The organism is Plesiomonas sp. ZOR0011, assembly GCF_000800945.1.
GTDB lineage: Bacteria > Pseudomonadota > Gammaproteobacteria > Enterobacterales > CAMTGL01 > Plesiomonas > Plesiomonas shigelloides.
Window position 1 is genome coordinate 1 of record NZ_JRKB01000062.1, and the last position, 95,258, is coordinate 95,258.

The window sequence follows — 95,258 nt, forward strand, 5'->3', positions numbered from 1 at the left end:
CTGCATTACCGCATCGGCTTCGGCCGCCGGATCATCTTTGGCTTGCGCCGCCACAATCGCCTGCTGGCTCTCGCGTACCCGCGCAAAATCCGCATCTGTACCGCGCAGCGCCGCGTAATAGGCCGACACGCCTTCGAGCGCATGACGCGTCTCTAGCAAATCGAACTGTGACTCCGGGTGGGAAGATAACAACTCACTGAGCGGATCACTGAAACTGTGCCAGAGTTGTTGCTGCACAAAAGTGCCGCCGCCCTGACGGCGCAGGAGTAACCCTTTTGCCTCAAGGCGCTGAATAGCTTCACGTAATGACGGGCGCGAAACATCAAACTGAACCGCCAGTTCTCGCTCCGGTGGCAGCTTCTGCCCCGGGCGTAATGTTCCTTCCAATATCAGGCGTTCCAGCTGCTGTTCAATCACATCAGACAGCTTTGGCTGACGAATTTTGCTGTAGGCCATGCAAACATCCATTTGAATTGAACTGCCTGCTACGTTGGGATCAATTTCGCCGACTGTCAATTGGTATTACCAATTTTACGGTGCGATAAAAATTACCAGAATCCCCAAAATGTGTCCAGACGAAAATTGATCTGAATCATGTTATGCCGCCAATGGTAACAAAAACGCTTCAGCTAACATAACATTTGTCATACTTAAATTGGTCAGACCATTTAACGTTTGTCGTTTTAAACGCTTCGCTAAAGCTGTAACGAGTCAGCTTTATAACTGGCGGGAATAATCGCCCTTATTAGCGCGAAATCCGTATTTTTGGCTTATCGCTCTCAGGGAATTGACCTCTCGAGCACGTACATAACCGCAGCACAAACCGTACATTCGCTGCTCAAATGTCACCTTTAGCGGGGAAGCGATAGGAATAAATAAAAATGTCGTCTTTTTGCATCCAGAAAAACGCATTAACAAAAAGACAGACAGAAGACAGAAGACAGAAGACAGAAGACAGAAAGCCTGCCACACAGGCTTGACCAAAAAAACAGGCCGCCCATCACAGGACGGCCTATCAGCTCAATGCATCGCGTATGCCCGATGGCACTTCACACTAAAATGCAGCATGACAGCATGTGAGCCTCGTTACAGCAATAAGCCATAAATGGTCAGCACTGCCAGCGCAATCACCAGCCACAACGCCGCCTTACGCGCCAGCGCAACCGCGTTTTGCGCCATCAACTCCCACGAATCACAATCTTGTGGACTCAAAGCAAAGCGACCAATCTCAGCGAGCACCCGATGCGCCGGAGTATGCCAATCCATCACCGACACCATCCACGCAGGCAGCGCCTTCTCGCCACTGCCCGCAAACACATAGGCCAGCGAACAAAGTCGCACCGGGATCCAATCCAGCCAGCCCAACAGATGATCTACCCCAGACTGCGCCCGCAGCAGCGGATCTTCATGCTCCGCCAACCAGCTTTGATAGGCCCGCAGCGCGGCATAACCGAGCATAATGGCTGGCCCGCCGACCACAAACCAGAACGCAGGCGCCATGTAGTAGCGAAAGTTGGTCCACAGCAGCGCGCTTTGCACCCCAATCAGCAGCGATTTCTCATCCTGCCCCGGTAAACCGTGAATACGCGCCAATTGCTCGGCGGCTAAACTGGCCGCTTCGTTATCACCACGGCGTGCCGCCGTCAAAAAAGCATGATAACGACGCCGTTTATATCCCGCCCCGATGCACAATAATCCCAGCGCAATCCAGCTCAGTAGCGTCAGCAAGCCAAACAGATGCCCACGGATCAGCCACAGATAGAGCAGCGTCACTACCACCACGCCCAGCCACAGCGCAAAACTGGTCACCAACGAAGGGCGACGAATTTTCGGCCACAGCCCTTGCAACCAGTGATCCAGTTGCCAGCGCTCGCCGGTTTTAAACAGACGCTCCCACGCCAGAATTAACAGCAAGCTAAACAGCTTCATGCCCACGGCACTCCTTTATTGCATTGTATTGCGTTGTATACCCTTCCTACTTGAAGCTGCAGCGGTGTTGGCTACGTTCGTTCACCCCAATCACATAGTTTACCTCTGCTCATGGGGATTCACTCACTTGCCGCCTATCTGCAACTTCACGTTGTTTGGGTATATACCCAAGCGACTTGGCGTAAGAAGGGTATATTCGGTTAATGCGACTTGCCACGAACCACGGCAAGCCGCGCATAAAAATCATCCCAATCAAAGGCTGGACCCGGATCGGTTTTGCGCCCCGGCGCAATATCGCTGTGGCCGGTGATCCTCAGAGTCCCCTCCGGTGTTGCCATGGCCGGATAAGTGTCTAGCAACAGCGCCGCCAGTGTCACTAAACGCTGGTATTGCGCATCGCTGTAAGGCGTGTCGTCAGTGCCTTCTAACTCGATGCCCACCGAATAATCATTACAGCGTGGCCGCCCCGCATACTCAGATACCCCCGCATGCCATGCTCGCTGATTAAACGGGACATACTGCACAACCTCACCATCACGCCGGATCAAGCAGTGCGCCGACACCCGTAGCTGATAAATATCGGCAAAATACGGATGTTCGTCTGGCGGCAAAGTGCCGCAAAACAGCTGATCAATGTACGGCCCGCCAAACTGACCAGGCGGTAAACTGATATTGTGCACCACCAGCAACGATACCGGCTCGTCTGCCGCCCTCACATCACAATGGGGTGAAGGGCAGTGACGCACCCCCGCGCCGTTCAACCAGTTATCCTGCAACTGTAAGGCCGGTTGCTGTGTTGCCGTCATCACCTCGTTCCTTTCGTTGTTCTGTTTTGTATCGCGTTTTTGAGTCCAGTTGAATGGTAAGCTTGCTGCGTTATACGAACATAACACAAACATAACCCGCATCCCTCTGCATGCTGTTAGCATTATAAAAAGCTCTCTATGAATTCATAGCTTCTAATGCCTAGCCTCTAATACCTAGCATAAATTCAGCACCGCAATTAATCGCCTGAATTAACCGCATCGCTTCACGTCGCCGAAAGTTAACCTTGCAGCGGCTAGTTTAAGCAGATAACTGCACAGATATTTAAGCAATAGCCATTTAAGCAATAGCCATGCCGCTTCGGCTTACAATCCAAAGCACCACCAGAACCGCTTCAGCTGTGCGCTGCGCAGAGTTTGTTACATGACGGATGCGAAAATACACGCAGTACGTTACCATCTTCAGCAGGATTTAAAGTGGAGTTAACCCATGCCGCGTCGCATTCATAATGCCGAGCAACGCCGTCTGATGCTGCAAGAACAGCTCAATAAGGACATCCCGTCTCGCGTACGGGCCGCACTGCAAGAAGATCTCGGCAGCGATCACCCCGTAGCCGATGCCGATCTCACCGCCGCGCTACTACCTGCCACCACCTCAGCCACTGCCCGCCTGATCACCCGTGAAGCCGGTGTGTTCTGCGGCCAACGCTGGGCGGATGAAGTGTGCCGTCAGTTGAGCGCCGGACACCCCGATCCGATCCAGCTGCACTGGAAAGTGCAAGATGGTGATAGCCTGCAGCCCAATCAGCTGCTGCTGGAGCTCACCGGTAATGCGCGCCTGATCCTGACCGCCGAGCGCACCATGCTCAACTTTATCCAGACCTTGTCTGGCACGGCCAGTGTAACCCGCCGCTATGTCGAGCAACTCGCCGGCGCTCACACTCGCTTGCTGGATACACGCAAAACCTTGCCGGGCCTGCGCACCGCGCAAAAATACGCGGTACAGTGTGGTGGTGGCGTCAATCACCGTATCGGCCTGTATGACGCCTTCCTGATTAAGGAAAACCACATCATCGCCGCTGGCGGCATTAAGCAGGCCGTAGACCAAGCGCATGCCCTCGCCCAGCGCACTCTGCAGCACGATGTACCGGTAGAAGTGGAAGTCGAAAGCCTGCCTGAGTTGGATGCCGCCATCCAAGCCGGAGCTGACATCATCATGCTGGATAACTTTACCCTGCCGCTAATGCGTGATGCCGTAGCTCTCACCGCCGGTCGCGTGCAATTGGAAGTGTCCGGCAATGTAACGCTAGAATCGTTGGCTGATATTGCCGCTACTGGTGTGGATTTTATTTCTGTCGGCGCGCTCACTAAGCATGTCCGCGCACTGGATCTGTCACTGCGCTTTAGTGAGCAGTAAACGGTAGCGGATTAAGAAAAAGCACCAATCAATATCTCCCCATAATTAGCATTCCAGCACAAAGCAATACGCTAATTATGGGGTTATTCTTTCCCTCGCCATTATCAATAACAGCAAGTCTTTAGCCAATTTATCAACGTACTTTCGCCAATCATTTCCTATAACTAATGGCATCACCAAAAATTATAAAACCAATCAATATCCATGAAACAGAAGAAGCTTTTATTAAATTCAGTCGCGTGCTAATTTAACTCTCACTCATAAAGGCCAATCAATACGCATATTCACTCATAGGGAATGGCACTGGAGAAATAATATTAATAAAAATAGCGAATAAGCACATCGAGCATAGGTACAGTCTAAATAGCAACAACAAGCGAAATAGCCGCAAGCCTTATGTGGAAAAACGTACCATTCGCCAACCTGCAAAGCATGTGAAATTTATTGCAGCCACTGCTCGCTCTGACTAGCACCTCTCATCTCACATACATAAATCTTTGTGATTCATTTTCCAACTCACCAAGCCGGCTTTGCAAACCCCCTCATGCTGTCAGCACAATAGCCTTGAGGGTCTGCTGCTCGTTGTCCTGCCGACTCTCAACATTACTGGCTAACTACCTTAAAAAAGCGGTGCCTGACCAAACGGCACCAAGCAAAGCTTAGCGGCCGGATGATGGGAAACCACAGATGCGTTTTCCGGAAAGAAAACGGGCGTGGCTTATGGATTTCCGCAAATACGGATTGCGGAGTGTGAGGTTAGGAGAGAACAAGATGAAAGCAGTGAACAAGGGTTTTACCCTGATTGAATTGATGATTGTGGTGGCCGTAATCGGCGTACTGGCGGCAATAGCCATTCCTCAGTATCAAAATTATGTGGCTAAAGGTGAATTAGGCTCAGCTATCGCAACGACATCCTCTTTAAAAACTAATGCTGAAGACTTTGTCGTGACTAAAGGTAACTTTCCTACAGATGTATCTTCTATTGGTGCAAGTCATCTATCCTCGGCGCCTATGGGAGCCATTGCTTTAGCTGCTTCAGGTACCTCTGGTGGAGGAACAATAAAATATACACTAAGTGCATCATCTGTAAGCCCAAAAGCTAAAGGCTCTATTGTAACATTAACTAGAAGTGATGATGGCGCTTGGGCTTGTTCGGTGACAGGGAATGGCGCACCTTTGGCTCCCAAAGGCTGTAGTAGCAACTAATTAGATTTATAATAAGAGGAGGCTAAGCCTCCTCTCTAAATCACCATGAATAATAAATACATAATAGAAAACTACCAACATCTTTTTTTCCTGTGCCTTGAGTATAAAGCTCTTCCCCTACAAGAAAACAATAACACTCTCTATCTATCTATCGCCGATATTAACAACTACAAAGCCGCCGATGCGTTTCGCTTTGCCACCGGCAAAAATATCGAGCTGGAGCAAGCGGATAAAAAAGAACTGTATGCCCGCATTGAAGAGCTGACCGGCCAAAAAGTCGACGACATTGTTACCGCCGCCGACAGCGAAACCTTGGGCGAACTCGATGAGCTCGACGGTGATAGCCGCAGCACCGACACTGCCGAAGTGGCCGATGAGCAAGATGAAGCGCCAATCGTGCGTTTTATTAATCAGATGCTCAGCCGCGCCGTGCGCGTGAAAGCCTCCGACATTCACTTTGAGCCCTACGAGAAAACCTATCGGGTACGCTTTCGTATTGATGGCGTGTTGCAAGAAATCACCGCACCACCACAAAAGCTGGCCCAGCGCCTCGCCGCACGCCTAAAAATCATGAGCAGGCTAGATATCGCCGAGCGCCGCGTACCACAAGATGGGCGTATCAAGCTTAAACTGAGCGAAGGCACCACCATTGATTTACGGGTTTCCACCCTGCCCACCCTATTTGGCGAAAAGGTGGTACTACGAATTCTCGACTCCTCTGCCGCCCGTTTGGATATCGAGCAACTGGGCTTTACTGCCCGTGACCAACAGCTGTACATCAATGCCCTAGCACGTCCGCAGGGGTTGATTCTGGTTACCGGCCCAACCGGAAGCGGTAAAACCGTCACCTTGTATACCGGCTTATCACGCCTGAACACCCCTGAGCGCAATATCTCAACGGCGGAAGATCCGGTGGAAATCAACTTAAGCGGCGTCAACCAAACCCAGATTAACACCCGCGCCGGCCTGACTTTCGCCAGCGCTCTGCGCGCCTTTTTGCGCCAAGACCCTGACGTGGTGATGGTAGGGGAGATTCGCGATCTAGAAACCGCCGAAATTGCGGTAAAAGCAGCGCAAACCGGCCACTTGGTACTCTCCACGCTGCACACCAACTCAGCCGCCGAAACCTTAACCCGCCTATCGAATATGGGCGTACCAGCTTACAACATTGCCTCCTCGGTGAATCTGATCATTGCTCAGCGGTTGGCGCGGCGTTTATGCCCACACTGCCGTGAGTCCATCACCTTGAGCTATGCCGAACAACAAGCCCTTGAGTTCACTCCGCTACAACCGGATGGGATCACCATTTACCGCGCCCACAAAGAAGGCTGCGATCACTGCAGCAGTGGCTACAAAGGGCGTACCGGTATTTACGAAATGATGCCGATGTCTGGCCAGCTGACCGATGCCATTTTGCGCGGCGCTCACGCCCCTGAGCTCACCGCCATTGCCTGCCAACAGGGCATGCTGACCTTGCGTCAAGCCGGCTGCGCTAAAGTGGTTGAAGGGATCACCTCATTGGAAGAAATCGAGCGTGTAACAGGAGTGTAAGATGTCTGCACTGACCCAGCCGAAAGTCCGCAAGCATTATGCCTATAAATGGAAGGCCGTAAATCGGCAGGGCCAAGAGACGTCAGGCGAATTAGATGCCAGCTCACTGGATGAGCTGAAAATGATCCTGATGAGCCGTGGCTTTAGCCGCATTGAAGCGAAGAAGGTCTCGCAATCGGTATTTGCCAAGCTTAAAGATCGCATAAAGCCCTCGGATATTGCCTTTTTCAGTCGGCAACTTTCCACCATGCTGTTTGCTGGCGTTCCGGTGCTACAGGCACTGCGTTTAATTGGCGAAAGCCACGCTAAACCCAGTATGCGCCGTTTGATCAACGGGATCGCCGCCGATGTCGAAAGCGGTACCCCTATTTCGCAATCACTGCGTAAATACCCGCGGATCTTTGATGATCTCTTTTGCGATCTGGTCAGTACCGGTGAAGTCACCGGCCGCTTGGATCTGGTGATGGACAGGATCGCCACCCACCGCGAAAAAATGGAAGCGTTGAAATCTAAAATCAAAAAAGCGCTCTTCTATCCCTCCATGGTCATGTTGGTAGCCATCGGAGTCTCTGTGCTGATGCTGCTGTTTGTGATCCCGCAATTTGAACAGCTCTATCATGGTTTTGGCTCTGAACTACCCGCATTTACCCAGATGGTGCTCAATCTTTCTATCTTGTTACGTGAACAAGGTGGCTATGTCGCCGCCGGCATTGTATTGGCCTTTTACCTCTATCGCCGTGCCTATCGCAGCTCCGAGAAAGTGCGCATGAAACAAGATGCCGTGATGCTAAAAATGCCGGTGATCGGTGAAATGCTGCACAAAGCCTCGGTCGCTCGCTTTTCGCGTACCCTGTCGGTGACCTTCTCTGCCGGTGTACCGCTATTAAGTGGCCTGCTTTCCGCCTCGGGAGCCTCTGGTAATCTGGTTTACCGCAATGCCATTTTGGCAGTACGCAAAGAAGCGGAGCAAGGCATTCCCATTCACTTGGCGATGCAAAAACAACAATTGTTCCCCGCTATCACTACGCAGATGGTGATGATTGGTGAAGAGTCCGGTTCGCTCGATGGGATGCTGGATAAAATCGCCAGTATTTACGAGCAAGAAGTGGATGATATGGTTGATGCACTGTCGAGCTTATTAGAACCTTTCATCATGGTAATTATCGGCGGGATCGTCGGCTCACTGGTGGTTGCCATGTACTTGCCAATATTCAATATGGGCAGTGTGATTGGATAATTAATATTATACCCAAACAACTTGTAGTTGCAGGTAGGCGGTAAGTGAGTGAATCCCCATGAGCATAGGCAAACTATGTGATTGGGGGCTTCAAGTGGGAAGGGTATATAAGAAATACATTGATATAGGGATAATATCATGTGGGCTCAACGGATACGCGCTCATCTACCATCAATCACGCGAGATAGCCCGAGTGATACATATCAAACACTCGTTTTTTTCGCCTGCGCACTGTTTTTCCTCGCCGGCATGCATACCTTACAAAATCATCTTGGCGGCGAGGGGTTGCAGATTCCCTTTAATAATATTGGCTGGACAATCATCAGCTTAATTATTTCCAGTGCACTATGGTTAGTCAGTAAAACGCGCCAAATTCACTACACGCCACTCACTACGCTGTTACTCATCAGCTCACTACTTATCACATTACCGATTTTTTACCCCAACGCTAATTTACGTAGTCTTACCTTTTTGTTTGGCCTTTGGGGTGGCTATATCACGTATACTTCACTTCTACAGTTTAAATTTTCTGTGATTCAAAAAATACAGTTCCTTTGGCTTATTGTTATAGCTGTATTTATTGAATCCAGTTTAGCAATTTGCCAATTTTATTTATTTGGCGATAACAATAGCTTTGGGTATGACGCAAAAATAAATCGACCATATGGCATATTTTTCCAGCCAAATCTGATGGCCTCTTTTATGGCCACCGGTACCGCTATTGGTGCATACTTGCTGATGTTCAGCACAAAAAAAACAACTCGCATCTTTTTATATTTCAATATCATTGTTACAGCTTTTGTTATCACTGTACTGCTTTCTCGTACGGGCTGGTTATCACTAGCCTGTATTACATCACTGATAATCATGGGTCTTTGGCGTTATGATAAAAAAGTAACGCTCTATGTTACCCTTTGCATCATGGTTGGTACCTTATGGGGCTGCGCAGAAAACTTCCTGTGGCGTGATATTACCAACTTAATGGCCGATCGTGTCTCAATGCAAAGCCCTCGAGCCTATACCTATCCACAAACCTTAGCATTATGGCTTGAAAAACCTTGGCTCGGTTGGGGCTATGGCCTCTTTGAACCTGCTTATTTGCAATTCAGTGCAAAAGGATATGCCAACGGTGTTTTTGATCATCCCGGATTAGTTGGCCTTGCCCATGCACACAATGAAATATTACAACTCGGTGCTCAAGGTGGCATAATTCCGGTAATCGGTTTTCTGCTTGCCGTAACAGCCATTATATCGTGTTGCTTACAACAGCCAACCCGTTGGCTCGTTATTGCTAGCTTTACTCCGTTAGCTCTGCATACTCAACTGGAATATCCGTTTTACCATTCTATTCCACACTGGTTTATCTTTATTCTCTTGATTTTTATTTTTGATAACGGTAAGCAACAATCCCTATCAGCGCCAAGTACGCTTACCTTACGTTTAATCGCCATATTCCTTAGCACCCTGTGTAGTATTTTCATGCTTACCACTATGCACACCACATATAATCTTTATCGCTATGAAACTGGCAATCGACAAGATTTGTCATTAGTGGTGAATAACTTAAATCCCATTGCATGGTACCGTCACTTAAATTTCTATCTCACTGCACAAAGCATTAATGCCGCTGTTGCTACTGAAGATAAAGAAAAGCTTAAACTCATTGAACCGTGGATAAAAGAGGACATGCGTTATTACCCACGCCCAGAGTATTACAATATGCTATCAATCATCTATCATCAACTAGGCCAAAGTGAAGAACTTACACAATTAAGCCAAGATGCTATCTATTTACTTCCTCTGGATACTACACTGTTTGCATCTGATTACTTTAAGAAGAATGTACCGCAACTTTATGCACTACATAAGAAAATTAGCAGAGAAATAGAACAGATCAGCATGGATAGTGCGACAAATAAAAGGCACATCACAGAAAAATAAATAGTCAGATAACTAAAGGTCGCATGGCAACCTTTAGTTATAAAAAACGATTATCTCTACATTAAATACTCAGTGTGTAATTAACGAGCATTCGTCGGCGCAGTCAAACGCGCTTCACCAATCTTATGCTGCAGGATAAAAAAGCCCGCATAGGCTGGTGAGGCGTTGGCCGGAATATCCAGTTTCGGCACATTCAGCGCATACACGGTGATCTGATAGTTATGCGGTTGAGCGCCTGCCGGTGGGCATGCGCCGCCAAAGCCGTCATAGCCAAAATCATTACGCAGCTGAATCGCCCCTTTCGGCAAATCTTTGCTGTCTTTCATACCGACATTTTCTGGCAGACTATGCACATCAGCAGGAATATCGACCATCACCCAATGCCACCAGCCACTGCCGGTCGGCGCATCCGGATCGTACATGGTCACGGCAAAACTCTTGGTGCCTTGTGGAATATCACTCCATTTCAGCGCCGGAGACTCGTTCTTGCCGGTACAACCCCAACCATTAAAGATCTGCGCATTTTGCAAGGTCTTGCCGTTTTCCACCGTTGGACTGCTCAAGTCCATCGCCTGCGCACTCATACTCAGGCCGCCCGCTACCATCAGACACGCTATCGCTTTTTTCCCAAACATGCTCGAGTTACTCCTGTAAATGGATTGTGCTCGTTAAGCATAGTCGCTCACTGAGCAAGATCCACCGCGCGCAACATTCACTCGCAACACTCACAACTTCGTTACAATAGTTCACAGCTGTTCGCTTATCTGCTGCGACACTGCGCTTAAGATAGCAATAAAAAATCCCGCGTTCCTAAGGATACGCGGGATTTTTTATTATCTTATGCTGAGAGATTAACCGTTAAATACGCGGTTTTCCTGCTCAGCCACACGGATAAACGTGGTGCGTTTGGTCAGCTCTTTTAAGCGGGCTGCCCCCACATAGGTACAGGCCGAACGCAGGCCGCCCAACACATCACGCACAGTATTTTCCACCGGACCACGGAATGGCAGCAGAACGGTTTTACCTTCTGAGGCGCGGTATTGCGCTACGCCACCAACATGGCGGTTCATTGCGGTATCGGAGCTCATGCCGTAAAACTGCATGAATGTCTGACCATCTTGCTCCAGCAAGCGTCCTTCACACTCTTGGTGCGCTGCCAGCATACCGCCCAGCATCACAAAGTCTGCGCCGCCACCAAAGGCTTTCGCCACATCACCTGGGCAAGTACAGCCGCCATCGCTGACAATCTGGCCACCCAGACCGTGCGCGGCATCCGCACACTCAATCACGGCCGACAGCTGCGGATAACCGACACCGGTTTTCACGCGTGTGGTGCACACTGAACCTGGGCCAATGCCCACTTTCACGATATCCGCACCGGACAGGATCAGCTCTTCGACCATCTCGCCTGTCACCACGTTACCGGCACAAATCACCTTGTTCGGGAACGCTGCACGCACTTTTTGCACATACGCCACGAAATGCTCGGAGTAACCGTTGGCTACATCGATACAGATGAAGTTCAATGCTTCGCTCAGCGCCAGCACTGCTTGCAGTTTGATGAAGTCTTGATCGGAGGTGCCACTCGACACCATCACATACTTCAACACCTCAGCCGGCTGTGCAGCCACAAAGGCGGCCCACTGCTCGGTGGTGTAGTGTTTGTGGACTGCGGTGAGCATTTCAAAACCCGCCAGCGCAGCAGCAATGCCGAAGGTGCCTACGGTATCCATGTTGGCGGCGATAATAGGTACGCCAGACCATTGACAACCCGCATGCTTGAACGTAAAATTCCGATCCAATGTAACCTCTGAACGGCTCTTCAATGTAGAGCGCTTCGGACGGATCAGAACATCTTTGAAGCCAAGCTTCAGGTCTTCTTCGATACGCATTAAATAAGTAATCCTTTTCTTCTGTATTTCCGGCCGCTGTAGATTTTAGCCGATCCTCAGGCAGTCGGAGATAATCGTTATATTGCTGTGATTATCGGACAATAATCACCATGCAATAAATTGCAGTTTTGCTACTGTGTTTCGCATGGTACGTGGAGCGGACACTCCAATACCACATCATACGCGATACTCAGCGTTCGGCAAGACTGCGATTTTTCTTTTTTTTCCTGTAAAATCGATAAAATTTATTCAAATTCCTGTTAGTGACAGACAGTCTGGATTATCCATTGGACGGAACCCTGCTCATTGCCTTTGCGGCGCTCTTTGGCTTGCTGATCGGCAGCTTTCTCAATGTCGTGATCTACCGCTATCCACTGATGTTGGAGCGGCGCTGGCACCTTGAATGTGCCGAACAATTCCCCGAACTCACTCCACCGGCCGATGCACCGCGCTTTGATTTGATCCTGCCCGGCTCTCACTGCCCACATTGCCAGCATCCAGTGCGCTGGTTTGATAACCTGCCTGTACTGTCGTGGCTGGTGCTGCGCGGTCGTTGCCGTCATTGTCAGGCTCCGATCAGTAAACGCTATCCGGCCATCGAACTGCTCACCACTCTGGTTTTTGCTCTGCCTGCCGCGCTGTGGGGGTTACAGATCTGGAGCATCGCATGCGCGCTGTTTGGTGCGGTGCTAATCACCGCCAGCATGATTGACTTAGATAGAATGTGGTTGCCCGACAGCCTCACCCAACCGCTGTTATGGGCCGGTTTATTACTGGCATGGGGTGGTTACTCGCCGTTATCCCTGCATGATGCTGTATTGGGCGCCGCGGTGGGCTATTTGAGCCTGTGGAGCCTGTTTTGGATATTCAAATTGCTGACCGGCAAAGAAGGCATGGGACGCGGTGATTTTGTCTTGATGGCCGCGCTATGCGCCTGGAGTGGCCCGACCCAACTGCTGCTGATTGCTTTGCTCGCCTCGGTGTGTGGACTGGTGTATGCCGTGATTGCGCGTAAGACGCAGCAGGCTATCCCATTTGGCCCATGGCTGGCCTTGGGTGGCTGGATCAGCCTGCTGTTTAGTGACACCATATATGCTCACTATTTTGCACTGATGGGATATTAATGTGAGCTATGTGGTCGCCATTACCGGCGGGATTGGCAGTGGCAAAAGTACTGTCGCCAATTTGTTTACCCCATACGGTATTGAGCAAGTGGATGCCGATGTGATTGCCCGCCACGTTGTCGAGCCGGGAACGCCGGCGCTAGCGGCGATCCGCGCCCATTTTGGTACCGATGTGCTGCAAAGTGACGGTGCGTTGGATCGCGCCGCGCTGCGTGCGCGTATTTTTGCTAAGCCTGAGGAAAAGCAGTGGCTGAATGCGCTGTTGCATCCCGTAATTGGTCAGGCAATGCGTCAAGCACTGGCCGCCGCGCGCTCCGAATATGTACTGTGGGTGGTACCTCTGTTAGTCGAAAATCAACTCTACACCGAGGCCGATCGCGTATTGGTGGTGGATGTCAGCCCACAAACGCAGATCCAGCGAACTCATCACCGCGATCAGGTGCCCATCGCACAAGTTGAACAAATTCTGCGAGCACAAGCGACACGCGAACAGCGTCTGGCGGTGGCCGATGACGTGATCAATAACGATGGCGATTCGAGCCAACTCAGTGCACAAGTGGCACGCCTGCATCAACACTATCTACAGCTAGCCGCCGCCAAACGCACCTGATCTGTACTCACGGAGGGGTATTAACTGGCGCGTATGCACTGACACACGGATACAGACTACCTATATAGACAAAAACAATATCCCTCCCCATCATCACGGCCGGTTGAAATAGCGATGATCCGCGCGTGAGTTTGCCCGCTTAATATTTTTCTCTAACTCGCCGCTCTCAATTATTTAGTACATAGTTCAGCTTATAGCGCACAGCAAGAGCGGCAAGATAATCGGAATGCATAAAACAATACCCTCCGCCCACAATTGGTTTTAAACTTCCCCCATATTTGCAGCAATACAGCCGGCTGAAGGAGTGGAGATAATTTGCCCTTTCGCCGTGCCTATATTCTGTTATCGTAATACTCTCTTTTCGATGAATCAGACCCATGATGAATGACTCAACCCGTTCAGTGATTTTTGAACATCCCCTGAATGAGAAGATGCGAGCCTGGTTACGCATTGAATATCTGCTGCAACAGCTGGATGATAACCAGCACCTGAGCGATACCGCGCAGGCGATGGTTTTTTTCCGTACCATTGCCGATCTGTTGGAGGTATTAGATCGCGGAGAAGTGCGCACCGATCTGTTAAAGGATCTGGAGCGCCAACAGCAGAAACTGGCCCAATTTATTGATTCACCGGGTGTTGATTTAAGCCTGCTGCAAGATTTGCGCGCCCAACTCAAACAGCACTACAGCGATTTGCTGGCTGCGCCACGTTTGGGTCAAGCGCTACGCGAAGACCGCTTCATCAGCCCTATCCGCCAGCGCCTGAGTATTCCCGGCGGCTGCTGCAGCTTTGATCTGCCGACCTTGCACCTGTGGCTGCATCTGCCGCACAGCGAGCAATCACGCCAAGCTTTGGTGTGGATGGAAACCTTGTCGCCACTGCGTAATGCGCTGCGGATGGTGCTGACGTTAGTACGGCAAATTGCGCCATTTCACCCGTGCGCGGCGAATGGTGGCTTTTTCCAAGACAACGGTGGCGATGCGGAAATGCTGCGTCTACGCCTGCAGCTAGATGATATGGTGTACCCGCAAGTCTCCGGCCATAAGAGCCGCTATGCGATCCGCTTCCTGCCACTCGACAGTGAACACGGTGAAGTGCCGGCCCAATTAGCCTTTGAACTGGCCTGCTGCTGATAATACCCGGGCAGCCGAACGTTATAGCCAAACAACGTGAAGTTGCAGCTAGGCGGCAAGTGAGTGAATCCCCATGCGCATAGGCAAACGATGTGATTGGGGTGAGCGAATGTAGCCAACACCGCGGCAACTTCAAGTAGAAAGGGTATATATCGCCTGTCCGGTCTGACGAGAGAGCCTGATAATGAGCAAACCTTTGGTAGTTGCCTGTCCTACATGTGGACAGGATGTCGAGTGGAGCGCGGCATCTGCGTTCCGTCCGTTTTGCAGCAAGCGCTGTCAGTTAATCGATCTGGGCGAATGGGCCGATGAGGAAAAACGCATTCCTGGCCCTGACGATCTGTCTGACGGCGAAAGCTGGAGCGAACAAGAATAATGTACACAACCGGCCCCTTGGCCGGTTTTTTATCGCAGTTTTATCATTGCGTTACTGTTGCTTGGCCGCTTATTCGGCGCGCAGAGGCGCTTGAGCTTGTGCTTCGACGCGAGCCTGCTCCAACAGAGTACGGATCACTGGCGCATTGGCTTCCGGGAACATCTCTGGCGTTAAGGTATGCTGAGGCACCCATGCCGAATGCTGCCCTTCGCGGCCATACGGCTGACCCTGATAGCGTTCAATCAGGAAAAAGTACAAGTGCACATGCCGATCGGCAAACTCGAAGCTCAGGCTATCGAGCAAACGAGCCTCTTGCACCTCAATGCCAATCTCTTCATCCAGCTCGCGCCGTAGCGCATCTTCGGCACACTCACCCGCTTCAATCTTACCGCCCGGAAACTCCCAAAAGCCTGCCAGATGAGAATCTGCGCCACGCTGGGTCAAAAACACTTCCCGCTGCGCATTACGAATAATTCCCACGGCAACCTGAACCCGTTTTTTCACTCTGCCTCCGCTAGAACTATCTTAAAAATACTGGCCATAAAATACTGGTCATCAAAGTACGGTCACAAAAAAGGGCATTACTGCCGTAATGCCCTTTTTGTATCCTGTCCGGCTTAGCCTTGCAACACGCCGTGACACTGTTTGTATTTTTTACCCGAGCCACATGGGCATGGTTCATTACGGCCGACCTTACGCTCACCGCGTACAACGGTACCACCGGTTTCACCTTGCTCATCCGCTTCGTCATGGCTGTACTTTTGCTTTTGGGCGATACGCTCAGCTTCAGCGCGGCGCTGCGCTTCCACTTGCTCAACCTCTTCTGGCATGCGCACACGCACCTTACTCAAGGTGCTGATCACATCCAGCTTCAGGTTTTCCAGCATATCAGTGAACATCTCAAACGATTCGCGCTTGTATTCCTGTTTCGGGTTCTTCTGCGCGTAACCACGCAGGTGAATACCCTGACGCAGGTAATCCATCGCCGCCAAGTGCTCTTTCCACAAGGTATCCAGCGTTTGCAGCATCACCCCTTTTTCGAAATGGCGCATCATTGGCTCGCCGACCACTTCTTCTTTCAAGCGATACTGCTTTTCTGCCTCGGCAATCACCTGCTCGCGCAGGGTTTCTTCGTGCAGGTTGTTGTCTTCATCCAGCCATTTCGCAATTGGCAGATGCAGGTCAAAGTCATTCGCCAGACGGTTTTCCAGACCCGCAACATCCCACATCTCTTCCAAAGATTGTGGTGGAATGTACTCGTCAATCACCGCGTTAAATACGTCAGCGCGGATCCCTTCAATGGACGCCCCGATCTCTTGCGCATCCAGCAGCTCGTTACGCTGTTCATAAATCGCTTTACGCTGGTCGTTAGCCACGTCATCGAATTCCAGCAGCTGCTTACGGATATCGAAGTTACGTGCTTCCACTTTACGCTGAGCGTTTTCAATCGCCTTGCTGACCCATGGGTGCTCGATGGCTTCGCCTTCTTGCATGCCCAATTTCTTCATCATGTTGCTGACGCGATCGGAGGCAAAAATACGCATCAAGCTGTCTTCCATCGACAGGTAGAAACGGGAAGAACCCGGGTCACCCTGACGACCAGAACGGCCACGCAACTGGTTATCGATACGACGAGATTCATGGCGCTCAGTACCGATAATATGCAAACCACCGGCGGCGATGACTTGCTCATGCAGCTCATCCCAACGGGCTTTCAGCGCAGCGATTTGCTCGTCAGTTGGATTTTCCAGCGCCGCAGCATCGGCTTTCCAGCTACCACCCAGCAGGATATCGGTACCACGACCGGCCATGTTGGTGGCGATGGTTACCGCACCCGGTTTACCGGCTTGTGCCACGATATCCGCTTCTGAGGCGTGGAACTTGGCGTTCAGTACTTGGTGTGGAATGCCCGCTTTTTTCAGGGCCTTAGACAGCTCTTCTGATTTTTCAATCGACACAGTACCGACCAACGTTGGACGCCCGGCCGCTACTTGCGCTTTGATGTCATCAATGATGGCATTGAATTTTTCGCGCTCGGTCATGTACACCAGATCGGCCATGTCCTTACGCACCATCGGACGGTTGGTTGGGATAACCACCGTGTCCAGATGATAAATCTGTTGGAATTCGAACGCTTCGGTATCTGCCGTACCGGTCATCCCGCCCAGCTTCTCATACAGACGGAAGTAGTTCTGGAAGGTGATCGAAGCCAGTGTCTGGTTTTCGTTTTGGATCTGCACGCCTTCTTTGGCTTCAACCGCCTGATGCAGACCATCGGACCAACGACGGCCCGGCATGGTACGGCCAGTGTGCTCATCGACGATCACAACTTCGCCATCTTTCACGATGTAATCGACATCGCGTTCGAACAGCGCGTGCGCACGCAGTGCGGCGTTGATGTGATGCAGCAGCGAGATATTGGCCGGAGAATACAGGGAATCGCCCTCTTTCATCAGCTTAGCTTCAATCATCAGCTCTTCGACTTTCACCTGACCACGCTCGGTCAAGTGCGCTTGACGCGCTTTTTCGTCTACGCTGAAATCGCCGTCGCCTTGGAACTCTTCGCTGTCTTCTTTTTCCTGTTGCACCAGACGCGGGATCAGCTTGTTGACCTTGATGTACAGCTCAGAGCTGTCTTCAGCCGGACCGGAGATGATCAGCGGCGTGCGCGCTTCATCGATCAAAATGGAGTCCACTTCATCGACAATCGCATAGTACAGCGGACGCTGTACGCGCTCTTCCGGGCTGAACGCCATGTTGTCGCGCAGGTAGTCAAAACCGAATTCGTTGTTGGTACCGTAGGTGATATCGGCCGCGTACGCTTCACGCTTCGCCGGTGCCGGCATACCCGGCAGGTTAATGCCGACCGTCAGGCCCAAGAACTCAAACAGCGGACGGTTGGTTTCGGCGTCACGACGCGCCAAATAGTCGTTCACGGTGATCACGTGCACGCCACGACCGGTCAGCGCGTTCAGATACGCTGGCAGGGTCGCGGTTAGAGTTTTACCTTCACCGGTACGCATCTCTGCCACGTTACGGCCATTGAGCACCATACCGCCGATCATCTGGACGTCAAAGTGACGCATACCGAAGACCCGCTTACTGGCTTCACGTACGGTGGCAAAGGTTTCAGGGATCAACGAGTCCAGCGCTTCGCCTTTCTCAAGGCGCGCACGAAACTCCGGGGTTTTCGCTTTCAGCTCATCATCGCTGAGCGCCGCAAAGCTTTCTTCCAGTGCGTTAATCTGCTGAACCACTTTACGCAGACGGCGCAGAGTACGTTCGTTGCGGCTACCAAAAATTTTAGTCAGAACTTTAGTCAACATAACAGGTTACATCTTTATTCAGAGTCAATCCGTGGCTTTCCGGTGCATCCGGCATAAACCAAACATCCCGCTAGGTATGTGGCGACAGTGCGGCGCGGGCCGCGTGCCTTTACGCCAAACGCAACGGGCCGGCGCGGATCCCCTGAACTTGTGCTAACCAGCGTGACGGCAGATAAGCGGTGAACGCAGTCGGGATCACATCCCGCTGCGGATCAAGATGCGGCCAAGGCTGCGCAAGACGCAACGCCGCAGAGAGTAAGACGCTATACGTAGGTTGTAGTAGAGGTGGCGTATCCAGCACCAACTCGGGCTCAACGTTGAGCTCGGTGGCCGCCTCGGGCCACCAAACGCCAGCATGTGGGGTATGGGGTGCTAAAATCTTAGCTAAGCGGGCAAAAAAGCCAGACACCGGACGCCAGTCTTGAACGCTAGCCTGCTCCGGTTGCGTAATCGACACGCGCAGCGCAACGTGTGGCGCAGACGGCGCGATTAACTCATTGCGCAGACGCATCGCGCTATTGGCCAGTGCCGGTTGGGCACTGCGGCTGATAGCCGGATTCGCTGGACTCTCAGGGCGAGCTTCGTTTACTGTACTGGCAGAGCTGACACCCGCGGCTACCACACCTAATAATAGGTGCGGCCACAGATGGCGACGGCCAAATTGTACACAACGAATCAGAATCGACATTCACCCTGTCTCTAGTCTGCGGGCCTGTTATTCACAACACTACCCGGAATTTCAACGGAATCTAACCTGTACGGTATTATTTACTATGCGTGATCACCGGCCACAATCCATTGATACTTTGCTCGGCGATTCCCAGTTGCACAATGTACAACAACGGGCCACAGCATTGTTGCAGCTCAATCAGGCAGTACGAGCCTTACTGCCGCGCGAACTGCAACCACATTGTCGGGTTGCCAACTTCCGCCAAGGCATTTTAATCCTTGAAATCGCAAATGCCAGCTTTGCTTTACGTTTACGCTATCAAACACCGGCATTAATCAGCGCATTGCGCCAAAATACCCTGCCAACGTTAGTAACAATTGAACATCGAATCAATCCCGCGCTGGCAATTTCCGCCACATCTGTGCGGGAGACTGCACAAAGTCACTACCAGACGGATAAAAAAAGAACAATCAGCCCGCAAACTGCCGAGCATCTGCGTGTGCTAGCCAGTCACAGTCCAAAAGCATTGCGGGAAAAACTGGAGAAACTGGCTGCACTGGCCGGAGAGGAGACCAGTGCAGACCAAGAATAACGGCTTACGCCGCTGAGCGTTGCACCCGATGGCACTGCTGGGTGCTACTCGTGGAATAACTTTGTTGCCGAACAACTAGTCGCTAAATAACCGATCGCTAACTAGCCTACGTTTATGCGTAAACCAGTGATGGCGCAGCAAAAGTCACTGGAACTTGCGCTTCGTTTGCGAAGGTCACATATTCCCATGCGCTTTCTTTAGCCAGCATCGCCTGCAACAGCTTGTTGTTCAGTGCGTGACCGGATTTATAAGCCCGGAATTCACCGATGATGGTGTGACCACACATGTACAGATCGCCGATCGAATCGAGGATCTTGTGTTTCACAAACTCGTCATCGTAACGCAAGCCATCTTCGTTCAACACGCGGTACTCATCCAGCACGATGGCGCAGTTGAAGCTGCCACCTAAGCACAGGCCCTTGGATTGCAGGTATTCGATATCCCGCATAAAGCCAAAGGTACGTGCGCGGCTGATTTGGCTGATAAAGTTATCGGCAGAGAAATCCAGACGATAACGTTGAGCACCCGCATCGATCGCCGGATGATTAAAGTCGATGGTGAAGTCGATCTTAAATCCGTTGAATGGCACAAACTCCGCCCACTTGTCACCGTCTTCCACGCGCACGGTTTCTTTGATGCGCACGAATTTCTTGGCGACATTCAGCTCTTCGATACCGGCATCTAACAGCAGGTACACGAATGGGCTGGCGCTACCATCCATAATTGGGATTTCAGGCGCATCCACATCGATGATGATGTTATCGATACCCAGACCCGCCAGAGCCGCATTTAAGTGCTCAACGGTAGAGATCCGCACATCATCATCGTTGACCAGACACGTACAGAGCATGGTATCACGCACGGATTTCGCATCAGCCGGAAAATCAACCGGAGGATTCAAGTCAGTGCGACGATAGATGACCCCGGTGTTGGCCGGTGCCGGGCGCAGGGTCAGCGTTACCTTACGGCCGGTATGTAAACCGAGCCCGGTAGCTTCAATACTGCGTTTTAAGGTCCGTTGTTTGATCATCTTGTCTATCTCGTCTGCGTAACAAACTCATGTCATCTGACTACTAACTCTACTTTTATCCGGGCGTATTCGCTTTCGGTATAAAAGTCTTACAACTTAGTAGTCAGACATGTTAACACAAGTGACGGAGATTCCAAATTGTTGCTTTCTTAATCGGCTTGCTTGCGCAGGAAGGCCGGAATATCCAAATAGTCTGGCTCTTTCGCTGGCTGCACCGCCGCCACAGGTTCATTGACCACTTTGGCTGGTTTTGGTTCCTGCTGGATTGGCGTCATGTTGTGCGCCGCATAACGGTCTTGCATCGTTTGTTGGTGCTGATGCTGAGGGTTATGCTTGTTGCTCACCAGAGTGATGTCAGGCTTACGCTCAACACCGATACCGGTCGCCACCACGGTCACACGCAGCTCGTCGGCCATATCCGGATCCAAAGAGGTACCGATCACCACAGTCGCGTTGTCAGAAGCAAACGCACGGATGGTGTTACCGACCGTCTCAAACTCGTCCAGACGCAGGTCAAAGCCCGCGGTGATGTTAACCAGCACACCACGCGCGCCAGCCAAGTCGATGTCTTCCAGCAGTGGGCTGGAAATCGCCATCTCAGCGGCTTCTTCCGCACGATCTTCACCGGAAGCCACACCGGAGCCCATCATGGCATAACCCATTTCGGACATCACGGTACGCACGTCAGCAAAGTCAACGTTCATCAGACCCGGACGGGTGATCAGCTCGGCAATACCCTGCACCGCACCTTTCAGTACGTCGTTAGCCGCACCAAATGCATCCAGCAGCGAAATACCGCGACCCAGCACTTTCAGCAGCTTGTCGTTTGGAATGGTGATCAAGGAGTCAACGTGCTTAGACAGCTCGGTGATCCCTTGGTCGGCAAAGGCCATACGCTTTTTGCCTTCGAAGCTAAATGGCTTAGTCACCACCGCTACGGTCAAAATGCCCAGCTCTTTGGCCAGCTCTGCCACCACTGGCGCTGCACCGGTACCGGTACCGCCACCCATACCGGCTGCGATAAAGACCATATCGGAGCCTTCCAGCGCATTGCGCAGAGCTTCACGATCTTCTTCCGCCGCACCGCGACCAACTTCTGGGTTAGCCCCAGCGCCCAGACCTTTGGTGATCCCGCCACCAATCTGGATAGTTTGGCCTACTGCGGTTTTACGCAGGGCCTGTGCGTCGGTGTTGACCGCGAAGAACTCAACACCTTCGATATTTTCACGCACCATGTGCTCGACGGCGTTACCACCGCCGCCACCGACGCCGATGACCTTTATCACCGCATCATTAATCATTGCCATTGGTTCAAACATAACCCTCTCCGTTTTGTGCCTGTCCGCAGCAGGTCTAAATCAGAATTCCCGTTTCAGCCAACCATTGAGGCGCTTTAGCATGCCGCCGACTGAGCGTTGTTTTTCAGTCTCGGCTTCCTCATTCATTTGTGATTCTTTGCCGTAGTGCAGCAATCCCACTACCGTTGAGTAGTAAGGAGCCTGTGCATAGTCCGTTAAACCCGTTAAGTTTAACGGCTGTCCAATCCGGACCTGTGTATGGAATACACGCTCTGCACATTCAGCCAGCCCTTCCATCTGCGCTGCACCGCCGGTTAGTACAATACCGGCCGCCAAGTGGTGTTTAACCCCTTGCTGCCGAAGCTGTTCTTGTAACTCTTGCAACTCTTCATTGACCAAATTCAGCAACTCGGAATACCGAGGCTCAATCACTTCGGCCAATGTTTGGCGCTGTAGGCTGCGTGGTGGACGACCACCCACGCTCGGCACTTCCACCGTTTCTTCTCGGCTAACCAACGAACCGAGCGCGCAGCCATAACGCACTTTAATGGCTTCGGCATCCGTCGGCGGAGTACCAAACGCGTAAGCGATATCGCTGGTGACCACGTTACCCGCATACGGAATAACTTTGGTATGACGCAGCGCACCGCCGGTGTAGACAGCGATATCCATGGTGCCACCACCGATATCAACCACACACACACCCAACTCGCGTTCATCTTCGGTCAACACCGCATAGCTGGAAGCCAGACCGGCAAAAATTAGCTGGTCAACTTTCAGGCCACAGCGCTCTACGGCTTTGACAATATTCTTTGCCATATCGTTATGGCAGGTGATCAGGTGAACCTTGGCCTGCATCCGTACACCGGACAGCCCAACTGGGTTTTTAATCCCTTCCTGATAATCTATGGCATACTCTTGAGGAATAACATGCAGGATGCGGTGCTCTTCCTTAGTTTTTACCGATTTCGCTGTGTGAATAACATTATCCACATCGTCCTGCGAAACTTCTTCATCAGAAATCGGGACAATCCCCATTTCATTCTGGCAGCTAATATGCTTTCCTGATAGAGCCAGATAGACAGAAGATATCTGACAATCCGCCATCAGTTCAGCCTGATCCACCGCACGTTGTACGGACTTTACGACAGACTCAAGGTCGTTTACGCCGCCTTTATCCATACCGCGTGATGTGCTGCTGCCTACACCGATAATATTCAGCATTCCATCAGGAAGTACCTCTCCCACAAGGGCAGAGACTTTAAAGGTCCCGATCTCTAATCCAACAACCAGTTTTCTGTCCGTCGCCTTGGTCATTTTTTAACCTGACTTAGTATTCGCTTGATTTGTTGTTACCGGATTTGCTTTACCGCCCTGCGCCGGTGCCGGCACCAATAACGGTGCCCAACCTACCGCAAGACCGGTGTCGTAACGCAAATCAACATAACTGATCCGTTTATCCGTTTGCTGTTGCAGCAGCGGATAAAGCTCAATAAACCGCTTAAGGCGCTCCATCCGGTTGCCTCGTCCTAGCTCCAGCCGGATATCGCCATCCAGCCCGGCCTGCCAGGAATGGCGCGGACTCAATGCCAGCATTGTAAGGTGAAATCCATTCTCTTGCATGAGCTTTTCCATGCTGTGCCACGCATCCAACACTTCTTTTTCGGAGCCTTCCGGCCCATATAACAGCGGCAATTGCCGGCTGGCCATACGGTCTAACGGAGCGCTGAATGATTTACCTTGATTATCAACCAATTGCATATCATTCCAGCGTGCAACCGGTACATATTCGGCCAGATTAATCCGCAAAACATCTGGCCATTCTTTACGTACTGACACCTGAGAGATCCACGGCATCAGCATCAATTGCTGTTGGATGCTACGCGCATCCTGCGTCATAAAGCTGCCCAGCGGCCCCATGGATAAGATGGCGCGCCGGATATCATCGTCGGTGGTAAACTCACGCTGTCCGGTGATCACCAACCGTGACAGCGGTAACCGCTGGCCGTCTTGTAACCAATCAATGGCTGACCACAATCCCTTCGCACCATACCCGGCTACCAGCAGAAAGAACAACAAACCACCCAAAAACGAGGCGACGGTTCGCTGTGAAGAGCGACGCCGCTGCGCCGCCTCTGGTGTCCGCGAAATAATGGAAGCCTGCGCCATATTAGACAGCCAGTCCGATAATTTTAGCCACTAATTGCGAAAAGCTCATCCCAGCCTGACGTGCTGCCATCGGCACTAAGCTGTGACTGGTCATGCCCGGTGCGGTATTCACTTCCAGCAGTTTGAATTCGCCCTGACCATCCATCATCACATCCACACGGCCCCAGCCACGGCAACCCAGTGCGTCATAGGCGGTTTTCGCCAGTGCCGCGATTTGTTGCTCTTGCTCGGCATTCAGACCGCTCGGGCAGAAATAGCCGGTCTCATCGGACAGGTATTTGGCCTGATAGTCATAAAAGGTGCCAGCGGCTTGAATACGGATGGATGGCAACACCTGATCGCCAACAATCGCGACAGTATACTCAGGACCGCTCAGCCACTGCTCAACCAACACGGTGCTGTCATGCTCAAACGCTTTTTCCAGCGCCGGACGCAGCTCTTCGGCGCGAGTCACTTTGCTCATGCCTACACTGGAGCCTTCCAGCGAGGGTTTGACCATCAGCGGCAGCCCAAGGCGCGCGATTATAGCGGTGAGACGCGCATCCTCCAACTGGCCAAATGTGACAGTTTCATACGCGGCCAACGGCAGGCCCAGCGCTTGCCAGATCAGCTTGGTACGCATCTTGTCCATCGCCAGCGCCGAAGCCAGCACACCGCTACCGGTGTATGGCAAACCTATTTGCTCCAGCATCCCCTGCATGGAGCCATCTTCACCGCCGCGACCGTGCAGTGCGATAAACGCACGGCTAAATCCCTGTGCCGGCAAATCAGCCACGCTGATCTCCCGGGTATCAATCGGATGAGCATCAAAGCCGGCTTCACGCAGACCTGCCACAACGGCAGCACCTGAGTTCAGGGAGACTTCACGTTCCGCGGAGGTTCCGCCCAGCAATACTGCGACTTTCTCAGTCATGATTGTCCTCTTGCACTTGTTGCGGCTGTAACCGCATGGCCGCTAACTGACGGGCCACTTTGCCAATATCCCCGGCTCCCTGAGCCAAAACCAGATCCCCGCCTTTGAGCACCTGGCTTAAAATTGTCGGTAACTGTGACTGTTCCGGTACAAAAATCGGATCAACCTGACCCCGCGCGCGGATTGTACGACATAATGCGCGGCTGTCAGCCCCTTCGATCGGATTTTCTCCGGCGGCGTAGACATCCAGCATCAGTAATACGTCAACCTGTGACAGTACACTGGCAAAATCTTCGTACAAATCACGTGTCCGCGTGTAGCGGTGCGGTTGGAAAATCATCACCAGACGGCGATCGGCCCAACCGGCACGGGCGGCTTTGATGGTGACATCCACTTCGCTTGGATGGTGACCATAGTCATCCACCAGCATCACATCACCATCGCCTACCTTGAACTCACCTAGACAGTCGAAACGACGGCCTGTTCCCTGAAAACTTTCAAGTGCGCGAACAATCGCCAGATCTTCGATGCCATCTTCGCTCGCAACGGCAATCGCCGCGGCGGCATTCAGAGCGTTATGACGACCCGGCATATTAAGTTTAACCTGTAACGGCGCATAACCCTTACGGCAGATAACGAAATGACCCTGTGCGCCTTGTTGACGATAGTCACAAATTTGCACATCCGCGTCATCACTGAAGCCATAGGTCACGACATGACGTCCAATACGTGGCAGCAATTCACGTACCACCGGATCGTCGATACACATCACCGCCAGACCGTAAAACGGCAAATTATGCAGGAAATCGACAAAGGTCTGCTTGAGATTCTCAAAGCTGCCTTTGTAGGTATCCATGTGATCAGCTTCGATGTTAGTGACCACCGCCACCATCGGCTGCAGATGTAAGAAAGAGGCATCGCTCTCATCCGCTTCCGCAATCAGGTAACGGCTCGCCCCTAAACGCGCGTTAGTTCCAGTGGCTTTCACTAAACCGCCATTGACGAAGGTCGGATCGCGACCGGCTTCGGCAAAAATGCTGGAGACCAGCGCGGTCGTGGTAGTTTTACCGTGAGTACCGGCAATGGCTACGCCATGACGAAAACGCATCAGCTCGGCCAACATCTCGGCGCGGCGGATCACAGGAATGCGCGCTTCACGCGCCGCCATCACCTCAGGGTTCTCCGCTTTGATGGCGGTTGATACCACCACCACACTGGCATCGGTTACGTTCTGCGCGGCGTGCTGCAGGAAAATCTCAGCGCCAAGCGCACGCAGACGTTCGGTCACGGCATTTTCCGCCAGATCCGAGCCACTGATTTGATAGCCTTCATTGGCCAAGACTTCGGCAATACCGCCCATGCCTGCGCCACCAATGCCGACAAAGTGAATGCGGCTCACCCGGCGCATCTCCGGCACCATGGTGCGCAATTTCGCCAATTTTTGAGTCTGTATAGAGTTCATCATGTTCTCTTGTCTGCCAGCGCTTGAATAACAGCGGCAACCCGATCAGTTGCATCTGGAATCGCGGCGGCTCGCGCATGCTGCGCCATGGCCAGTAACTGCGGCCGGTTTAACAGCAACAGTTGCGCTTCCAGACGTTCCGCCGTCAGCTGGTCTTGTTCAATAATGTAAGCGGCTCCGGCCTTCTCCAGCGTTAAACCGTTCAGGTATTGCTGACGGTCTTTATGCTGGAAGGGAACAAAAATCGCTGGAACCCCAGCAGCGGCCAGTTCAGACACGGTCAGAGCACCGGAGCGGCAAATCACCACATCCGCCCACTGATAGGCATCTGCCATGTCATCAATAAATTCAGTGATCTTGTGCCCGGTCGCGCCTGCAGCCTGATAGGCCTGCTCCACTTCCGGTAACGCACCTTTGCCGACTTGATGCCACAAGGTGATTTGGTCACCCAGCGCGGCGGCCACCGCAGGCAGGGTGCGGTTTAAGACACGCGCCCCTTGACTGCCGCCCACCACCAGTACACGCAGCGGCCCGCTACGATCTTTCATGCGCTGCGCCGGCTCAGGTAACGCCAGCACATCTTGGCGTACCGGATTGCCAACCACCGGGGCCTTGGCAAACGCGCCCGGGAAGGCTTGCAGCACTTTGGCGGCAATACGTGATAACCAGCGGTTAGTCAGGCCGGCAATGGCGTTTTGCTCATGCAGCACCACTGGAATGCCTTGCAGCCAAGCGGCAACGCCACCGGGGCCGGAGACATAACCGCCCATGCCCAGCACCACATCCGGCTGATAATCGCGCATAATCTGGCGCGCTTGGCGAATCGCACGCCAAATGCGCAGCGGCGCGCCCAACTGAGCACGCCAGCCTTTACCGCGTAAACCGGAGATCTGGATAAAGTCGATTTCGATGCCGTGTTTTGGCACCAGATCCGCTTCCATACGATCCGCCGTGCCCAGCCAGCGTACCTGCCAGCCCTGTTCCATCAGCTGATGTGCTACGGCCAGCCCCGGGAACACGTGTCCTCCGGTACCACCGGCCATCACCAGCAAACGCTTCGCCTTCATCGGCTTCCTCTTACATGTGCCTGCGCCTTGGCCAGACGAGTCTCATGGTCAATGCGCAATAAAATTACCACTGCGGTGGACATAATCAGCAAACTGGAGCCGCCGTAACTGATCAGCGGCAGCGTCAGCCCTTTGGTCGGCAGCATACCGGCGGCCGCCCCGACGTTAACCAACGCCTGAAAGCTAAACCAGATCCCGATAGCACAGGCCAAAAAGCCGGAAAAACGCAGTTCGGCTTCTAATGCACGCCGGCCAATGGCCAACGCACGGAAAGCGAGCAAGAATACCATTAACAGGATGAGAACCACACCGACATAACCGAGTTCTTCGCCGATAATCGAAAAAACAAAGTCAGTATGCGCTTCTGGTAAGTACTCCAACTTCTGAATCGAGTTACCGAGCCCCTGCCCCCAAAAATCACCGCGGCCAAACGCCATCAATGACTGACTAAGCTGATAGCCACTGCCATACGGATCTTGCCACGGGTCGAGGAAGGAGGTAACGCGTCGAATTCGGTATGGCTCAGCCAAAATCAGCACCACCACCGCCATGATGCCGGTGATAATCAAGGCAATGAACTGCCACAGCGGTGCACCGGCCAAAAACAGCATGCCAAGGGTAGTCACGAACAGCACCACCACAGTACCTAAGTCAGGCTGTAACAGCAGCAGCATGGCCAGCAGCAGCATCACGCCCATCGGTTTTAAGAACCCGATACGACTGCCGCGCACCTCATCGCCTTTACGCACCAGATAGCCAGACAGGTAACAGAATAGCGACAGCTTCGTCAGCTCCGCCGGCTGAATACGGATCGGACCTAGCGCCAGCCAGCGCGATGCCCCGTTAACCGAGCTACCCACCCCCAGTACCACGATCAGCATGGCAATCGACAGCAGCAGGAGCGGCACCCCCAGCTGCTGCCACATACTCATCGGTATACGCAAGGTGACCAGCGCCAAGCCGAAGGCTAATACCAGATACAGCAAATGACGTTTGGCGAACAAAAACGGATCATCAGCCAAACGCTGCCCCACCGGCATCGATGCCGAGGTCACCATGATAAAACCGATCACTGCCAAGCCAATCGCCAGCCAGAACAGCGTCCGGTCATACAGCTGTACGCCCGGATCGTCGTTTTCCCATGTTCCGGTCACCCAGTTACTGAGGCGACCGAACAGGTTAAAGCCTCTCATCCCGCCAGCTCCCGTGCCAGACGGGTAAACTCATGACCACGTACTTCGAAGTTTTTGAACTGATCCAAACTGGCACATGCCGGTGACAGCAGCACCATATCACCCGCCGCCACTTGCGGCTGAATCAAGCGCATCGCCTGCTCCATGGTATCGGTCAGCACGGCGCTCTCTTTCAGCGCAGCCAATTGCGCGCCATCGCGGCCAAAGCAGTACAGGTGGATATGACTATCTTGCAGCAACGGTTGTAGTGAGCTGAAATCAGCGCCTTTACCATCGCCGCCCAGCAGCAAGAACAAACGCCCAGCGACTTGCAGGCCATTGAGCGCCGCTTCAGTACTGCCTACGTTGGTGGCTTTGGAGTCATTAATCCAACGCACGCCAGAAGACTCATGCGCCAACTGGAAGCGATGATCCAAGCCAGTAAAGTTTTCCAGCGCCAACACAGAGCCATGACGGCTAATTCCGGCAGCATCAGCCAACGCCAACGCCGCCAAGGCGTTAGCCTGATTATGACGGCCAACCAGCTTCATACGCGCCACCGGCATGACCGGGAAACCGCCGGCAATCAGCCAGGTCTCACCCAAATGCTCACCCAGACAGTAATCGCCGTGCGACGGCGCAAAGCTGACGACTTCTGCGGTTGGTTGCTGCGGCAGCGTTAACGGATCCTCGGCATTCACCACGCACGTCTTGGCGCCTTGATAGACGCGCAATTTAGCCGCGCGGTAGTCGTCCATACCTTGATAGCGATCCATATGATCTTCGGTGACATTCAGCACCGTGGCGGCTTTGGCGTGCAGGCTCGAGGTCGTTTCCAGCTGGAAACTGGATAACTCCAGCACATACAGGTCATAGTCATCATTCAGCAGTGACAGGGCCGGAATGCCGATGTTACCGCCCACGCCGACACGCAAGCCGGCGCAGCGCGCCATCTCACCCACCAAGCTCGTGACAGTACTTTTACCGTTCGAGCCGGTAATGGCTACGATCGGCGCGCAGGCATCGCGGCAGAACAGTTCGATATCGCCCACCACTTCCACACCGGCGCGGATCGCCGCTTGCAGTTCAGGGCGCGCCAGCGCAATCCCTGGGCTGGCCACAATCAGATCGGCGGCCAGCAGCCACTCACTGTTCAAACTGCCGGTATGCAGCTCAACGCCGTCAGGCAAGCGATCTTGCCCCGCCGGTTGGCTGCGGGTATCCATCACCCGCGGCACCACACCCTGTTGCATGAAAAAATCCACGCAGGACAGGCCGGTACTCCCCAGCCCGATAATGACGATATTTTTACCCGCATAGCACGCCATGACAGACAATCCTTAGCGAATTTTCAAGGTAGCCAGTCCAATCAGAACCAGCATCAGCGAGATGATCCAAAAGCGCACGATCACTCGCGGCTCCGGCCAGCCTTTCAGTTCATAGTGGTGATGAATTGGCGCCATGCGGAAAATCCGCTGGCCACGCAATTTGAACGAGCCCACTTGCAAAATAACTGACAAGGTTTCCATCACAAACACGCCGCCCATGATCAGCAGCAGGAACTCTTGGCGCAGCAACACAGCGATGATCCCGAGCGCCCCGCCCAGCGCCAACGAGCCAACATCGCCCATGAAAACTTGGGCTGGGTAGGTGTTGAACCACAAAAAGCCCAGTCCGGCGCCCACGATCGCGGTACATACCACCACCAGCTCACCACTGTGACGGATATACGGGATATGCAGGTATTCGGCAAAATTCACGTTACCGGTCGCCCAAGCCACCAGCGCTAAACCCGCCGCCACGAACACGGTCGGCATGATGGCCAGGCCATCCAAACCATCGGTCAAGTTAACGGCGTTACTGGTTCCCACCACCACAAAGTACGTCAGCAGGATGTACAGCAAGCCCAGTTGCGGCATGATGTCTTTGAAAAATGGCACCACTAGCTGAGTAGCAGCGGTATCTTTACCGGTCGCGTACAGTGCAAACGCCACAATCAACGCAATCACCGACTGCCAGAAGTATTTCCAGCGAGCAATCAGCCCTTTGGTGTTCTTACGTACTACCTTGCGGTAATCATCGACAAAGCCCACCGCGCCATAGCCCAGCAGCACAAACAGCACACACCACACATACGGGTTGCTCAGATTGGCCCACAGCAGCACCGAAATGCTGATGGAGGTCAGGATCATCAAACCGCCCATGGTCGGGGTACCGCGCTTACTAAAATGCGACTCCGGGCCGTCGTTACGCACCACTTGGCCAATCTGCAATTTTTGCAGCCACGCAATCAGGTGTGGCCCCATCCACAAGGCAATGGCCAAGGCGGTCAGCAAACTGACAATGGCGCGAAGGGTAAGATAAGAAAACACATGGAATCCGCTGTAATACTTCACCAGCAATTCCGCTAACCAAACTAACATGTAAACGTCTCCTGCAGCGCCCGCACGACATCTTCCATAGCTGCGCTGCGCGAACCTTTCACCAATAGGGTGATATTGGCATCTTGTTGTAATTGTTGAGCGACATACGGCAGCAATACCGCCAGCAACGCGGCTTTATCACTGAAATGCTGCCCTTGACTTGGTGCACTGATCGCTTGGCTCAGAACGCCGACGGTGAAGACCTGATCGATACCGGCATCACGCGCCGCGTCACCGACCGCCTGATGACATTCGGCGCTCTCATCACCGAGCTCGCCCATATCACCGGCAATCAAAATCCGCAGCCCTGCATGCTGCGCTAATACCGCAATCCCCGCCTTCATTGAACCGACATTGGCGTTGTAGGTATCATCCCAGACCAGCAGCGATGGCGTTAGCGCCAATGGGTATAAACGCCCTTTCACCGGCTGAAGCGAGGCTAACCCCGTGGCCACGTCAGATAATGATGCGCCGACAGCAATACTCAGCGCCGCTGCGGCTAATGCATTAGACACATTGTGCAGCCCCGGATAAGGCAGCGCGATCGCCTGCTCACCCTCAGGAGTGTGCAGAGTAAAGGTCGTCAGCCCACGCGCGCAGCGAATGTCGCTAGCGGTGTAATCTGCCGGCTGGCGCATCGACCAGGTACGCACGATTTTACCCTGCAACGCCGGTTGCCAGCTCTGATGCTCATCGATATCCAGATTGACTATTGCGGTTCCTGTCGCGCTCAAGCCTTGGTAAATCTCGCCTTTCGCCTGCCGCACGCCCGCCAGTGAGCCAAAGCCCTCCAGATGCGCCGCCATCACGTTATTCACCAACGCCGCCTCGGGCTGCACCAGTGCCGTGGTGTAGGCAATTTCACCGATATGGTTAGCGCCCAACTCCATCACCGCATAATCATGCTCGCTGCTCAGGCGCAGCAGTGTCAGTGGCACACCGATATCGTTATTAAAGTTACCGGCGGTATACAGCACGTTACCGCGCTGCGCCAAAATCGCTGCCGTCATCTCTTTTACGGTGGTTTTGCCCGATGAACCGGTCATGGCAACCACGCGCGCTCGGCACTGAGTACGTACCCAATGGCCAAGCTGACCTAACGCCAAACGGGTATCGGCCACCACAATTTGTGCGATCGCTAGCGGTAACTCGCGCTCAACCAACAATGCCGCCGCGCCCTGTTCTTGCGCTTGCGCGGCAAAATCATGGGCATCGAAGCGTTCACCGCGCAGAGCGATAAACAGCGCACCGGCCGTCACTTTACGCGTATCGGTAGTCACCTCAGTGATGGAACGCTGCGCCTCTGGTGCGCTGGCCAGCAGCTTACCGCCGACAACCTGCGCCAGTTGTTCTAACGACAGGGCAATCATGCCACCACTCCCAGCAGACGGGCCGCGGTTTCACGATCGGAGTAGTCCAGCTTGCGCTGACCGACAATTTGGTAATCCTCATGACCTTTACCGGCCAGCAGTACGACGTCATTCGGCGCGGCATTCATCACCGCGGCGGTGACCGCCTCGGCGCGACCAGCAATCACCTGTGCCACACCCGGAGCTACCAGACCGGCCAGAATATCGGCCACGATCGCCTGCGGATCTTCGGTGCGTGGATTGTCATCGGTGATCACCACGCGATCGGCCAACTGCTCGGCCAGCGCGCCCATCAATGGACGCTTACCGCGGTCTCGATCGCCACCACAGCCAAACACACACCACAGCTGACCATGGCAGTGCAGGCGCGCCGCTTCCAGCGCTTTCTCCAACGCATCGGGTGTATGGGCGTAGTCCACCAATACGGTTGGACGGCCCGGCGCGCTGAATACTTCCATCCGGCCACAGACTGGTTGCAGGTGCGCGGCGCTACGCAGCAAATCTGCCAGCGGATAGTCCAACGCCAGTAACGTAGCTAATGCCAGCGTCAGGTTACTCACGTTAAACGCGCCCATCAGTGGGCTGTCAATTTGGCCATCGCCCCAGCTTGAGCGAAACGCAATACGCGCGCCTTGTGGGTGATATGCCACCTCGGTGACACACAGGAAACGGCCATCCCACGCCAGCGGCAATGTCGGCTGCATGCTGACCGCCACCGCGTGCGGCAGACGCATTAACCACTCACGGCCAATGGCATCATCGGCGTTGATAATGGCCTGACCAAACTGGTGAGTGGAGAACAGACGCCACTTGGCTTCGGCATAGTTCTCCATGGTGCCGTGGTAATCGAGGTGATCGCGGCTAAGATTGGTAAACACGGCTGCGGCAAATTGCAGCGCCGCTACTCGGTCTTGCACCAAGCCGTGGGAAGAGACTTCCATCGCCGCGACCGTGGCACCCTGCGCGCGGATATCTGACAGCACATGCTGCACATCCACCGCAGAGCCAGTGGTGTTCTCGGTGGGGCTCACCTTGCCCAGCAGGCCATTGCCCACCGTGCCCATCACTGCCGCAGTTTCACCCAGCAATTGCGCCCACTGTGCCACCAGTTGCGTGGTGGTAGTTTTGCCATTGGTGCCGGTAATGCCGATTAATTTTAATTGTTCGCTCGGCTGATGATAAAAGCGGCCGGCCAATGCCGACAGCTTGCGGTTAAGCTGGCTTAAGTACACCACCGGTACGCCGTGCACTTCACGGATACAACCGTCTGACGCTTCCCCTTCGGCTTCCGCAATCACGGCCGCAACACCCTGCGCGACGGCCTGCGCGATATAACGACGGCCATCAGTCTTGTGTCCCAGAACCGCAATAAACAGATCGCCGGCCGCGGCCGTACGACTGTCTAGCGTCATTTCCCGTAACGCTCGCGCCGGAGCATCTTTTACCCAAGGCGCTAACAACGAGCGCAAATCATGTGTTGACACGGGCGTTCCCACTCCTATTAAGCACAACTTCATCTTCTGACGGCAAGGCATCTGGTTGGATGTTCAGAATGCGCAGTGCCCCGCCCATAATGGCGGAAAATACCGGGGCAGACACCGCACCACCGTAATACTGACCGGCCTGTGGTTCGTTGATGACCACCACCAGCGCTAACCGCGGATTACTGGCCGGAGCCACCCCTGCGGTATAAGCAATATACTTATCGACATACTTGCCGTTCGGACCAATTTTTTTCGCCGTACCGGTTTTCACCGCGATGCGATAACCATCCACCGCCGCACGACGACCACCACCGCCCGGCAAGGCCACCGCTTCCATCATGTGCACCACTTTACGGGTCAGCTCTTCTGAGAACACCCGCGTGCCTTCTACTGGCGGGTCCACTTTAGTGATCGACAGCGGGCGATACACACCGAAACTGCCGAGAGTGGCATAGGCGCGCGCCAGTTGCAGTGGCGTTACCATCAGACCATAACCAAACGAGAAGGTTGCGCGTTCGATGTCAGCCCAACGGCTTTTCTGCAACATCATGCCGCTACTTTCCCCGACCAAACCCAGATTGGTTGGCTGGCCAAAACCGAACTTGCTGTACGTTTCTGGCAGCGCGGTTTCTGGCATCGCCAACGCCAAGTGGGATACCCCCACGTTACTGGATTTTTGCAGCACACCGGTCAGCGTCAACTCTGGATACACCACGGTATCGCGCACCCGGTGGCCGTTCACGTAAAACGGCATGGTGTTGAGCACCGCATTTTCTTTTACCACTTTGCGATCCAGCGCGGTCAGCACCACCAACGGTTTCACGGTCGAACCCGGCTCAAAAGTATCGGTGATCGCGCGGTTACGGTAATGAGCGCTGTCAATCTGGGCACGGTTATTCGGGTTATATGACGGCAAGTTGGCCATCGCTAACACTTCACCGGTCTGTACATCCAGCAGTACAATGGAGCCGGACTCAGCCTTGTTGAAGGTCACCGCATTTTTCAGCTCACGGTAGGCCATCGCCTGCAAGCGCTCATCAATACTGAGCGACAAATCATGCGCGGCGCGGCTTTCCACCGCCGAGATATTCTCGACCACGCGACCAAAGCGGTCTTTACGCACCACCCGCTTACCCGGCTCACCGGTCAGCCAGGTATCAAAGCTCTTCTCTACCCCTTCAATGCCTTTACCATCGATATTGGTAAAGCCAATGATGTGCGCACTCACCTCACCGCTCGGATAAAAACGGCGTGATTCCTGCTTAAGGTAAATTCCGGGGATTTTCAGTTCGCGAATGTAGGTCGCTAAAGAAGGGCTAATCTGGCGCGCCAGATAGATAAAACGGGAATTCGGGTTGCTTTTTACCCGTGAAGTTAACTTATCCAGTGGAATACCAACCGCATCGGCCAGTGCATTCCAGCGTTCGTGTCTTTCCAGTGACGCGGTATCGGCAATCTCTTTCGGATCGGCCCACACCGCATCCACCGGCACACTCACCGCCAGCGGACGCCCAGCCCGATCCGTGATCATTCCGCGCGGCGTACTGACGGACTGCACCCGCAAAGAGCGCATATCCCCTTCGCGGATCAAGCGATCAGGATTGACCACTTGGATCCATGCCGCACGCAGCAACAGGCCGACCAGCGCCATTGCCATCACTCCACCCACCAGCACATAGCGCCAGCGAATAAAACTGGAATCGTTCTTCTCTTCCGGGCGTTTATTTTTCGACGTTCGGATCGGTTTCGCCATTATTGTTTAACCATTTTTTCCTGTGCCGGAGAAACCCGCTGCATCTGCAGTTTTTCGGTGGCAATCCGTTCTACTCGGCTGTGATCGCCGAGCGCATTTTCTTCCAGAATCAGGTTACGCCATTCAATATCCAGAGCATCCCGCTCTAACATCAGGTGCTCACGCTCCACAATCAGCAAGCGGGTGCGGTGAGTACTCAACACCACCGCCAGCGCAGAGAGCAACACCAGGATCAGCAACAACAGCGGGATCTTGCCAAATCGCAGCAAGTCCTCCGCAATAATTGAAGTCAGTGAGTGACGTTCGGTGCTCATCAGTCAGCCATCCGTTCCGCCACACGCAATACCGAGCTGCGCGAGCGTGCATTTTGCGCGATCTCTTCCTCTGACGGCTTAATCGCTTTACCGATGGTCAGCATTTTCTTCCCACCGGCCAGCTGCGCTTCGGTCAATGGCAAACCATCAGGAATTTCTGGGCCTTTACTCTGACGACGGATAAAGCGCTTCACAATCCGGTCTTCCAGCGAATGGAAGCTAATCACGGATAAGCGGCCACCCGGCGCTAAAATGGTCAACGAGGCATCTAATGCACGCTCAATCTCTTCCAATTCGCTATTGATATAGATACGAATCGCTTGGAAGGTACGGGTCGCTGGATGCTTGTGCTTCTCTTTCACTGGGCTAGCAGCCGCAACCAGCTCAGCCAGCTCACGGGTGCGAGTCATCGGCTCGCTCTGGTTGCGCTCAACAATCGCGCGCGCAATCCGCTTAGCAAAACGCTCTTCACCGAAAGTTTTCAGCACCCACGCAATGTCTTCGGCTTCGGCTTTTTGCAGCCACTCGGCGGCAGAAAAACCACTGCTCGGATCCATACGCATATCCAGTGGGCCATCACGCATAAAGCTAAAACCACGCTCGGCATCATCCAATTGCGGTGACGAGACGCCCAGATCCAGCAAGAAGCCGTCAATTTTGCCGGTCAAACCCAGCTCTTCAACATACTGCTGCACATTCGAGAACGGGCCATGCACGATTTGAAAGCGCGGATCGTCGATGGTAGCCGCTTCAGCAATCGCCTGCGGATCACGGTCAATCGCAATCAGACGCCCTTGTGGGCCAAGTTGGGACAGGATCAGGCGAGAGTGTCCGCCACGACCGAAAGTACCATCGATATAGATACCATCCGGGCGAATAGCAAGACCGCCCACGGCCTCATGCAGCAGGACGGTAATATGGGAAGTTTGTTCTGACATAATTATAAAAATAGATCCTGTAATCGGGCAGACAGCACTGAAGGGCCGGTCTGCTCCGCCTGAATATCAAGTTGGATTTGCTGCTGCCATGCATCTGCATCCCAAATCTCAAATTTATTAAGCTGGCCGACCAGCATCAGCTCTTTGTGCAACTGGGCATAACTGCGCAAGGTGGCTGGCAATAAAATTCGTCCTGCGCTGTCCATCTCACACTCGGCGGCATGCCCCAGCAACAAACGCTGAATACGCCGCTCTTCTGGCACCATGCTGGATAAACCGGCCAGTTTTTGCTCAATAAATTCCCACTGTGGTAATGGATAAAGCAGCAGACAGGGCTGATGGATGTCGATGGTGCAGATTAACTGTCCCAGACATTCATTCAGTAAGTGATCCCGGTAGCGGGTTGGTATCGCCAAGCGTCCTTTGCTGTCGAGGCTTAAGGACAGGGCACCACGAAACATGGTCGTTTTGTATCCCCTGCAACCCAAAATTCACCACAAAAACCCATAAATTCCCACAAATGCAAGTTTACGGAGGGGGGAAAAAGCTTGTCAAGCGTGATGCAGCACAGACTAGCCGCCATTTTTCGGGGAAATCAGAAAATTCATATGCTTATCCGTGCAACTGAATCCGAGATAAATATAAGAAGCGGCGTACTCAGTCCAAAAAGGAAAAAAGCCACGTCAAAGACGTGGCTTTTTCTCGAAATGAGGGAGTCGGCCGGTAAGCCGGGTTCTGTCGTGGACAGTCATTCCTCTAGGCCAGCACTCGCGCACTGGCTCAAGCAACCTACCCGGGTTCAATGCGGGCCGCACCAATGAACCCCTATTTGGTCTTGCTCCGGGTGGAGTTTACCGTGCCACGAACTGTTACCAGTCGCGCGGTGCGCTCTTACCGCACCCTTTCACCCTTACCTGATCCTGTGAAACACAGGCCATCGGCGGTTTGCTCTCTGTTGCACTAGTCGTCGGCTTGCGCCGCCCAGGCGTTACCTGGCACCCTGCCCTATGGAGCCCGGACTTTCCTCCCCCCCGTGTGTCTCCCCGAGGGGACGACCACGAAGCGGCGACTGTCTGGCCAACTCCGCGGCGGATTATAACGAGAAAGCGATCACAGCGCCAGTGTAAAGCGCACTGAAATCACTCACTCAAGTAATCCAGCCCATAACGGTACAGGGCATTTTTCTTCACCCCGTGGATCTCAGCGGTTAACGCCGCCGCTTTTTTCAGCGGTAACTCTTGCGCCAACAAGGTCAAGGTCTTGATCACCGCTGCTGACAACGCATCCTCTTCGGCCGGTTTTGCACCTTCCACAATCAGCACCATCTCACCACGGCGACGCACTTCATCTTCTTGCACCCAAGCCAGCAATTCACCAACCGGTGCACCATGGATGGTTTCCCAAGTTTTGGTTAGCTCACGGGCCAGCACCACATAACGCTCAGCGCCCAGCACGGTGACCATATCTTGCAGGCTATCGAGCAGACGGTGGGTCGATTCGTAGAAAATCAACGTGCGCGGCTCTTCCACAACGGCACGCAGCGTATCCTGACGCCCTTTGGTCTTCGCCGGTAAAAAGCCTTCAAAGCAAAAACGATCGGAGGCAATTCCCGAGGCGCTCAATGCCGCAATTGCCGCGCACGGCCCTGGCAGCGGCACCACTTTCACCCCCGCTTCACGGCAACGACGCACCAGATGGAAACCGGGATCACTGATCAGCGGCGTACCGGCATCGGAAATCAGTGCAATACTGTGGCCTTGGCACAGTTTTTCCACCAGCACTTCCGCTTTTTGTTGCTCATTATGATCATGCAGCGCAAAAAAGCGCGCTTGTATGCCAAAATGTTGTAACAATAATCCACTATGACGGGTATCTTCAGCGGCAATAAGATCGACCTGCTGTAATACATTCAGTGCCCGTTGAGTAATGTCTTCTAAGTTACCAATTGGCGTGGGAACTATGTACAGAGTTGCCGGAGTGATGAAAGATTGTTCGGTAGCTTTCATTGTATAGACTTCATTGCCGATTTAAGATTAACCGTCTCTAGGAAGAAACGTGACTGGAATGCCCATGCTTCCCTCTTTATGCTCCGGCGTCAATGCAAGACGCGTAATTTTACCGCTTTTCATGGCCTTTGCTCTGGCAGCCTGTCAAGCGCCACAACAATCAGGCTCTGGCAATGTGCCGGGTATCGAGCAATTGGCTTCGTCGGCCTATTATCTGCAGCAAGCTGCCACCAGCAGCGCGAAAGATAAAGCCACGTGGCAGTTGTTGGCGGTACAGGCGCTGCTCAAAGAGAAAAACCTGCCACAAGCCGAACAAACCTTAACTGCGGTACAAGAGCCGCTAAGCGATGTACAGCGCCATGAAATGCTGCTGTTACGTGCTGAGCTGGACGTGGCCAAAAACAACATGCCCGCCGCCAGCAAATACTTGGCGGAGCTGAATGTGGCCATGCTGACGCCACTGCAAAAGATGCGCTATTACCAGACGCGTATCGCCGTGGATGACGCCAAAGGGAATATCATTGAATCCGTGCGTGATCATATCGCACTTTCCGAGTACCTCACCAGCCCAGAGCAAAAGCAGGCCAATCTAGACCAAACTTGGCAAGTGCTAAGTCAGGCACCGGCCAGCGAACTGGCACAAGCAGTGATCAGCCCGCAAGAAACCATTTTGCTCGGTTGGCTCGACTTGGCGCGGGTGTATCAGGAAAACCGCTATAACCTGCCACAACTGAAAGCCGGTATTGCCGATTGGAAAGCGCGCTTCCCGAAACATCCAGCCGCGCTGACTTTACCGACTCAGCTTAACCAATACCTGACGCTACCGGCTTCCACCATGGATGCCATCGGTCTGTTGCTGCCAGTCAGCGGCCAAAACCAAGCGCTGGGCGATGCCATTCGCCAAGGCTTCATGGCTGGGATGCTGGATGACAGCAGTCGTAACCCGAATACCCGCGTACAAGTGTACGACACCGCCAGCAAACCGCTGCCGGCCATCATTCAGCAAGCCCAGCAAGAAGGGGTGCGTACCTTGGTCGGTCCGCTGTTGAAAAACCGGGTCGATGAACTGCTGAAAATGCAATTACCGGCCGATATGTCGGTGCTGGCATTAAACCAGCCGGAAAACCCACCGGCCAATAACAGCATCTGCTACTACGCCCTGTCGCCAGAAGATGAAGCCGCCGATGCGGCGCAGCATATCTGGGATCAAGGCCAACGTACCCCGTTGGTACTGGTGCCGGGTAATCCGTTTGGCCAGCGCGTCGCCAATGCGTTTCGTCGTCAGTGGCAACAGCTGAGCGGCAGTGAGCCGACCGTGCAATATTTTGGTGATACCGTCGCACTGCGCCAGAGCATCAACCAAAGCCTGCGTAGCCAAGGCAAAGCTGACATCCTGCGCCAAGTGCTGGGGGTATCCTTAAGCGCTGATGCCAACCGCGGTGCCATCGATGCTATCTATCTGGTCACTACCCCTGATGAGCTGTCACTGCTCAAGCCGTTTATCGATGCCTCACTGCTAAGCGGTCAGCAGCGTCCGGCGCTGTACACCAGCTCACGCAGCAATCAGGCCGGTAATGGCCCAGATTTTCGTCTGGAGATGGATGGCGTGCAATTCAGCGATATCCCGATGCTGACCATTCCAAACTCACCGGCCGCGCAGCGTGTCAGCCAGATCTGGAGCAATCCGGACTACTCGCTGTCCCGCCTGTACGCCATGGGGATGGATGCTTGGACTCTGGCCAGCCACTTCAATGAACTGCGCCAGGTCAGTGGCTATCAGGTTGCCGGTCAGACCGGTCTGCTCAGTGCCAGTGAAAACTGCACCGTGCACCGTCAGCTGAACTGGCTGCGCTATCAGAACGGAGGGCTGCTGCCAGTATCGATGAGTGTCGATCCTAACGCCGCCGCCAACGCACCAACCGGTGAACTGCCGGTGAACGCGCCGCTCGATAGCACCACGCCACCTGCGGCCACCACCGTGGCCGATCCTCAGGCTCAGTGAGCCTCTCCCGCCGGGCTTTAGGCGCGCAGTTTGAACAACGTGCGCGCCTGTATCTCGAACAGCAGGGGCTGCAATTCATCGCCGCCAACGTCACGCTGCGCGGCGGTGAATTGGATCTGATCATGCTTGATGGGTATGATTGGGTTTTCGTCGAAGTCCGCTACCGTCGCCATGCTCATTTAGGCTCTGCCGTCGACAGCGTCACGCCAACCAAACAACGTCGCTTGTATCACAGCGCGTCAGTTTGGTTGCATCAACGCGGACAAAGTATCGATACCGCCAATTGCCGCTTTGATATTGTGGCATTTGATGGGCCGGATGCCCGTATTAGCTGGTATCAGAACATCTTACACTACCATTAACAGACACTATGTTAGAACAAATCAAAGCCTGCTTTACCGAAAGCATTCAAACCCAAATAGCCGCGGCTGAAGCTCTGCCAGATGCCATTGCCCGCGCCGCTCTGGTGATGGCGCAGTGCCTGTTAAACGGCAATAAAATTCTTTGCTGCGGCAATGGTGCCTCGGCGGCCAATGCTCAGCACTTTACCGCATGTCTGGTGAATCGCTATGAAACCGAGCGTCCAAGCTTGCCGGCGATCGCCCTGACGGCGGACAGCATCATGCTGACCGCTATCGGCAATGATGACTTGCAAACCGAGATCTACTCCAAGCAAGTACGCGCGTTAGGTCAAAATGGCGATATTCTGCTGGCCATCTCCACCAAGGGAAACAGCAAAGATATCGTCAAAGCGGTGGAAGCTGCGGTCACCCGTGATATGACCATCATTGCCCTGACCGGCTATGACGGCGGTATTCTGGCCGGTTTATTGGGTGAGCAGGATGTGGAGATCCGCATTCCGTCCCACCGCCAGTCTCGCATTCAGGAGATGCATATGCTGACCCTGAACTGCCTGTGCGATCTGATTGACCGGACCTTGTTCCCGCATCAGGACGATTAATTTCAGCCCATTTCAAGGAGAGCCTCCATGCGCATCACCGCTAAACTGGCCATTGTACTGCTGGCCTTTGCCTTGCAAGGTTGTGTCGGCGCCGTTATCGTCGGCGGCGCGGCAGTGGCCGGCAAAGTGGCCACCGATCCACGCAGTGTCGGCGGCCAGATTGACGATGAAACACTGGAGCTGCGCGTCAGCGATGCCCTGAGCAAAGATGCCCAGTTGAAAAAAGAAGCCCGCGTACTCCCAACGGCCTATGAAGGCCGCGTACTGTTAGTCGGCGAAACGCCAACTGCGGAGCTGGCCAAACACGCCGGCCAGATTGCGGCCGGCGTTCAAGGAGTAACGGCAGTGTATAACGAGATCCGTGTTGGTAAACCAATCAGCTTCGGCACCATCTCTAATGACACTTGGATCACCACCAAAGTGCGCTCTCAGCTGCTCGGCAGTGACAAGGTCAAAGCCAGCAATGTGAAGGTCACCACCGAAAACGGGGAAGTGTTCTTGATTGGTAAACTGACCCGCGCAGAAGCCGACGCGGCCACCAATATTGCCCGTAACGTCAGTGGCGTGAAGCGGGTAGTCAAAGTGTTCGACTATGTAAATTAAGGTGAATTAAGTACAAGTGAATTAAGCGCAAATTCATTAAGCACGAGCCAATTAAGTTAACGTAAGTGCGCCGACCTAAAAAAAATGCAGCCCATTAGGCTGCATTTTTTATTGTCCGGATTTCTTGTTGCATGCGCAGATAACACCGCACAACCGGCACCGGACGGTTTCGGTTTATCACACAGTGAGTTATTTCACTACGCGTAGAGTCGGACGACCACGCGGACGTGGCGGCTCATCATCTGGCCCGTTATCATCACCGGCCAGCTCTTCGACCAGCACCAGATTCGGCTCGGCATTGGCCGACGCTTCTTCTTCTGCCGCCGCCGCAAACTCGTCTTCATCCGGAAGATCATAGGCAACTTCCGGCTCAAACAGTGTACCAGCGCCGTTTTCACGCGCATACAGCGCCAGAACAGCCGCCATCGGCACATCGACTTGTTGCGGAATACCGCCAAAACGGGCATTGAAGCGAATAGCGTCGTTGCCCAGTTCCAGATTTCCTACCGCCCGCGGAGCAATGTTCAGTACGATCTGCCCGTCACGGACAAAGTCCATCGGCACCTGTACTCCCGGCAACATGGCGTCCACCACCAGATGCGGGGTTAAATTATTGTCCAGCAGCCAGTCATAATACGCACGAACCAGATACGGTCGGCGAGGTTTCATCTGGGTTAACTCCATCAGTTACACCTTACCGTGCAAACGCATCTCACGCTCAGACTCGGTCAGGGCGGCCAAAAAGGCATCACGTTCGAAAACGCGAGTCATGTAGCCTTTAATTTCTTTTGAACCCGGACCAATCAGGTCGATACCCAGTACCGGCAAACGCCACAACAGCGGAGCCAGATAGCAATCCACCAGACTGAACTCTTCGCTCATGAAGTATGGGAATTCATTGAATACCGGCGCAATTGCCAGCAGCTCTTCACGCAGTTGCTTACGCGCTGCGTCGGCTTCTACCGGAGTTCCCTGCTCAATCTTGTCCAGCAGACTGTACCAATCTTGTTCGATACGGTACATCATCTGACGGCTCTGGCCACGCGCTACCGGGTAAACCGGCATCAGTGGAGGATGCGGGAAGCGCTCGTCCAGGTATTCCATGATGATGCGTGCGTTATACAGCACCAATTCACGATCAACCAGTGTCGGTACGGAGTTGTACGGATTCAGATCCAGCAAGTCTTCCGGCAGATGCTCGGCATCAACCTGCTCAATTTCCACGCTCACGCCTTTCTCGGCCAGAACAATGCGAACTTGATGACTGAAAATATCGGTTGCACCAGAAAATAGCGTCATCACCGAGCGTTTGTTAGCTGCGATAGCCATTCAACCCTCCACTTAACTCAAATACACAAACGGCAAAAGGGGGCCCAAGCCCCCATGCCGATCGGATAAACCGAAAAACAGGCACCAGTTTCGCATAATTAGTGTACGTCGCGCCAGTATTCCTTTTTCAGCAAGTAGGCGAGGATAAAAAATACCACCAAAAATGCAAACACCCAGTAGCCAATTTGCTTACGCTGTTGCTTCATGGGTTCGCCGGAATATTCCAAGAAATTGGTAATATCCCGCACCGCTTGATCATACTCTTCGGCGTTCATTTCGCCTTGGCGTACGATCTTAGTACCAATCACCACCGCGTGCGGTTGACCGCCCACTTCATGCATCTCGACCACCGCTTCCGGCGACCCTTGCAGCTCTTCCAGTACATGCGGCATTCCCACGTTCGGGAACAAGGTGTTATTCACCCCAAATGGCCGAGCTGGGTCGGCATAGAACGAATGCAAATAGGTATAAATCCAATCGGGGCTACGTAAACGCGCTTCCAAGGTCAAATCCGGTGGCGGCGCACCAAACCAACCGGCGGCATTTTTCTCCGGCATGGCATTGGTCATCAGATCGCCTATTTTGGCCTGATTATCAAAGATCAGGTTTTGCTTCATCAGCTCCGGCGGGATCCCCAAGTCGGTCGCGACCCGTTCATAACGCTGATATTTGGTGGAGTGACACCCCGCGCAATAATTCATAAACAGGCGCGCGCCATTTTGTAGCGAGGCTTTATCGGTTAAATCATTATTGGCCCGCATTAACGCCACACCGGTCTCCGCCGCCGAGAGCGGAGCCGCGCAGAATAAGGCCAGACACATCACAATCCATGTTTTCATTTGAAAGTCACCCGTTCTGGCAGCGGTTTAGTCCGTTCACTTTTGCTGTAGAAGAACAGCAAGACAAAGAACATGAAATAACACAGGGTAAAAATCTGCGATAACAGGGTATACAGCGGTGTCGCCGGTAACGTACCGAGAATGCCAAGAGCGATAAAACTAATCACAAACATCCCGATATTCAGGGTATGGAAACGGCTGCGGTAACGGAATGAGCGCACCTTGCCGCGATCGATCCACGGCAGCAAGAACAGCACCGCAATCGACAGCCCCATCATCACGACCCCTAATAATTTATCGGGGATCGCCCGCAAGATGGCGTAGAACGGGGTGAAGTACCACACCGGCGCAATGTGCGGAGGTGTTTTCAGGCCGTTAGCAGCTTCAAAGTTAGGCGGTTCAAGGAAATAACCCCCCATCTCTGGGTTGAAGAAAATCACGTAGCAAAAGAAGAACAAGAAGCCAGCAACACCCATGATATCTTTGACGGTGTAGTACGGATGGAAAGGAATGGCGTCTTTTGGCCAACCGTTTTCATCTTTGTTTTTCTTGATCTCAATACCATCAGGGTTGTTCGACCCTACCTCATGCAGCGCCACGATGTGCAGGAACACCAGCAGCACCAACACTAAAGGCAGTGCTATCACGTGCAGCGCAAAAAAGCGGTTCAAGGTCACGCCCGAGATCACGTAATCACCGCGGATCCACAACGTTAGCGCATCGCCGATCCCCGGGATCGCACCGAACAGCGAAATGATCACCTGTGCGCCCCAGAACGACATCTGGCCCCACGGCAACAGATAGCCCATGAAGGCTTCCGCCATCAGCACCAAAAACAGTAGCATGCCGAAGATCCACAGCAGCTCACGTGGCTTTTGGTAGGAGCCATAAATCAGGCCGCGGAACATGTGTAGATAGACCACGATAAAGAAAAACGAGGCTCCAGTAGAGTGCATGTAACGCAGCAGCCAGCCATATTCCACATCACGCATGATGTATTCAATGGAGGCAAACGCCCCTTCCGCCGACGGGTTGTAGTTCATGGTCAGCCAGATCCCAGTGATAATCTGATTGACCAATACCAACATCGCCAGTGAGCCGAAGAAGTACCAGAAGTTGAAGTTTTTCGGCGCCGGATACTCACCCACATGCTTGTTATAAGTGGCGGTGAGCGGGATCCGCGCGTTGATCCAGTCGAGCAACTTATTCATTTACGCAGCCACTCCATTGTCATCTACGCCAATGAGGATGGTGTTGTCATCCACAAACTTATACGGCGGGATCATCAGATTCAGTGGCGCGGGAACGCCCTGAAAGACCCGTCCGGCCATATCAAATTTCGAGCCGTGGCATGGGCACAAAAAGCCGGACTGCACCCCTTCCACCTGTACGCCAAATCCCTCCGGCACATAACTCGGTGAGCAGCCTAAGTGCGTACAGATCCCCACCGCGACAAAAATATCCGGTTTTACCGAGCGGTACGCATTTTGTGCATAGTCAGGTTGCTGAGGTTCGGCGGACGCCGGATCGCGCAGTTTGCCATCATGGCTGGCCAGCTCTTGCAGTACTGCCTGCGGGCGGCGAACCAGCCATACCGGCTTACCGCGCCATTCCACCCGAATCAGCTGACCTTCTTCCAGTTTACTGATATCGACCTGTACCGGTGCACCAGCCGCTTTAGCCTTAGCACTGGGATTCCAGGATTTGATGAAGGGGACTGCCGCAAAAACCGCACCGACACCACCGACAACGCCCGTGGCCACGGTAAGAAAACGCCGGCGACTGCTGTTTACAGGCGCATTGTTCATCCCTCTATCTCCCATCGCTCCCGCTTGGTTATTGTTATCTATCCCTGCGGTATCATTGCTGCCTGATGAAGAAACGCTGCCGGCCTGATTTTAACAATCGACTAGCATGTGTTTCTCATAATTGCAAAAGTCAGGCAGATAATAAGAAAAACAACACTTTTTGACAAGTTATTAAAACCTTTTTGCAACATTTATGGATACAAAAAAGCCCGACCGAAGTCGAGCTTTTTGAGGATAATCGTAACTGCCGAAGCAGTATAGATTAACGCTTGGAGAACTGTGGACGACGACGTGCTTTGCGCAGACCCACTTTCTTACGTTCAACGCGACGAGCGTCACGTGTAACGAAGCCAGCTGCACGCAGAGCAGGACGAAGAGTCTCGTCGTATTGCATCAGAGCACGGGTGATACCGTGACGGATGGCGCCCGCTTGACCAGAGATACCACCACCAACTACGGTGATGTACAGGTCCAGCTTCTCGCTCATCTCAACCAGTTCCAGCGGCTGACGAACTACCATGCGGGCAGTTGGACGGCCGAAGTACTGATCCAGACTACGCTGGTTGATTACGATTTTACCGCTACCCGGCTTGATAAAGACGCGTGCGGAAGAGCTTTTGCGACGGCCAGTGCCGTAGTATTGATTCTCTGCCATTGCCTTGATCCCGTATTAGATGTCCAGAACTTGTGGTTGCTGTGCTGCGTGGTTGTGCTCAGCGCCAGCGTACACTTTCAGCTTACGGAACATGGCACGGCCCAGAGGACCTTTTGGCAGCATGCCCTTAACAGCGATTTCGATCACGCGCTCTGGATGCTTGGCGATCATTTCTTCGAAGGTAGCGGACTTCATGCCACCTACATAACCGCTGTGACGGTAATAGATCTTATCAGAACGCTTGTTACCAGTTACGGCAACTTTGTCAGCGTTCAGAACGATGATGTAATCACCAGTATCAACGTGCGGAGTGTATTCCGCCTTGTGCTTGCCGCGCAGACGACGAGCCAGCTCGGTCGCCAGACGACCCAGAGTCTTGCCGTTTGCGTCTACTACATACCAGTCGCGCTTAACGGTTTCTGGTTTAGCTACAAAAGTTTTCATGAAATAGCTTACCCAATAAAAAAGTTACACCCGGTGAATCAACGTCGGGAATGATGAAGATTCACGCTCACATGCTGCACAACAACCCCTTCGAGTTGCGTTTGCTAGCACCGTATTGGCGGGGACTACCAATGTAACGTGGGGTCGGAGGATTATAGTGAAGAGCGCCGATAAAATCGACTATTTTTTACATCACTTTGCCAGTTAAACCCCATGAGGCTGCGCAAGATAATCTAAGCTCTGCATCTCCTGCAAGCGGGAATAGCATCGTTGGTACTCAAAAGTTAATAAATTTCCCTGATAGAGCTGATTTTGCGCTGTTTCTGCCGAAATAATTAATTTTACGCGATGTGCATAAAATTCATCGACCAACGCTAAAAATCGGCGCGCGGTATCTTCTTGCTCACTATTCATCGTGCGCACATTGACCAACAGCACGGTATGAAACTGGCGCGCTAGCTCAATATAATCAGCCGGACTGCGCGCTTTTTGGCACAGTTCGGCAAATTCCACCATCACCACGCCAGCCTGCGCCGCCAATACCGGTAATGGACGATGATGAATGTGCAGCACATGCAGTGAGTGCTCACTGACTAGTGCGCTTTCTCCAGTCAACTGCGTAAAGCACTGTTGCATCTGCGCGCTGGCGTTATGGCTAAGTGGCCAGTGATAAATGGAGGCTTGCTGTAAGGTGCGCAGGCGATAATCCAACCCCGCATCCACATTCAAAACTTCGCAATGCTGTTTAATTTGCGCGATGGCCGGCAAAAAACGCGCGCGCTGCAGACCATTACGGTACAGATCATCCGGCGCGACATTCGAAGTGGTAACCAGCACTACCCCTTCGGCAAACAGATAGGTAAACAGACGCCCCAGCAGCATGGCATCGGTGATGTCGGTCACCATGCACTCATCAAAGCAAATAACGTCATAGCGCGCCGCTAAGCTTTGGGCAATTTTGTGCAGCGGGTCTTCTTGGCCTTTTTTTAATGTCAGCTCATGATGTAAGTCATACATGAAGCGATGGAAATGCTGACGCAGCTTACGTTCACCGGGAAGCGCTTGATAGAACACTTCCATCAGCCACGTCTTACCGCGCCCGACACCGCCCCATAAATAGACCCCTCGCAGCCGATTAACGACCGGTGCAGAGTGCTGCCCGCGCCCCGGTAACCAGCGCCGCAGCCACGAAATCCGCTCAGGGTGTACCGGATGATGCTGGCGCTGTTGTAACTGCATGAAAAGCCGATCCAGTGCCGCGATGGCCTGCAATTGCGCACTGTCTGCCTGATAATGATGGCGAGTAAGCGCCTGCTGAAACAGGGCGCTGGGCTTAGTCACATCCATATGTCTGACCACTTCCTGATTTATTTTGGTTATAGTCCTTAGCGTGCTATCCGTCACACTAAAAGATGTCACTTATAGTACCACGCTGCAGGTAAGAGCAGGTATAGTGACACCATTACCACCCTGCTGATTAAGCTCGGTTTTCACTAGGAGTAATTATGACTTGGATGAGTGCGCTGATTTTTATCCTCGGCCTGGCTGCCGGTTTTGTACTGGCCCGTCTGACCCAAACGGATCTGCGTAAGCAAAAGAAAATGCAATCCGAATTGGAAAAAAATAAGTATGAATTGGAGCAGTACCGTCAGGAGCTGACCGATCACTTTGCCCATAGCGCCGAGCTGCTGGACAACATGGCTAACGATTACCGCAAGCTGTACCAGCACATGGCCAAGACCTCCAATCAATTGCTGCCTGAGCAGCCAAAGCAAGATAACCCATTTCGCTATCGTCTGACCGAAGCCGATAACGATCAGGCGCCTATCAGCATGCCGCGGGATTACTCCGATGAGCACTCCGGTTTGCTAAGCGGAAAAAAAGCGTAGGTCACTAATTGAACTAAATTGGAAGCAGACAGTCATACTAGCGATTGTATGTATTTTTCCCTGTTTTCGTTTTAATTGAGTGTGTGTATGAAAAAACCCGTGCTGTTGCTGAGTGCTTTAACATTAAGTTTAGGCTTATCCATGAGTCCGGCGCCGGCCTTGGCCGCTCTACCGGCTACCGTAGATGGACAAGCAGTACCCAGTCTGGCGCCGATGCTGGAAAAAGTACTGCCGGCCGTGGTCGGTATTTCAGTGGAAGGGACTCAAGTACAACGCCAACGTCTGCCAGAAGAGTTCAAATTCTTCTTCGGACCGGATTTTCCGACCGAGCAATCCAGCCAGAAACCGTTTCGTGGTTTGGGCTCAGGGGTGATCATTGATGCCGCCAAAGGCTATATCATCACCAACAACCATGTCATTAATGGTGCGGATAAAATCAGCGTACAACTGAAAGATGGCCGCGAGCTGAAGGCCAAGCTGATTGGTGCAGACAAGCAGTCTGACATTGCGCTGCTGCAAGTGGAAAATCCAAAAAATCTGACTGCGATTAAGATTGCTAACTCTGACAATCTGCGCGTCGGTGACTTTGCCGTGGCCGTCGGTAACCCGTTTGGTTTAGGGCAGACAGTAACCTCAGGGATTATCTCTGCGCTTGGCCGAACTGGTCTGAATCTGGAGAACTTTGAAAACTTCATCCAGACCGATGCTGCCATCAACCAAGGTAACTCCGGTGGTGCGCTGCTGAACTTGAACGGTGAGTTGATCGGGATTAACACCGCGATCTTAGCGCCAAGCGGCGGTAACGTTGGTATTGGCTTTGCCATTCCAAGCACCATGGCCAAAAACTTGGTTGATCAGATCATCCAGTTCGGCGGCGTTCGTCGTGGCATGCTGGGAATCAAAGGCGGTGAGTTAAACCCAGATCTGGCCCAAGCATTTGACGTTAACGCGCAAAAAGGTGCATTCGTCAGCGAAGTGGTACCGAACTCAGCTGCGGCCAAAGCCGGTATCAAAGCCGGTGACGTGATTGTGGCGATGGATGGTCAACCCATCACTAGCTTTGCCGAAATGCGCGCTAAGATCGCCACCATGGGTGCGGGCAAGACCGTGAAACTGGGCCTGATGCGTGACGGTAAGAACATTGATACCAATGTGACACTGGCGCAAAACGATCAGGAGCAGACCAACGCGTCTAACCTGTATCCGGGTCTGGAAGGCGCTGATTTGCTGAATTACAGCAAAGGCGATGTACACGGCGTGCAGATCACCAAAGTAGCCAAAGGTTCACCTGCGGCGCGGATCGGCTTGCAAGATGGCGATATCATCATCGGTATTAACCGTCAGCAAGTGAAGAACTTAGGCGAACTGCGTAAGATCCTAGACAGCAAACCGCCTGTGATTGCCATGAATATTCAGCGTGGCGATGCCTCTTTGTATATTCTGCTGCGTTAATCTCCTCCCGTGTCAGGATACCCGCGTGGTATCCTGACACTTATTCTCATCTCACACGACATCATCACGGCCCCTATGGTTGCAAAGCTGCTAAAAGCAATAGTTCTGGGTGTGCTCGCTGCCCTGCTGATCCTCTGGCTCTATCCTGAGCTGCGTAAAAGTGCCATACCCTTGCCCTCACCGCATCTTTCGATGGGTGCAGAGCCCATGAGTTTTAACTCGGCGGTACGCGCAGCAGCGCCAGCAGTGGTCAATGTGTATAACCGCAGCATGGGACAAAATACCCAAGATCAAACTCTCGGAATCCGCAACTTAGGCTCTGGGGTTATCATGGATCCGCGCGGTTATATCCTGACTAACCAACACGTGATCAGTAGCGCCGATCAAATCATTGTCGCCTTACAAGATGGCCGCGTGTATGAAGCCATGTTAGTGGGCTCCGATACCATGACTGATCTGGCGGTACTGAAAATCGACGCCACTAACTTGCCGCAAATTCCACTGAATGCTGAGCGTCCAGCACGCATTGGCGATGTGGTGCTGGCGATAGGCAACCCCTACAACCTCGGCCAAACCATCACCCAAGGCATTATCAGTGCCACCGGTCGGATTGGTTTGAGCACCTTTGGCCGCCAAAACTTTTTGCAGACCGATGCCTCAATTAACCGCGGTAACTCCGGCGGCGCGTTGGTCAACAGCCTTGGTGAACTGGTCGGAATTAACACCTTGAGCCTCGATAAGAGCAACTCCGGTGAGGCCGCCGAAGGGATTGGTTTTGCTATTCCGGTCGCGCTGGCCACCAAAATCATGCATAAGCTGATCCGTGATGGTCGGGTGATCCGCGGCTATATCGGCGTGCAAGGGCGTGAAATTGTGCCTTCGACCACCCAGAGTTTTAGCATGGAGCGCATTCAGGGCATCATGATTGCTGGGCTGGATGAAAATGGCCCCGGCGCCAAAGCCGGCTTGCATGTGCGCGATATCGTCACGGCCATTGATGGCAAACCGGCCGTCAGTGCCGTGGGCGTGATGGATCAGGTTGCGGAGATCCGCCCCGGCTCAGAAGTACCGGTGAGCATTATCCGTGACGGTAAAGAGATGACCTTACCGGTCACCATCACCGAATACCCAATTCATTAAGCGCACGCTAGCCCTCACGGCCATCGAACGTAAACGCCATAAAACGACAGCATAAAAAAAGCCACCGCAGCGGTGGCTTTTTTATTGGCTTTGAGTGGCTCGGTATTGAACCTCCGACGCCATAACGCAGTCATTACGCGTCGACTTTCACGCGCTCAATATTGGCGCCTAAACCGCGCAATTTATCTTCGATACGCTCATAGCCGCGGTCGATGTGATAAATCCGATCCACCTCGGTCACCCCAGAGGCGATACAACCGGCCAGTACTAAACTGGCTGACGCGCGCAGATCGGTCGCCATCACTTGCGCCGGGCTCAATGTCTCAACGCCTTGGCTAATCACGGTGTTACCTTCAATCTCGGCATGCGCGCCCATTCGCATCAGTTCAGGAACGTGCATAAAGCGGTTTTCGAAGATAGTTTCGGTGATAACACCAGTGCCTTCGGCGACCATGTTCAGCAAGGTAAACTGTGCTTGCATGTCGGTCGGGAAACCTGGGTGTGGCGCGGTGCGGATATTCACCGCTTTCAGACGACGGCCTTCGGTATCGATGCTGATCCAATCAGCCCCAGTTTCAATCTTAGCGCCAGCTTCACGCAGTTTGGCCAGTACGGCATCCAGCGTATCAGGCTTAGCATGACGGCAGATCACTTTACCGCCAGAAATAGCCGCGGCAATCAAGAAAGTACCGGTTTCAATACGATCAGGCACCACGCGGTGTACACCGCCACCCAGACGCTCAACCCCTTCGATGGTGATGCGATCAGTACCGGCTCCGGTGATTTTCGCGCCCAAGGTATTGAGGAAATCAGCAGTATCGACAATTTCCGGCTCACGCGCGGCGTTTTCAATCACTGTGGTACCGGTGGCCAGCGTTGCGGCGCTCATGATGGTCACGGTGGCACCGACACTGACTTTGTCCATCACGATGTGGGCACCGGTCAGACGACCGTTTACCGACGCTTTCACATAGCCTTCTTCCAGACGGATCTCCGCGCCCAGCTGTTGCAAGCCCGCGATGTGCAGATCCACCGGACGCGCACCAATCGCGCAGCCGCCCGGTAAAGAAACCTGACCACGACCGAAACGCGCAACCAATGGGCCTAATGCCCAAATAGAAGCTCGCATGGTTTTCACCAGATCGTACGGTGCACAAAACTCGTTTACTTGGCTCGCATCAACGTGCACCGAACCATTACGCTCGACTTTCGCCCCCAGCTGACGCAGCAGCTTCATGGTGGTGTCAATGTCACGCAGGTGAGGCACGTTTTGGATCTCTACCGGCTCTTCGGCCAGCAGGGCCGCGAACAGGATTGGCAGCGCCGCATTCTTGGCACCAGAGATGTTAACCTCGCCGCTCAGGCGGGTCGGCCCTTTTACTCGAAATTTATCCATTCAGACAGCTCTCAGTCAGCTAGCTCGGCAGCAAGAATTTGCGCTCACGCTGCCATTCATCAGGGGTTAATGCCTTAATCGACAGCGCATGAATGCGGTTATCCGCAATGTAGTCCATTAAGGGGCCATAGACGGTTTGTTGTTTTTTGACCCGGCTCATATCGGCAAACTGGGCACTGACCGCAATCACTTGGAAATGACTGCCATCGCCGGTGACATAAGCGTCATCCAGTGCCAAAGCGGACATCAATACTTGTTTAATCTCGTTGGTATCCATAGCAAGCTCTCAGTTAGTGCCGGATGGCATGTACGGTGCCATTATCTCAGTCAGGTTGGACAAGCTAATCAGCGTTTGCATCGCCAGCGGAACCTGTACCAAGCGGCACTGGCTACCACGGCGCTCGGCGTCCACCAGCAGGGTCATTAAAAAAGCAAGGCCGGCAGAGTCTATCCGACTCAACCGGCTCAGGTCGAGTACCGACTCACCCGCCGGTAGCAGTTTTTCGCGTTGCGGCCACAGGGAAAGCAGGGTTTCCCGATCTAGCTCACCTTCCAACGCGAAATGTGGCGCAGCCTCGCTGCGCCAGAGAAGACGTTCTGCCATCTTACCGCCTTTATTTCAGGGTAATCGGCGTCGCGGCCGCCTGATCCAGTTGCTTGGTCAGGGCTTCAATACCACCGGTGCGCAAAATGCCCGCCCACTCACCTTGTTTGGTGGTGATCATGCTGACGCCTTCGGCAATCATGTCATAGGCTTGCCATTCACCGGTCTTGGTGTTTTTACGCCATTTGAAATCCAAACGGGTAGCCGGTTTGCCCGGCTCCAACACATCCACCCGAATCGAGATGATGTTGCTGTCACCCAATGGCTTAGCGGGTTCAATTTGTACTTTCTGGTTGCTGTACAAGGTCAGTACTTGCGCATAAGACTGCACTAAATAACGCTCGAAAGCCGCAAAGTAAGCGGTACGCTGCGCTTCGCTGGCTTCTTTAAAATAACGCCCCAGCACTAATGAGCCGGCATAACGCACATGCACATGCGGCATCAGATCTTTGCGCACGATATCTTTGAGCAGATTCGGGTTTTGCTTAATCTGTGGCTGTGCACTTTTCAAATTGGCAAACAGTTCATCTGCCACCTGATTCATCAGCGTATAAGGATTAGTGGCATCCGCAGCCTGTGCTTGAACCCAAGGCGCGACGATCAACATCGCCAGCATTACAAATCGTTTCCACATCAGAGTTCTCCTCTTAGATTGCCCTTTGCTGCATTATTCGCTGTGCGCGCCGGAAGTATTACCGGAGCCGGAGCTGTTGCTGCCGCTGTTATACAAGAACTGACCAATCAGGTCTTCTAATACCATGGCTGACTTGGTGTCTTCGATACGATCGCCATCTTTAAGCATCGCAGTATCAGTATCCACAAAGCCTGGGATCAGCGACAGATACTGTTCGCCCAATAAACCGGCGGTGCGAATAGAAAGCGAGCTGGTTTCCGGAATTTCGTTATAACGGCTCAAGATCGCTAATTCGACTTTCGGCAGATAGGTTTTGGTATCCAACGTAATATTGGTAACCCGTCCAACCACCACACCGCCAATTTTGACCGGTGAGCGCACTTTAAGGCTGCCGATATTATCGAATGTCGCGGTCAGACGATAGGTCGGCTCATTGCCCAGCGATTTAATATCGGCCACTTTTAAGGCTAAAAATACCAGCGCGGCCAAACCGATAAGCATGAAAATGCCTACCCCGATTTCTTGTCGTTTATTCTGCTGCATGTGGATCAATTCCCAAACATCAGTGCAGTAAGCACAAAATCTAACGCCAATACGGCTAACGAAGCATGTACCACAGTACGGGTGGTCGCCTGACTGATACCTTCCGAAGTCGGCACCGCATCATAACCATTGAAGAGCGCAATCCAGGTCACCGTAATGGCAAACACCACGCTCTTTAGCAGGCCGTTGAGTAAATCATACGACCAGCTAACCGATGACTGCATCACCGCCCAGAAGCTGCCATGATCGATGCCTTTCCAATCGACACCCACCACGCCGCCGCCCCAAATACCAACGGCGACAAAAATCATCGACAAAATTGGCATGCTGATCACCCCGGCCCAAAAACGCGGCGCAATCACTCGGCGTAGCGGATCGACCGCCATCATCTCCAAGCTAGAAAGCTGCTCGGTGGCCTTCATCAAGCCGATTTCGGCCGTTAGCGCCGAGCCCGCGCGCCCAGCAAACAGCAAGGCCGTAACCACCGGCCCAAGCTCACGGAACAACGATAACGCCACCATCTGACCAAGGCTGGTTTCAGCGCCGAAATCCACCAAAATGATGTAGCCCTGCAGCGCCAGCACCATCCCGATAAAAAGGCCAGACACGATAATAATCAGCAGCGATTGCACGCCCACGCTATACAGCTGACGCAGCAACAGCGGGAATTGCTTAGCCGGTTGCGGGCGCCCCACTAGCGCGCCAAATAGCATCAGACCGGCACGGCCAAACGCCCCACATACATGCATGCCACGCCGTCCGAGCGCAGCCAAAGAATCTAACACCATTAACCGAATAACTCCGTACGATAATCCTGTGCCGGGAAGCGGAACGGCACGGGGCCGTCGGCTTTACCATCCAGGAACTGACGCACCCGCGGATCGGTATGCGCGCGCAGCGTATCTGGGGATCCCTGCGCTATCACATGCTGCTCTGCCACGATGTAAGCATAGTCAGAAATGCTGAGCACCTCCGGCACATCATGCGACACCACGATACAAGTCAGGCCCAGTGACTGATTGAGCTGACGAATTAACGTCACCAAAACGCCCATGTTGATCGGGTCTTGGCCAGCAAACGGCTCATCAAACATAATCAGCTGCGGGTCGAGCGCGATCGCCCGTGCCAACGCCGCACGCCGCGCCATCCCACCGGATAGCTCCGATGGCATCAACTGCGCCGCGCCGCGCAGTCCAACCGACTCCAGCTTCATCAGCACCACTTGACGCAGCAACTCTTCTGGCAAGCGGGTATGCTCGCGTAGCGCAAAGGCCACGTTTTCAAACACGTTCAGATCGGTGAATAACGCCCCGGACTGAAACAGCATGCTCATCTTTTTCCGCACGTCATATAAACGGCGACGCGACAATGCGGGGATATTCTCCCCATCAAACCAGATCTCGCCCGCAGAGGGCTGCAGCTGGCCGGCAATCAAGCGCAGCAGCGTGGTTTTACCGATCCCGGACGGACCCATGATCGCCGTCACTTTGCCTTGCGGCACGACGAGGTTAATATCCTCAAAGATCGGACGTTCTCCCCGGTAGAAGCTCATATGACGAACTTCGACTAAGTTCGTTTCCGCCTGAGTCATAACATTCTCTATAGGTTGAAAGCGATAATAAAGTAGCCGGGCATAATAGGCATTAACCATACATATCTCAATAACCGAGCTTGGTTTGCCGTTTTACTTTTGTCGCCGCGACAGTCAAAATTAGCACCATAAAATCAGATACCGATATTAAACCATAGATTGTGCGCGCGGTTTTCAGTTAATGCGGTCGGCCGCCGCCTCGTTGGTGCAGGGTTTAATTTCGCTGCCCGCCAGCCTGCGCTGGCTCGGCTTACTACCGCAGTTCAGCATCACACGGAACGATGAGAATAATTATGCCAAACGCGTTTGATTTTCAGCACTGGGGACGCCATGTGGTCGCCACCGAACGGGACAGTATTGCCCAGCTCGAGCAGTATATTAATGATGACTTTGCCCGTGCGTGCCAACTGATCTATGCCGCCAGCGGCAAAGTGGTGGTGATGGGAATGGGCAAATCCGGCCATATCGGCCGTAAAATTGCCGCCACCTTGGCCAGTACCGGTACGCCGGCTTTTTTTGTCCACCCAGGCGAAGCCAGCCATGGCGATCTGGGAATGCTGAGTAAAGACGATGTCGTGCTGGCGATTTCCAACTCCGGTGAAGCCCATGAAATTCTGGCTTTGATCCCCGTCATCAAACGCCTTGGCAACCGCATGATCTGCATGACCGGCAAGCCAGACAGCAGCATGGCGCAAAATGCCGATGTACACCTGTGTATCCATGTTCCGCAAGAAGCTTGCCCGCTCGGCTTAGCGCCAACCTCCAGCACCACCGCAACCTTGGTGATGGGTGATGCTCTGGCTGTCGCCTTACTCAAAGCGCGCGGTTTTACCGCGGATGATTTTGCCCTGTCTCACCCAGGCGGCGCTTTAGGGCGTAAGCTGCTGCTCAAAGTGCAAGACATCATGCACACCGGCGATGAATTACCGCATGTTGCTCCAGACGCCAGTCTGCGCGATACCGTGCTGGAAATTTCGCGCAAAAAACTGGGTATGGTAGTAATCTGCGACGACATGATGCATATTCAGGGCATTTTCACCGACGGTGACCTGCGCCGAGTGTTCGATTTGCACCATGACCTGCACAATATCATCATTCAACATGTCATGACCCCGGGCGGACTGCGTATTTCGCCAGACGCATTGGCGGTCGAAGCCCTGAATCTGATGCAACAGCGCAGCGTCTCTTGTCTGTTGGTCACACACAATGACACCCTGGTCGGGGTGATCCACATGCACGATTTGTTAAAGGCCGGAGTGGTATAATGCTGATAGAAACCTGTTACGGTGCCGTTGAGCGCCGCGTCGTTGAGCGCGCGGCACAGATTAAACTGCTAATCTGTGATGTTGACGGTGTACTGTCTGACGGGCTGATTTACATGGGCAACCAGGGCGAAGAGCTCAAAGCCTTCCACGTGCGTGATGGCTACGGGATCCGTTGCCTGCTGACTTCCGATATCGAAGTCGGCATCATCACCGGTCGCTCCTCACAACTGGTGGCCGATCGCGCCAAAACCTTGGGGATCAACCACCTGTACCAAGGACAGCTAGATAAAATCGTCGCCTTCAATGCGCTGCTGGCCAAGTTGCAACTGCGTCCAGAACAAGTGGCCTATATCGGCGATGACCTGATTGACTGGCCGGTAATGCAACAAGTGGGATTATCGGTCTGTGTGGCCGATGCACACCCAATGCTACTGCCGCGGGCTCACTACACCACCCACTTGCGTGGCGGTCATGGTGCGGTACGTGAACTGTGCGATCTGATCTTGCTGGCACAGGGCAAGCTGGAACAGGCGCAAGGGCACTCCATATGAATATCCGCTGGAGTCTGTTCCTCGGCGCGATAGCGTTGGTATTGCTCGGCTGGCTGGCCACCAATGGTGGTAATGAGCCGACAGTGCCCGCCCCAGTGCAAGGCGATCCGTCGTTCTGGGGCAATAACATGCTGACCGTGGTTTACGACCCGACCGGGAAATTGCACTATAAATTGGTCTCCACCAAGGTTAAATATTATGCTGAAAACGGGAACACCGATTTCAGCCAACCGCTGATGACCTTGTATTCCGCAGAAGGAATACCCATCTGGATGGTACAGGCCAAAGATGCCGTGCTGACCAAAGATAAAATGCTATACCTGAAAGGCGATGTCGAAGTTAACAGCCTGACGCCGGACTCCCAGTTGGAAAAACTGGAAACCACGCAGGCCACGATTAATCTGACCACTCAGGATATTACGTCCGATACCAAGGTGACCGTTTACGGTGCCAACTTCACCTCAGTCGGACTGAAAATGCGCGGGAACCTACGTAACCGCACGGCCGAGCTGCAGGAACAGGTAAAATCCTACTATGAAATTAAAAAACCGTAACTTACTGGCAGTGTGTGTGCTGCTGGCGCTGAGTCGGCCGGCCTTGGCGGTCAAAGGGGATACCGATCAGCCGATTAACATCAACTCAGAGCAGCAATCTCTGGATCTGGCGACCAATACCGTGGTGTTCACCGGCAACGTGGTGCTGACCCAAGGTACGATTGATGTGAAAGCCGATAAAGTGGTGGTGATCCGCCCGAAAGATGAGAAAGGCAAAGAGATCATCGAAGGCTTCGGTAAACCGGCCACCTTTTATCAGATGCAAGACAACGGCAAGCCCGTTGAAGGCCATGCCGATAAGATTCGTTACGACTTGGGTAAAGACTTTGTGGAACTGATCGGAAATGCTGAGCTCAAACAATTAGATAGCAGCGTAAAAGCCGATCGCATTACCTACTTGATCCAAAAGCAACAGATGGATGCCTTCAGCAACAAAGGCCAGCGCGTGGTCACCGTATTGCAGCCGTCACAATTGAATAACTCCAACAAGAAAAGTAGCAACTAAATGGCAGTCCTGAGCGCAGAAAATCTGGCCAAAAGCTATAAAGGCCGCAAAGTGGTGGTCGACGTCAGTTTGACCGTCAAATCCGGTGAAATTGTCGGTTTGCTCGGCCCCAACGGTGCCGGTAAAACCACCACCTTTTACATGGTGGTCGGTCTGGTGGCCCGTGATAACGGTAGTATCAGCATTGATGGCGATGATATCAGCTTACTGCCGATGCATGCTCGTGCTCGCCGTGGCATTGGCTATCTGCCTCAGGAAGCGTCTATCTTCCGTCGCCTGACGGTGTACAACAACCTGATGGCGGTACTGGAAACCCGTAGCGATCTGGATCAGCAAGGCCGTGAAGCGCGCGCCGAAGAGCTGCTGGATGAGTTCCATATCCAGCACATCCGTGACAGCTTAGGGCAAGCACTGTCCGGCGGTGAACGTCGCCGAGTAGAAATTGCCCGCGCCTTAGCTGCCAACCCTAAATTTATCCTGCTGGATGAACCTTTTGCCGGCGTAGACCCGATTTCGGTTATCGACATCAAGAACATCATTAAACACCTGCGTGATAGCGGGCTGGGCGTTCTGATCACCGACCACAATGTGCGGGAAACGCTGGATGTGTGCGAGCATGCCTACATCGTAAGTCAAGGACATATGATCGCACATGGGACTCCGGCAGAGATTCTGGAAAATGAACATGTTAAACGGGTATATCTGGGTGACCAGTTCCGTTTATAACGTAATATCATACTGAAAAGCGATGAGCTCCCGGCTTAGCCGGGAAGTACGGATACCGAGGTTGCATGAAGCCAAGTTTACAACTCAAGCTGAGTCAGCAATTAGCGATGACACCGCAACTGCAACAGGCGATCCGTCTGTTGCAACTGTCAACGCTTGAGCTGCAGCAAGAGATCCAACAGGCGCTGGAAAGCAACCCTCTGCTAGAGCTGGCCGACGATCTGGAAGAGATGCCACTGGATGCTCAAGCGCTGGCCCACACGGCGGAAACGCCGAGCCAATCTGCCAGCGCCGAGCATCAAGATGCCACCGACGCCGAGCCGTTGCTAGACAGCCGCGATGCACTGGAACAACAGGAGCTGCCACAGGAATTGCCGGTGGACACGACCTGGGACGATCTCTATACCGCAGGAAATAACCTTACTGGTGGCTCCGGTAGTACCTCTGACAGCGATACCCCACAGTATCAAGGGGAAACCAACGAAACCCTGCAAGATTACCTGCTGTGGCAGGCTGAATTGTCGCGCTTAAGTGAAACCGACCATGCCATCGCCATCGCCATCATCGATGCGGTAGACGATGCCGGTTACCTCACCGTCTCTTTAGACGACATCTTAGCAAGCCTTGGCAATGAGCAGATTGAACTGGACGAAGTGCAAGCGGTACTGACCCGCGTCCAACACTTTGACCCGATAGGCTCCGCGGCGCGCGATTTACGCGAATGCCTGCTGATCCAGTTAAACCAGCTCGCCGCCGATACACCGTCATTGCCGCAAGCGCGACTGATTATCAGCGAACATATCGATCTGCTGGCTAATCGTGATTTTCGCAGCCTGACGCGGGAAACGCGCCTGAAAGAGGACGAGCTGAAAGCGGCGATCGCCTTGATCCAGACCCTCAATCCACGTCCAGGACACAGCATCTCGCAAAGCGAGACCGAATACGTGATCCCCGATGTGGCAGTGCGCAAAATTGCCGGTGAATGGGTGGTGGAGCTCAATGGCGATGCCACGCCGCGCCTGTCTATCAACCAGCACTACGCGGCCTTGTCACGCCAAATAAGCAACAGCAGTGACGTGCAATTTATCCGCAGTAACTTGCAAGATGCAAAGTGGTTGATCAAAAGTCTGGAAAGCCGTAATGATACTTTACTCAAAGTGGCTCGCTGTATTGTCGATCATCAGCAAGACTTCTTTGAGTATGGTGAAGAATCGATGAAGCCGATGGTGCTGGCCGATGTCGCCCAAACGGTGGAAATGCACGAATCAACCATATCACGCGTCACAACCCAAAAATATTTACATAGCCCACGCGGCATTTTTGAGCTTAAGTATTTCTTTTCAAGCCACGTTAGCACGGAAGATGGTGGCGAATGTTCATCCACGGCCATTCGAGCATTAGTCAAGAAAATGGTCGCGGCGGAAAATCCTGCGAAGCCGCTGAGCGATAGCAAAATCGCCTCAATGCTCGCAGACCAGGGGATCATGGTGGCGCGACGAACCATCGCCAAATACCGTGAATCACTCGCGATACCCCCGTCGAATCAGCGTAAACGCTTGGTTTAAAGACAACAGGATGAGGAAGACGCTTATGCAAATTAATCTGTCAGGTCATAATGTAGAAATTACAGAAGCGTTACGTGACTACGTCACCAACAAATTCAGTAAACTGGAACGTTTTTTTGAACATATCAACAATGTTCATGTCGTACTGACAGTGGAAAAAACCGTTCAGATTGCCGAAGCGACACTCCACGTGAATGCCGGTGAGCTGCATGCATCCGCCGAGCATGAAACTATGTACGCGGCCATTGACCTGCTGATTGACAAGCTTGCGCGTCAGCTCACTAAACATAAAGACAAATTAAACAAGCAGTAATTATGCAACTTAGCTCAGTGCTGTCTCTGGACTGTACCCGTAGTGCGGTCCATTGCTCCAGCAAAAAACGTGCTCTGGAAATCATCAGTGAGCTGGCCGCCAGTCGGCTCACTGTCGCTCCGCAAACCCTGTTTGAAGCCATGCTGGCCCGCGAAAAAATGGGCAGTACCGGTATCGGCAATGGGATTGCTATTCCACACGGGAAAATGGAGCCAGGCACCACTACGGTGGCGGTGTTTATCCGTACCGAACAGCCGATCCCCTTTGACGCGGTAGACAATCAACCGGTCGATCTGCTGTTTGCCCTGCTGGTACCCGAAGATCAGTGCCAGCAACACCTGCAAACCTTGTCCGCCGTGGCCAAACGCCTCGCCGACAAGAGTGTTTGCCGGCGTTTAAGAACAGCACTTTCTGATGAAGAGCTGTATCAGATATTGACTGAGGAATAATGGAGTCGCGATCATGGTGTTAATGATCGTCAGCGGACGTTCAGGTTCAGGAAAATCCGTCGCCCTACGGGCCATTGAAGATATGGGTTTTTACTGTGTCGATAACCTTCCTGTGACGCTGCTGCCCGAACTGGCCCGCTCCTTAATGGATCGGCAAACCTCGGCGGCGGTCAGTATCGACGTGCGTAACCTGCCCAACTCCCCGGCGGAGTTGGATAAAGCGCTGAACGATCTGCCGGAAGGCTTTGTCCCGCAGCTTCTGTTTTTAGATGCGGATCGCAATACCCTGATCCGCCGCTACAGCGACACACGTCGTCTGCACCCGCTCTCTAGCCAGAGTTTGTCACTGGAAAGCGCCATCGATACCGAAAATGAGCTGCTAGAGCCACTGCGCTCACGCGCTGACTTGGTGATTGATACCAGCGAGATGTCGGTGCATGAGCTGGCCGAAATGCTGCGCTCGCGCCTGCTCGGTAAACGCGAACGCGAACTGACCATGGTGTTTGAGTCGTTTGGCTTTAAGCACGGTATTCCGATTGATGCGGACTATGTGTTTGATGTGCGCTTCTTGCCTAACCCGCACTGGGATCCAAAACTGCGTCCGATGACCGGTTTGGATAAGCCCGTAGCGGCGTTTTTAGCCCGTCATACCGAAGTGCATAACTTTATCTACCAGACGCGCAGCTATCTGGAACAGTGGTTGCCGATGCTGGAAACCAATAACCGTAGTTACCTGACCGTGGCCATTGGTTGTACCGGCGGTAAGCACCGCTCGGTGTACATTGCCGAACAGCTGGCGGACTATTTCCGCTCCCGTGGCAAGAATGTGCAATCGCGCCACCGAACACTAGAAAAGCGCCCGAAAGACGCCCAAAACCCAGCGTAACCCGCATAATACGGCGAGCATGCGCGATTGCTCACATCTGGCGTTCACCCACGCATTCAATAAAAAAACAGCGGCCAAAAGCCGCTGTTTTTTGTTTGGGTATTTTCTTTTAGCGACTGCATGGATCACCACAGACTACCGTTATAAGCACTCTCTAAGGTTATATACCCAAACGAAATGCGGTAAATGCTTAAGGTAGCGGCAACATTCGTCGTAACAGATTCTGCCCCATGCGGTGTGACATCAAGATCACCGCCAACACATGTACCACCACCAGCACCGTTAGCCCGTCCACCAACCACGCGTGGATATCCGCTAACGGCCAGGCATCGCCCCAGCTCTGATCTTGGCCCCAACCAGTGACCGCCACGGCCAGTAGCCCTAACCAAAACAGCCAAATCGCCAGTGCGCCTAACGGATTATGCTCCAACTGATTAGGCAACTCGCCGGAGCGGATCTGCGCTACATGATGACGTACCCGCGTCCAGCTCGGTAAAAACTGACTTAAGCGAGCTGGCCCGCGCGCTAACGTTAGCCCCCACAGCAAGCGCAATAACACTAACCCCGCCACCGTCAGGCCGATACGTTCATGCCACACACCGCCAGCCTCATTGAGCAGGCGGTTACACACAAAACCGCCGGCCACCAGCCAATGAGTCGCAATCACCACCGCATCCCAACGATCTGCTGGCAAGCGGTGTTTATTTGCCTCGGCCATCGGTTAATCTTTCACTTTCAATTCTTTGTGGTAATGATCGCGCACGGTTTTCATCTCGCCGATCACTTTTTTCGCCTCAGGCACCTTACCGTCAGCCAATAACGCGAGCGCTTGGTCGGTTTGATCTTCGAGTTTGCTCAAGCCTGTCAGGTACGTTTTGTGTGCCTCACTGTGTTCGGTCATCCCTTTAGGTTTGTTTGGGATCATTCCCTGCGCTTGCTGCGCGGCAGAGCGGATCGCCTGCAGATCGCGCGTCAGCAGCGCCGGATCATCACTTTTGCTAATCGCTCGGTAGTTACGCGCGATGATCTTCATTGCCTGCTCGACATCAGCTATTTTTTCTTCCGCCCGCAGCGGAGCACTCGCTAAGGTTGCCGCCAGACACACGCTGACCATCAGGGTTAATAGTTTCGCCATTGCACACTCCTTTTGCTCTACAAAAAAAACACACTTTGTACACAAACGAGTATATCGGCTCACACAAAGTGGGGGAAATGCTTTTTCCTGCTCTCAAGACTCTCTTGCGCTGAAAAAACGCACAACACGAGCGCGAAACGCAGAATGTGAAAAACATCACGGCAAAAGCACTGCCTAGATAAAGGACAGGAAAGAAAGAAAAGAGAAAAAGGGAAAAGGAAGGAAAACACTGGGAAGCTAAAGCAAAGCAATAACCACTATCCCTAATCACCTATCGCCTATCGCCTATCGTCCGCCACAAACGCGCCACGGACGATAGGTACTAGAAGACACTAACAGGATAATGTCGCCAGCATCAGCTACCGGCAATCTTCATGGTATCGAGCAAAATCGAACCGGTCTGGATGCTGGAGCGCAGCTCAAGATCACTGCCAACCGCCACCATATTCGTGAACATCTCTTTGAGATTACCGGCGATAGTGATCTCAGAGACCGGATACTGGATCTCGCCATTTTCCACCCAAAAACCGGCCGCGCCGCGGGAGTAGTCGCCCGTAACCGCATTCACGCCTTGGCCCATCAACTCAGTCACCAACAGACCCCTGTCCATCTGGCGCAGCAGCTGATTGAAATCTTGGCCGGTGTGTTGCACTTGCCAATTGTGGATCCCGCCGGCATGACCGGTGGTTTGCATACCTAGCTTGCGCGCGGCATAGCTGGTCAGCAAATAAGTCTGCAACACGCCCTGCTCAATGATCTGCAGATCGCGCGTCCGTACCCCTTCGCTATCAAACGGCGTCGACGCCAGCCCTTTGAGCAGATGTGGACGTTCCACAATGTTGAACCACTCCGGCAGGATTTGATGGCCTAATTTATCTAATAAGAACGATGACTTACGATACAGATTGCCACCGCTGATCGCGCCGACCAGATGGCCAATCAAACCGGTGGCCACTTCCGCGCTAAACAGCACCGGCGCTTGGGTGGTGGCAATTTTACGCGCCCCTAAGCGGCTTAAGGTACGGCGCGCACACTCTTCGCCAACCCACTGTGGGCTCATCAAATCGGCCGCATCACGGGCGATGGTATAGCTGTAATCACGCTCCATCTCGCCATTGTGCTCACCAATCATGCTGCATGACAGTGAATGTCGGCTAGACGGATAACTGTGCAGCAAACCGTGGCTGTTACCGTACACTTTAACGCCATAATGGCTGTTAAACGCCGCGCCATCACTGTTGGTAATCCGCGCATCGGCCGCCAGCGCGGTATTTTCCGCGTCAATGGCATAACGCGCCGCCAGATCGGGATCTATTTGCATCGGATGGAACAAATCAAGATCCGGGATCTCAAAGGCCATCAGCTCTTTATCGGCGGGCCCGGCATACGGATCCGGTGAGGTATGACGAGCAATTTCCAGCGCCGCTTCCACCGTCTGGCGGATCGCGCTTTCGCTCAGATCGGTCGTTGATGCGCTGCCTTTGCACTGACCCCGGTAGACCGTGATCCCCAAGGCACCATCACTGTTAAATTCAACGTTCTCAACGTCACCCAAACGGGTACTGACACTGATCCCGGTGGTCTTGGTGATCGCCACTTCCGCGGCATCGCTTGCGGTTGCGGCCAGCTCCAGCGCACGTGCCACCGCATTTTCCAGCTCTTGACGCTGTTTGGTTACCTGAGTCACTGCATCCATAAATTCTGTCTGCCATGCTTAAATTGAACATTCTTCTCATGCAAGCATATCAGGAATAGGCAGCAATTTCGCAGCCATCGCACTAACCTGATAGAATCAGCAATTAAATTGACATGCCGTGAGTACTCGCAATGAGAAAACGTAATGATGACCTGCACTGGCAGGATGAGGAAGAAGAAGAGATCATCTGGGTCAGTAAGAGCGAAATCAAACGCGATGCTGAAGCCCTCAAAGCCTTGGGACAAGAGCTGATTGCTCTGGGTCGTCAGGCACTGAACCGCGTACCGCTGGATGATGAGCTGCGCGCTGAAATCGAGCTGGCACAAAAAATCAGCAAGGAAGGCTTGCGCCGTCAGGTACAGTTCATCGGTAAAATGCTGCGCTCACGGGATGTGACGCCGATTGTCACTGCACTCGACAAGATGAAAAACAAGCATAATCAGCAAATTGCCCTGTTCCACAAGTTTGAGCGTATTCGCGATCAACTGCTGGAAAAAGGCGACGATGCGCTGGCGATGGTATTGCACGATTATCCGCAAGCTGACCGTCAGCATTTGCGTAATCTGGTGCGCAGTGCCCTGAAAGAAAAAGCCGACAACAAGCCGCCAAAAGCATATCGCGAAATCTTCCAGTATCTGAAAGAGCTGGCCGAGCAGCGCGAGAGCGAGGAATCTGGCGAATAAGCGCTCTGTTGCTAGCGATAAAAACGTCTACCGCAGGTTACAAGGACAGTAACCCGGTAGCGGTCTCTAGGCAGACACCGCTACCACGTACCTAACGCGCACGCTTAACTTAGGCGGTACCGCCCACGGTCATCGCATCCAGCTTCAAAGTTGGCTGACCAACACCCACTGGCACGCTTTGCCCTTCTTTACCGCATACCCCGACGCCCTTATCCAGCGCCAGATCGTTACCCACCATCGACACCTGCTGCATCGCTTCGATGCCGGAGCCGACCAAGGTCGCGCCTTTGACCGGACGAGTAATCTGACCGTTTTCAATCAGATAGGCTTCAGAGGCGGAGAATACGAACTTACCGGAGGTGATATCCACCTGACCGCCACCAAAGTTAGGCGCGTACAGGCCATATTCCACACTGCTGATAATCTCTTGCGGCGTGTGTTGACCGGCCAGCATGTAGGTATTGGTCATACGCGGCATCGGTAGGTGCGCATACGACTCACGGCGACCATTACCGGTCGGCGCCACGCCCATCAGGCGCGCGTTGAGCTTATCTTGCATGTAGCCTTTCAGAATACCGTTTTCAATCAGCACGTTGTACTGACCCGGTACCCCTTCATCATCGATATTCAATGAACCGCGGCGATGAGCCAATGTGCCGTCATCGACAATGGTACACAGCGGCGAGGTCACCTGCTCACCGATACGACCGGAGAACACCGATGCTTCCTTACGGTTAAAATCACCTTCCAGACCATGGCCAACCGCTTCGTGCAACAACACGCCCGGCCAACCAGCCCCTAACACCACCGGCATGGTACCGGCAGGCGCTGGCGTGGCGTGCAGGTTCACCAACGCCTGGCGCACCGCTTCACGGGCAAAGGCTTCGGCTCGAATTTCGCCATTTTCTTCGGCTTGGAAATAGGCATAGCCGGTACGCGCACCACCACCGGCAGAGCCACGTTCCCGCAAGCCATCCTCTTCCACCAGCACACTGACTGACAAACGCACCAGCGGGCGGATATCCGCCGCCAGCGTGCCATCGGTGGCGGCCACCAGCACTTCTTCGTAAACGCCGGTTAAGCTGGCGGTCACTTCAGTCACGCGCGCATCAGCGGCACGCGCCGCTTTATCTACCTGATGCAGCAGGGCAATTTTATCTTCCCGCGACAAGCTGCCGAGCGGATCAACTGGCAGATAAATCCCGCTGGCGTTTTGCGCCATCAACGGGCGACACACACCCGATTGTCCCGCGGCGGCAATGCCACGTGCGGCCAGCGCACTTTGCTGCAAGCTATGACGGGTGATCTGATCGGCATACGCAAAACCGGTCTTTTCACCGCTGACCGCGCGCACACCCACCCCTTTATCGATGTTGTACGAGGCGTCTTTAATAATGCGATCTTCCAGCACCCACGCTTCGTGGTAACTGGACTGAAAATAGAGGTCGGCGTAATCCACATGGCGCTCGGCCAGCAGACTCAACGTTGTCTCGAGATCAGAAATATCAAGACCGGTCGGGGATAGTAACTGCTCACTGACAGCGTTCAGACTCATCGGGGGTACTCTTTATCTAATCCTGTGATGCGCCATAGCAGCCCATCACTTCAAAAATTGTGCATCAAACCGGTTATGCTGTAAGACCGGCATTTGATTGCGCAGTATAGGAAGCGCAGATACATCCACGCAAGCTTGTAACGGGGCGATCCGATCGGGCTGCTCTGCCACTATGCTGCCCCAGGGGTCCACCACCATGCTGTGTCCCCAGGTGTGGCGCTTAGGTGAGTGCCCACCCACTTGCGCCGCAGCCACCACCCAGCATTGGTTTTCGATTGCCCGTGCGCGCAGCAGCACTTCCCAGTGCGCTTCGCCGGTTACCGTAGTAAAGGCTGCGGGCACCACCAAGATTTCAGCGCCCTGCTGGCGTAGCTGCTGATACAAGCCGGGGAAACGTAAATCATAACAGATGGATAACCCCAAGCGGCCAACCGGTGAGTCCACCACCACCACTTGCTGTCCACCGCAATAAGTTTGTGACTCGCAATAGTGTCCTTGCGAGTCCGCCACTTCCACATCAAACAGGTGGATTTTATCGTAACGCGCGCGGATCTGGCCGCTGGCGTCAAACAGCAGACAGCTGCTGGTCAAACGCTGGTCATCGGTACGGTGATACAGCGGCATCGAGCCGACCAGTAACCACTTGCCATAACGGCGTGCCAACGTGGCCAGCGTTTCTTGTAACCGACCTTCACCTTCGCGCTCCGCCCAGCCGCGGTAGGCCACCGCATCGGCAAATAACAACGCATTTTCCGGCAACACTACCAGCTGCACGCTGGCATCCAGTTGGCGCAATTGCCCTTCAATTTGCAGCAAATTCAGCTGCACATCAGCTCCGCTGCATAACTGCAAAAGGGCGATATTCGGTCTGCGAGCATCCATCAGAAATCTCCTTTTTCTATACGCTGCGTTTCCTGAACCTGCGGATTATCCATGCTACCTTCAATATGATAGCGCAGCAGGGAAAGCTTGCTCCACAGCGGTGACAAGGCCTGCGAGGCGGCAAATACCGCGAGTCCCGCCACCGGATTGACCATAAAGGCCGTGGCCACCGACAAACCGGCGCCCAGTTCAGGCGCTATCACGGCATCCATGTTAATGGTGCGGCGGTATAAATTCATATCCCCGCGCAGGGCAATATCGGCCAGTAAGCCGTCAATCAACAGGTTATCGGTACGCAGTATACCGCGGGTAATCGATGCCGTGCCGGTTATCTTGTCGTAAAAGAAACCTTCTTCAAACGCATCACTGAAGTCCAGCCGCAGCTTACGCAGTAATGAGTCAGTACTCACTAACCGCAGAACCTGTCCGGTTCGGCCACCGACTTCGGAGATCATCCCTTTGCGCGCTTTTAGCGACAACGAGCCACCGAGCTGGGATAAATCCAGCTGCCAGGGTGCTCCCGGCCAGCGCAGAGTAAAGGTCAGATCGGTTGGCGTATCGCGCAGTGAGGTGGCTACGCCAAAGTGGGTCAGCAATGCTGCCAGATTCGGAGTTTGCAACCGGCCACCGACGGTCGTGAGCACCGCTTGCCCACGTCCGCCACGCCATGCACCATCAAAGGTTAAGGTGCCAAGGCCGGTATCAATCAAGCCGTTGCTGAGGGTCAACGCCTGTGCCGACGGCGTCAAATCGGCCTGCACCCGCTTGAACGCCTGACCATCAATCTGGCAATCATTACACCGCAGGCGCAGCGCTGGCCAACGGCGAAAATCGGTAGTTTGCGCCGCTGACGATGAGGCGGCGCGGTTACTCGTCGCCGGTATCGGGCGGCTCGCCGCGCTACCTAAAGCCGGGCTAGAGACAGCGCTGGAATCCGGTAAGCGCCAATTGAGGTAGGCCAGATCAATGCGCCACGGCGCCTGACGATGCAGCGTCGCGGTGCCGCGAATTTGCTGACCTAACGCCTTGAGCTGATAACTGTCACCTTGCAGGCGGCCATTGAGCGCTAGGTTATCCCAGCGCTGACCACCGAGCTGCAGCGTACCGGTATCCAACTGCAGATAGTCGGGCAGATAACCTAACCAACCCGCAGGCGTTGGGGTACTGCGACTTAAATTACTCACTGCCGGCACCAGCATGTCTTGCCACGCATCCAGATTCAGGCTCGGTAAGTTGGCGGTCAACACCATAGCGCCAGCCGGACGCGCCTTCGAATTGACTGGCCCCACATCCAACCATGCACGCTGCAAGCTAGCCTGTGCCCCCACTTGCCAAGCGCCTTGGAAGCGCGCTAACGCCCCCCAGTTCGCCTGTACGGTAAAGCGTTTCAGATCGCCTTTGGCCATCGCCTGCCAACGTTGCCCCTGCCAAGCGGCATTATCCAGCGGTGCCGGTAAGCGGCTGCGTACGGCGCCGAGCCCGCCGTCCAAATTCACCTGATAACGAGCCCCACCGCTCGCCGGCAATTGCACCGCGACTTTGCCTTGCCAAGGTAGGCGGCCACTGAGTTGTTGCCAGAGCGGAGTGTTCCACGCCTGCGGCAGTTGGCTGACCTGCCAATTGCCTTTCAGACCGACATCAATGGTGTAATTTTGCTGTTGCTGACGGGTGGTGAAATCAAGCGTGACCGGTTGCTGCCACAAACGGGCCTGTAATGGCTGACTACGCAGATTACCGTTATCAAAGCGAAAATCACCTTTGACCCCCGACAATACCAAATCCAACGATTTCAAGCGCAGGGCGTTATTGTCTAACCACACACGGCCTTTGGCATCGGCCTGTGCGCCAGACAGCGGAATCGACAGCTGCAACTGCCCTTTCACCGGCCCTTGCAGTTGGATCTCTTGCAGCGCCGCGCCTACCGAGTCACGCAGTGGGGAGTGCGTCAGATAATATTGCACCTCCGGCGCGCGTCCTTGTACGCTGGCATCAATTTTCAAGTTGGCGTCGGCGTGCAGTGGATCAATGCAGGCCTCAATGCGGGTTGCGCGCGCCGCGCCCAAACGCGCTTGCGTGCTGTGCATCAACAAGCGATCGTCTTCAAACAGCAAGTCGAGATCCAAATCGCGCAGCGGCAACCAGTTAGGGTCAAACTGAAATACGGCCTGTCGTACCGGCACCGCCACCTGAAACACCCCATCATTGCCCTGATAAGGAAATTGCAGCGGATCGCCAGACCACACCAAGGTCGCGCCCTGCACATGGCCGGCTTGCAACGTCGGTGTTAGGTAATCGGTCAGCGCATTGCCCATCAGACCACGAGGATAATAACGCCACGCCTGCGCCGCCTGATTCAAATTAATGCCGCCCAAAATGCCCAGCCATGGCGCTTGTGCCCGCGGCCAATCTAAGCGAAAACGGCCATTAAACTGCAAATACGGCGAACGCAAATCCACCCGCTCACTGCTCAGCTGCCAGCCTTGCTCGCCAAAGGTGGCCTGCAAGTCTACTTCACTGCCAGCCAGTGTAATCGGCTCTGGAAACTGCTGCGGATAGGTCAAGACACTGTGTGGGCCAGCGCGCACCTGTAAGCGTGCCTCCGCTAACGAGCCTTGCAGATTACCGGTGACATCGGTCAGGGCGGGCCACTGCTCACCGCCGCGGATCCCCACATGGGCAAAACGGGCGTTTAGCGTGGTGTTTTCCAGCTTGGTCAGCGGTAACGTGAGGTTGAGAGCGCTGAGCTCGCCGTGCGGCTGCATTTGTTGCAACACCCGCAACGCTGGGATCTCCGGTACTGCCGCCGGTAACAATGGAGAGATCAAGGCCAAATCCAAGGCAGTGCTTTGGATCTGCAGCTGATCTTGCTGATAGGTCGCTTGCAATGCGCTAAGCGGCCAAGGCTGTTGATCGGTTTGCAGTGCCAGCTGCGGCACTCGCGCCGTCAAAATGTCATCGGTGCGCTGTAACTGTACCTGCAAACGGCGAAAGCTCAGGCTGTGAGTATCGCTCCCCTGACCCCAAAGACTGCGGCCATTTTCCAGCTGCAACAGGCCTTGTTGCATGCGGTTATCGGCAATCGTTAGCCACGCGCTAACAGTCAGCTGCGCTGATTGCAAACCGCTTAGACGAGCGCCACGCTGCGTCAACCACGGCGTCAGATCCAGCTGCTCACCGTGCAGATAAATCTGCCCACGCTCTAAACGATGCACGCCATCATAAAGATCAAAACGCAGATCCAGCGCGCCATAATTTTGCCCACCGCCCGCCAGCGCAATACTGCCTTGCGCCTGATGACGACGTTGGCCGTTATGCCAGCCCAGTCGATTGACGGTCAGCTGTAAAGGTTCACCGGAGGGCGTGATGAAACGAAATTGGCTATCTTGCAGCTCAAATTGACTGAGTTGGTCGAACACCAGCTCATCCAGCCGCCGCAGCGCTTGCCGATCATTATCATTACCGGCCGGCTCGCTGGCGCGCCACGGATAGCGGCTGTCCAAACGGACACCAGAAAAAATCAGGGAGGAAAACTGCCAGCGACGCTGCAGTAAGGATTGCCAGAGATTGAGCCGCCCTTCGACACGGGCAACCTGAACCTGCAATTTCGGCAGGTTTAAGGTGACATTTTCCAGCGTCAGCTGTGGAGCGGCCGCCAGCCAGCGCCCTTGCAGCATACCGATATCCAGCGGTACGCCGGTCCAACTGCGCACCTGAGTCAGCAGCGGCTCACGCCACTGATTCAGGTGCGGTAACGCCAGACGTAATCCGCTGATTAGCAGGGCAATCAGCACCAGAATTCCGGCGAAAATACGTAGCCCCCAGGCTACGCGCGGTGATTGCCCCACAATCGGCTCCGTCACATCATGACGACATCAAACTGCTCTTGTTGATAGAGCGGTTCAGTTTGAATTTTAACCTGTTTTCCGATGAACAGCTCCAGCTCGGCCAGTGCATGCGACTCCTCGCCGCGTAGCGCATCCGCCACTGCCGCCGAGGCATACACCAAAAACTGATCGGCGTCATAGGCATGATGCACCCGCACGATTTCGCGCAGGATCTCATAACAGACACTTTCTACGGTCTTGACCGTACCGCGCCCTTGGCAGGTCGGGCATTCGCCACACAACACGTGCTCTAAGCTCTCGCGGGTGCGCTTACGTGTCATTTCCACCAGCCCCAACTGGGTAAACCCGTTGATGTTGGTTTTGACCCGATCTTTGCCCAGCGCTTGCTCTAGCGAGTGCAGTACGCGCCGACGATGCTCTTCACTCAGCATATCGATAAAATCGATAATGATGATGCCGCCTAAATTACGCAGGCGCAGCTGACGAGCGATAGCTTGGGTCGCTTCGATGTTGGTGTTGAAGATAGTCTCTTCTAAATTGCGATGCCCAACAAAGGCGCCCGTGTTGATATCAATGGTGGTCATCGCTTCGGTCTGGTCGATAATCAAATAACCGCCCGATTTGAGCTCCACTTTCCGATCCAGCACCCGCTGGATCTCATTTTCGATATCAAACAGGTCGAAAATCGGTTGGCGACCGGTATACAGCTCGAACTTGTCCGTCAGCTCTGGCACATATTCGCGGGTAAATTCGGTCAGCACTTCAAACATCTGCCGCGAATCCACACGAATACGCGCTAATTCAGTACCGACAAAGTCGCGCAAAATGCGCTGACCAATCGCCAACTCACCGTACAAGGTGGTTCGGCTGCCCTGACGGGTTTTACGCTGCAGCACTTTACTCCACAGACGCTTTAAAAACGCCGCATCTTGCGCCAGCTCCGCTTCACCTACGCCTTCGGCGGCGGTGCGAATAATAAAACCGCCCAGTTCGTCGCACTGCTGCGAGACAATGCTTTTCAAACGCTCGCGCTCAACTTCGCTCTCGATCCGCTGTGATACGCCGACATGGCTCGCCCCTGGCATAAACACCAGATAGCGTGAAGGCAGCGTGATATCCGTGGTCAGGCGCGCACCTTTGGTGCCAAGCGGATCTTTAACCACCTGCACCATGATGTCTTGTCCTTGGCGCACCAACTCGGCAATATCGCGCACGCGAAATTGTTGTTGCTCGGTGTCCGCTACGCACTCAGTATGCGGAACGATGTCAGAAGCGTGCAAGAACGCGGCCTTTTCCAGACCAATATCGACAAAAGCGGCTTGCATCCCCGGCAATACCCGGCTGACTTTTCCCTTATAAATATTGCCGACGATCCCGCGTTTGGCCTCGCGCTCAATATGGACTTCCTGTAATACCCCGCCCTCGACCATCGCGATCCGGGTTTCACTCGGAGTAACGTTGATTAATAGCTCAGCCGTCATGGTAATTCCTCAACTCTTCTCTGTTCTGCCGGCGCACCCTGCCGTTTACGCGGTTCGGGTAAAACGAGCCAGCAGCTGATCGGTTTCCATTAAGGGTAAGCCCATCACAGCATGGTAACTGCCTGACAGGTGCGCCACGAAACGGCCACCTGCACCCTGAATGCCATAGGCACCGGCTTTATCCGCCGGTTCACCAGACTGAATATAGTGAGCAATATCCGCCGCCGTTAACGGGCGGAAGGTCACATCCGTGACCACGCAATCGCAATGCATCTGCTGGCGATCGGCTACTGCCACGGCGGTAAACACCTGATGAGTACGCCCAGACAGTGCTTGCAACATGGTAGCGGCATGCGCTTCATCACGCGGCTTTTCCAGTACCTGACCGTCTAATACCACAATGGTATCAGCAGCCACCACCGGATGATCCTGCGGTGCCACACTCACCCCGGCCTGGGCCTTATCCTGCGCTAACCGTAACACATATTGCTGCGGTGATTCTGACGGATCGTAAATTTCCGGTACATTGATCGGTAAAACGGCAAACTCCGCGTCCAGCAAGGCCAGCAGCTCACGCCGACGCGGGGAAGTGGATGCTAAATAAATCATACCCGTCCTTAACGGATGGCAAACTGGCGTCGTACTTTACGCAGCAGCAAAAACAGCCATGGCCACAACAGACCGCTGATCAAACTGCCCCACAGCATGTCGGGGTGGAACTGCACCGTTGAGACCAAAAATTCAGCCCAAAAGACGATCAGTTTGCAGGCCAGCGATAACACCAGCACCACCACCCCTTGTTGCCAGAGTGCCAAATTACGTAATAACTGAAAATTGAATGCCACCACATATGCCAGCAGGGACAGCGCCAGCGCATGTACCCCCAGCGTGGCGCCCTGCGCCAGATCCCAGATGATCCCGATGACAAAGGCGGTACCGACATTCACCCGATGCGGCAACGCCACCACCCAGTAAATCAGCACCAAGGCCAGCCATGAGGGACGCAATGCATCCAGCTCCACCGGCCACGGCATCATCTGCAGCACCAACGCAATCAAAAAGGACAGAGCAATCATGACTCGTCCACGGGCTCGATAAAAACTCACTGTCTTGCTCCCTGAACCGGTTTGGCGGCAGGCGGCGTGGCCGGTGTACGTGTCGCGCTCGGCTTGTTAGCAGCCGGTTTCGCCGCCGGCGCAGTCGAGGCCGAAGGCTTAACCGCGCCATTACCGCTAGCCGCAGCACCTGCTGGTTTGGCACTGGCAGGCTCGGTACTCGTAGGCGTAGCACTCGCGGGCACGGCGCCTTCGGCATCCGGCGTGGTTTCCAGCGGCGGCAGTGCATCCGGGATCCGCTCACGTGCCGCTTCGCGCACTTCATCGGCGGTTGGCGGCGGCGTGGTCTCACTCTTGTTCGGCCACAGCAGCAGCAGATAACGCAAACGCTCCAATTGGGCGGTCGGCGTTACCGACACCACGGCAAACGCATTCTGGCTATCAACATCAAACGATTTGATAATGCCGACCGGATACCCTTCAGGGAAACGGCCACCGAGCCCAGAGGTCACTAACATGTCACCAGGGCGAATATCGGTAGAGCTTGGAATATGCTCCAGTTGCAACTCATCGCGGCGTCCAGTACCGCTGGCTATCACGCGGATATCGTTACGCAGTACCTGTACCGGGATCGCATGGGTCGCATCGGAGATCAGCAGCACTCGGCTCGACACCTTGCCGACCGAAATCACCTGTCCAACCACGCCTTTATCACTGATCACCGGCTGGCCAATGTACACGCCCTGATCCGATCCCTTATCGATCACCACCTGATGAGTATAAGGATCCGTATCGGCGGTCAGTACCTGCGCCACCATCTTGCGCTCGTCGCTACGCAGCGGCGAACCGAGCAACTCGCGTAACCGGTCATTTTCATGTTTAAGCTGCTCGAGCATCAACAAATCACTGTTTTTAGTCAGTAACTCCTGACGCAAAGCACGGTTTTCCAGAATTAAACGATCCTGACTTTCTAAACGCTCGGAGGCGGAATCCAGCAACTGACGCGGGGAATTGGCGAGATAGTGCAGCGGGCTTATCAGCGTGTCTAATGACGATCGTACACTGTTGAAAGTAATCAGCCGACTGTCCATGATCAGCAAGCTAACAGAAGTGACCACGGCCAGAAACAGACGCAATTGCAGGGATGGGCCACGGCCAAAAATCGGCTTCATAATGTTGTTCTAACCCTCGGTATGCAGAGGGTGACGACGCAAACGCCGTCACCCGATCATTCGGCTCAATCTTCGCTGAACAGATCGCCGCCGTGCATATCGATCATTTCCAGCGCTTTACCGCCACCGCGAGCCACACAGGTCAGCGGATCTTCGGCGACCACCACCGGAATACCGGTTTCTTCGGTCAGCAAGCGCTCCAAGTTACGCAGCAGTGCACCACCACCGGTCAGCACCATGCCACGCTCAGAAATGTCAGAAGCCAGCTCTGGCGGACACTGCTCCAGTGCCACCATCACCGCCGACACGATACCGGTCAACGGCTCTTGCAGTGCTTCCAGAATTTCGTTGGAGTTCAGGGTAAAGCTACGCGGTACCCCTTCAGCCAAGTTACGGCCACGCACTTCGATTTCACGCACTTCGTCGCCCGGATAGGCCGAGCCGATTTCGTGCTTGATGCGCTCAGCCGTCGCTTCACCAATCAGCGAGCCGTAGTTACGGCGCACATAGTTGATGATGGCTTCATCGAAACGGTCACCACCGATACGCACAGACGAGGAGTACACCACGCCGTTCAAGGAGATCACCGCGACTTCGGTAGTACCACCACCGATATCGATCACCATGGAACCGGTCGCTTCCGATACCGGCAGACCCGCACCGATCGCCGCCGCCATTGGCTCTTCAATCAGGAACACTTCACGAGCGCCAGCACCCAGTGCGGACTCACGGATGGCACGACGCTCAACTTGCGTCGCACCCACAGGCACACACACCAGAACGCGTGGGCTCGGGCGCATCATGCTGTTGCTGTGCACTTGTTTGATGAAGTGCTGCAGCATCTTCTCTGTCACGAAGAAGTCTGCAATCACACCATCTTTCATCGGACGGATGGCCGCGATGTTGCCCGGAGTACGGCCCAACATCTGTTTGGCTTCATGCCCGACCGCTGCCACACTCTTGGATGAACCGGAACGATCCTGACGGATCGCCACCACGGAAGGTTCATTCAGAACAATGCCTTGTCCTTTCACATAGATCAGGGTGTTTGCGGTACCCAAATCGATGGACAAGTCATTGGAAAACATGCCACGAAACTTTTTAAACATAACTAACGGCCAATCCTGAAAACTCTGCCCGGAAAACTCGGGCTACTCTACCAACCCCTATCGCCCCGCTCAAGGCGCTATAAGGCTGGCAACGCAATTCTGATGGGAATAAAGACGTTATTCTCACCACGTATTTTTTAAATTTCTCTGCAACACAAGACATCAGCGCGTGTCAGCTCGCACTCAAGGTGACAACACCACGCGAATCAGGCCCGGGGACGACGAAAGGATAACTGTCGACGCTGAGTGACAGGTTTTACCGGCGCAAACAATGTGCCCTGACCGGCATAGACCCCTAATTTTCGTAATTTTGTCCATTCCTGCGTGGATTGTACACCAACGGCATACAAACGCGCGGTGGTTCCTGCACACGCACCAATCAGGCTACGTACAAATAATTGGTTTTCCGGACGCTGATCAATATTATGCACCAGACTCGGGTGTAACTTGATAATATCAATCTGCAGCAGTTTGATATAAAAAGTATTTACTACCGTCAGCCCAGCCTGCACAACCACCAATTTACAATCCATTCCTTTGAGGAAACGGGCCAGTGTACGCAATCTGTCGATGTGTTGACACAGATCTGCCTCTGCAAGTTCCAAAAATAATCGCTGCCGGATATTTCTTGGCTGCTGCATCAGCAGATCCCGTAACCAATACTGAAAAGATTTACGCAGTAATGCGTCCACGGTTAAATTGACCGCGATCCCCTCATGCCCCGGTATTTTCTCTAGCAAACGGATTGCCATCAACATAATTTCGCGATCAAATCGCTCAGCTAAACCTAACTGCTTGACCATCGGCATAAATTCAACCGAGCGTAACCAGTTGCCCTGTTCGTCTTTAATCCGAATAAACATTTCAACCTGTTCCGTCACCCCATCGCGACTTAAGATCGCTTGGGTAAATGGATACAGCTCTTTTTTATTCAGGGCATTTTCCAGCAGCGTGCGCCAACGGACCGAACCACGCACTGGTGCATCGTCTGGCCGCTCTTTGCTGCTAGCAAACCAGCTATTGCTGCCTTGTAGTGACGCCGAACGCACCGCCATCTCCGCTTCATCCATGACATTTTCCAGAATGTCATTTTGTCTAAAGCTGACCAAACCGATAAACACAAAGGCGCTGGCATCAATGCCGGAAGGCAACGGTAATTGCTGAGTCATCTTCAGGATTTGTTCGGCCAGATGCCCGGCTTCCTTAATCCCCAGCTGCGGCAGCAAGGCGGCAAAATCACCATCGAAATAACGCGCCAATAGGCCATTTGGTACACGCAGCACAAAGGTCGACAACTGCGAGACCAGATCCTGAATCAGTGCATCGGCGACCTTGTCGCCCATGTCATGGCGCAGTACATCGATATCCGCCAACCGGATCACCATCACGCAGCCATGGCTTTCCGGCTCATCCAGCAAGGCCGACAGCTGATTATCAAAGAACATCCGGTTCGACACCCCCGTCAGCTGATCCAAAAAGGTATGCGAACGAATAAAGGTATCGAAACGGCTACGCTCTTGCCGCGCATCATGCAGCTCGCTCATTAGCCGATCTAGCACCACACTGGCCGATTGCGGCCATTCGCGCGGGTCACGCTGCGGAATATCTTCAATGCCTTTTTTCAAGATCAATCGCGCGCGATCTTCGAGCATCTCGGCCCCCAGCAACTGTTCACGCAACCAGTTGAGACCAAAGATCAAACCAATGATCACCAGCCCAGAAGCCAGTGAAATCGAAGACATCGAGGTGATGGAATAGGTGTAGCGCAGCAGCGGATCAACGGCGCTAATCTGCACCTGATCGCCTGGATTGAGCAGCAACGGATACTGATAATGCACCAGCATTTTGTCGTTGATTTCGACATTTTTTGGTGCTTGATAGTGATAAATCTCGCGCGCGGCATTGCGGATCGTCAGCGTCTGTACTTCTGCCGCCGCCAAAATCGGCGGTAGCCAGTCATCGAGCTTGTTTGGCTCATCTTTTTGCAGCGCCTGATCGATCACCGTCACCACGGTCAGCCAGCGGTGAGAGACCTGATCTTCGGCCAGCTGACGAAAACCCAGTGTGCCACCAATCAGCATCACTACCATCGCCAGCCCTACAAATGACGTGACAAACGCCACAAATCGGGTGGTAAAACGCATCCTTGTTGTTATCCCATCAGTTGAGCACGCAGATTGGTACTTCGGGTCTGTGATATCCGTATTGATACCGGCGCGGTGTCTATATGGCGCTGCTCGATGGCCTTGCTAGCAGGCCTTCGCTCGACCAAACCGGCTACGTAAGCCGAATCCAGTCATAACACCAGTACATGCGCCTTGCCTCAAAGCTTGCCCGCATTCCAATAAATAATGAGCCGTCGTGTGGCTCGTCATGCAAGCATGGCAATATGGCTGCGGCGGCGTTCGGACTATGACATCGAACTCCGGGCAGGAATATATGACAAATGGCGCGTTAACAGGTAATTTACTGACGATGGCCGCGTATCATCAAAAACACCGCATTTGCGGCTGCGAGCACTAAAATCGCCAAACTTCCCAATATTGTGCAGTAAATAATAGCTTTTCTCTAGGCTTACACTGCGGCGTCAGCGCACATATTTGATTTTGTTTACGCTTTATTTTGTCATCTGATTTTTTCTTTATTATCCGGTACTGCCCAAGGAGAGCATCATGCAAGCCCTCATTCTCGAACAATCCGCCGATCAACACACCCTCGCTAACGTCCGTGAAATCTCGCCACAGCAATTACCGGAAAACAATGTCACGGTGGCCGTACAGTGGTCGGGACTGAACTACAAAGATGCACTGGCGATCACGGGGCGCGGTAAGATCATCCGACAATTTCCGATGATCCCCGGCATTGATTTTGCCGGTACGGTGCTGGAATCTGCCGATCCACGTTATCAGGCTGGCGATGCGGTGATCCTGACCGGCTGGGGCGTGGGCGAAACCTACTTTGGCGGTCTGGCCGAGCAAGCGCGCGTGAATGCAGACTGGCTGCTACCGCTGCCGGCGGGTTTGAGCCTGCGCCAGAGCATGATTATTGGTACTGCCGGTTTAACCGCCATGTTGTGTGTGATGGCGCTGGAAGCCGGCGGCGTCACCCCAGAGCAAGGCGAAGTGCTAGTCACTGGCGCCGGTGGCGGCGTGGGCAGTGTTGCGGTCTCGCTGCTTAGCCAATTAGGCTATCGCGTAGCCGCCGTAACCGGCCGCGCGGAAAATCATGCCTACCTGCAAGCGCTGGGCGCCAGCCGTATTATCGAGCGCGCAGCCCTGAGTGAGCCAGGCCGTCCGCTGGATAAACAGCACTGGGCAGGCGCTATCGACACCGTGGGTGGCCAGATGCTGGCCAACGTGCTGGCGCAAACCACCTATGGCGGCACAGTCGCGGCTTGCGGTCTGGCCGGCGGCGCAGGCCTGCCGACCACCGTGATGCCGTTTATTCTGCGGAACGTGCGCCTGCAAGGGGTCGATTCGGTACAAGCGCCGTATGCCGTGCGCCAACAGGCGTGGTCACGTCTGGCGACCTTGCTGCCAGAGAGCTTCTATCAACAGGCCGCGCAAGAGATCACGCTAGCCCAAGCGCCGGAGTATGCCGCACGCCTGCTGGATAATCAGGTCACTGGCCGCACCTTGGTTCGCCTGACGACTGATGCACCGTCTGTCTAAATCGCGATTTAGCCAATGTTAGTAATCAACACGGCACGCATAGCGTGCATAACGTGTATGGCATAGATATCAGGTTAAACCTACGCAAGGGGGCGTTTGTAGTAAAAAAACATCAAAACATACCCTGAAGTGGCCAGTTGTGCGCATCACTCCGGGAATGTTGTTTTTTTGCTCCGTAACTTGCGCTACATCAACACCCGACCAAGAGAAATACTTACAATAATTCTCATTAGGTCAGTTTAGTTTTTTCTGGAGGCATTCTTTGCCTCCTTTTTTTTATCTTTTTTCTGTCACTGTTGGCCACATCGTTTGTTCTGCTTTTGTGCTGTGCGCGTTATTGCGGTCTTGGGCGTAGGACGCTTTCTCTTGGTTTTTTCCGTTTCCCCCAGAGCGGTTCCTTTCACACTTTGCTATTTCTTCGGTGACGCACTGAACGCCGTGTTGCCGTTGCCAAGTGTCGATATTGGCGTGATCCGCACGTTTTCCGCCCCATTTCCTGCTATGTTATCGCCCTTCACCCCGTCAAACTGTCTACCGGCCCTGACCGCGCCAGCCGTGCCTTGAGGATGTTTTTTAGAGTTTGAACTCTAATTTCATTGAGCGCATCTTCGCTGATAAGACCAGTATTTTGCTGCCAACTGAGCCGATATCATTATAATGATCAAAATCCTTGTGATAGATTGGCTTTCTTAAACCGCATCGCTGGTATAACAAAGCAAATCAGGGTATTTTCCCTTTATAGCCTCACGTTCGCCGGAGAAGTCAGCATAATGGCGCAAAATCTTCGCATTCTGGTCCTCAATGGTCCGAATCTGAACTTGCTCGGTCTGCGCGAGCCAAAACACTACGGCTCACAGACGCTGCCCCAGATTATTGCCCGCTTGACAGCTCAGGCCGAGGCCGCCGGCGTCGAACTGACCCATTTTCAATCCAATTCGGAAGCGGAGTTAATCACCACTATCCATCAGGCCTATGGCCAGTGTGATTTTATCCTGATTAATCCGGCAGCCTTCACCCACACCAGTGTGGCACTGCGTGATGCACTGCTTGGGGTCGGCATTCCGTTTATTGAAATTCACTTATCGAACGTCCATGCCCGTGAGCCGTTCCGCCATCACTCGTATCTGTCGGATGTTGCCGTCGGGGTGATCTGTGGTCTGGGTGCTGACGGGTATGAATTTGCTCTACAGGCGGCACTGCGCCGTCTGTCATAAAACTAACAACTCTACGGAACCACGCTAATGGATATTCGTAAAATTAAAAAACTGATCGAACTGGTTGAAGAATCTGGTATTTCTGAGCTGGAAATTTCAGAAGGTGAAGAGTCGGTTCGTATCAGCCGTGTCATGACCGCGGCACCAGCCGTGCAGTATGTTGCCCAAGCCCCTGCGGCTGCGGTCGCTGCTGCCCCCGCTGCCGCTGCAGCGCCAGCTGACGTGAAGCCGGCGAGCGAAGCCATGACTGGCCATATCGTGCGCTCCCCAATGGTGGGTACGTTCTACCGCACCCCAAGCCCTGATGCGAAAGCCTTCGTGGAAGTGGGTCAAACCGTATCCGTTGGCGATCCACTGTGCATCGTCGAAGCCATGAAAATGATGAACCAGATTGAAGCCGACAAAGCCGGTGTGGTGAAAGCCATCCTGCTGGAAAACGGCCAGCCAGTAGAGTTTGATGAGCCGCTGGTTATCATCGAATAACGGGGAATAACCATGCTGGATAAAGTTGTTATCGCAAACCGCGGTGAAATTGCACTGCGTATTTTGCGTGCCTGTAAAGAGCTGGGGATCAAGACTGTCGCGGTGCACTCTACCGCGGATCGTGAGCTGAAGCATGTGCGACTGGCCGACGAAACCGTGTGTATCGGTCCGGCGCCATCCACCAAAAGCTACCTGAACATCCCAGCGATCATTGCGGCGGCAGAAATTACCGGCGCAGTGGCCATCCACCCAGGTTACGGCTTCCTGTCTGAAAATGCCGATTTTGCCGAACAAGTCGAGAACTCCGGCTTTATCTTTATCGGCCCACGCGCAGAAACCATCCGTCTGATGGGGGACAAAGTATCCGCTATCACCGCGATGAAAGCAGCGGGCGTGCCTTGCGTACCAGGCTCTGACGGTCCGCTGGGTGATGATATGGAAAAAAACAAGGCGATTGCCAAGCGCATCGGCTATCCAATCATCGTGAAAGCCTCCGGCGGCGGCGGTGGCCGTGGTATGCGTGTAGTGCGCAGCGAAAAAGAGCTGGCGCAATCCATCACCATGACCCGTGCTGAAGCCAAAGCGGCGTTCAACAATGACATGGTCTACATGGAAAAGTATCTGGAAAATCCTCGTCATATCGAGATCCAGGTACTGGCCGATGGCCAAGGTCATGCCATTTATCTGGCCGAGCGTGACTGCTCTATGCAGCGCCGCCACCAGAAAGTGGTGGAAGAAGCACCAGCACCAGGCATTACCCCGGAAATGCGTCGTCATATCGGTGAGCGTTGTACCAACGCCTGTATCGAAATCGGCTACCGCGGCGCGGGCACATTTGAGTTCCTGTATGAAAATGGTGAGTTCTACTTTATCGAGATGAACACCCGTATTCAGGTAGAGCACCCAGTGACCGAGATGATCACCGGTATCGACTTGATCAAAGAGCAGCTGCGCATTGCCGCCGGCATGCCACTGTCTATCAAGCAAAGCGATGTACAGGTACGTGGCCACGCCATTGAGTGCCGTATCAACGCCGAAGATCCGGAGACTTTCCTGCCATCACCGGGCAAGATCACCCATTTCCACTCACCGGGTGGTTTCGGCGTGCGCTGGGAATCTCACATCTACAGTGGTTATACCGTACCGCCACATTACGACTCCATGATCGGCAAACTGATCACGTACGGCGAAACCCGTGACGTGGCTATTGCTCGCATGCGTAATGCGCTGTCCGAAACCATTATCGATGGGATCAAAACCAACATCCCTCTGCAAGAGCAGATCATGGATGATCCAAACTTCCAGCAAGGTGGTACCAATATCCACTATCTGGAAAAGAAACTCGGCCTGCAGTAAGCCGCAGTTTGCACATCAAGCCAGCCTCGCGCTGGCTTTTTTTTTATCCTCTGCCGGATCTGCGCTACAATTGCCGCCTTTTTTCTGTTCTGGCTGTAAGGGGGACGTGGCGGATCATGCAAGATCACCGTTTCAAACAGGCGCACCGTGAAGCGCGCTGGGCCTTCTGGCTGACGCTGGCCTATCTGGTTTGCTGGGCGGTTGCCGCCTACTTGCCAGACAGCAGCACCGGTTTCACCGGCTTGCCTCGCTGGTTCGAGCTGGCCTGCCTGCTGCTGCCGCTGGTTTTTATTTTCTTGTGTGCACTGATGGTCAAATACGTATACCGCGACATCTCACTGGAGAGCGATGATGAAAAGTGAGATTTTACTACCACTGGTCGGCTATTTGGCCTTGGTGTTTGTGGTCGCCATCTACGCCTATTACAAGCGCGGCAAAGGCAGCTTCCTGAACGAGTACTATGTCGGCAACCGCTCAATGGGCGGCTTTTTGCTGGCCATGACGCTCACCGCCACTTACACCAGCGCCAGTTCGTTTATCGGCGGACCGGGTGCGGCGTACAAGTACGGCTTAGGCTGGGTACTGCTGGCGATGATCCAACTGCCTGCGGCGTGGCTATCACTAGGAGTGCTGGGGAAAAAGTTCGCGATTTTATCGCGCCGTTACAATGCCCTGACCCTCAACGATCTGCTGTACGCCCGTTACCGTAACCGCACCGTGGTGTGGGTCTCGTGCGCCAGCATGTTGATCGCCTTTTTTGCCGCGATGACCGTGCAGTTTATCGGTGGCGCACGTCTGTTGCAGACCGCGGTGGGCATTCCGTATCTGGATGGCTTGCTGATTTTTGGTCTGACCGTGGGTCTATACACCATGTTCGGTGGTTTTCGGGCGGTAGCGATGACCGATGCTCTGCAAGGCATCGTGATGATGGTCGGCACCTTGATCCTGCTGTTTGCGGTGATCCATGCCGCCGGTGGTCTGCCAGCTGCTATTCATACCCTGCACGATATCGATCCGGATTTGCTCAGCGCGCGTGGCCCTGATGGCATGCTGGATCTGCCGTTTATGGCCTCGTTCTGGGTGCTGGTGTGCTTTGGCGTCATTGGCTTACCGCATACTGCGGTGCGCTGCATGGCCTACAAAGACAGCAAAGCACTGCATTTTGGCATGATTGTCAGCACACTCATTGTGGCCGTCTTGATGCTCGGCATGCACCTAACCGGTGCGCTCGGTCGCGCGGTACTGCCCGATTTGGCCATTCCCGATCAGGTGATCCCGACGTTGATGATCCAAGTGCTGCCCCCACTGGCGGCTGGGATTTTCTTGGCCGCGCCGATGGCCGCCATCATGTCCACCATCGATGCGCAGCTGATCCAATCCTCCGCCACCTTGGTCAAAGATCTGTATCTGCGCCTGCGTCCGCAAGACGAGCACAATGAAAAGCGGATCTCGCGCCTGTCGACGTTGAGCACGTTGATTTTGGGTGTGCTGTTGATTCTGGCCGCATGGCAACCGCCGGAGATGATCATCTGGTTGAACTTGATGGCCTTTGGTGGCCTGCAAGCCGTGTTCTTATGGCCGCTGGTGCTGGGTTTGTACTGGGAGCGCGCCAACGCATGGGGCGCGTTAAGTTCGATGCTGTGTGGCGGTAGTAGTTACCTGCTGCTCAACATCTATGGCATGAAGCCGCTCGGCCTGCACGCCATTGTGCCGACCTTGCTGATTGGGCTGTTGGCCTTCTTAATTGGCAATAAATTTGGCGAGCGCCACCAGCCGGCACGCGAACCGGCGTTGCCACTGCCCAGCAGCGAAGCCTGAAACTCCCCCAGCCGCGTGCTATATTTAGCGGCAATCTGACTGACAACAGAGCGCGGCGTGGCCGCGCCCTTTTACTGACTGAGTGTTTATCATGCCTTGGATCCAACTGAAACTGAACACCACCGGTGCCCAAGCCGAAGCTATCGGCGATGTACTGATGGAAAGCGGCTCTGTCTCCATCACCTTCATGGACTCACACGACACCCCAGTATTTGAACCGCTGCCAGGTGAAACTCGCCTGTGGGGTGACACCGACGTGATGGCGCTGTATGACGCCGAAACCGATATGGCCGCTGTAATAGCGCAGCTGCAGCAATCGCCACTGCTGGGTAACGATTTTGTGCACAAAATCGAGCAGCTGGAAGATAAAGACTGGGAGCGTGAGTGGATGGATAACTTCCACCCAATGCGCTTTGGTCAGCGTCTGTGGATCTGCCCAAGCTGGCGTGAAGTGCCGGAGCCTGAGGCGGTGAACGTGATGCTAGACCCAGGTCTGGCGTTCGGTACCGGTACCCACCCGACCACCGCTTTGTGTCTGGAGTGGTTAGACGGTCTGGATCTGGTGGGTAAAACTGTGGTCGACTTTGGTTGTGGCTCCGGCATTCTGGCCATTGCCGCGCTGAAGCTGGGCGCTGCGCGCGCCGTGGGTATCGATATCGATCCCCAAGCTATCACCGCCAGCCGTGATAACGCCGAGCGTAACGGTGTGTCTGACCGTCTGGAGCTGTATCTGCCAAAAGATCAGCCACAAGATTTACTGGGTGATGTGGTGGTGGCCAATATTCTGGCCGGCCCACTGCGCGAGCTGGCACCGCTGATCAGCGTACTGCCAAAATCCGGTGGCCATCTGGGTCTGTCCGGTATTTTGGAATCGCAAGCCGAATCGGTGGCCGATGCGTACCGCGAGAAGTTTGTGCTCGACCCTATCGCCGAGCGCGAAGAGTGGTGCCGTATTACCGGTATCGCGCGCTAATTCAGTGAGCGATTGCGCTTAACGAAAGCCTAAACAAAAAGGGCATCCGCATGGATGCCCTTTTTTCTTGCTACTTTTCTTTCTGCGCAGTTTATATCTACGTTAATGTTCCGGTTTCTATAACGCGCTGTATGCCATATCGAGAGCACTGACCTGGAGAACCCTCGGCATCCCGCTCAGTTAGCCTTTAACTGCGCTGATCTTGCTGTTAGCCGCCTTCTCGTTAGCGGCTAACGCTTGGCTATGTCGCAACACCCACCAAGCCAAGACGGTGTACACCACCGCTTGAGCCAGCAAACGCCACAACGGCCCGCCCACTTCAGTGAGTGACGCGCCCATCTGGTTGTATTTGACCATCAGCTCGATACCGTTCACCCCCGGAATAGTGCGCGCCAGCCACAAAATCGGCCACGGGATCGCCATCGACGGCCAGACAAAACCAGCAGTAAACACAATCGGCAGCGATGAAATCAGCACCGCTTGAGTCGGGGTTTCACGCCGCGTCATGAAAAAGGTCAGCATCACCGCAAAGCAGTAAGTGGTCCAAAACAGCAGGGTGCACAACAACAAGAGCAACCACGGGTTGGCTTGCCGAACGATGTTGTAATGCTCAAAGCATCCGCCGAGATAATACATCGCCGCCAGCAGATACAAGGGCACAAACACCAAGCCGCGCGCCACCAGCACCGTCCACGGTGAGGCCTGTAGCCAGTAACCACGCTCTCCGCCCAAGGTACGCTCTTTACACTCAGCGGTTTGGATCCCGGCTGCAATCAGCAAGGTTTGGTGCAAAATCAGCACAAACACCGCCGGTACCACATACGCCACATAGCCAATGGTTGGGTTAAACAGGGCCTGCGTATCCGATTGCAGCGGCAACGCGGTACTGAGCGCCCCCAGATACGGGGTACCTTGCGATAACTCCTTGGTCACTTTCACCTGCGCGCCGAGCGTGCCACTGACTTTGGCAATCGCCTCCGCGATAGAAGAGTAAATCAGAAAATAACTGGCATCCCCTTCCACGGCCACTACCGGACTTTTCCCCAGCAGCACATCGCGCTCAAAATGCACTGGCAGCACCAGCAAACCATGCACCTCGCCTTGCTGCATCAGGGCATCAGCTTCTTGGCGCGAAGTCACCACTGCGCTGACCGTGACTTGTGGGGTCGACTCTACGCGGCGAATAAACTCGCGACTCAATGGCGAATGATCGTTGTCCCACACCGCCACCGGCATGTGCGTCACCACTTGCTGTGAGTACGGCAGCGGATAGAGCACCGAATAAAACAGCAATCCAGCAAATACCGTCATCAAGATGGCGCTGTTTTTTCCCAGCGCCTGCAGCTCTTGCCACCATACCTGTTTGAGGTTCATACCGGCATACCTCCGGTTTTACGCAGCTTTACCCGCAACAACCATAAGGCCGGCGGGATCATCAGCCAGAAAGCCAACAATGGCAGCATCGCCTGCCACGAGATACGCCAACTGGCGGCATAATTCATCTGCTGGATCTGCACCTGCATATAGTGGGAGATCGGAATAATATCCGACCAAAAACGGGCAAAACCCGGCATATCCGCCAACGGGAAGGTGATCCCCATAAAGGCAAACGCCGGTGCGGTATATGCCGCCCCCGCACTGGCTGCCCGGCCATAATGAAAGCTAGTACAGTACAGTAAGGTGCCCATCGCCACATACGCGCCAATGGTCAGCCACTGCGCCAGCAAAAGCAGCGGGATACTGCCAGCAATACGCCAACCGAGCAGGACATCCATCCCCCATAAAAACAGCGCGCCATGTAACGCAAACCACAAGCCATACGGCAGCATTTTCCCCGCCAACGCCGCGCCCAAACAGCCATCCGCACTTTGCAGCCATGCTCGGCCATTACTGTCGCGCAGCTCTAAGCCCAATGCGGCAATCACCACGGTGATCAGGAAAATCTGCCACAGCGCCGGAACCACGGCCGTCACTAAAAATGGCACATAGTTAAGCCCAATGTTATACAGCGGCGTCAGCTGATTGCGCAGAGGCAACGCCTGCCCAATGGCCTGATAAGGGTTTTCCCCGCGCGCTACGTGGATCTGAGCATTAAGCTCGGTCGCCTTGGTGACGATGGTGGTTTGCAAGGCGGTATTGATCACCTTACCAATCAGCACATATTGGCTGTTGTAATAACCCATCACGCTCGGGCTTAAGTGTAATTTGACGTCCGTATCTAAACGATATGGCAAAACCACCAGCGCATAGGCTTTGCCGCTACGCACCAGATGCATACCTTGCGCCAAATCATCGGCCTGATACGCCACCTGCAACGAAGGCGCGGCGTCCAACCGCCGCGTCAAATCGCGCGATAGCGGGCTGTGATCCTGATCCAACACCGCAATCGGCAAGTCTTGCGGGATCCCCACATGGAAAATCCCCCATATCAGGACAAAAAACAGCGGCGGCAGCCAGACCGTCAGCGCGAAAACCCAGCGGTCTTGTCGAATGCGTTGCCATTCACGCTGGGCCGTTAACCAGATGCCCGGTTTCACTTGGCCTCCAGCAGCACACTCATCCCAACGCGCAGCCCGTCAATCGGCGCCACCGGACGCATTTCAATCTGGAAGGTGCGCATGTCATAGCCGCGTCCCGGTTGGGTGGTACGCCACGTGGCATAATCGCCCATCACATTGATGTAGGTGACTTTGAAGCGGAAAGTTTTGTCTGGGTCTAACGCCGGAATACGCACGTCAAACTCGCTCCCTTGCTTGAACTGAGCCAGCTTATCTTCCCGCACTTGAAACAGTGCCCACGCATCTTGCAAATCCACCAGCGTTACCACAGGGAATCCGGCCGGCGCCAGCTCGCCCGGGTGCAACAATACCTGATCCACCACGCCATCGTGATATGCGGTCAGCTCTGCATCCGTCAGATAGGCCTGCACTTCTTGTACGGCAGCGGCGGCCATTTTCTCTTTCTCGGCAGCCGCCAGTTTCTCGCCCTTACGTGAGCCCTCTACCGCCAGCTGATATTGCTGGAAGGCCGCCTGCTCAGTGTATTTGGCCGCTTCCCATCCGGTTTTGGCTTCATCGCGCTTTTGCTCTGCCATCACACCATCACGGTACAACGCATTCACGCGCTGATAGGTTTTCTCAGCCAACATGGCCGCCGCTTTGGCTTTCATCCACACATCTTTGGCGGCAGCAATCTGCTGGGTACGCGCGCCGTTATCCACTTCCTGTTTAACCGCCCCTGCCGCCGCTTCACCGGCTTTCGCCTGATTTAATTTGGCATCCAGCTCTGGCGTCGACAGCACAAAGATCCTATCGCCGACCTTGACGTTTTGTCCTTTTTGCACCAGCACTTGCTCAATGCGCCCCGGTACCTTGGCCGACACAAAATACTGCTGCGCTTCAATCTGTCCTTGCATCAATTCACTGTGCGAGGAATAGGCCGCAAAATAGGTAATCACCAGCGCTGCAGCCACACCCGCGGCGGCAACCACTGCCGCGGTTTTCATTTTCTTGTTCATCCCATCACCTAAAACTGTTATCGCTGGTAGCGGTTAAATGCATCCGGTTGACCGGTTAAGGTCAGCAATTTGGCCAACGCATTGGTCATCCGATAGCTGGCAGCTAATCGCTGGGTATCAATGGCCGCTTCAGTCATACGCGCATCCACCACATCCAGTGAAGTGGCCAGCCCTTGCTCAAAGGCTTTACTGCGCAGCAAAAAGTTCTCTTTGGCCAATGCCTGACTCGATTGCAGGGAATCGTATTCGGTCTTCGCCTGCTCCAGCTCGCGGTACGCTTGCTCAACCCCTACCTTTAATTGGCGCTGCAACTCGGCGCGGCGGTAGCCCACCTCTTTGCGCGCCATGTGTGCGGCAGCCAGCAAATCATTACGGCCACTGTTATCAACCAGCGGCACGCTGACTCCCACGCCGACCATCCAATCAGGAGCGCGCTCGCCCAGAATGCTGTCATCGTGATACAAGTTATAGTTACCAAATGCCGCCACATTCGGCAGATAACGGCCACGCTCAGCTTTTTCCAAGCTTTGTGCTTGCTTATCTTTAGCATCCAGCAGTGACATCGCGGGGTTCGCATTCAGCGCATCACGCACCAGCGTAGAGAGTGACGGCAGAGTCAGCTTGGTAACCAGTGGCGAGCTAGGCTGTACATCGTTTTGGTGCAGCAACTCATCCAAGACCAGCTGCGCGATTTCCAGTTCACGACGGGCATTTTCTGCCTCCACCTTAGCGCGATCGTACGCCACCTGTGCCGACAGACGTTCAACCTTCGCTATCTGGCCATGCTGTTCGAGCTTTTGCGCGTGCATCAGGTGCTGCGCCAATGCCTGCGCCACTTGGGTGCGGGTCTGGTAGACGTTTTGCGCCAGCGTCACGCCATAATAGAAGCGGGTCAAATCGGAAAACGCCTGCAAGCGCTTTAAGGCAAACTGCTGCTGCGCTTCTGAGGCTTGCGCATAGGCGGCGCTTTGCGCGGCGCTAATGCGGCCACCGGAGTAAATCACCCACAGCGCATTAACCCCAGCAGTTTTCACTGTTTGGTTCGATAAATCGGTTTCGGTAGGAATACCTTTTAATTTATCCAAGACCGGAATTAAATCTGGGTGCCGCTGTAATAGCCCAGCAATAGCCTGCTGCAATTGCGGGTTGTTAACCAGAGAAGGAAACGGCTGGATCTCTTTTAAATCCATCGACAGCGGATCACTTAACCGAGTGACCTGCGCATTCAAATCGACCTTCGGCAGATTCAGCCCATCCGACGCTTGCGCCATTTTTTGTGCTCGCTCAGCCGCGCTCATCTCCGCTTTTAAGCCGTCATTGACCTGCTGCAGAGTCTGCCAAGCCTGATCAAAATTCAAAGGTGCTGCCGCCACCTCCGAGGCCACAGGTAACAAAGAAACTGCCAGTGACAGGGCTGACAACTTCCGTTTCCAGTGCATTAACCGCATACTCGTTGTAATCCTTAGTGTATTTTGTCGTCCATTGTAATGAGTTAGCACACTAGAGCAAATGCTCCAATCCTGCGTCTCGTCTAATTATGCGCATTTTTTCAGCAGCGGCTAGGCGCGTTTACAGTAAAAAAAACCTTGACTATAAAAGTTCAGCAAAGTGTTCAAAGTTTGGCCTTTCCTCCAGCTAAAAAAATGCGTAATATACGCGCCCTTACAGGCACAGTATGGTTACCTTCCAGTCAATGCGTATCGGCCCTTATCAACTTAAAAATCGTCTGATTGTAGCGCCAATGGCCGGGATTACTGACCGACCATTTCGGATGCTCTGTCATGAGATGGGTGCCGGCATGGCTGTATCAGAGATGATGTCCTCCAATCCGGAGGTATGGCATACTGATAAGTCGCGCCTGCGCATGGTACATACTGATGAACCTGGGATCCGCAGTGTACAAATCGCGGGGTCTGATCCTGACGATATGGCAGGAGCAGCCAAAGCGAATGTGCAATACGGCGCTCAGATCATCGATATCAATATGGGGTGCCCAGCAAAGAAGATTAACCGTAAGTTAGCGGGCTCCGCTCTCTTGCAACATCCTGAGCTGGTTGAGCGCATCTTAAAAGCCGTCGTGAACGCGGTGGATGTGCCAGTAACCCTAAAAATTCGTACTGGATGGGACACGGACAACCGTAACTGTGTTCAGATTGCCCAGATCGCGGAACAATGCGGCATACAAGCCTTAGCCATACACGGTCGAACCCGTGCATGTCTGTTTAACGGCCATGCCGAATACCACAGTATCCGGACAGTCAAACAAGCGGTTTCCATTCCGGTGATTGCCAATGGCGATATTACCGACCCGCACAAAGCCAGAGAGGTTCTGGACTACACTGGTGCCGACGCACTGATGATAGGCCGTGCCGCTCAGGGAAGACCCTGGATCTTTCGGGAAATCCAGCACTATCTGGAAACGGGGGAAGAGTTACCGCCACCCTCACTGACTGAGGTTCGGCAGTTACTCCTCGGGCATATCCGAGCACTGCATGACTTTTACGGTCACGGCAAAGGATATCGGATCGCCCGCAAGCATGTTTCCTGGTATTTACAGGCACATGCGCCCGACGACCAGTTTCGGCGTGCATTTAACGCGATAGAGGATGCCAGCGAACAGCTGGAAGCGTTAGATGCTTATTTTGATAATCTTGCGTAAAAATAAAAAAGAGCTGAAAGAACCATGTTCGAACAACGCGTTAATTCTGACGTACTGACTGTTGCTACTATTAATGCTCAGGATCAGGTCACTCACAAACCACTGCGTGACTCCGTAAAACAGTCGCTGAAGAACTACTTCGCTCAGTTAAACGGCCAAGACGTTAATGAGCTGTACGAATTAGTACTGGCTGAAGTTGAACAGCCTCTTCTCGATATGGTCATGCAGTACACTCGCGGCAACCAAACCCGTGCAGCACTGATGATGGGTATCAACCGTGGCACTCTGCGCAAGAAGCTGAAGAAATACGGTATGAACTAATAGGACTCCTCTATCCTATGGTTTACGAATAAAAGCCGCCTTTCAGGTGGCTTTTATTTTATCCCTACACTCCCTCTTCTTTGCCTCGTCATTGCCCCATCATCACACACGCTCAAGCAGGCTAATACACGCCTTCCGATTCGCTACGCAGCGCTTTATATTCCAACAGACAAACTCTCGCCACAGCGCCTTTCGCGCGCGTTTATTGATGTACTTTACGGTATACACGCCTCATCCATAATAGCTATGCCTACGCGGGGGTATAACCTGCACCTCGTCTGATTCGCATACTCCAAGCTCAGCCACAAACCCCTCTAAAAGGGATACCAAGATAAGAGATAAGAGATAAGAGATAAGAGATAAGAGATAAGAGATAAGAACAATACGGGAAAAAACAGAGCACCGCAATCAACAGCACAACGTACCTAACGCTGCATAAATCACTCATCAGCATCATTTAGTAAGGCCACATAGCGCCTTATGCGCTGGCGATTACGATTCTGACCACAGCTCTACGCCCACACCAGCCCGCCGTTTATCTCCCCCGAAAACGAGAGCAAATAGAAGAGAATGAACGAAAGCTGAGATAAAAAGGCAAACGGGGAATAACGCTGGGAAGGAAGAAGAGAGGATAAAACTTCAATGACATTAAAATCAAAAACCCCAAACGCAAAAAGCCCATCCGCTAGGATGGGCTCTTCACTTATTTGATGCCTGGCAGTTCCCTACTCTCGCATGGGGAGACCCCACACTACCATCGGC

The 95,258-nt window shown here is 53.7% G+C and carries 92 protein-coding genes and 1 other RNA gene; 36 read left to right on the forward strand and 57 right to left on the reverse strand.

Going from position 1 to position 95,258, the window contains the following annotated elements; translation table 11 throughout:
- From L975_RS10820 to ampD, 3 genes are all read right to left on the reverse strand, one after another.
- Positions 1 to 456, reverse strand: a 456-nt coding sequence (locus L975_RS10820) for a GntR family transcriptional regulator (RefSeq protein WP_047708664.1), incomplete at its 3' end; no start/stop codon positions are given.
- 630 nt (positions 457 to 1,086) lie between these two features.
- Entirely contained in the window at positions 1,087 to 1,929 is an 843-nt protein-coding gene (gene ampE / locus L975_RS10825; RefSeq protein WP_047708665.1) for a beta-lactamase regulator AmpE, read from the reverse strand.
- Positions 1,930 to 2,129: 200 nt separating this feature from the next.
- The gene (gene ampD, locus L975_RS10830) at positions 2,130 to 2,735 is read right to left on the reverse strand and encodes a 1,6-anhydro-N-acetylmuramyl-L-alanine amidase AmpD (protein ID WP_047708667.1); all 606 of its coding nucleotides are present in this window, start codon (positions 2,733 to 2,735) and stop codon (positions 2,130 to 2,132) included.
- A 448-nt stretch (positions 2,736 to 3,183) separates the two neighbouring features.
- Here ampD and nadC point away from each other — a divergent pair, with 448 nt between their 5' ends.
- The 5 genes from nadC to L975_RS10855 all read left to right on the forward strand — a co-directional run bounded on the left by nadC (position 3,184) and on the right by L975_RS10855 (position 10,045).
- The gene (gene nadC, locus L975_RS10835; RefSeq protein ID WP_047708669.1) at positions 3,184 to 4,110 is read left to right on the forward strand and encodes a carboxylating nicotinate-nucleotide diphosphorylase; all 927 of its coding nucleotides are present in this window, start codon (positions 3,184 to 3,186) and stop codon (positions 4,108 to 4,110) included.
- A gap of 771 nt (positions 4,111 to 4,881) precedes the next feature.
- The gene (locus L975_RS10840; protein ID WP_047708712.1) at positions 4,882 to 5,316 is read left to right on the forward strand and encodes a pilin; all 435 of its coding nucleotides are present in this window, start codon (positions 4,882 to 4,884) and stop codon (positions 5,314 to 5,316) included.
- Between the two features lie 45 nt (positions 5,317 to 5,361).
- Positions 5,362 to 6,867 (forward strand): type IV-A pilus assembly ATPase PilB, encoded by a 1,506-nt coding sequence (gene pilB, locus L975_RS10845; protein WP_052181421.1) that lies wholly within the window; start codon positions 5,362 to 5,364, stop codon positions 6,865 to 6,867.
- A 1-nt stretch (position 6,868) separates the two neighbouring features.
- A complete protein-coding gene (locus L975_RS10850) occupies positions 6,869 to 8,104 on the forward strand; it encodes a type II secretion system F family protein (RefSeq protein WP_047708671.1) in 1,236 nt (411 codons plus the stop codon).
- A gap of 138 nt (positions 8,105 to 8,242) precedes the next feature.
- Positions 8,243 to 10,045, forward strand: a complete 1,803-nt coding sequence (locus tag L975_RS10855) for a PglL family O-oligosaccharyltransferase (RefSeq protein WP_047708673.1) — start codon at positions 8,243 to 8,245, stop codon at positions 10,043 to 10,045.
- Positions 10,046 to 10,125: 80 nt separating this feature from the next.
- Here the strand turns inward: L975_RS10855 and L975_RS10860 are convergent, their stop codons facing one another.
- Together L975_RS10860 and L975_RS10865 are read right to left on the reverse strand one after the other, a co-directional pair.
- On the reverse strand, positions 10,126 to 10,680 hold the full coding sequence (locus tag L975_RS10860) for a YbhB/YbcL family Raf kinase inhibitor-like protein (protein ID WP_047708674.1): 555 nt from the start codon (positions 10,678 to 10,680) through the stop codon (positions 10,126 to 10,128).
- 216 nt (positions 10,681 to 10,896) lie between these two features.
- Positions 10,897 to 11,937, reverse strand: coding sequence for a GMP reductase (locus tag L975_RS10865; RefSeq protein WP_047708676.1), 1,041 nt, complete (start codon positions 11,935 to 11,937; stop codon positions 10,897 to 10,899).
- A gap of 257 nt (positions 11,938 to 12,194) precedes the next feature.
- On the opposite strand from L975_RS10865, the gene L975_RS10870 reads away from it, so the two are divergent.
- From L975_RS10870 to yacG, 4 genes are all read left to right on the forward strand, one after another.
- Positions 12,195 to 13,061 (forward strand): A24 family peptidase, encoded by an 867-nt coding sequence (locus tag L975_RS10870; RefSeq protein ID WP_369795333.1) that lies wholly within the window; start codon positions 12,195 to 12,197, stop codon positions 13,059 to 13,061.
- 1 nt (position 13,062) lies between these two features.
- Positions 13,063 to 13,671, forward strand: a complete 609-nt coding sequence (gene coaE, locus L975_RS10875) for a dephospho-CoA kinase (protein ID WP_047708680.1) — start codon at positions 13,063 to 13,065, stop codon at positions 13,669 to 13,671.
- 380 nt (positions 13,672 to 14,051) lie between these two features.
- The gene (gene zapD, locus L975_RS10880) at positions 14,052 to 14,804 is read left to right on the forward strand and encodes a cell division protein ZapD (RefSeq protein ID WP_039046527.1); all 753 of its coding nucleotides are present in this window, start codon (positions 14,052 to 14,054) and stop codon (positions 14,802 to 14,804) included.
- 184 nt (positions 14,805 to 14,988) lie between these two features.
- The gene (yacG, locus tag L975_RS10885) at positions 14,989 to 15,180 is read left to right on the forward strand and encodes a DNA gyrase inhibitor YacG (protein ID WP_039046505.1); all 192 of its coding nucleotides are present in this window, start codon (positions 14,989 to 14,991) and stop codon (positions 15,178 to 15,180) included.
- A 69-nt stretch (positions 15,181 to 15,249) separates the two neighbouring features.
- Here yacG and mutT read toward each other — a convergent pair whose 3' ends face one another.
- The 3 genes from mutT to L975_RS17310 form a co-directional block, all read right to left on the reverse strand.
- Entirely contained in the window at positions 15,250 to 15,684 is a 435-nt protein-coding gene (gene mutT, locus L975_RS10890) for an 8-oxo-dGTP diphosphatase MutT (protein ID WP_010862610.1), read from the reverse strand.
- Positions 15,685 to 15,797: 113 nt separating this feature from the next.
- A complete protein-coding gene (gene secA, locus L975_RS10895) occupies positions 15,798 to 18,506 on the reverse strand; it encodes a preprotein translocase subunit SecA (RefSeq protein WP_010862611.1) in 2,709 nt (902 codons plus the stop codon).
- Positions 18,507 to 18,615: 109 nt separating this feature from the next.
- Positions 18,616 to 19,194 carry a hypothetical protein gene (locus L975_RS17310; protein WP_052181422.1) on the reverse strand — a complete coding sequence of 193 codons (579 nt, stop codon included), beginning with the start codon at positions 19,192 to 19,194 and terminating at the stop codon, positions 18,616 to 18,618.
- Between the two features lie 85 nt (positions 19,195 to 19,279).
- Between L975_RS17310 and L975_RS10905 the strand changes: the two genes are divergently transcribed.
- The gene (locus L975_RS10905) at positions 19,280 to 19,768 is read left to right on the forward strand and encodes a DUF721 domain-containing protein (protein ID WP_010862613.1); all 489 of its coding nucleotides are present in this window, start codon (positions 19,280 to 19,282) and stop codon (positions 19,766 to 19,768) included.
- Positions 19,769 to 19,880: 112 nt separating this feature from the next.
- Here the strand turns inward: L975_RS10905 and lpxC are convergent, their stop codons facing one another.
- From lpxC to rsmI, 18 genes are all read right to left on the reverse strand, one after another.
- Positions 19,881 to 20,798, reverse strand: coding sequence for a UDP-3-O-acyl-N-acetylglucosamine deacetylase (gene lpxC, locus L975_RS10910; protein WP_010862614.1), 918 nt, complete (start codon positions 20,796 to 20,798; stop codon positions 19,881 to 19,883).
- A gap of 149 nt (positions 20,799 to 20,947) precedes the next feature.
- On the reverse strand, positions 20,948 to 22,117 hold the full coding sequence (ftsZ, locus tag L975_RS10915; protein ID WP_010862615.1) for a cell division protein FtsZ: 1,170 nt from the start codon (positions 22,115 to 22,117) through the stop codon (positions 20,948 to 20,950).
- A 39-nt stretch (positions 22,118 to 22,156) separates the two neighbouring features.
- Positions 22,157 to 23,413 carry a cell division protein FtsA gene (gene ftsA, locus L975_RS10920; protein WP_010862616.1) on the reverse strand — a complete coding sequence of 419 codons (1,257 nt, stop codon included), beginning with the start codon at positions 23,411 to 23,413 and terminating at the stop codon, positions 22,157 to 22,159.
- 3 nt (positions 23,414 to 23,416) lie between these two features.
- The gene (locus L975_RS10925) at positions 23,417 to 24,265 is read right to left on the reverse strand and encodes a cell division protein FtsQ/DivIB (RefSeq protein WP_010862617.1); all 849 of its coding nucleotides are present in this window, start codon (positions 24,263 to 24,265) and stop codon (positions 23,417 to 23,419) included.
- 1 nt (position 24,266) lies between these two features.
- The gene (locus tag L975_RS10930) at positions 24,267 to 25,178 is read right to left on the reverse strand and encodes a D-alanine--D-alanine ligase (protein WP_039046502.1); all 912 of its coding nucleotides are present in this window, start codon (positions 25,176 to 25,178) and stop codon (positions 24,267 to 24,269) included.
- Entirely contained in the window at positions 25,171 to 26,631 is a 1,461-nt protein-coding gene (gene murC, locus L975_RS10935) for a UDP-N-acetylmuramate--L-alanine ligase (protein WP_039046526.1), read from the reverse strand. Before murC ends, L975_RS10930 begins: the two co-directional genes overlap by 8 nt.
- A gap of 8 nt (positions 26,632 to 26,639) precedes the next feature.
- On the reverse strand, positions 26,640 to 27,707 hold the full coding sequence (gene murG, locus L975_RS10940; protein WP_010862620.1) for an undecaprenyldiphospho-muramoylpentapeptide beta-N-acetylglucosaminyltransferase: 1,068 nt from the start codon (positions 27,705 to 27,707) through the stop codon (positions 26,640 to 26,642).
- On the reverse strand, positions 27,704 to 28,900 hold the full coding sequence (gene ftsW / locus L975_RS10945; RefSeq protein ID WP_010862621.1) for a cell division protein FtsW: 1,197 nt from the start codon (positions 28,898 to 28,900) through the stop codon (positions 27,704 to 27,706). Before ftsW ends, murG begins: the two co-directional genes overlap by 4 nt.
- Positions 28,897 to 30,207, reverse strand: a complete 1,311-nt coding sequence (murD, locus tag L975_RS10950) for a UDP-N-acetylmuramoyl-L-alanine--D-glutamate ligase (protein ID WP_039046501.1) — start codon at positions 30,205 to 30,207, stop codon at positions 28,897 to 28,899. Before murD ends, ftsW begins: the two co-directional genes overlap by 4 nt.
- Before the next feature lie 12 nt (positions 30,208 to 30,219).
- Positions 30,220 to 31,302, reverse strand: a complete 1,083-nt coding sequence (gene mraY / locus L975_RS10955) for a phospho-N-acetylmuramoyl-pentapeptide-transferase (RefSeq protein WP_010862623.1) — start codon at positions 31,300 to 31,302, stop codon at positions 30,220 to 30,222.
- The gene (gene murF, locus L975_RS10960) at positions 31,296 to 32,672 is read right to left on the reverse strand and encodes a UDP-N-acetylmuramoyl-tripeptide--D-alanyl-D-alanine ligase (protein ID WP_047708683.1); all 1,377 of its coding nucleotides are present in this window, start codon (positions 32,670 to 32,672) and stop codon (positions 31,296 to 31,298) included. The genes mraY and murF overlap by 7 nt, the downstream gene beginning before the upstream one ends.
- On the reverse strand, positions 32,669 to 34,156 hold the full coding sequence (murE, locus tag L975_RS10965) for a UDP-N-acetylmuramoyl-L-alanyl-D-glutamate--2,6-diaminopimelate ligase (protein WP_039046499.1): 1,488 nt from the start codon (positions 34,154 to 34,156) through the stop codon (positions 32,669 to 32,671). The genes murF and murE overlap by 4 nt, the downstream gene beginning before the upstream one ends.
- Positions 34,143 to 35,909 carry a peptidoglycan glycosyltransferase FtsI gene (ftsI, locus tag L975_RS10970; RefSeq protein ID WP_039046498.1) on the reverse strand — a complete coding sequence of 589 codons (1,767 nt, stop codon included), beginning with the start codon at positions 35,907 to 35,909 and terminating at the stop codon, positions 34,143 to 34,145. The genes murE and ftsI overlap by 14 nt, the downstream gene beginning before the upstream one ends.
- A complete protein-coding gene (gene ftsL, locus L975_RS10975) occupies positions 35,909 to 36,223 on the reverse strand; it encodes a cell division protein FtsL (protein ID WP_010862627.1) in 315 nt (104 codons plus the stop codon). The genes ftsI and ftsL overlap by 1 nt, the downstream gene beginning before the upstream one ends.
- The gene (rsmH, locus tag L975_RS10980; protein ID WP_039046496.1) at positions 36,223 to 37,161 is read right to left on the reverse strand and encodes a 16S rRNA (cytosine(1402)-N(4))-methyltransferase RsmH; all 939 of its coding nucleotides are present in this window, start codon (positions 37,159 to 37,161) and stop codon (positions 36,223 to 36,225) included. The genes ftsL and rsmH overlap by 1 nt, the downstream gene beginning before the upstream one ends.
- A 2-nt stretch (positions 37,162 to 37,163) precedes the next feature.
- Positions 37,164 to 37,622 carry a division/cell wall cluster transcriptional repressor MraZ gene (gene mraZ, locus L975_RS10985; RefSeq protein ID WP_010862629.1) on the reverse strand — a complete coding sequence of 153 codons (459 nt, stop codon included), beginning with the start codon at positions 37,620 to 37,622 and terminating at the stop codon, positions 37,164 to 37,166.
- 247 nt (positions 37,623 to 37,869) lie between these two features.
- An RNA gene (gene rnpB, locus L975_RS17320) (RNase P RNA component class A) lies at positions 37,870 to 38,246 on the reverse strand.
- A gap of 54 nt (positions 38,247 to 38,300) precedes the next feature.
- The gene (gene rsmI / locus L975_RS10995) at positions 38,301 to 39,167 is read right to left on the reverse strand and encodes a 16S rRNA (cytidine(1402)-2'-O)-methyltransferase (protein ID WP_039046495.1); all 867 of its coding nucleotides are present in this window, start codon (positions 39,165 to 39,167) and stop codon (positions 38,301 to 38,303) included.
- Positions 39,168 to 39,231: 64 nt separating this feature from the next.
- Here rsmI and L975_RS11000 point away from each other — a divergent pair, with 64 nt between their 5' ends.
- Genes L975_RS11000 through dolP form a run of 4 tightly spaced genes read left to right on the forward strand, consistent with a single transcriptional unit; the run spans position 39,232 to position 42,733 of the window.
- Positions 39,232 to 41,169, forward strand: coding sequence for a penicillin-binding protein activator (locus L975_RS11000; RefSeq protein ID WP_081995677.1), 1,938 nt, complete (start codon positions 39,232 to 39,234; stop codon positions 41,167 to 41,169).
- Positions 41,166 to 41,531, forward strand: a complete 366-nt coding sequence (locus tag L975_RS11005; RefSeq protein WP_039046494.1) for a YraN family protein — start codon at positions 41,166 to 41,168, stop codon at positions 41,529 to 41,531. The genes L975_RS11000 and L975_RS11005 overlap by 4 nt, the downstream gene beginning before the upstream one ends.
- A gap of 8 nt (positions 41,532 to 41,539) precedes the next feature.
- The gene (gene diaA, locus L975_RS11010) at positions 41,540 to 42,130 is read left to right on the forward strand and encodes a DnaA initiator-associating protein DiaA (RefSeq protein ID WP_010862634.1); all 591 of its coding nucleotides are present in this window, start codon (positions 41,540 to 41,542) and stop codon (positions 42,128 to 42,130) included.
- Positions 42,131 to 42,157: 27 nt separating this feature from the next.
- Positions 42,158 to 42,733: a division/outer membrane stress-associated lipid-binding lipoprotein gene (gene dolP / locus L975_RS11015; RefSeq protein WP_039046493.1), complete on the forward strand. Its 576-nt coding sequence runs from the start codon at positions 42,158 to 42,160 to the stop codon at positions 42,731 to 42,733.
- 189 nt (positions 42,734 to 42,922) lie between these two features.
- Here dolP and sspB read toward each other — a convergent pair whose 3' ends face one another.
- The 8 genes from sspB to zapE form a co-directional block, all read right to left on the reverse strand.
- Positions 42,923 to 43,417: a ClpXP protease specificity-enhancing factor gene (gene sspB / locus L975_RS11020; RefSeq protein WP_010862636.1), complete on the reverse strand. Its 495-nt coding sequence runs from the start codon at positions 43,415 to 43,417 to the stop codon at positions 42,923 to 42,925.
- A gap of 3 nt (positions 43,418 to 43,420) precedes the next feature.
- Positions 43,421 to 44,062, reverse strand: coding sequence for a stringent starvation protein SspA (sspA, locus tag L975_RS11025; protein WP_010862637.1), 642 nt, complete (start codon positions 44,060 to 44,062; stop codon positions 43,421 to 43,423).
- Positions 44,063 to 44,160: 98 nt separating this feature from the next.
- Positions 44,161 to 44,901: a cytochrome c1 gene (locus L975_RS11030; RefSeq protein WP_039046492.1), complete on the reverse strand. Its 741-nt coding sequence runs from the start codon at positions 44,899 to 44,901 to the stop codon at positions 44,161 to 44,163.
- On the reverse strand, positions 44,898 to 46,112 hold the full coding sequence (locus L975_RS11035) for a cytochrome bc complex cytochrome b subunit (RefSeq protein WP_039046491.1): 1,215 nt from the start codon (positions 46,110 to 46,112) through the stop codon (positions 44,898 to 44,900). Before L975_RS11035 ends, L975_RS11030 begins: the two co-directional genes overlap by 4 nt.
- The gene (gene petA, locus L975_RS11040; RefSeq protein WP_010862640.1) at positions 46,113 to 46,709 is read right to left on the reverse strand and encodes a ubiquinol-cytochrome c reductase iron-sulfur subunit; all 597 of its coding nucleotides are present in this window, start codon (positions 46,707 to 46,709) and stop codon (positions 46,113 to 46,115) included.
- Between the two features lie 262 nt (positions 46,710 to 46,971).
- Positions 46,972 to 47,364 carry a 30S ribosomal protein S9 gene (rpsI, locus tag L975_RS11045; RefSeq protein ID WP_010862641.1) on the reverse strand — a complete coding sequence of 131 codons (393 nt, stop codon included), beginning with the start codon at positions 47,362 to 47,364 and terminating at the stop codon, positions 46,972 to 46,974.
- Positions 47,365 to 47,379: 15 nt separating this feature from the next.
- Entirely contained in the window at positions 47,380 to 47,808 is a 429-nt protein-coding gene (gene rplM / locus L975_RS11050) for a 50S ribosomal protein L13 (RefSeq protein ID WP_010862642.1), read from the reverse strand.
- A 204-nt stretch (positions 47,809 to 48,012) separates the two neighbouring features.
- Positions 48,013 to 49,155, reverse strand: coding sequence for a cell division protein ZapE (zapE, locus tag L975_RS11055; protein WP_047708686.1), 1,143 nt, complete (start codon positions 49,153 to 49,155; stop codon positions 48,013 to 48,015).
- Positions 49,156 to 49,313: 158 nt separating this feature from the next.
- Here zapE and zapG point away from each other — a divergent pair, with 158 nt between their 5' ends.
- The 3 genes from zapG (at position 49,314) to degS (ending at position 52,289) form a co-directional block, all read left to right on the forward strand.
- The gene (gene zapG, locus L975_RS11060) at positions 49,314 to 49,697 is read left to right on the forward strand and encodes a Z-ring associated protein ZapG (protein WP_010862644.1); all 384 of its coding nucleotides are present in this window, start codon (positions 49,314 to 49,316) and stop codon (positions 49,695 to 49,697) included.
- 87 nt (positions 49,698 to 49,784) lie between these two features.
- A complete protein-coding gene (locus tag L975_RS11065; protein ID WP_039046489.1) occupies positions 49,785 to 51,149 on the forward strand; it encodes a Do family serine endopeptidase in 1,365 nt (454 codons plus the stop codon).
- Positions 51,150 to 51,224: 75 nt separating this feature from the next.
- The gene (degS, locus tag L975_RS11070; RefSeq protein ID WP_047708688.1) at positions 51,225 to 52,289 is read left to right on the forward strand and encodes an outer membrane-stress sensor serine endopeptidase DegS; all 1,065 of its coding nucleotides are present in this window, start codon (positions 51,225 to 51,227) and stop codon (positions 52,287 to 52,289) included.
- Positions 52,290 to 52,422: 133 nt separating this feature from the next.
- On the opposite strand, the gene murA is transcribed toward degS, so the two are convergent.
- Genes murA through mlaF form a run of 7 tightly spaced genes read right to left on the reverse strand, consistent with a single transcriptional unit; the run spans position 52,423 to position 57,057 of the window.
- A complete protein-coding gene (gene murA, locus L975_RS11075; protein WP_010862647.1) occupies positions 52,423 to 53,685 on the reverse strand; it encodes a UDP-N-acetylglucosamine 1-carboxyvinyltransferase in 1,263 nt (420 codons plus the stop codon).
- Positions 53,686 to 53,704: 19 nt separating this feature from the next.
- Positions 53,705 to 53,962, reverse strand: a complete 258-nt coding sequence (gene ibaG / locus L975_RS11080; RefSeq protein ID WP_010862648.1) for a BolA family iron metabolism protein IbaG — start codon at positions 53,960 to 53,962, stop codon at positions 53,705 to 53,707.
- Between the two features lie 9 nt (positions 53,963 to 53,971).
- Positions 53,972 to 54,289, reverse strand: a complete 318-nt coding sequence (locus L975_RS11085) for a lipid asymmetry maintenance protein MlaB (protein WP_010862649.1) — start codon at positions 54,287 to 54,289, stop codon at positions 53,972 to 53,974.
- Positions 54,290 to 54,299: 10 nt separating this feature from the next.
- Positions 54,300 to 54,923 carry a phospholipid-binding protein MlaC gene (mlaC, locus tag L975_RS11090; RefSeq protein ID WP_010862650.1) on the reverse strand — a complete coding sequence of 208 codons (624 nt, stop codon included), beginning with the start codon at positions 54,921 to 54,923 and terminating at the stop codon, positions 54,300 to 54,302.
- Positions 54,924 to 54,956: 33 nt separating this feature from the next.
- Positions 54,957 to 55,466: an outer membrane lipid asymmetry maintenance protein MlaD gene (mlaD, locus tag L975_RS11095; RefSeq protein WP_010862651.1), complete on the reverse strand. Its 510-nt coding sequence runs from the start codon at positions 55,464 to 55,466 to the stop codon at positions 54,957 to 54,959.
- 5 nt (positions 55,467 to 55,471) lie between these two features.
- A complete protein-coding gene (gene mlaE, locus L975_RS11100; RefSeq protein ID WP_010862652.1) occupies positions 55,472 to 56,254 on the reverse strand; it encodes a lipid asymmetry maintenance ABC transporter permease subunit MlaE in 783 nt (260 codons plus the stop codon).
- Positions 56,254 to 57,057 (reverse strand): phospholipid ABC transporter ATP-binding protein MlaF, encoded by an 804-nt coding sequence (gene mlaF / locus L975_RS11105; protein ID WP_010862653.1) that lies wholly within the window; start codon positions 57,055 to 57,057, stop codon positions 56,254 to 56,256. Before mlaF ends, mlaE begins: the two co-directional genes overlap by 1 nt.
- Before the next feature lie 281 nt (positions 57,058 to 57,338).
- On the opposite strand from mlaF, the gene kdsD reads away from it, so the two are divergent.
- The 9 genes from kdsD (at position 57,339) to rapZ (ending at position 63,871) form a co-directional block, all read left to right on the forward strand.
- Positions 57,339 to 58,322, forward strand: a complete 984-nt coding sequence (gene kdsD / locus L975_RS11110; protein WP_106911418.1) for an arabinose-5-phosphate isomerase KdsD — start codon at positions 57,339 to 57,341, stop codon at positions 58,320 to 58,322.
- Positions 58,322 to 58,873 carry a 3-deoxy-manno-octulosonate-8-phosphatase KdsC gene (gene kdsC, locus L975_RS11115; protein ID WP_010862655.1) on the forward strand — a complete coding sequence of 184 codons (552 nt, stop codon included), beginning with the start codon at positions 58,322 to 58,324 and terminating at the stop codon, positions 58,871 to 58,873. The genes kdsD and kdsC overlap by 1 nt, the downstream gene beginning before the upstream one ends.
- The gene (lptC, locus tag L975_RS11120) at positions 58,870 to 59,427 is read left to right on the forward strand and encodes an LPS export ABC transporter periplasmic protein LptC (RefSeq protein ID WP_047708692.1); all 558 of its coding nucleotides are present in this window, start codon (positions 58,870 to 58,872) and stop codon (positions 59,425 to 59,427) included. The genes kdsC and lptC overlap by 4 nt, the downstream gene beginning before the upstream one ends.
- Complete coding sequence (gene lptA / locus L975_RS11125) at positions 59,408 to 59,932, forward strand: lipopolysaccharide ABC transporter substrate-binding protein LptA (protein ID WP_010862657.1); 525 nt, start codon at positions 59,408 to 59,410, stop codon at positions 59,930 to 59,932. Before lptC ends, lptA begins: the two co-directional genes overlap by 20 nt.
- On the forward strand, positions 59,933 to 60,658 hold the full coding sequence (gene lptB, locus L975_RS11130; protein ID WP_010862658.1) for an LPS export ABC transporter ATP-binding protein: 726 nt from the start codon (positions 59,933 to 59,935) through the stop codon (positions 60,656 to 60,658).
- Positions 60,659 to 60,723: 65 nt separating this feature from the next.
- Positions 60,724 to 62,223 (forward strand): RNA polymerase factor sigma-54, encoded by a 1,500-nt coding sequence (gene rpoN, locus L975_RS11135; RefSeq protein ID WP_047708694.1) that lies wholly within the window; start codon positions 60,724 to 60,726, stop codon positions 62,221 to 62,223.
- A gap of 25 nt (positions 62,224 to 62,248) precedes the next feature.
- A complete protein-coding gene (gene hpf / locus L975_RS11140; RefSeq protein WP_039046483.1) occupies positions 62,249 to 62,536 on the forward strand; it encodes a ribosome hibernation promoting factor in 288 nt (95 codons plus the stop codon).
- A 2-nt stretch (positions 62,537 to 62,538) separates the two neighbouring features.
- Positions 62,539 to 62,985, forward strand: coding sequence for a PTS IIA-like nitrogen regulatory protein PtsN (ptsN, locus tag L975_RS11145; RefSeq protein ID WP_010862661.1), 447 nt, complete (start codon positions 62,539 to 62,541; stop codon positions 62,983 to 62,985).
- Between the two features lie 13 nt (positions 62,986 to 62,998).
- Entirely contained in the window at positions 62,999 to 63,871 is an 873-nt protein-coding gene (gene rapZ, locus L975_RS11150; RefSeq protein ID WP_010862662.1) for an RNase adapter RapZ, read from the forward strand.
- 190 nt (positions 63,872 to 64,061) lie between these two features.
- Here rapZ and L975_RS11155 read toward each other — a convergent pair whose 3' ends face one another.
- The 3 genes from L975_RS11155 to pmbA form a co-directional block, all read right to left on the reverse strand.
- On the reverse strand, positions 64,062 to 64,589 hold the full coding sequence (locus L975_RS11155; protein ID WP_052181424.1) for a cytochrome b/b6 domain-containing protein: 528 nt from the start codon (positions 64,587 to 64,589) through the stop codon (positions 64,062 to 64,064).
- A 3-nt stretch (positions 64,590 to 64,592) separates the two neighbouring features.
- The gene (locus L975_RS11160; protein WP_010862664.1) at positions 64,593 to 65,006 is read right to left on the reverse strand and encodes a cytochrome b562; all 414 of its coding nucleotides are present in this window, start codon (positions 65,004 to 65,006) and stop codon (positions 64,593 to 64,595) included.
- Positions 65,007 to 65,361: 355 nt separating this feature from the next.
- On the reverse strand, positions 65,362 to 66,702 hold the full coding sequence (gene pmbA / locus L975_RS11165) for a metalloprotease PmbA (protein WP_039046482.1): 1,341 nt from the start codon (positions 66,700 to 66,702) through the stop codon (positions 65,362 to 65,364).
- A gap of 131 nt (positions 66,703 to 66,833) precedes the next feature.
- Here pmbA and yjgA point away from each other — a divergent pair, with 131 nt between their 5' ends.
- The gene (gene yjgA / locus L975_RS11170; RefSeq protein WP_010862666.1) at positions 66,834 to 67,385 is read left to right on the forward strand and encodes a ribosome biogenesis factor YjgA; all 552 of its coding nucleotides are present in this window, start codon (positions 66,834 to 66,836) and stop codon (positions 67,383 to 67,385) included.
- A 109-nt stretch (positions 67,386 to 67,494) separates the two neighbouring features.
- On the opposite strand, the gene tldD is transcribed toward yjgA, so the two are convergent.
- The 9 genes from tldD to csrD all read right to left on the reverse strand — a co-directional run bounded on the left by tldD (position 67,495) and on the right by csrD (position 80,628).
- A complete protein-coding gene (gene tldD, locus L975_RS11175) occupies positions 67,495 to 68,940 on the reverse strand; it encodes a metalloprotease TldD (RefSeq protein ID WP_047708695.1) in 1,446 nt (481 codons plus the stop codon).
- Positions 68,941 to 68,985: 45 nt separating this feature from the next.
- Positions 68,986 to 69,822: a carbon-nitrogen hydrolase family protein gene (locus L975_RS11180; RefSeq protein ID WP_047708697.1), complete on the reverse strand. Its 837-nt coding sequence runs from the start codon at positions 69,820 to 69,822 to the stop codon at positions 68,986 to 68,988.
- Positions 69,822 to 73,667 carry a YhdP family protein gene (locus tag L975_RS11185; RefSeq protein ID WP_047708698.1) on the reverse strand — a complete coding sequence of 1,282 codons (3,846 nt, stop codon included), beginning with the start codon at positions 73,665 to 73,667 and terminating at the stop codon, positions 69,822 to 69,824. The genes L975_RS11180 and L975_RS11185 overlap by 1 nt, the downstream gene beginning before the upstream one ends.
- 11 nt (positions 73,668 to 73,678) lie before the next feature.
- Entirely contained in the window at positions 73,679 to 75,148 is a 1,470-nt protein-coding gene (gene rng / locus L975_RS11190) for a ribonuclease G (RefSeq protein WP_010862670.1), read from the reverse strand.
- A 45-nt stretch (positions 75,149 to 75,193) separates the two neighbouring features.
- Positions 75,194 to 75,757, reverse strand: coding sequence for a nucleoside triphosphate pyrophosphatase (locus L975_RS11195; RefSeq protein WP_047708700.1), 564 nt, complete (start codon positions 75,755 to 75,757; stop codon positions 75,194 to 75,196).
- A gap of 8 nt (positions 75,758 to 75,765) precedes the next feature.
- Positions 75,766 to 76,254, reverse strand: coding sequence for a rod shape-determining protein MreD (mreD, locus tag L975_RS11200; RefSeq protein ID WP_010862672.1), 489 nt, complete (start codon positions 76,252 to 76,254; stop codon positions 75,766 to 75,768).
- A complete protein-coding gene (gene mreC / locus L975_RS11205) occupies positions 76,251 to 77,375 on the reverse strand; it encodes a rod shape-determining protein MreC (protein ID WP_047708701.1) in 1,125 nt (374 codons plus the stop codon). The genes mreD and mreC overlap by 4 nt, the downstream gene beginning before the upstream one ends.
- 65 nt (positions 77,376 to 77,440) lie before the next feature.
- On the reverse strand, positions 77,441 to 78,484 hold the full coding sequence (gene mreB, locus L975_RS11210; RefSeq protein WP_010862674.1) for a rod shape-determining protein MreB: 1,044 nt from the start codon (positions 78,482 to 78,484) through the stop codon (positions 77,441 to 77,443).
- Positions 78,485 to 78,690: 206 nt separating this feature from the next.
- Entirely contained in the window at positions 78,691 to 80,628 is a 1,938-nt protein-coding gene (gene csrD, locus L975_RS11215) for an RNase E specificity factor CsrD (protein ID WP_047708703.1), read from the reverse strand.
- A gap of 528 nt (positions 80,629 to 81,156) precedes the next feature.
- Between csrD and L975_RS11220 the strand changes: the two genes are divergently transcribed.
- The 7 genes from L975_RS11220 (at position 81,157) to prmA (ending at position 87,999) form a co-directional block, all read left to right on the forward strand.
- Positions 81,157 to 82,155 carry an MDR family oxidoreductase gene (locus L975_RS11220; protein WP_047708705.1) on the forward strand — a complete coding sequence of 333 codons (999 nt, stop codon included), beginning with the start codon at positions 81,157 to 81,159 and terminating at the stop codon, positions 82,153 to 82,155.
- A 770-nt stretch (positions 82,156 to 82,925) separates the two neighbouring features.
- Positions 82,926 to 83,369: a type II 3-dehydroquinate dehydratase gene (gene aroQ / locus L975_RS11225; protein ID WP_010862678.1), complete on the forward strand. Its 444-nt coding sequence runs from the start codon at positions 82,926 to 82,928 to the stop codon at positions 83,367 to 83,369.
- 27 nt (positions 83,370 to 83,396) lie between these two features.
- A complete protein-coding gene (accB, locus tag L975_RS11230; RefSeq protein WP_047708707.1) occupies positions 83,397 to 83,852 on the forward strand; it encodes an acetyl-CoA carboxylase biotin carboxyl carrier protein in 456 nt (151 codons plus the stop codon).
- 12 nt (positions 83,853 to 83,864) lie between these two features.
- The gene (gene accC / locus L975_RS11235; RefSeq protein ID WP_039046475.1) at positions 83,865 to 85,208 is read left to right on the forward strand and encodes an acetyl-CoA carboxylase biotin carboxylase subunit; all 1,344 of its coding nucleotides are present in this window, start codon (positions 83,865 to 83,867) and stop codon (positions 85,206 to 85,208) included.
- Between the two features lie 116 nt (positions 85,209 to 85,324).
- The gene (locus L975_RS11240) at positions 85,325 to 85,570 is read left to right on the forward strand and encodes a YhdT family protein (protein WP_047708709.1); all 246 of its coding nucleotides are present in this window, start codon (positions 85,325 to 85,327) and stop codon (positions 85,568 to 85,570) included.
- On the forward strand, positions 85,560 to 87,026 hold the full coding sequence (gene panF, locus L975_RS11245; RefSeq protein WP_010862683.1) for a sodium/pantothenate symporter: 1,467 nt from the start codon (positions 85,560 to 85,562) through the stop codon (positions 87,024 to 87,026). Before L975_RS11240 ends, panF begins: the two co-directional genes overlap by 11 nt.
- A gap of 91 nt (positions 87,027 to 87,117) precedes the next feature.
- Positions 87,118 to 87,999, forward strand: a complete 882-nt coding sequence (prmA, locus tag L975_RS11250; RefSeq protein ID WP_047708710.1) for a 50S ribosomal protein L11 methyltransferase — start codon at positions 87,118 to 87,120, stop codon at positions 87,997 to 87,999.
- A gap of 180 nt (positions 88,000 to 88,179) precedes the next feature.
- Here prmA and L975_RS11255 read toward each other — a convergent pair whose 3' ends face one another.
- Genes L975_RS11255 through L975_RS11270 form a run of 4 tightly spaced genes read right to left on the reverse strand, consistent with a single transcriptional unit; the run spans position 88,180 to position 92,955 of the window.
- A complete protein-coding gene (locus L975_RS11255; RefSeq protein WP_052181425.1) occupies positions 88,180 to 89,373 on the reverse strand; it encodes an ABC transporter permease in 1,194 nt (397 codons plus the stop codon).
- Positions 89,370 to 90,536, reverse strand: coding sequence for an ABC transporter permease (locus tag L975_RS11260; protein WP_052181426.1), 1,167 nt, complete (start codon positions 90,534 to 90,536; stop codon positions 89,370 to 89,372). Before L975_RS11260 ends, L975_RS11255 begins: the two co-directional genes overlap by 4 nt.
- On the reverse strand, positions 90,533 to 91,516 hold the full coding sequence (locus L975_RS11265; RefSeq protein WP_036768664.1) for an HlyD family secretion protein: 984 nt from the start codon (positions 91,514 to 91,516) through the stop codon (positions 90,533 to 90,535). The genes L975_RS11260 and L975_RS11265 overlap by 4 nt, the downstream gene beginning before the upstream one ends.
- 17 nt (positions 91,517 to 91,533) lie before the next feature.
- Positions 91,534 to 92,955: a TolC family protein gene (locus L975_RS11270; RefSeq protein ID WP_177323855.1), complete on the reverse strand. Its 1,422-nt coding sequence runs from the start codon at positions 92,953 to 92,955 to the stop codon at positions 91,534 to 91,536.
- 254 nt (positions 92,956 to 93,209) lie between these two features.
- Between L975_RS11270 and dusB the strand changes: the two genes are divergently transcribed.
- Positions 93,210 to 94,175, forward strand: a complete 966-nt coding sequence (gene dusB, locus L975_RS11275) for a tRNA dihydrouridine synthase DusB (RefSeq protein WP_010862689.1) — start codon at positions 93,210 to 93,212, stop codon at positions 94,173 to 94,175.
- 24 nt (positions 94,176 to 94,199) lie between these two features.
- Positions 94,200 to 94,496, forward strand: coding sequence for a DNA-binding transcriptional regulator Fis (fis, locus tag L975_RS11280; RefSeq protein ID WP_010862690.1), 297 nt, complete (start codon positions 94,200 to 94,202; stop codon positions 94,494 to 94,496).
- Positions 94,497 to 95,258 lie beyond the last annotated feature (762 nt).

Coding starts and splice junctions, on each gene's coding strand:
- ftsA (WP_010862616.1), bottom strand. CDS start 23,413: ATGACCAAGGCGACGGACAGAAAACTGGTTGTTGGATTAGAGATCGGG.
- yacG (WP_039046505.1), top strand. CDS start 14,989: ATGAGCAAACCTTTGGTAGTTGCCTGTCCTACATGTGGACAGGATGTC.
- yjgA (WP_010862666.1), top strand. CDS start 66,834: ATGAGAAAACGTAATGATGACCTGCACTGGCAGGATGAGGAAGAAGAA.
- tldD (WP_047708695.1), bottom strand. CDS start 68,940: ATGAGTCTGAACGCTGTCAGTGAGCAGTTACTATCCCCGACCGGTCTT.
- secA (WP_010862611.1), bottom strand. CDS start 18,506: ATGTTGACTAAAGTTCTGACTAAAATTTTTGGTAGCCGCAACGAACGT.
- rng (WP_010862670.1), bottom strand. CDS start 75,148: ATGACGGCTGAGCTATTAATCAACGTTACTCCGAGTGAAACCCGGATC.
- murD (WP_039046501.1), bottom strand. CDS start 30,207: ATGGCGTGCTATGCGGGTAAAAATATCGTCATTATCGGGCTGGGGAGT.
- aroQ (WP_010862678.1), top strand. CDS start 82,926: ATGGCGCAAAATCTTCGCATTCTGGTCCTCAATGGTCCGAATCTGAAC.
- L975_RS11160 (WP_010862664.1), bottom strand. CDS start 65,006: ATGGCGAAACTATTAACCCTGATGGTCAGCGTGTGTCTGGCGGCAACC.
- csrD (WP_047708703.1), bottom strand. CDS start 80,628: ATGCGTTTTACCACCCGATTTGTGGCGTTTGTCACGTCATTTGTAGGG.
- L975_RS10840 (WP_047708712.1), top strand. CDS start 4,882: ATGAAAGCAGTGAACAAGGGTTTTACCCTGATTGAATTGATGATTGTG.
- L975_RS10850 (WP_047708671.1), top strand. CDS start 6,869: ATGTCTGCACTGACCCAGCCGAAAGTCCGCAAGCATTATGCCTATAAA.
- L975_RS11255 (WP_052181425.1), bottom strand. CDS start 89,373: ATGAACCTCAAACAGGTATGGTGGCAAGAGCTGCAGGCGCTGGGAAAA.
- pmbA (WP_039046482.1), bottom strand. CDS start 66,702: ATGGATGCAGTGACTCAGGTAACCAAACAGCGTCAAGAGCTGGAAAAT.
- mreB (WP_010862674.1), bottom strand. CDS start 78,484: ATGTTTAAAAAGTTTCGTGGCATGTTTTCCAATGACTTGTCCATCGAT.
- L975_RS11035 (WP_039046491.1), bottom strand. CDS start 46,112: ATGAATAAGTTGCTCGACTGGATCAACGCGCGGATCCCGCTCACCGCC.
- mreC (WP_047708701.1), bottom strand. CDS start 77,375: ATGAAGCCGATTTTTGGCCGTGGCCCATCCCTGCAATTGCGTCTGTTT.
- L975_RS11265 (WP_036768664.1), bottom strand. CDS start 91,516: ATGAACAAGAAAATGAAAACCGCGGCAGTGGTTGCCGCCGCGGGTGTG.
- L975_RS11155 (WP_052181424.1), bottom strand. CDS start 64,589: ATGGCCGAGGCAAATAAACACCGCTTGCCAGCAGATCGTTGGGATGCG.
- L975_RS11085 (WP_010862649.1), bottom strand. CDS start 54,289: ATGGCAGAACGTCTTCTCTGGCGCAGCGAGGCTGCGCCACATTTCGCG.
- lptC (WP_047708692.1), top strand. CDS start 58,870: ATGAATATCCGCTGGAGTCTGTTCCTCGGCGCGATAGCGTTGGTATTG.
- mraY (WP_010862623.1), bottom strand. CDS start 31,302: ATGTTAGTTTGGTTAGCGGAATTGCTGGTGAAGTATTACAGCGGATTC.
- mlaC (WP_010862650.1), bottom strand. CDS start 54,923: ATGTGGAAACGATTTGTAATGCTGGCGATGTTGATCGTCGCGCCTTGG.
- mlaD (WP_010862651.1), bottom strand. CDS start 55,466: ATGCAGCAGAATAAACGACAAGAAATCGGGGTAGGCATTTTCATGCTT.
- L975_RS11180 (WP_047708697.1), bottom strand. CDS start 69,822: ATGGATGCTCGCAGACCGAATATCGCCCTTTTGCAGTTATGCAGCGGA.
- zapD (WP_039046527.1), top strand. CDS start 14,052: ATGAATGACTCAACCCGTTCAGTGATTTTTGAACATCCCCTGAATGAG.
- ampD (WP_047708667.1), bottom strand. CDS start 2,735: ATGACGGCAACACAGCAACCGGCCTTACAGTTGCAGGATAACTGGTTG.
- L975_RS10930 (WP_039046502.1), bottom strand. CDS start 25,178: ATGACTGAGAAAGTCGCAGTATTGCTGGGCGGAACCTCCGCGGAACGT.
- ibaG (WP_010862648.1), bottom strand. CDS start 53,962: ATGGATACCAACGAGATTAAACAAGTATTGATGTCCGCTTTGGCACTG.
- murG (WP_010862620.1), bottom strand. CDS start 27,707: ATGAAGGCGAAGCGTTTGCTGGTGATGGCCGGTGGTACCGGAGGACAC.
- L975_RS11065 (WP_039046489.1), top strand. CDS start 49,785: ATGAAAAAACCCGTGCTGTTGCTGAGTGCTTTAACATTAAGTTTAGGC.
- rapZ (WP_010862662.1), top strand. CDS start 62,999: ATGGTGTTAATGATCGTCAGCGGACGTTCAGGTTCAGGAAAATCCGTC.
- L975_RS10865 (WP_047708676.1), bottom strand. CDS start 11,937: ATGCGTATCGAAGAAGACCTGAAGCTTGGCTTCAAAGATGTTCTGATC.
- accB (WP_047708707.1), top strand. CDS start 83,397: ATGGATATTCGTAAAATTAAAAAACTGATCGAACTGGTTGAAGAATCT.
- rplM (WP_010862642.1), bottom strand. CDS start 47,808: ATGAAAACTTTTGTAGCTAAACCAGAAACCGTTAAGCGCGACTGGTAT.
- petA (WP_010862640.1), bottom strand. CDS start 46,709: ATGAACAATGCGCCTGTAAACAGCAGTCGCCGGCGTTTTCTTACCGTG.
- kdsD (WP_106911418.1), top strand. CDS start 57,339: ATGAGAATAATTATGCCAAACGCGTTTGATTTTCAGCACTGGGGACGC.
- ftsL (WP_010862627.1), bottom strand. CDS start 36,223: ATGAGCACCGAACGTCACTCACTGACTTCAATTATTGCGGAGGACTTG.
- rpsI (WP_010862641.1), bottom strand. CDS start 47,364: ATGGCAGAGAATCAATACTACGGCACTGGCCGTCGCAAAAGCTCTTCC.
- L975_RS10855 (WP_047708673.1), top strand. CDS start 8,243: ATGTGGGCTCAACGGATACGCGCTCATCTACCATCAATCACGCGAGAT.
- L975_RS10860 (WP_047708674.1), bottom strand. CDS start 10,680: ATGTTTGGGAAAAAAGCGATAGCGTGTCTGATGGTAGCGGGCGGCCTG.
- degS (WP_047708688.1), top strand. CDS start 51,225: ATGGTTGCAAAGCTGCTAAAAGCAATAGTTCTGGGTGTGCTCGCTGCC.
- sspA (WP_010862637.1), bottom strand. CDS start 44,062: ATGGCTATCGCAGCTAACAAACGCTCGGTGATGACGCTATTTTCTGGT.
- nadC (WP_047708669.1), top strand. CDS start 3,184: ATGCCGCGTCGCATTCATAATGCCGAGCAACGCCGTCTGATGCTGCAA.
- accC (WP_039046475.1), top strand. CDS start 83,865: ATGCTGGATAAAGTTGTTATCGCAAACCGCGGTGAAATTGCACTGCGT.
- pilB (WP_052181421.1), top strand. CDS start 5,362: ATGAATAATAAATACATAATAGAAAACTACCAACATCTTTTTTTCCTG.
- kdsC (WP_010862655.1), top strand. CDS start 58,322: ATGCTGATAGAAACCTGTTACGGTGCCGTTGAGCGCCGCGTCGTTGAG.
- ampE (WP_047708665.1), bottom strand. CDS start 1,929: ATGAAGCTGTTTAGCTTGCTGTTAATTCTGGCGTGGGAGCGTCTGTTT.
- rsmI (WP_039046495.1), bottom strand. CDS start 39,167: ATGAAAGCTACCGAACAATCTTTCATCACTCCGGCAACTCTGTACATA.
- diaA (WP_010862634.1), top strand. CDS start 41,540: ATGTTAGAACAAATCAAAGCCTGCTTTACCGAAAGCATTCAAACCCAA.
- ftsZ (WP_010862615.1), bottom strand. CDS start 22,117: ATGTTTGAACCAATGGCAATGATTAATGATGCGGTGATAAAGGTCATC.
- murF (WP_047708683.1), bottom strand. CDS start 32,672: ATGATTGCCCTGTCGTTAGAACAACTGGCGCAGGTTGTCGGCGGTAAG.
- sspB (WP_010862636.1), bottom strand. CDS start 43,417: ATGGAGTTAACCCAGATGAAACCTCGCCGACCGTATCTGGTTCGTGCG.
- fis (WP_010862690.1), top strand. CDS start 94,200: ATGTTCGAACAACGCGTTAATTCTGACGTACTGACTGTTGCTACTATT.
- zapG (WP_010862644.1), top strand. CDS start 49,314: ATGACTTGGATGAGTGCGCTGATTTTTATCCTCGGCCTGGCTGCCGGT.
- L975_RS11195 (WP_047708700.1), bottom strand. CDS start 75,757: ATGATTTATTTAGCATCCACTTCCCCGCGTCGGCGTGAGCTGCTGGCC.
- mlaF (WP_010862653.1), bottom strand. CDS start 57,057: ATGACTCAGGCGGAAACGAACTTAGTCGAAGTTCGTCATATGAGCTTC.
- L975_RS11240 (WP_047708709.1), top strand. CDS start 85,325: ATGCAAGATCACCGTTTCAAACAGGCGCACCGTGAAGCGCGCTGGGCC.
- dusB (WP_010862689.1), top strand. CDS start 93,210: ATGCGTATCGGCCCTTATCAACTTAAAAATCGTCTGATTGTAGCGCCA.
- L975_RS17310 (WP_052181422.1), bottom strand. CDS start 19,194: ATGTCGATTCTGATTCGTTGTGTACAATTTGGCCGTCGCCATCTGTGG.
- zapE (WP_047708686.1), bottom strand. CDS start 49,155: ATGGATGTGACTAAGCCCAGCGCCCTGTTTCAGCAGGCGCTTACTCGC.
- lptA (WP_010862657.1), top strand. CDS start 59,408: ATGAAATTAAAAAACCGTAACTTACTGGCAGTGTGTGTGCTGCTGGCG.
- mraZ (WP_010862629.1), bottom strand. CDS start 37,622: ATGTTTCGTGGTGCCCTGTCCTTAAGCCTCGACAGCAAAGGACGCTTG.
- L975_RS11030 (WP_039046492.1), bottom strand. CDS start 44,901: ATGAAAACATGGATTGTGATGTGTCTGGCCTTATTCTGCGCGGCTCCG.
- panF (WP_010862683.1), top strand. CDS start 85,560: ATGAAAAGTGAGATTTTACTACCACTGGTCGGCTATTTGGCCTTGGTG.
- L975_RS11220 (WP_047708705.1), top strand. CDS start 81,157: ATGCAAGCCCTCATTCTCGAACAATCCGCCGATCAACACACCCTCGCT.
- prmA (WP_047708710.1), top strand. CDS start 87,118: ATGCCTTGGATCCAACTGAAACTGAACACCACCGGTGCCCAAGCCGAA.
- rsmH (WP_039046496.1), bottom strand. CDS start 37,161: ATGTCAGAACAAACTTCCCATATTACCGTCCTGCTGCATGAGGCCGTG.
- L975_RS11270 (WP_177323855.1), bottom strand. CDS start 92,955: ATGCACTGGAAACGGAAGTTGTCAGCCCTGTCACTGGCAGTTTCTTTG.
- mlaE (WP_010862652.1), bottom strand. CDS start 56,254: ATGGTGTTAGATTCTTTGGCTGCGCTCGGACGGCGTGGCATGCATGTA.
- ftsW (WP_010862621.1), bottom strand. CDS start 28,900: ATGAGAGGCTTTAACCTGTTCGGTCGCCTCAGTAACTGGGTGACCGGA.
- L975_RS11000 (WP_081995677.1), top strand. CDS start 39,232: ATGCTTCCCTCTTTATGCTCCGGCGTCAATGCAAGACGCGTAATTTTA.
- L975_RS10925 (WP_010862617.1), bottom strand. CDS start 24,265: ATGGCGCAGGCTTCCATTATTTCGCGGACACCAGAGGCGGCGCAGCGG.
- rpoN (WP_047708694.1), top strand. CDS start 60,724: ATGAAGCCAAGTTTACAACTCAAGCTGAGTCAGCAATTAGCGATGACA.
- lptB (WP_010862658.1), top strand. CDS start 59,933: ATGGCAGTCCTGAGCGCAGAAAATCTGGCCAAAAGCTATAAAGGCCGC.
- ptsN (WP_010862661.1), top strand. CDS start 62,539: ATGCAACTTAGCTCAGTGCTGTCTCTGGACTGTACCCGTAGTGCGGTC.
- ftsI (WP_039046498.1), bottom strand. CDS start 35,909: ATGGCGAAACCGATCCGAACGTCGAAAAATAAACGCCCGGAAGAGAAG.
- lpxC (WP_010862614.1), bottom strand. CDS start 20,798: ATGATCAAACAACGGACCTTAAAACGCAGTATTGAAGCTACCGGGCTC.
- hpf (WP_039046483.1), top strand. CDS start 62,249: ATGCAAATTAATCTGTCAGGTCATAATGTAGAAATTACAGAAGCGTTA.
- L975_RS10905 (WP_010862613.1), top strand. CDS start 19,280: ATGCGTGATCACCGGCCACAATCCATTGATACTTTGCTCGGCGATTCC.
- dolP (WP_039046493.1), top strand. CDS start 42,158: ATGCGCATCACCGCTAAACTGGCCATTGTACTGCTGGCCTTTGCCTTG.
- murA (WP_010862647.1), bottom strand. CDS start 53,685: ATGGATAAATTTCGAGTAAAAGGGCCGACCCGCCTGAGCGGCGAGGTT.